Origin of the sequence: Rhodanobacter lycopersici, from assembly GCF_040812335.1 — a bacterium.
Lineage (GTDB): Bacteria > Pseudomonadota > Gammaproteobacteria > Xanthomonadales > Rhodanobacteraceae > Rhodanobacter_A > Rhodanobacter_A lycopersici.
Genome location: NZ_JBFOHK010000001.1, coordinates 569,375 through 682,928, shown reverse-complemented (window position 1 = coordinate 682,928; position 113,554 = coordinate 569,375). Strand labels below are relative to the sequence as shown.

The 113,554-nt window shown below is 67.4% G+C and carries 102 protein-coding genes, 1 tRNA gene, 1 pseudogene and 1 riboswitch (1 of these 105 only partly in view); of the genes and pseudogenes, 62 read left to right on the top strand and 42 right to left on the bottom strand.

Features of this window, described 5'->3' with window-relative positions:
- Positions 1–178 precede the first annotated feature (178 nt).
- The 3 genes from ABQJ54_RS03160 to ABQJ54_RS03150 all read left to right on the top strand — a co-directional run bounded on the left by ABQJ54_RS03160 (position 179) and on the right by ABQJ54_RS03150 (position 3,549).
- Complete coding sequence (locus ABQJ54_RS03160) at positions 179–1,243, top strand: OmpA family protein (protein WP_367852810.1); 1,065 nt, start codon at positions 179–181, stop codon at positions 1,241–1,243.
- A 353-nt stretch (positions 1,244–1,596) separates the two neighbouring features.
- On the top strand, positions 1,597–2,661 hold the full coding sequence (locus ABQJ54_RS03155) for an OmpA family protein (protein ID WP_367852809.1): 1,065 nt from the start codon (positions 1,597–1,599) through the stop codon (positions 2,659–2,661).
- A gap of 138 nt (positions 2,662–2,799) precedes the next feature.
- A complete protein-coding gene (locus ABQJ54_RS03150) occupies positions 2,800–3,549 on the top strand; it encodes a pseudouridine synthase (RefSeq protein WP_367852808.1) in 750 nt (249 codons plus the stop codon).
- A 3-nt stretch (positions 3,550–3,552) separates the two neighbouring features.
- Here the strand turns inward: ABQJ54_RS03150 and kbl are convergent, their stop codons facing one another.
- The 3 genes from kbl to ABQJ54_RS03135 all read right to left on the bottom strand — a co-directional run bounded on the left by kbl (position 3,553) and on the right by ABQJ54_RS03135 (position 10,566).
- Positions 3,553–4,746 carry a glycine C-acetyltransferase gene (kbl, locus tag ABQJ54_RS03145; protein ID WP_367852807.1) on the bottom strand — a complete coding sequence of 398 codons (1,194 nt, stop codon included), beginning with the start codon at positions 4,744–4,746 and terminating at the stop codon, positions 3,553–3,555.
- Between the two features lie 144 nt (positions 4,747–4,890).
- Complete coding sequence (locus ABQJ54_RS03140) at positions 4,891–8,487, bottom strand: DUF748 domain-containing protein (RefSeq protein ID WP_367852806.1); 3,597 nt, start codon at positions 8,485–8,487, stop codon at positions 4,891–4,893.
- Positions 8,488–8,769: 282 nt separating this feature from the next.
- The gene (locus ABQJ54_RS03135) at positions 8,770–10,566 is read right to left on the bottom strand and encodes a tetratricopeptide repeat protein (RefSeq protein ID WP_367852805.1); all 1,797 of its coding nucleotides are present in this window, start codon (positions 10,564–10,566) and stop codon (positions 8,770–8,772) included.
- Between the two features lie 358 nt (positions 10,567–10,924).
- Between ABQJ54_RS03135 and ABQJ54_RS03130 the strand changes: the two genes are divergently transcribed.
- The gene (locus tag ABQJ54_RS03130) at positions 10,925–11,488 is read left to right on the top strand and encodes a hypothetical protein (RefSeq protein WP_367852804.1); all 564 of its coding nucleotides are present in this window, start codon (positions 10,925–10,927) and stop codon (positions 11,486–11,488) included.
- A gap of 85 nt (positions 11,489–11,573) precedes the next feature.
- On the opposite strand, the gene tdh is transcribed toward ABQJ54_RS03130, so the two are convergent.
- Positions 11,574–12,608: an L-threonine 3-dehydrogenase gene (gene tdh, locus ABQJ54_RS03125; RefSeq protein WP_367852803.1), complete on the bottom strand. Its 1,035-nt coding sequence runs from the start codon at positions 12,606–12,608 to the stop codon at positions 11,574–11,576.
- A 91-nt stretch (positions 12,609–12,699) separates the two neighbouring features.
- Positions 12,700–13,416 (bottom strand): hypothetical protein, encoded by a 717-nt coding sequence (locus ABQJ54_RS03120; RefSeq protein WP_367852802.1) that lies wholly within the window; start codon positions 13,414–13,416, stop codon positions 12,700–12,702.
- A gap of 296 nt (positions 13,417–13,712) precedes the next feature.
- On the opposite strand from ABQJ54_RS03120, the gene miaA reads away from it, so the two are divergent.
- From miaA to msrA, 8 genes are all read left to right on the top strand, one after another.
- On the top strand, positions 13,713–14,663 hold the full coding sequence (miaA, locus tag ABQJ54_RS03115; RefSeq protein ID WP_367852801.1) for a tRNA (adenosine(37)-N6)-dimethylallyltransferase MiaA: 951 nt from the start codon (positions 13,713–13,715) through the stop codon (positions 14,661–14,663).
- Positions 14,664–14,815: 152 nt separating this feature from the next.
- Entirely contained in the window at positions 14,816–15,094 is a 279-nt protein-coding gene (gene hfq / locus ABQJ54_RS03110) for an RNA chaperone Hfq (protein ID WP_367852800.1), read from the top strand.
- A 72-nt stretch (positions 15,095–15,166) separates the two neighbouring features.
- On the top strand, positions 15,167–16,588 hold the full coding sequence (gene hflX, locus ABQJ54_RS03105; protein ID WP_367852799.1) for a ribosome rescue GTPase HflX: 1,422 nt from the start codon (positions 15,167–15,169) through the stop codon (positions 16,586–16,588).
- 410 nt (positions 16,589–16,998) lie between these two features.
- On the top strand, positions 16,999–18,069 hold the full coding sequence (hflK, locus tag ABQJ54_RS03100; RefSeq protein WP_367852798.1) for an FtsH protease activity modulator HflK: 1,071 nt from the start codon (positions 16,999–17,001) through the stop codon (positions 18,067–18,069).
- Positions 18,066–18,938, top strand: a complete 873-nt coding sequence (gene hflC, locus ABQJ54_RS03095; RefSeq protein ID WP_367852797.1) for a protease modulator HflC — start codon at positions 18,066–18,068, stop codon at positions 18,936–18,938. The genes hflK and hflC overlap by 4 nt, the downstream gene beginning before the upstream one ends.
- 125 nt (positions 18,939–19,063) lie before the next feature.
- Complete coding sequence (locus tag ABQJ54_RS03090) at positions 19,064–20,356, top strand: adenylosuccinate synthase (RefSeq protein WP_367852796.1); 1,293 nt, start codon at positions 19,064–19,066, stop codon at positions 20,354–20,356.
- A gap of 123 nt (positions 20,357–20,479) precedes the next feature.
- On the top strand, positions 20,480–20,926 hold the full coding sequence (gene msrB / locus ABQJ54_RS03085; protein WP_367852795.1) for a peptide-methionine (R)-S-oxide reductase MsrB: 447 nt from the start codon (positions 20,480–20,482) through the stop codon (positions 20,924–20,926).
- Positions 20,926–21,447, top strand: a complete 522-nt coding sequence (gene msrA, locus ABQJ54_RS03080; protein ID WP_367852794.1) for a peptide-methionine (S)-S-oxide reductase MsrA — start codon at positions 20,926–20,928, stop codon at positions 21,445–21,447. The genes msrB and msrA overlap by 1 nt, the downstream gene beginning before the upstream one ends.
- Before the next feature lie 81 nt (positions 21,448–21,528).
- On the opposite strand, the gene ABQJ54_RS03075 is transcribed toward msrA, so the two are convergent.
- The 3 genes from ABQJ54_RS03075 to ABQJ54_RS03065 all read right to left on the bottom strand — a co-directional run bounded on the left by ABQJ54_RS03075 (position 21,529) and on the right by ABQJ54_RS03065 (position 23,841).
- Positions 21,529–21,747, bottom strand: coding sequence for a hypothetical protein (locus tag ABQJ54_RS03075; RefSeq protein ID WP_367852793.1), 219 nt, complete (start codon positions 21,745–21,747; stop codon positions 21,529–21,531).
- Between the two features lie 64 nt (positions 21,748–21,811).
- Positions 21,812–22,582, bottom strand: coding sequence for a LytR/AlgR family response regulator transcription factor (locus tag ABQJ54_RS03070; RefSeq protein WP_367852792.1), 771 nt, complete (start codon positions 22,580–22,582; stop codon positions 21,812–21,814).
- Positions 22,579–23,841, bottom strand: coding sequence for a sensor histidine kinase (locus tag ABQJ54_RS03065; RefSeq protein WP_367852791.1), 1,263 nt, complete (start codon positions 23,839–23,841; stop codon positions 22,579–22,581). The genes ABQJ54_RS03070 and ABQJ54_RS03065 overlap by 4 nt, the downstream gene beginning before the upstream one ends.
- Before the next feature lie 220 nt (positions 23,842–24,061).
- Between ABQJ54_RS03065 and ABQJ54_RS03060 the strand changes: the two genes are divergently transcribed.
- Together ABQJ54_RS03060 and ABQJ54_RS03055 are read left to right on the top strand one after the other, a co-directional pair.
- A complete protein-coding gene (locus tag ABQJ54_RS03060) occupies positions 24,062–26,716 on the top strand; it encodes a M1 family metallopeptidase (protein WP_367852790.1) in 2,655 nt (884 codons plus the stop codon).
- 219 nt (positions 26,717–26,935) lie between these two features.
- Entirely contained in the window at positions 26,936–27,577 is a 642-nt protein-coding gene (locus tag ABQJ54_RS03055) for a hypothetical protein (RefSeq protein ID WP_367852789.1), read from the top strand.
- A 214-nt stretch (positions 27,578–27,791) separates the two neighbouring features.
- On the opposite strand, the gene ABQJ54_RS03050 is transcribed toward ABQJ54_RS03055, so the two are convergent.
- The 3 genes and pseudogenes from ABQJ54_RS03050 to ABQJ54_RS03040 form a co-directional block, all read right to left on the bottom strand.
- Positions 27,792–28,955, bottom strand: a complete 1,164-nt coding sequence (locus ABQJ54_RS03050; RefSeq protein ID WP_367852788.1) for a MalY/PatB family protein — start codon at positions 28,953–28,955, stop codon at positions 27,792–27,794.
- Positions 28,956–29,223: 268 nt separating this feature from the next.
- On the bottom strand, positions 29,224–31,371 hold the full coding sequence (ovoA, locus tag ABQJ54_RS03045; protein WP_367852787.1) for a 5-histidylcysteine sulfoxide synthase: 2,148 nt from the start codon (positions 31,369–31,371) through the stop codon (positions 29,224–29,226).
- Between the two features lie 227 nt (positions 31,372–31,598).
- Positions 31,599–31,875, bottom strand: a pseudogene (locus tag ABQJ54_RS03040) (hypothetical protein); the annotation flags it as partial.
- A gap of 190 nt (positions 31,876–32,065) precedes the next feature.
- Here ABQJ54_RS03040 and ABQJ54_RS03035 point away from each other — a divergent pair.
- Positions 32,066–34,696 carry a M1 family metallopeptidase gene (locus ABQJ54_RS03035; protein ID WP_367852786.1) on the top strand — a complete coding sequence of 877 codons (2,631 nt, stop codon included), beginning with the start codon at positions 32,066–32,068 and terminating at the stop codon, positions 34,694–34,696.
- A 203-nt stretch (positions 34,697–34,899) separates the two neighbouring features.
- Here ABQJ54_RS03035 and ABQJ54_RS03030 read toward each other — a convergent pair whose 3' ends face one another.
- Positions 34,900–35,373 carry a hypothetical protein gene (locus ABQJ54_RS03030; RefSeq protein ID WP_367852785.1) on the bottom strand — a complete coding sequence of 158 codons (474 nt, stop codon included), beginning with the start codon at positions 35,371–35,373 and terminating at the stop codon, positions 34,900–34,902.
- A gap of 189 nt (positions 35,374–35,562) precedes the next feature.
- Positions 35,563–38,484, bottom strand: a complete 2,922-nt coding sequence (gene gcvP, locus ABQJ54_RS03025) for an aminomethyl-transferring glycine dehydrogenase (RefSeq protein WP_367852784.1) — start codon at positions 38,482–38,484, stop codon at positions 35,563–35,565.
- Between the two features lie 38 nt (positions 38,485–38,522).
- Positions 38,523–38,616, bottom strand: a riboswitch (glycine riboswitch).
- A gap of 287 nt (positions 38,617–38,903) precedes the next feature.
- Between gcvP and ABQJ54_RS03020 the strand changes: the two genes are divergently transcribed.
- Positions 38,904–39,320 carry a VOC family protein gene (locus tag ABQJ54_RS03020; RefSeq protein WP_367852783.1) on the top strand — a complete coding sequence of 139 codons (417 nt, stop codon included), beginning with the start codon at positions 38,904–38,906 and terminating at the stop codon, positions 39,318–39,320.
- Between the two features lie 10 nt (positions 39,321–39,330).
- On the opposite strand, the gene ABQJ54_RS03015 is transcribed toward ABQJ54_RS03020, so the two are convergent.
- Complete coding sequence (locus tag ABQJ54_RS03015; protein WP_367852782.1) at positions 39,331–39,948, bottom strand: HAD family hydrolase; 618 nt, start codon at positions 39,946–39,948, stop codon at positions 39,331–39,333.
- Positions 39,949–40,024: 76 nt separating this feature from the next.
- A tRNA-Leu gene (locus ABQJ54_RS03010) sits at positions 40,025–40,109 on the bottom strand.
- A 137-nt stretch (positions 40,110–40,246) separates the two neighbouring features.
- Here ABQJ54_RS03010 and rnr point away from each other — a divergent pair.
- The 3 genes from rnr to ABQJ54_RS02995 are packed head-to-tail and all read left to right on the top strand — an operon-like array spanning position 40,247 to position 43,871.
- Positions 40,247–42,862, top strand: coding sequence for a ribonuclease R (gene rnr / locus ABQJ54_RS03005; protein ID WP_437343309.1), 2,616 nt, complete (start codon positions 40,247–40,249; stop codon positions 42,860–42,862).
- Complete coding sequence (rlmB, locus tag ABQJ54_RS03000; protein WP_367852781.1) at positions 42,859–43,605, top strand: 23S rRNA (guanosine(2251)-2'-O)-methyltransferase RlmB; 747 nt, start codon at positions 42,859–42,861, stop codon at positions 43,603–43,605. Before rnr ends, rlmB begins: the two co-directional genes overlap by 4 nt.
- Positions 43,602–43,871: a CBU_0592 family membrane protein gene (locus tag ABQJ54_RS02995; RefSeq protein WP_367852780.1), complete on the top strand. Its 270-nt coding sequence runs from the start codon at positions 43,602–43,604 to the stop codon at positions 43,869–43,871. The genes rlmB and ABQJ54_RS02995 overlap by 4 nt, the downstream gene beginning before the upstream one ends.
- Positions 43,872–44,003: 132 nt before the next feature.
- Here ABQJ54_RS02995 and phoU read toward each other — a convergent pair whose 3' ends face one another.
- The 6 genes from phoU to rnt form a co-directional block, all read right to left on the bottom strand.
- On the bottom strand, positions 44,004–44,735 hold the full coding sequence (gene phoU / locus ABQJ54_RS02990; protein WP_367852779.1) for a phosphate signaling complex protein PhoU: 732 nt from the start codon (positions 44,733–44,735) through the stop codon (positions 44,004–44,006).
- Positions 44,736–44,870: 135 nt separating this feature from the next.
- Positions 44,871–45,686, bottom strand: a complete 816-nt coding sequence (gene pstB, locus ABQJ54_RS02985) for a phosphate ABC transporter ATP-binding protein PstB (RefSeq protein WP_367852778.1) — start codon at positions 45,684–45,686, stop codon at positions 44,871–44,873.
- Positions 45,679–46,548, bottom strand: a complete 870-nt coding sequence (pstA, locus tag ABQJ54_RS02980; protein WP_367852777.1) for a phosphate ABC transporter permease PstA — start codon at positions 46,546–46,548, stop codon at positions 45,679–45,681. The genes pstB and pstA overlap by 8 nt, the downstream gene beginning before the upstream one ends.
- Complete coding sequence (pstC, locus tag ABQJ54_RS02975; RefSeq protein ID WP_367852776.1) at positions 46,548–47,519, bottom strand: phosphate ABC transporter permease subunit PstC; 972 nt, start codon at positions 47,517–47,519, stop codon at positions 46,548–46,550. The genes pstA and pstC overlap by 1 nt, the downstream gene beginning before the upstream one ends.
- 191 nt (positions 47,520–47,710) lie before the next feature.
- A complete protein-coding gene (pstS, locus tag ABQJ54_RS02970) occupies positions 47,711–48,727 on the bottom strand; it encodes a phosphate ABC transporter substrate-binding protein PstS (RefSeq protein WP_367853558.1) in 1,017 nt (338 codons plus the stop codon).
- Positions 48,728–48,864: 137 nt separating this feature from the next.
- Complete coding sequence (gene rnt, locus ABQJ54_RS02965) at positions 48,865–49,524, bottom strand: ribonuclease T (RefSeq protein WP_367852775.1); 660 nt, start codon at positions 49,522–49,524, stop codon at positions 48,865–48,867.
- Positions 49,525–49,855: 331 nt separating this feature from the next.
- On the opposite strand from rnt, the gene ABQJ54_RS02960 reads away from it, so the two are divergent.
- A complete protein-coding gene (locus ABQJ54_RS02960) occupies positions 49,856–51,202 on the top strand; it encodes a hypothetical protein (protein ID WP_367852774.1) in 1,347 nt (448 codons plus the stop codon).
- Between the two features lie 98 nt (positions 51,203–51,300).
- Here the strand turns inward: ABQJ54_RS02960 and ABQJ54_RS02955 are convergent, their stop codons facing one another.
- The 8 genes from ABQJ54_RS02955 to metG form a co-directional block, all read right to left on the bottom strand.
- A complete protein-coding gene (locus ABQJ54_RS02955) occupies positions 51,301–52,770 on the bottom strand; it encodes an efflux transporter outer membrane subunit (protein ID WP_367852773.1) in 1,470 nt (489 codons plus the stop codon).
- A gap of 124 nt (positions 52,771–52,894) precedes the next feature.
- Positions 52,895–54,073: an efflux RND transporter periplasmic adaptor subunit gene (locus tag ABQJ54_RS02950; RefSeq protein ID WP_367852772.1), complete on the bottom strand. Its 1,179-nt coding sequence runs from the start codon at positions 54,071–54,073 to the stop codon at positions 52,895–52,897.
- The gene (locus tag ABQJ54_RS02945) at positions 54,063–57,302 is read right to left on the bottom strand and encodes an efflux RND transporter permease subunit (RefSeq protein ID WP_367852771.1); all 3,240 of its coding nucleotides are present in this window, start codon (positions 57,300–57,302) and stop codon (positions 54,063–54,065) included. Before ABQJ54_RS02945 ends, ABQJ54_RS02950 begins: the two co-directional genes overlap by 11 nt.
- A gap of 482 nt (positions 57,303–57,784) precedes the next feature.
- Positions 57,785–59,161: a sensor histidine kinase gene (locus ABQJ54_RS02940; protein WP_367852770.1), complete on the bottom strand. Its 1,377-nt coding sequence runs from the start codon at positions 59,159–59,161 to the stop codon at positions 57,785–57,787.
- Entirely contained in the window at positions 59,158–59,823 is a 666-nt protein-coding gene (locus ABQJ54_RS02935) for a response regulator (protein WP_367852769.1), read from the bottom strand. Before ABQJ54_RS02935 ends, ABQJ54_RS02940 begins: the two co-directional genes overlap by 4 nt.
- Positions 59,824–59,962: 139 nt before the next feature.
- Positions 59,963–60,601, bottom strand: a complete 639-nt coding sequence (gene nth, locus ABQJ54_RS02930; RefSeq protein ID WP_367852768.1) for an endonuclease III — start codon at positions 60,599–60,601, stop codon at positions 59,963–59,965.
- Positions 60,598–61,203, bottom strand: coding sequence for an RnfABCDGE type electron transport complex subunit B (locus tag ABQJ54_RS02925; RefSeq protein ID WP_367852767.1), 606 nt, complete (start codon positions 61,201–61,203; stop codon positions 60,598–60,600). Before ABQJ54_RS02925 ends, nth begins: the two co-directional genes overlap by 4 nt.
- Before the next feature lie 150 nt (positions 61,204–61,353).
- Entirely contained in the window at positions 61,354–63,474 is a 2,121-nt protein-coding gene (metG, locus tag ABQJ54_RS02920) for a methionine--tRNA ligase (protein ID WP_367852766.1), read from the bottom strand.
- Positions 63,475–63,676: 202 nt separating this feature from the next.
- Here metG and ABQJ54_RS02915 point away from each other — a divergent pair, with 202 nt between their 5' ends.
- The 6 genes from ABQJ54_RS02915 (at position 63,677) to ABQJ54_RS02890 (ending at position 70,792) form a co-directional block, all read left to right on the top strand.
- A complete protein-coding gene (locus ABQJ54_RS02915; protein WP_367852765.1) occupies positions 63,677–64,849 on the top strand; it encodes an MFS transporter in 1,173 nt (390 codons plus the stop codon).
- Positions 64,846–65,487, top strand: a complete 642-nt coding sequence (locus ABQJ54_RS02910) for an HAD family hydrolase (RefSeq protein WP_367852764.1) — start codon at positions 64,846–64,848, stop codon at positions 65,485–65,487. Before ABQJ54_RS02915 ends, ABQJ54_RS02910 begins: the two co-directional genes overlap by 4 nt.
- Entirely contained in the window at positions 65,480–66,283 is an 804-nt protein-coding gene (locus tag ABQJ54_RS02905; protein ID WP_367852763.1) for a DeoR/GlpR family DNA-binding transcription regulator, read from the top strand. Before ABQJ54_RS02910 ends, ABQJ54_RS02905 begins: the two co-directional genes overlap by 8 nt.
- A gap of 96 nt (positions 66,284–66,379) precedes the next feature.
- Positions 66,380–68,923 (top strand): beta-galactosidase GalA, encoded by a 2,544-nt coding sequence (galA, locus tag ABQJ54_RS02900; protein ID WP_367852762.1) that lies wholly within the window; start codon positions 66,380–66,382, stop codon positions 68,921–68,923.
- Positions 68,924–69,035: 112 nt separating this feature from the next.
- Positions 69,036–69,668 (top strand): HAD family hydrolase, encoded by a 633-nt coding sequence (locus tag ABQJ54_RS02895; RefSeq protein ID WP_367852761.1) that lies wholly within the window; start codon positions 69,036–69,038, stop codon positions 69,666–69,668.
- A 383-nt stretch (positions 69,669–70,051) separates the two neighbouring features.
- Complete coding sequence (locus ABQJ54_RS02890) at positions 70,052–70,792, top strand: hypothetical protein (protein ID WP_367852760.1); 741 nt, start codon at positions 70,052–70,054, stop codon at positions 70,790–70,792.
- Between the two features lie 184 nt (positions 70,793–70,976).
- On the opposite strand, the gene ABQJ54_RS02885 is transcribed toward ABQJ54_RS02890, so the two are convergent.
- Positions 70,977–71,444, bottom strand: a complete 468-nt coding sequence (locus tag ABQJ54_RS02885) for a DUF2147 domain-containing protein (RefSeq protein ID WP_367852759.1) — start codon at positions 71,442–71,444, stop codon at positions 70,977–70,979.
- A gap of 154 nt (positions 71,445–71,598) precedes the next feature.
- Here ABQJ54_RS02885 and apbC point away from each other — a divergent pair, with 154 nt between their 5' ends.
- The 4 genes from apbC to ABQJ54_RS02865 all read left to right on the top strand — a co-directional run bounded on the left by apbC (position 71,599) and on the right by ABQJ54_RS02865 (position 74,738).
- Positions 71,599–72,687, top strand: a complete 1,089-nt coding sequence (gene apbC, locus ABQJ54_RS02880; RefSeq protein WP_367852758.1) for an iron-sulfur cluster carrier protein ApbC — start codon at positions 71,599–71,601, stop codon at positions 72,685–72,687.
- A 148-nt stretch (positions 72,688–72,835) separates the two neighbouring features.
- Positions 72,836–73,393 carry an NADPH-dependent FMN reductase gene (locus ABQJ54_RS02875; protein WP_367852757.1) on the top strand — a complete coding sequence of 186 codons (558 nt, stop codon included), beginning with the start codon at positions 72,836–72,838 and terminating at the stop codon, positions 73,391–73,393.
- Between the two features lie 173 nt (positions 73,394–73,566).
- Positions 73,567–74,133, top strand: a complete 567-nt coding sequence (gene dcd / locus ABQJ54_RS02870) for a dCTP deaminase (protein ID WP_367852756.1) — start codon at positions 73,567–73,569, stop codon at positions 74,131–74,133.
- Between the two features lie 95 nt (positions 74,134–74,228).
- Complete coding sequence (locus ABQJ54_RS02865) at positions 74,229–74,738, top strand: hypothetical protein (RefSeq protein ID WP_367852755.1); 510 nt, start codon at positions 74,229–74,231, stop codon at positions 74,736–74,738.
- A gap of 110 nt (positions 74,739–74,848) precedes the next feature.
- On the opposite strand, the gene ABQJ54_RS02860 is transcribed toward ABQJ54_RS02865, so the two are convergent.
- Complete coding sequence (locus tag ABQJ54_RS02860) at positions 74,849–75,262, bottom strand: HIT domain-containing protein (RefSeq protein ID WP_367852754.1); 414 nt, start codon at positions 75,260–75,262, stop codon at positions 74,849–74,851.
- Positions 75,259–75,936, bottom strand: coding sequence for a dienelactone hydrolase family protein (locus tag ABQJ54_RS02855; RefSeq protein ID WP_367852753.1), 678 nt, complete (start codon positions 75,934–75,936; stop codon positions 75,259–75,261). The genes ABQJ54_RS02860 and ABQJ54_RS02855 overlap by 4 nt, the downstream gene beginning before the upstream one ends.
- A gap of 324 nt (positions 75,937–76,260) precedes the next feature.
- Between ABQJ54_RS02855 and rimO the strand changes: the two genes are divergently transcribed.
- The 5 genes from rimO to ABQJ54_RS02830 all read left to right on the top strand — a co-directional run bounded on the left by rimO (position 76,261) and on the right by ABQJ54_RS02830 (position 80,490).
- Positions 76,261–77,598 carry a 30S ribosomal protein S12 methylthiotransferase RimO gene (gene rimO, locus ABQJ54_RS02850; RefSeq protein ID WP_367852752.1) on the top strand — a complete coding sequence of 446 codons (1,338 nt, stop codon included), beginning with the start codon at positions 76,261–76,263 and terminating at the stop codon, positions 77,596–77,598.
- A 7-nt stretch (positions 77,599–77,605) separates the two neighbouring features.
- Positions 77,606–78,415, top strand: a complete 810-nt coding sequence (locus ABQJ54_RS02845) for a DUF3025 domain-containing protein (RefSeq protein WP_367852751.1) — start codon at positions 77,606–77,608, stop codon at positions 78,413–78,415.
- 87 nt (positions 78,416–78,502) lie between these two features.
- Positions 78,503–78,877, top strand: coding sequence for a bleomycin resistance protein (locus ABQJ54_RS02840; protein WP_367852750.1), 375 nt, complete (start codon positions 78,503–78,505; stop codon positions 78,875–78,877).
- Positions 78,878–79,003: 126 nt separating this feature from the next.
- A complete protein-coding gene (locus ABQJ54_RS02835) occupies positions 79,004–80,086 on the top strand; it encodes an ADP-ribosylglycohydrolase family protein (protein WP_496430684.1) in 1,083 nt (360 codons plus the stop codon).
- A gap of 20 nt (positions 80,087–80,106) precedes the next feature.
- A complete protein-coding gene (locus ABQJ54_RS02830) occupies positions 80,107–80,490 on the top strand; it encodes a VOC family protein (RefSeq protein WP_367852748.1) in 384 nt (127 codons plus the stop codon).
- Between the two features lie 43 nt (positions 80,491–80,533).
- On the opposite strand, the gene greB is transcribed toward ABQJ54_RS02830, so the two are convergent.
- The 4 genes from greB to ABQJ54_RS02810 are packed head-to-tail and all read right to left on the bottom strand — an operon-like array spanning position 80,534 to position 83,079.
- Positions 80,534–81,031, bottom strand: a complete 498-nt coding sequence (gene greB, locus ABQJ54_RS02825) for a transcription elongation factor GreB (protein WP_367852747.1) — start codon at positions 81,029–81,031, stop codon at positions 80,534–80,536.
- Positions 81,028–81,627, bottom strand: coding sequence for a DUF998 domain-containing protein (locus tag ABQJ54_RS02820; RefSeq protein ID WP_367852746.1), 600 nt, complete (start codon positions 81,625–81,627; stop codon positions 81,028–81,030). The genes greB and ABQJ54_RS02820 overlap by 4 nt, the downstream gene beginning before the upstream one ends.
- Positions 81,628–81,641: 14 nt before the next feature.
- On the bottom strand, positions 81,642–82,889 hold the full coding sequence (locus ABQJ54_RS02815) for a hypothetical protein (RefSeq protein WP_367852745.1): 1,248 nt from the start codon (positions 82,887–82,889) through the stop codon (positions 81,642–81,644).
- Positions 82,890–82,899: 10 nt separating this feature from the next.
- A complete protein-coding gene (locus ABQJ54_RS02810) occupies positions 82,900–83,079 on the bottom strand; it encodes a hypothetical protein (protein ID WP_367853581.1) in 180 nt (59 codons plus the stop codon).
- A 141-nt stretch (positions 83,080–83,220) separates the two neighbouring features.
- Between ABQJ54_RS02810 and ABQJ54_RS02805 the strand changes: the two genes are divergently transcribed.
- Together ABQJ54_RS02805 and ABQJ54_RS02800 are read left to right on the top strand one after the other, a co-directional pair.
- Positions 83,221–84,270 (top strand): serine hydrolase domain-containing protein, encoded by a 1,050-nt coding sequence (locus tag ABQJ54_RS02805; RefSeq protein ID WP_367852744.1) that lies wholly within the window; start codon positions 83,221–83,223, stop codon positions 84,268–84,270.
- An 85-nt stretch (positions 84,271–84,355) separates the two neighbouring features.
- The gene (locus ABQJ54_RS02800) at positions 84,356–85,834 is read left to right on the top strand and encodes a transglycosylase SLT domain-containing protein (RefSeq protein WP_367852743.1); all 1,479 of its coding nucleotides are present in this window, start codon (positions 84,356–84,358) and stop codon (positions 85,832–85,834) included.
- A gap of 7 nt (positions 85,835–85,841) precedes the next feature.
- On the opposite strand, the gene ABQJ54_RS02795 is transcribed toward ABQJ54_RS02800, so the two are convergent.
- Both ABQJ54_RS02795 and asd read right to left on the bottom strand, forming a co-directional pair.
- Positions 85,842–86,279: a hypothetical protein gene (locus ABQJ54_RS02795; RefSeq protein WP_367852742.1), complete on the bottom strand. Its 438-nt coding sequence runs from the start codon at positions 86,277–86,279 to the stop codon at positions 85,842–85,844.
- 103 nt (positions 86,280–86,382) lie between these two features.
- Entirely contained in the window at positions 86,383–87,231 is an 849-nt protein-coding gene (gene asd / locus ABQJ54_RS02790; protein ID WP_367852741.1) for an archaetidylserine decarboxylase, read from the bottom strand.
- 63 nt (positions 87,232–87,294) lie between these two features.
- Here asd and prmB point away from each other — a divergent pair, with 63 nt between their 5' ends.
- The 10 genes from prmB (at position 87,295) to ABQJ54_RS02740 (ending at position 96,801) form a co-directional block, all read left to right on the top strand.
- A complete protein-coding gene (prmB, locus tag ABQJ54_RS02785) occupies positions 87,295–88,215 on the top strand; it encodes a 50S ribosomal protein L3 N(5)-glutamine methyltransferase (RefSeq protein ID WP_367852740.1) in 921 nt (306 codons plus the stop codon).
- Between the two features lie 4 nt (positions 88,216–88,219).
- Positions 88,220–88,774 carry a GNAT family N-acetyltransferase gene (locus ABQJ54_RS02780; protein WP_367852739.1) on the top strand — a complete coding sequence of 185 codons (555 nt, stop codon included), beginning with the start codon at positions 88,220–88,222 and terminating at the stop codon, positions 88,772–88,774.
- Positions 88,775–88,807: 33 nt separating this feature from the next.
- Entirely contained in the window at positions 88,808–89,896 is a 1,089-nt protein-coding gene (gene aroC, locus ABQJ54_RS02775; RefSeq protein WP_367852738.1) for a chorismate synthase, read from the top strand.
- 15 nt (positions 89,897–89,911) lie between these two features.
- Positions 89,912–90,295 carry a hypothetical protein gene (locus ABQJ54_RS02770; protein ID WP_367852737.1) on the top strand — a complete coding sequence of 128 codons (384 nt, stop codon included), beginning with the start codon at positions 89,912–89,914 and terminating at the stop codon, positions 90,293–90,295.
- 10 nt (positions 90,296–90,305) lie between these two features.
- Complete coding sequence (locus ABQJ54_RS02765; RefSeq protein WP_367852736.1) at positions 90,306–91,346, top strand: 2-hydroxyacid dehydrogenase; 1,041 nt, start codon at positions 90,306–90,308, stop codon at positions 91,344–91,346.
- Between the two features lie 22 nt (positions 91,347–91,368).
- On the top strand, positions 91,369–92,397 hold the full coding sequence (locus tag ABQJ54_RS02760; protein WP_367852735.1) for an aspartate-semialdehyde dehydrogenase: 1,029 nt from the start codon (positions 91,369–91,371) through the stop codon (positions 92,395–92,397).
- A gap of 17 nt (positions 92,398–92,414) precedes the next feature.
- Entirely contained in the window at positions 92,415–92,705 is a 291-nt protein-coding gene (locus ABQJ54_RS02755; protein WP_367852734.1) for a hypothetical protein, read from the top strand.
- A gap of 175 nt (positions 92,706–92,880) precedes the next feature.
- Entirely contained in the window at positions 92,881–95,193 is a 2,313-nt protein-coding gene (locus ABQJ54_RS02750; RefSeq protein WP_367852733.1) for a motility hub landmark protein FimV, read from the top strand.
- Between the two features lie 223 nt (positions 95,194–95,416).
- The gene (gene truA / locus ABQJ54_RS02745; protein ID WP_367852732.1) at positions 95,417–96,187 is read left to right on the top strand and encodes a tRNA pseudouridine(38-40) synthase TruA; all 771 of its coding nucleotides are present in this window, start codon (positions 95,417–95,419) and stop codon (positions 96,185–96,187) included.
- Positions 96,184–96,801, top strand: a complete 618-nt coding sequence (locus ABQJ54_RS02740; RefSeq protein ID WP_367852731.1) for a phosphoribosylanthranilate isomerase — start codon at positions 96,184–96,186, stop codon at positions 96,799–96,801. Before truA ends, ABQJ54_RS02740 begins: the two co-directional genes overlap by 4 nt.
- A gap of 281 nt (positions 96,802–97,082) precedes the next feature.
- Here the strand turns inward: ABQJ54_RS02740 and ABQJ54_RS02735 are convergent, their stop codons facing one another.
- The gene (locus ABQJ54_RS02735; RefSeq protein ID WP_367852730.1) at positions 97,083–97,973 is read right to left on the bottom strand and encodes a LysR family transcriptional regulator; all 891 of its coding nucleotides are present in this window, start codon (positions 97,971–97,973) and stop codon (positions 97,083–97,085) included.
- Between the two features lie 103 nt (positions 97,974–98,076).
- Here ABQJ54_RS02735 and trpB point away from each other — a divergent pair, with 103 nt between their 5' ends.
- Both trpB and trpA read left to right on the top strand, forming a co-directional pair.
- A complete protein-coding gene (trpB, locus tag ABQJ54_RS02730; protein WP_367852729.1) occupies positions 98,077–99,288 on the top strand; it encodes a tryptophan synthase subunit beta in 1,212 nt (403 codons plus the stop codon).
- The gene (gene trpA, locus ABQJ54_RS02725; RefSeq protein ID WP_367852728.1) at positions 99,285–100,085 is read left to right on the top strand and encodes a tryptophan synthase subunit alpha; all 801 of its coding nucleotides are present in this window, start codon (positions 99,285–99,287) and stop codon (positions 100,083–100,085) included. The genes trpB and trpA overlap by 4 nt, the downstream gene beginning before the upstream one ends.
- Before the next feature lie 10 nt (positions 100,086–100,095).
- On the opposite strand, the gene ABQJ54_RS02720 is transcribed toward trpA, so the two are convergent.
- Positions 100,096–100,956 (bottom strand): helix-turn-helix transcriptional regulator, encoded by an 861-nt coding sequence (locus ABQJ54_RS02720; RefSeq protein WP_367852727.1) that lies wholly within the window; start codon positions 100,954–100,956, stop codon positions 100,096–100,098.
- Between the two features lie 82 nt (positions 100,957–101,038).
- On the opposite strand from ABQJ54_RS02720, the gene ABQJ54_RS02715 reads away from it, so the two are divergent.
- Together ABQJ54_RS02715 and accD are read left to right on the top strand one after the other, a co-directional pair.
- Complete coding sequence (locus ABQJ54_RS02715) at positions 101,039–101,929, top strand: SDR family oxidoreductase (RefSeq protein ID WP_367852726.1); 891 nt, start codon at positions 101,039–101,041, stop codon at positions 101,927–101,929.
- A 77-nt stretch (positions 101,930–102,006) separates the two neighbouring features.
- On the top strand, positions 102,007–102,876 hold the full coding sequence (accD, locus tag ABQJ54_RS02710; protein WP_367852725.1) for an acetyl-CoA carboxylase, carboxyltransferase subunit beta: 870 nt from the start codon (positions 102,007–102,009) through the stop codon (positions 102,874–102,876).
- Between the two features lie 292 nt (positions 102,877–103,168).
- On the opposite strand, the gene ABQJ54_RS02705 is transcribed toward accD, so the two are convergent.
- Both ABQJ54_RS02705 and ABQJ54_RS02700 read right to left on the bottom strand, forming a co-directional pair.
- Positions 103,169–103,732, bottom strand: coding sequence for a phosphatase PAP2 family protein (locus tag ABQJ54_RS02705; RefSeq protein WP_367852724.1), 564 nt, complete (start codon positions 103,730–103,732; stop codon positions 103,169–103,171).
- Complete coding sequence (locus tag ABQJ54_RS02700; protein WP_367852723.1) at positions 103,701–104,861, bottom strand: glycosyltransferase family 4 protein; 1,161 nt, start codon at positions 104,859–104,861, stop codon at positions 103,701–103,703. The genes ABQJ54_RS02705 and ABQJ54_RS02700 overlap by 32 nt, the downstream gene beginning before the upstream one ends.
- Before the next feature lie 149 nt (positions 104,862–105,010).
- Between ABQJ54_RS02700 and gltX the strand changes: the two genes are divergently transcribed.
- The 11 genes from gltX to hisC all read left to right on the top strand — a co-directional run.
- Complete coding sequence (gltX, locus tag ABQJ54_RS02695; RefSeq protein WP_367852722.1) at positions 105,011–106,426, top strand: glutamate--tRNA ligase; 1,416 nt, start codon at positions 105,011–105,013, stop codon at positions 106,424–106,426.
- A gap of 24 nt (positions 106,427–106,450) precedes the next feature.
- Positions 106,451–106,729, top strand: coding sequence for a hypothetical protein (locus tag ABQJ54_RS02690; protein ID WP_367852721.1), 279 nt, complete (start codon positions 106,451–106,453; stop codon positions 106,727–106,729).
- 46 nt (positions 106,730–106,775) lie between these two features.
- Complete coding sequence (locus ABQJ54_RS02685) at positions 106,776–107,285, top strand: transcriptional repressor (RefSeq protein ID WP_367852720.1); 510 nt, start codon at positions 106,776–106,778, stop codon at positions 107,283–107,285.
- A 113-nt stretch (positions 107,286–107,398) separates the two neighbouring features.
- Complete coding sequence (locus ABQJ54_RS02680) at positions 107,399–107,857, top strand: MerC domain-containing protein (protein WP_437343308.1); 459 nt, start codon at positions 107,399–107,401, stop codon at positions 107,855–107,857.
- Positions 107,858–107,884: 27 nt separating this feature from the next.
- The gene (locus ABQJ54_RS02675; RefSeq protein WP_367852719.1) at positions 107,885–108,583 is read left to right on the top strand and encodes an SDR family NAD(P)-dependent oxidoreductase; all 699 of its coding nucleotides are present in this window, start codon (positions 107,885–107,887) and stop codon (positions 108,581–108,583) included.
- 61 nt (positions 108,584–108,644) lie between these two features.
- Complete coding sequence (locus tag ABQJ54_RS02670; RefSeq protein ID WP_367852718.1) at positions 108,645–109,604, top strand: cation diffusion facilitator family transporter; 960 nt, start codon at positions 108,645–108,647, stop codon at positions 109,602–109,604.
- A gap of 75 nt (positions 109,605–109,679) precedes the next feature.
- Positions 109,680–109,841: a 30S ribosomal protein THX gene (locus ABQJ54_RS02665; protein ID WP_077483554.1), complete on the top strand. Its 162-nt coding sequence runs from the start codon at positions 109,680–109,682 to the stop codon at positions 109,839–109,841.
- Between the two features lie 186 nt (positions 109,842–110,027).
- Positions 110,028–110,363, top strand: a complete 336-nt coding sequence (locus ABQJ54_RS02660) for a YerC/YecD family TrpR-related protein (RefSeq protein WP_367852717.1) — start codon at positions 110,028–110,030, stop codon at positions 110,361–110,363.
- The gene (hisG, locus tag ABQJ54_RS02655; protein WP_367852716.1) at positions 110,360–111,253 is read left to right on the top strand and encodes an ATP phosphoribosyltransferase; all 894 of its coding nucleotides are present in this window, start codon (positions 110,360–110,362) and stop codon (positions 111,251–111,253) included. Before ABQJ54_RS02660 ends, hisG begins: the two co-directional genes overlap by 4 nt.
- A 13-nt stretch (positions 111,254–111,266) precedes the next feature.
- Positions 111,267–112,574, top strand: a complete 1,308-nt coding sequence (gene hisD / locus ABQJ54_RS02650; protein WP_367852715.1) for a histidinol dehydrogenase — start codon at positions 111,267–111,269, stop codon at positions 112,572–112,574.
- Positions 112,571–113,554, top strand: the 5' portion of a protein-coding gene (gene hisC, locus ABQJ54_RS02645) for a histidinol-phosphate transaminase (RefSeq protein ID WP_367852714.1). The gene runs 147 nt beyond the window's last position; the window shows 984 of its 1,131 coding nt (coding positions 1–984); its start codon is at positions 112,571–112,573; the stop codon falls past the right edge of the window. Before hisD ends, hisC begins: the two co-directional genes overlap by 4 nt.

The window sequence follows — 113,554 nt, the reverse complement described above, 5'->3', positions numbered from 1 at the left end:
TCGCGGCAAATCTCGCCGAGCCATATGTTGCATGGCGACATGGGTCGTCGCAAATTGTCACGACATTCACGATGTGTTAGATTTGCGTGAAGCCGGATGGATCGACCGGATTAGCGCAAGAGTCGCCGCGTCAGTAAAGCGGGTGCGATTGTTTCAATAACGAAAAGGGAGAGACCTGATGAAACACAAGGGCCTTTATTTCATGGTTGCCCTGGCCTTGGGCGGCGTGGGTGCCGTTCATGCACAGGACAACACGGCGGCGACCGCGGGCAGCAGCGACAGCTCGGCCGCTCCGGCGTGGCCGAATGGCTTCGATGATCGCTGGTACATCGCGCCGACCATCGGCGGCTATTACAACGACTCGGACCGCAACACCAACAGCCGCCAGTTCTACTACGGCCTCGGCGTGGGCAAGTTCATTTCGGCCAACACCTCGCTGGACCTGTTCGTCGATCGCACCAAGCGCGACATCGACCACCAGGGTGGTACCTGGGCCAGCAACAACGTGGGTGTTGCGGTGCGTTACTACCTGGGTAGCAACGCATGGCGCCCTTATCTGCTGGCGGCCGTGATGGGCAGCCATCACAAGGACCCGATGGACAGCAGCTGGGCTCCGGCGGCCGAGCTGGGCCTGGGTCTGTCCAAGTCGATCACCGACAGCTCCGACGTTCGTGTGGAAGGTGGCTACCGCTACGACTGGGACGACCAGAGCCAGCCGAACAAGAGCGGCTACGGCGACTGGTTCCTGGGCCTGAGCATCGTGTCGCGCTTTGGCGCGGTGCCGGCTGCTCCGGCTCCGGTGGCCCCGCCGCCGCCGCCGCCGCCGCCGCCGGCTGAAGCGCCTGCGCCGCAGAAGGTGGTGATCGACCTGCGTGGTGTGAACTTCAAGTTCGACTATCCGAAGAAGGGCCATGTGCACGCTTCGGAAATCGACAAGGCGCTGGCCGTGCCGACGTCGGACTCGGTGGCGATCCTGGATCAGGCGGTGGATACGCTGCAGCGTTACCCGGACGTGCACGTGACGGTGGCGGGCTACACCGACTCGAAGGGCAAGCCGGCGTACAACCAGGCGCTGTCGGAGCGTCGTGCACAGATCGTGTACGACTACCTGACCGGCCACGGTGTGGACGCGAGCCGCCTGGAAGGCCCGATCGGCCATGGCGCGAACGATCCGATCGGCGACAACAGCACCGATGCGGGCCGTGCGCAGAACCGCCGTGTGGAGCTGCAGGTCCAGCAGTAATCGGACTTGTCGCAGTGCCACGAAAAAGCCCGGCCCATGCCGGGCTTTTTCGTGGATCGGACATCGCAAGCCGATGCGGTCGCGGCATCGTTCGATCAATACAAAAAATACACGCGGGCAGGTGTAGGGGAAGGGACGGTCATCAACCCTGAACGATAGTGTACCGAGGAGTGCAAAAGCTGTTTTGCCCCGTGCGCGGCGTTTAACGATTTTGCTACACTCGTTCCCGCTTGCAGAGTGAGAACGCCAAGCACAGGCGTTACAAGCTGTCGAAGATGTTAAATGCAACGCCATGCCAGTGCTCGTTTTGGCGTGTAACGGACGCGAATACCAAATTGACGAGGAGAGACCTGATGAAACACAAGGGCCTTTATTTCATGGTTGCCCTGGCCTTGGGCGGCGTGGGTGCTGTTCACGCACAGGACAACACGGCGGCGACCACGGGCAGCAGCGACAGCTCGGCTGCTCCGGCGTGGCCGAATGGTTTCGATGATCGCTGGTACATCGCGCCGACCATCGGCGGCTATTACAACGACTCGGACCGCAACACCAACAGCCGCCAGATCTATTACGGCTTGGCCGTGGGCAAGTTCTTCACACCGAACCTCTCGCTGGACCTGTTCGTCGACCGCACCAAGCGTGACATCGACGACCATGCCGGTACCTGGGCCAGCAACAACGTGGGCGTCGCTGCGCGCTGGTACTTCACCAATGGTTCGTGGCGTCCGTATCTGCTGGGCGCGGTGATGGGCAGCCATCACAAGGATCCGATGGACAGCAGCTGGGCTCCGGCGGCCGAGCTGGGCCTGGGTCTGTCCAAGTCGATCACCGACAGCTCCGACGTTCGTGTGGAAGGTGGCTACCGCTACGACTGGGACGACCAGAGCCAGCCGAACAAGAGCGGCTACGGCGACTGGTTCCTGGGCCTGAGCATCGTGTCGCGCTTTGGCGCGGTGCCGGCTGCTCCGGCTCCGGTGGCCCCGCCGCCGCCGCCGCCGCCGCCGCCGGCTGAAGCGCCTGCGCCGCAGAAGGTGGTGATCGACCTGCGTGGTGTGAACTTCAAGTTCGACTATCCGAAGAAGGGCCATGTGCACGCTTCGGAAATCGACAAGGCGCTGGCCGTGCCGACGTCGGACTCGGTGGCGATCCTGGATCAGGCGGTGGATACGCTGCAGCGTTACCCGGACGTGCACGTGACGGTGGCGGGCTACACCGACTCGAAGGGCAAGCCGGCGTACAACCAGGCGCTGTCGGAGCGTCGTGCACAGATCGTGTACGACTACCTGACCGGCCACGGTGTGGACGCGAGCCGCCTGGAAGGCCCGATCGGCCATGGCGCGAACGATCCGATCGGCGACAACAGCACCGATGCGGGCCGTGCGCAGAACCGCCGTGTGGAGCTGCAGGTCCAGCAGTAATCGGACTTGTCGCAGTGTCACGAAAAAGCCCGGCCCATGCCGGGCTTTTTCTTTGGAATCACGGGGATCGATCCGGCCGCAGCGCCGTCTGATTTTCGCGATCATGGATAATCGCGAAAGCATTGCCTGGCTTGCCTGATGACGCACACGAAACAACCCGGATCACAAGGCGGCAGGCGCCACGGTGTCGCCCGCGTGCTGAGCAAGCTGGGCGTGTGCTCGCGCAGCCAGGCCGAGGCCGCGGTGCGCGCGGGGCGCGTGGGCGTGGACGGCCGCGTGGTGCGCGATCCCGAATACCCGGTCGAGGCGGAACGCCAGCAGCTCAGCCTGGATGGCGTCGCCGTGGCGGCGGCGCAGCGCGTCTATCTCGCGCTGAACAAGCCGCGCGGCATCGTGGTGAGCGCGGCCGACGAGCGTGGCCGCGACACGGTCTACGGCCTGTTGCGCGACGCCGGCCTGCCGTGGCTGGGGCCGGTGGGACGGCTGGACAAGGCCAGCGAAGGGCTGCTGCTGCTCAGCAACGACAGTATCTGGGCTGCTGGCATCACCGAGCCGGACACCCATCTGGAAAAGACCTATCACGTGCAGGTGGCGGGGCTGCCCGGGGCGGCGGCATTGGCCGCGATGCAGGCCGGTGTTCGCGAGGGCGCCGACTTGCTCAAGGCACGGCGCGTTGCGCTGCTGCGTACTGGCGAGAAGAACGCCTGGCTGGAAGTGGTGCTGGACGAGGGTCGCAACCGGCATATCCGCCGCCTGCTGGCGGCGCTGGGCATCGACGTGCTGCGCCTGGTTCGGGTGGCGATCGGGCCGCTGGCGCTGGGCGAGCTCGCCAAGGGGCAGTGGCGCCACCTCGATGCGGACGAGGTGGCGCAGCTCCGGCGGCGTTGAGCGTCAGATCACGCCGAGTTGCTTGCCTACCTTGGTGAATGCCGCGATCGCCCGATCGAGGTGTTCGCGGGTGTGCGCCGCACTCATCTGGGTGCGGATACGCGCCTGGCCCTGCGGCACCACCGGGTAGAAGAAGCCGGTGACATAGATGCCTTCTTCCAACAATGCGGTGGCCATCGCCTGCGCCTTGGGCGCGTCGTAGATCATCACCGGCACGATGGGATGCACGCCGGGCTTGATGTCGAAGCCGGCCTTGGTCATCTGCTCGCGGAAATAGCGGGTGTTCTCCTGCACTTTCGCGCGCAGGTCGCCGGCGGCCTCCAGCATGTCGAACACCTTGATCGCGGCGGCCACCACGTGCGGCGGCAAGGAATTGGAGAACAGGTACGGCCGCGAGCGCTGGCGCAGCATCTCGATCATCTCGGCGCGGCCGGTGGTGAAGCCACCGAGCGCACCGCCCAGTGCCTTGCCCAGCGTGCCGGTGAAGAGGTCGATCCTGTCCAGCACGCCGTTGACCTCGGCCGAGCCGCGGCCGGTCTCGCCGAGGAAGCCGGTGCAGTGGCATTCGTCGATGTGCACCAGTGCGTTGTACTTCGCGGCCAACGCGGTGATCTGGTCGAGCTTCGCGATGAAGCCGTCCATCGAGAATGCGCCGTCGGTCGAGATCAGCTTGGTGCGTGCGCCGGCCGCGTCGGCGGCCTGCAGCTGCTTCTCCAGGTCGGCCATGTCGCTGTTGGCGTAGCGGAAGCGCCTGGCCTTGCACAGGCGGATGCCGTCGATGATCGAGGCGTGGTTGAGTGCGTCGGAGATCACCGCGTCCTCCTCGCCCAGCAGCGGTTCGTACAGGCCGCCGTTGGCGTCGAAGCAGGCGGCGTAGAGGATGGTGTCCTCGGTGCCGAAGAAGTCGGCGATCTTCCTCTCCAGCTGCTTGTGCAGGTCCTGCGTGCCGCAGATGAAGCGCACCGAGGCCATGCCGAAGCCGTGGGTGTCCAGTGCCTCCTTGGCGGCCTTGATGACCTCGGGATGATCGGCCAGGCCCAGGTAGTTGTTCGCGCAGAAGTTCAGCACCTTGCGCCCGCCCTCCAGTTCGATCTCGGCCGACTGTGGCGAGACGATCACGCGCTCGGCCTTGAACAGGCCCTGTTCGCGGATGGATTTCAGTTCGCTGGCGTAGCGCGCCTGGCCGGGATAGCTCATGGTGGGATTCCGCTCGTGGGGGAAATGCCTATTGTCGGCCTTTTTGCGACTGCCATCCATGGCAGCCGCCCTTCGGACCACCGCTGCTGCGATGTGGAAAATCGCTCTCTACGATTTTTGCCCACGGCGGAAAACCGTCGGTTTTCAGTGCAGGCCGAAATCGACGCGCGTGGTCTTGCCCGCATCGTCGATGCCCTTGGCATCGACCTTGGGCGCCAGCACGAACACGCGGCTGTCGTCGAGCTTGCCGCGCAGCGCGGCGCGCACGGCGTCCGCGCGACGCTCGGCAAGGTGGCGCAAGGCATCCGCGTCCACCGGCATGTTGGTTTCCAGCAGCTTGCGCATCACGTCCGGCGGCTGCGACTTGGTGAGGCCGATGGCATCGCGCGGCTTGGTGAACTTGGCGTGCTTGTAGGCCTTCTTCAGGTACTTGTCGTACTTGTCGGGCGTGAGCTTCGAGAGGTCGACGCCATCGCCGGCCTCCTGCTGCACCAGGTCGTCCACCATCACCTTGCGTAGGCCGCTCTCGTCGAACTTCGGATCGACGCGGCCGGTGATGTCCAGTTTCAGCGAGGTCTTCTGCTGCAGGATCTTCACGATCTGCGCGAGCTTGTCCTGCGCCTTCGCGTCGAGCATGGCCGAACCAGGGGCGAATTCCAGGTAGCCCAGATCCTGCTGCTTGCCACCACCGCCCATGGCCGAGGCAATCAGCCGGAACGGCGAGGTCACGGCACGGCCGATCAGGTTGACGAAGGCGTGCCAGATCAGGCTGCCCACGCTGAACTGCGGATCGTCCAGCGAACCGGTCACCGGCACGTCCACGTCGATGTTGCCGTCGGCGTTCTTCAGCAGCGCCACCGCCAGTTTCACCGGCAGGTGGCTGATGCCGGGCCCCTTGATGGCGTCGCCGAAGGTGAGCTGGGTGATGAAGATATGGTTGTCGGCGTTGAGCTTGCCGTTGTCCAGCTGATAGTGCACGTCCATCGTCAGCCGGCCCTTGGTGATCGGGTAGCCGGTGTACTTGCCCGAGTAGGGCGACAGATGGGTGAGCTCCACGCCGTCGGCCTTGCCCTTCACGTCGAGGAAGGCCACCGGCGCCAGCGGGTTGATCGTGCCGGTGATGTTCACCGGTGCGTTGTCGTCGAGCTGGCCCTGCAGGGTCAGCGCGGCAGGCGGGCCGCCGGCCGTGCCGAACGCACCCACCTGGCCGTCGAGCTGGGTGATGTTGGCGGTGTAGTTCGGCTTGATGAAGTCGTCGGTGTAGTTGAGGTGGCCGCGTGCCAGGGTGATCTGGCCGATCTGGATGTCCGCGGCCGGTGCCGCGGTCGTGCCGGCCGGGGCGGGAGTCGCCGGTTTCGCCTGTGGTTTCGGTGCGGGCGCCTGCTGCTGCACCTGGGTCACCGAGACGGGGGCGGCGGCCGGATTGGCCACCACGTCCTGCAGGTTCGTCCGTCCGTTCGCATTGATGATGACGCGGGCGTAGAAATCGCTGAGCGCCAACCCGGCCACCGACACATGCGGCACGTCCTCGCCCATGCGCACGGTCAGGCCGCTGGCGTTGAGCGAGTTCCAGCGCAGGAAGTCGTCGCCAGTGAGCTTGTCCTGCACGCGCACGTTGCCCAGGGTGACGCGGCCGCGCCAGTCCAGCAGCGCCTGCGGGTGATGCTCGCGGTAACGCACGCGACCGTCCGCGCTGAGCAGGGCGCTGGTGAGCGTCACGTTGAGCGCTGTCCCGACCAGCGACTGCAGCGGGGCGATGTCGAGGCGTGTGGTGCGTACGCGCAGGTCGGCATCCAGCGGCTGCGGGCGCAGCTTGCCGTCGACGCGCAGGCTGCCGCGGCCGATGCCGCCATCCAGCGCCAGCTTCAATGGCCGGCGCATGTCGTCGGAAAGGCCGTCGATGCTGGTGCGGTCGAGCTTGAACTCGGCGCGCCCGTGTTTGCCGGCGATGCGCGGGTCGGTGAGCGCCAGCGTGCTGCCGTCGATGCCGACGTGGGCGATGCTCCAGTGCCAGGCGGGCGCTGGCGACGACTTGTGCGAACCGTGCGACGGTCCGGACTTGACCAGGCCGGTGAGGTCGATGCCGCCGTCATGCAGCCGCCGCGCCTCCACGTGCAGGCCGTGCAAAGTCAGGTGATCGAGCTGCGCCGTGCTGCTGGCGAGGTCGAAGCGCGTGATGCCGGCTTCGAGCGACTGCCAGGCGAGCGGCGTGCGGCTGCCCTGGCGCAGGGCGAGGTCGTTGATCGCCGCAGTGGCCGCTTGCAGGCTGAAGTTGAAGGTCTTGCCCCAGTCCACCTGCAACTGGCCGCTGGCGTCGAGCGTGCCCTTGGTGAGGTCGGCGTTGAGCAGCGGCGGCGCCAGTGGCAGCAGCGGAGCCAGTCCCACGCCCTTGAGGCCCAGCGTGCCGTCGTAACGGCTGTTCGCCAGGTCGAGCTTGCCGTTCATGGCGAGGCTGCCGCCGTTGAGCGTGGCGGCAAGGTCGATCGCGGCCGCCGGCGCGGCGACCGTGGACAACCCGCGCAGCGTGCCGTGGATGTTCTCCAGCGCCAGCGTGGCGGGTTTGCGGCCACTGGCGTCGGTATATTCGAAACGCCCGTCCTGCAGGTTGAGCGCGGCGATACGCACTTCGGTGGCCGGTGTGGCAGGCGTGGTGGGTTTGGTGGCGGCGCCACCGGTCAACGCGTCGAAATTGCTGTGGCCACCGGACTTGCTGGTGTAATGCAGGTCGAGTTTGTCCAGCTGCACCGCGCCGAGGCGGTAGCGCGACAGCAGGGGTTCCACGTCGTCCAGCGCCGCGCCGGCGTGGCCCAGCGCGAGGATGGGAGTGCCGTCGGGAGCCGTCAGCGCGAAGTCGTCCAGTTGCAGCTGGCCGCCCAGCCGCACTTGCGGGCCGGACTTCGCCTGCACGAAGTACAGTTCGAGCTGGCCGGACAGCTGGCCGCGCGGGATCGCCACCGGCAGCCTGGCCGGTACGTAGCCGAGATAGCGGGGCAGGTCGAGGTGATCCAGCGTGAAGCTCACCACCGATTCGAGGCTGTCCGCGAACGGCTTGGTCTGGCCCGCGATGCGCAGCGGGCTGCCGTCCACGTCCATGGCCAGCAGCGGCTGCACGAACACGTCGGTATCGTGCGGCAGGTTGGCGATGAACGGGATGCCGAGTTCCAGGTGGTCGATGCGGTGCGAGGCATGCGTCACCGCGTCGTCGAACGCGATGTCGCCGTCATGCACGCTGATGTTGGACAGCGCGAAGCGCGCCGGCTTGCTGTCCGGTTTCGCCGGCTGGCCCGAGAACTTGTCCACCAGGTCGGAGAAGTTGAACTGTTGCGGCGCGGTGCGTGCGATATGCAGCTGCGGGTGCTGCAGCGAGAGTTTGTCCAGTACCGGCGCCATGCGGAACAGCGAGCTCCATGACGCATCGACCACGACGCGATCGACATCGACGAATGGCGAGTGGCCGTCGCGGTCGCCGATGTGCAGCTTGTCCAGTTGCAGCCGCAGGGTGAACGGATTCAGGTGCACCGCATCCACGCTGACCGGGCGGCCGAGCAGGGCGGTGAGCCGCGTCTGCAGCTGGCTCCGGATGATCGGCGGGGCGACGAAGAAGCCGAGCAGGCCGAACACGGCCAGCACGATGGCGACGATCAGCGCGATCCGGCGCAGCCGGTGCGAGCGATACAGCCGTTCCGCGTGACCGCGTGCCATCGCCAGACGGGAGGCGACCGAAGGGCGAGGATCGTTCATGCTGGCAATATCCCGTTGGCGTGTCGGACCGGCGACGCATCGCCGGGTACTTCCCCTGTTCCGGCAGTTGCCGGACAGGCGAAGTTTACGCAGATACCGTGGTCGGGTGGGGTGTTGCGGGGATGCGTTGGTCCATCATGCCGAATTCACGGGTATCGCGCGGCGTCGTGGCCATCCATGTAGGCGATGCCCCGGCAGGAAGACGCGGGCGGCGACCCGGGTCTGCGGTGTCGCCATTGCGAGGGAAGAGGGGGCGGCCCTTTTGCGCCGAGGGGCTACGCGTTACGGCGATGGTCCGGCTGTTGTAGCCGGCGCGGCGGTGGCGGCAGCGGCGGGTTTGGAGACGGTGTCGTACTGGCGCACGAGTTGCTGGAAGCGCGGGTCGCCGCGCAGCGGCAGGTACGCGGGAGTGAGGCTGAGGTCGCTGCAGATGACCGGCGACGCAGCGCAGAGCTTCGGCAACTGCTCCAGCGCGATGGGGTTCTGGCCCAGCGCCAGCTCGAGCTGAATCACGTCGCCCATGGAATCGGGATCGAGGTCGGCACGTCGGCGCAGCGCCTCCACCGCGGTCACCGCCTGCGCGTGCAACGCGGGATCGAGCAGCGATTGATAGGTCAGCCGGCCCGCTGCGACCAGCGCCTTGGCGAGTTCGGTGTCGGGTTGGGCCAAATCGAAGGCCTTCACGGCATCTTCGGAGCGGTGCAGCAGCGAATAGATCTGCGCCAGGCCGAGCGCGCTGTCGGCGCTGGTCGGGTCCAGCCGCATCAGCGCTTGTGCGGGTGCCAGCGCCTGCGCGTATTCTCCGAGGTCCAGATATTGCGCGACGAGATTGTTCTGCGCGGTGGCGTTGTCGGGATCGAGCTGCACGGCTTCGAGGTACTGCGCCAATCCCGACTTCAGCGGCAGCACGTTGCCGTAATCCAGATGCGCGTTGGCATTGCTGGGGTCGAGCGCCAGCGCGTGCTCGTAGCCAGCCCTGGCTTCGGCGAGCTTGCCTTCCGCCACGTCGGCATTGGCCAACGCTACCAGTGCGTTCACGTTGCGCGGGTCCAGCGCCAGCGCCTTGTGCGCTTCCTCGCGCACCTTGGGCAAGGCGTCCTTGAGCGGCAACGTGGAGTACTGGGTCAGGACGAACCACGCGCCCGCCAGCCCGGCGTGGGCGTCGGCGTAGTCCGGATCGAGCGCGATGGCCTGCTCCAACAGCTTGCGGGCCTGCTCGAGGGGCGCGGCGGTGCGGGCTTTTATTCCCAGCGCAATCGCCTGCAGCACCAGGTCGTGCGCCTGCGGGTTGACGGTCCGCGCAGCGCCGAGGCTCGCGAACTTCACCTTCAGCGCACCCGCGATCGCCGCGGTGATCTGGTCCTGCACCTGGAACACGTTGGCCAGCAAATCGTCGTAGTGGCTTGACCAGACCTGGAAGCCGGTGCGGGCGTTCACCAGTTCTACGATCACGCGTATTTCGTTGCCTTCGCGCAGGATCTTGCCGGTGAGCACGTTGGCGACATCGAGGACCTTGCCGATGGCGGTGGCCGGTTGCGTGCTGTCGCGGTAATGCGAGGCGGTATCCCAGGCGATCACGCGCAGGGCGGTGTTCTGCCCAATCGCGTTGGTGAGTTCCTCGGTGATGCCGTCACTGAAGTATTGTTGCTTGGGATCGCCGCTTTCGTTGGCGAACGGCAATACGACCAGGGTGTCGGCGGGTGGGTCGAAGGCGGCGGGTCTTGCCGGCGCCACAACCTGCCGCGGCGCGGTCGCCTGCGCGGGTTCGGTCGCCTTGGGCGCCGCCGGCCCGATCCGCCACATGGCCAGCCCGCCCAGCACGACCAGCGTCGCCAGGATCGCATGCTCGGTGCGGGTGACCCGCTGTTCGCCGCGTTCGCCGTGGTACCACGCGATCACCAGCGCCACGAAGAACCCGGTGCCGATCGCGATGATCAGGCAACGCACCATCGTCTGCGACCAGCCAAAGCGCTCCGCCACGATGTCCAGCACCGGCAGCATGGCGAAGGACACGGCGATATAGCCCAGCGTCCACTGCACCAGCTTGTGCGCTTTCAGGCGAGCGAGGAACTCTTCCACCGATTTCCCCCGTGCGTCGGCGAGGCGACTATAACGGGCCGGACTCCGGGGAACCATCCTGGTCGTGGTCCGGCGAAGCGGGCGCCGCGCGGTAGCGTCGTCCGTCAATTTCGGGAGCAGACCACCCTACTCAGGGCTGTTCGGTATTGCGGTTGGAGCAGCTGCACCATGCTTGGTCGTTGCTGTCCTCCCATTGAGTCTTCACGCGTTGTACGGGCTCACCCCGAGGTTTGAGACTGGAGCGGCACGAAGATGGAAACATGGTCGACGCAAGAAGCTGCGCAAGTTGACGGCTTCGGTTCCCGAGAGTAAGAGCCAGGACACCCACCACGACGCATCATTTGCAGGAGGTAGGGATATGGACCGTACAAATGCAGTACTGCTTGGTCTTGCCATGTCAGTCTTGTTGGGAGCGAATGCTGTTGCCCGTGACGCTTCGCCGGGAAGCTCTTCCAACTTTCCCCAATCGGCGGTGAGTGGCGCGGCCCAGACTCAGTCCGGCACCGTCACGAATATTCCCCTGCTGGTGGTCGTGACCAACAAAGGGCAGGTTCGCGACATCCAGCACTCCCTACGCTTGCCCGGCGCCGTGAACAACCTGCTCTGGAACAGCGTGCAGGGTTGGGTCAAGTCGTCTGCCCGCATCAATGGCAAGCGCGTCAGGTCGCAGGTTTACATGGATGTGATTTTGCATGCGGAGCCACAGGCCGACGGCAAGTCCAACGTCTATTTCACCCTGGCATCCATCGGCCCCGTCATGCGCGGCTACTGGAGAATGCACGGCGACAGCATCAACGGCCCTTGCTCGATAACGGGCAATATGGCGGCTGGCGTCGGCGGAAGCGGCAAGTGGTGCACCTACAAGCTCACTGCCGGTGCCCTGCCTGCGACAGCCGGGACGTCCTCCGCCAGCAATAAATAGTCGCCATGAAGAACGGGGCGGTTTCACATGCTTCCATGTGGCCATGGGCAAGTGAGGCCAACCCCGCCTTGATCGCTTCGGTGCGTCAATTCCAGGAGCAGACCACCTTGCCGCACTTGCCGGCGTCCATCAGGTCGAAGCCCTTCTGGAAGTCGTCGATGTGGATCTGGTGGGTGAGCACCTTCTGCAGCGGAAAGCCGGTCAGCACCATCTGGGTCATCTTGTACCAGGTCTCGTACATGCGGCGGCCGTAGATGCCCTGCAGGGTGAGGCCCTTGAAGATCACGCGATCCCAGTCGATGCCGGCGCCCTTGGGCAGGATGCCGAGCAGGGCGACCCTGCCGCCGTGGTACATGCAGTCGAGCATGTCGTTGAAGGCGCGCGGGTTGCCGCTCATTTCCAGGCCCACGTCGAAGCCTTCCATGTGCAGATCCTTCATCACGTCCTTCAGCGACTGGTTGGCTACGTTCACCACGCGGGTGGCGCCCATGTCGGCGGCCAGCTTGAGCCGGTAGTCGTTGACGTCGGTGACCACCACGTTGCGCGCGCCCACGTGCTTGGCGATACCGGCGGCGATGACGCCGATCGGGCCGGCGCCGGTGATCAGCACGTCTTCGCCGATCAGGTCGAATTCCAGCGCGCAGTGCGCGGCGTTGCCGTAGGGGTCGAAGAAGGCGGCCAGCTCGGACGGGATCTGGTCGGGGATCGGCCACAGGTTCGAGGCCGGCATGGTCATGTACTCGGCGAACGCGCCGTTGCGGTTCACGCCGATGCCGATGGTGTTCGGGCACAGGTGCTGGCGGCCGGCGCGGCAGTTGCGGCAGTGGCCGCACACGATGTGGCCCTCGGCCGAGACGCGGTCGCCCACCTTGTAGCCGGTGACGCCGGGACCGATCTCCACGATGCGGCCGACGAACTCGTGGCCGATGGTGAGGCCCGGCTTGATCGTGCGCTGGGACCATTCGTCCCACTTGTAGATGTGCAGGTCGGTACCGCAGATCGCGGTCTTCTCCAGCTTGATCAGCACCTCGTTCGGGCCGACCTCGGGCACCGGCACTTCTTCCATCCAGATGCCCTGCTCGGGCTTGCGCTTGACCAGGGCTTTCATCGTCTGCGGCATGGGGAATCCAATGGCTGGCCCGGACGGGCGGGGAAGACGCGGATTATAGATCCTCGTCGCGGCGGCTCGTCTCCATGGCGTTGCCGCGCACTCAGTCGACGCGCTGGTAGACGCGGCGGAATACCACGGGACGCTGCAGGAAGCCTGGCTGCCACTGTTCGACGACTTGCAGCGTGCGGCCGTCGGCGGAGCGCGACCAGGTTTCCTCGATCCGGCCGCCGTCGCCGAATTCCAGGCTGAACTGCAGATCCGGGCCGCCAGCCTGGCGGCGCGCGACGGCACTGCCGTCGAGCGTCTGCTGGTGGTTGCCATCGAGCCGTACATCCAGTTGTTCGCCGTTCTCGAGCCGGGCCTGCACGGCCCTGGCATCCTGCTGCACGACCAGGATGGAATCGTTGTCGAGCATGGGTGGCGACTTGAGCATATCGTTGTCGCCGGACGAATCGTCCGATGACGTGCTGGCGTGCTTGCCGCCGCCGCGGCCATGTCCGCCGCCCATGCCGCCTCCACCCATGTGGCCTCCGCCCATGCCGCCGCCATGTCTGCCGCCGCCTGCGCCGTTGCCGGACCGCGGCGCATTGCCGCTCGACGAGGCGGCGGCCGGGGCCACGGTGGGCGACTGTTCGCGCCGGATCTCCGCACGCAGCCTGGCGGTGACCTGTGCCGGACTGTCGCTGCCCTGGTCGCTGATGCGCCACAGTCCGTTGAAGTCGGGCAGCGCGGCGGTTTGCTGGGCGGATGCCCGGGAGCCAGCGGCCAGCAGGGCAGCGGCAAGGAGCGTGGCATTGAGCGTGCGGGACTTGGGCATGGCGGGGGTAAACGCACGAAGCGACATGTCGATTACACATGGGCTTCCCGTGCCGGCTCTTGCGCCTGTCGCAGTGCGAGGCATCGCCGTGCGTGTTGCACGGGGCCATGCCGGGCTGCTCTGCGTTTTCCGGTCGCGCGTCACCGATCTATCCACAAGCGGTGTGGATACGTGCTGGACAACCATGTGGACAACTCCGATCCATGCCGTCGTGTCAGGCACTTGTCTTGGATTGGCGAGGTTTTGCGCAGGCGCGGGTGGGTTACCCTTGCGCACCAGTTCCCGCGCCGGTCCGCATGAGCCTCGACGTCCGTCCCCCCGCCATCTTCCTGATGGGCCCCACGGCCTCGGGCAAGACCGCGCTTGCCTGCGAGCTGGCGGACCGCTTTCCGCTGGATCTCGTCAGTGTGGATTCGGCGCTGGTCTATCGCGGCCTCGACATCGGCGCGGCGAAACCGGATGCGGCCACGCTGGCGCGCCATCCGCACGCGCTGATCGACATCCGCGACCCGGCACGGCCGTATTCCGCGGCGGAGTTCCGCGACGACGCGCTGGCGGCAATGCGGGCCGACACGGCGCAGGGCAGGGTGCCGCTGCTGGTGGGAGGTACCGGGTTGTATTTCCGGGCGCTGCAGCGTGGCCTGTCCGAACTGCCCGAGGCCGATCCGGTATTGCGCGCGCGGCTGGCGGGCGAAGCGGCGCACACGGGCTGGCCGGCCATGCATGCGCGGCTGGCGCGGCTCGATCCCGCCGCCGCGGCACGGATCGGCCCCAACGATGCCCAGCGCCTGCAGCGCGCACTGGAAGTGATCGAGCTCAGCGGGCGTCCCCTGTCCGAACTGCAGCGTGGCGGTCGTGGCGAGGTGTTTCCGTGGCGCGTGCTCAAGCTGGCCCTGCTGCCGGGCGATCGCCGGCCGCTGCATGCCCGCATCGCCGGGCGCTTCGACGCGATGCTGGCGGCGGGTTTCCTCGACGAGTTGCGCACGCTGCGCGCCCGGGGCGACCTGCATGCCGACCTGCCGGCGATCCGCGCGGTGGGCTACCGGCAGGGCTGGGAACACCTGGACGGGGCGACGGATGCCGCCGGCTTCCGCGACCGTGCGATCTTCGCCACCCGGCAACTGGCCAAGCGGCAGATCACCTGGCTGCGCGCCGAGCTGGATGCACGCGTGTTCGATCCCGAGGTTTCGCCGCCGCTGGCGGGGGCGGCCGAAGCCATCCGGCTGTTCCTCGGAACCCCGGAGTGAAGCGGGCGCGGCGAGTCTTCGTTTTCGTGCGTGGATTCCCCGAAAAACCCCTTCCTTCAAGCCCTTGAACCCGGTTAACATCCCTTCAGTTGGGCCGGGGCGCCGCAGGCGTTTTTTCCCCGGCCGGTTCGCCGCTCAGGGGAGAACAAGAAATGTCCAAGGGACAATCGCTGCAGGATCCTTTCCTCAATGCCTTGCGCCGCGAGCGCGTGCCGGTGGCCATCTATCTGGTCAACGGCATCAAGCTGCAGGGCACGGTCGAATCGTTCGACCAGTTCGTCGTGCTGCTGCGCAACCAGGTCAGCCAGATGGTCTACAAGCACGCCATCTCCACCGTGGTGCCCAGCCGCAACGTGCGCATCGGCAACGGCCACGACGGCCACGAGGCGCATGTCGACGCCGCACCGGCCGGCGACGCGCCGGATGCTTGATTGATGGCCTGCCGGCCCACATGAAAGCGGGATCCCATCGATTCCGCACCGTCGCAGAGGCCGCCAGTCCACGTGTTTGATCGTCAGAAGAAAGGCGAGCGCGCCATCCTCGTGCTGCCGCATGCGCGTGGCAGCGGTGACGCCGAACGCCGCGCCGCCGAGTTCGCCGAACTGGCCAGGTCCGCCGGCGCCGAGGTGCTGGGCAGCGTTTCCGCACGCGTCGAGATGCCCAATCCGCGCTACTACATCGGCAGCGGCAAGGCCGAGGAAGTGGCCGAGATGGTGCGCGCGCTGCAGGCCGACCTGGTGCTGGTCGACCACCTGCTCAGCCCGGTGCAGGAGCGCAACCTGGAGAAGCATCTCAGCGCGCGCGTGGTCGACCGCGCCGGCCTGATCCTGGACATCTTCGCCCAGCGCGCCCGCTCGCACGAAGGCAAGCTCGAGGTGGAGCTGGCCCAGTTGAAGCACGTCGCCACCCGGCTGGTGCGCGGCTGGACCCATCTGGACGCCCAGCGCGGCGGCGCCATCGGCAACCGCGGCCCCGGCGAAACCCAGCTGGAAACCGACCGCCGCCTGCTCGCCGAACGGGTGAAGCAGCTCACCCGACGCCTCGAAAAAGTGCAGACCCAACGCGGCCAGCAGCGTCGCGCGCGCCTGCGCAACACGGTGCCGCGGGTGGCCCTGGTGGGCTACACCAACGCGGGCAAGTCCACCCTGTTCAATACGCTCACCGCGGGCAGCGTGTATGCCGCCGACCAGTTGTTCGCCACGCTCGATCCCACCGTGCGCCGGCTCGACGACCTTGCCTGCGGCCCGGCGGTGATCGCCGACACGGTGGGCTTCATCCGCGAGCTGCCGCACGACCTGGTCGCGGCCTTCCGCGGCACCCTGGCCGAGGCGCGCGACGCCGACCTGCTGCTGCACGTCGGCGACGCCGCCGACGAGGAGCGCGAGCCGTTGCGCCGCGTGGTCGACCAGGTGCTGGAGGAGATCGGCGCCGGCGACGTGCCGCAGCTGCGGATCTACAACAAGATCGATTTGATGGGCGTGGATGACGGCGCCGGCGCCGTCATCCCTGCCGGCGAAGATCAAGAAACAGCCATCCCTGGCTGTACTCTTCAAGAAAGCGCGGTTGCCCGTACATCGATACAACCTCGCATCGATCGCGATGCCGATGGGCGGCCGCAGGCAGTGTGGCTCTCTGCCGCCACCGGTGCGGGCATCGAACTGTTGCGCCAGGCATTGGGTGAACTGCTGGGCGGTGAGCGGGTGCAGTCCGAGCTGCGCCTGCCGCTGACGGCGGGGCGCCTGCACGCACGGCTCAAGGCGGTGGGAGCGATCGCCGGCGAGCAGGTGGACGAGCACGGCTGGCGCCTGCGCATCGACGCGCCGCGCAGCGTGATCGCGCCGCTCAACGGCGGCAGTGCGGCGGAGACCGAGCTGCTGCGCGCGTTGCTGGCGGCATCGCCCCCGGACGCTGCCTCGCTCTGCTAGAATTCCAATCGTTTGCGCGACCGAAAACCCTCGGCGCCACCCCCGACAGGCAGCCTGGTTCCGCTACATGCTCGTTGCGTCCAAACCGACTCGCTCCGGCGCGCATAGCCGGCCTCCCCAGCCAAGAGCCTGTTCGATGCCTTCGCATTGCCCGCGTTGCCTTGCCGGGGCCGTCAGGTGGTAGTGCGTGGCGCAGCGCCTGGCTGGCTGGCTGGCAGGTCAAGCCGCGCGCTGCCGCATGGCGGCCCCGGCAAGGCAACCCGGAGGGCCGGGTCTGTTTGCCCGCAGACCCGCGTCATCACTCAGTCGTGGACCGACGTCCACTCCTTCGCTCTTCCTTGGCCTGCGCGCAAACAGCTTCCGGCGCGGGCCATGCGAAGGCATCGAACAGGCTCTAAAGGAGACTGACCATGGCCTGGAATGAACCCGGCAGCGGGCAGAAGGATCCGTGGAACCGGCCGCGTCCTGGCGGCAACAAGTTCTCGCCGGACCAGCTGCTGAAGAGTCTCGGCAGCCATTTTGGCCGGCTGGGGCGCGGTCCCGGCGGCATTCTTACCGCCGTCATCGTGCTGGTCGTGGTGGGCCTGCTGATGAGCAGCTACACCATCATCGACGCGCGCCAGGTGGGCGTGGTGCTGCGTTTCGGCGAGTACGCGCGCACGTTGCCGCCGGGCTTCCACTTCAAGCTGCCGACCCCGATCGAGGCGGTGGACAAGGTCGAGGCCACGCGCATCCGCTCGGTCAACGACCGCGTCTCCATGCTGACCCGCGACGAGAACATCATCACCATCGATTTCACCGTGCAGTACCAGGTGGACGACGCGCGCAAGTATCTGTTCTCGGTGAGCGATCCCGACGGCAGCGTGAGCGCGGCGGCCGAAGCCGCGGTGCGCTCGGTGGTCGGCGGCAGCGACATGGACCAGATCCTTTCCGCCGCCGGCGTGAACCTGGTGAGCGAGGCGCAGCAGGCGCTGCAGAAGACGCTGGACAGCTACGACAGCGGCCTGCGCGTCACCGAGGTGAGCTTCCAGAACGTGGCCCCGCCGGCGGAGGTGAAGGACGCCTTCGACGACGTCAACAACGCGCGCGAGGACAAGCAGAGCATCGAGAACAACGCGCTGGCCTATGCCAACAAGGTGGTGCCGGTGGCGCGCGGCGACGCGGCGCGCATCGCCGCCGAGGCCGAGGGCTACAAGGCCGAGCGCATCGCCCGCGCGCAGGGCGACGTCGCCCGCTTCGACCTGCTGCTGAAGGAATACAAGGCTGCGCCCGCGGTGACCCGCAAGCGGTTGTGGCTGGAGACGATGGAACAGGTGATGGCCGACAACCCCAAGGTGATCGACGGTTCCGGCGGACGCAACATCATCAACCTGCCGGCCGGGCACAGCGCGCGCAGCGCGGCTGGCGCCGCGGCGGTGGTGGTGCCTGCAGCGGCGAGCTCCAGCAGCGATGCGGCCGCGGACAAGGAGAAGCAGCCATGAGGCGGATCGTTGCCATCGTCGTCGCGGTGCTGCTCGTGCTGCTCGGCCTCAACAGCATGTTCGTGGTGAGCGAGGGGCAGAGCGCGCTGCTGCTGCAGTTCGGCCGCATCGTGCGCGCCGACTACCCGCCCGGCCTGCACCTCAAGCTGCCGGTGGTCCAGCAGGTGCTGCATTTCGACAAGCGCATCCTGTCGCTGGATGCGCAACCGGAGCGCTACTTCACCTCCGAGAAGAAGAGCGTCAACGTCGACTTCTACGTGAAGTGGCGCATCGCCGACAACGCGGCCTACTACCGCGCCACCGGTGGCGACCAGCTGCAGGCGGAACAGCGGCTGACCCCGATCATCAAGGATGCGCTGCGCTTCGAGTTCAACGCGCGCACGCTGCAGGACCTGATCTCCGGTGGCCGCAAGGACATCACCGAGCGGGTGCGCCAGCTGACCGATGCTTCGGCGCGCAGGAATCTAGGCATCGCCGTGGTCGACGTGCGCATCAAGCGCATCGATCTGCCGGACGAGGTGAGCGAGTCGGTGTACAAGCGCATGCGTGCCGAACGCCTGCAACTGGCCAACGAACTGCGCTTCACTGGCCAGGAGGTGGCGGAGAAGATCAAGGCCGATGCCGACCGCCAGGGCCAGGTGCTGCGTGCCGATGCCGGGCGCGACGCGGCCAGGGTGCGTGGCGAGGGCGATGCCCAGGCCGCGGCGATCTACGCGCAGGCCTACAGCCAGGATCCGGAATTCTTCGCGTTCTACCGCAGTTTGGCCGCCTACAGGAAGTCGTTCGAGAACGGCAACGGTGTGCTGATCCTCAAGCCCGACTCGGAATTCCTGCACTACTTCGGCAATCCGGAGCCGGCCAAGCATTGAGCGTCGCGTCGCCAGGCCAGGCGACGCGGTGCATGCGTCACTGAAAGAGTTCACGGCAGCTAAGCGCCGACACAGGTACCTTTTCGCGCTCCACCAAGGGGCGCCTCAAATTGAGCGAGAACGTCATGGGCAAGTCAGTTGTCATCCTCGGGGCCCAGTGGGGCGACGAGGGCAAGGGCAAGATCGTCGATCTGCTGACCGAGCGGGTCAGCGCGGTGGCGCGTTTCCAGGGTGGCCACAACGCGGGCCATACCCTGGTTATCAAGGGCAAGAAGACCGTGCTGCACCTGATCCCCTCGGGCATCCTGCGCGACGATGCGCTGTGCCTGATCGGTAACGGCGTGGTGCTGTCGCCGGAGGCGCTGATCAAGGAAGTTGCCGAGCTGGAGGAGCAGGGCGTGGACGTGCGCTCGCGCGTCAAGATCAGCCCGGCGACGCCGCTGATCATGCCGTACCACATCGCGGTCGACAAAGCGCGCGAGGCCGCCGCCGGCAAGAGCGCGATCGGCACCACCGGCCGCGGCATCGGCCCGGCCTACGAGGACAAGGTGGCGCGCCGCTCGGTCCGCGTGGCCGACCTGATGTACCCGCACGAGCTGCCCGCGCTGCTGAAGACCGCGGTGGACTACCACAACTTCATCCTCACCCAGTGGCTGAAGGCCGAGCCGGTGGACTACGACACCGTGCTGAAGGACGCGCTGGCCTGGGGCGAGTACATCAGGCCGCTGGTGGACGACGTGGCCACCATCCTGCACGACGTGCGCAAGGACGGCGGCAACATCCTGTACGAAGGCGCGCAGGGCGCGCTGCTCGACATCGACCACGGCACCTATCCCTACGTCACCTCGTCCAACACCACGGTGGGTGGCGCGCTGGCCGGCACCGGCGTGGGCGCGCACGACATCGACTACGTGCTGGGCATCTGCAAGGCCTACGCCACGCGCGTGGGCGGCGGTCCGTTCCCCACCGAGCTGCACGACGAGATGGGCGAGCGGTTGCGCAAGGTGGGCAACGAGTTTGGCGCCAGCACCGGTCGTCCGCGCCGTTGCGGCTGGATCGACCTGGTGGCATTGAAGCGCGCCGTGCAGATCAACGGCATCAACGGCCTCGCGATCACCAAGCTCGACGTGCTCGACGGCCTGGAGACGATCAAGGTCTGCATCGCCTACGAGTACCGCGGCAAGCGCCGCGAGCTGGCGCCGCTGGATGCGGACGGCTGGGACGAGTGCAAGCCGGTGTACCTGGAGTTCCCGGGCTGGCAGGAATCCACCGCCGGCATCCGCGACTGGAACAGGCTGCCCGCCGCCGCCCGCGCCTACCTGCGCGCGGTGGAGGAGCTTTCCGGCTGCCGGCTCGCCATCGTCGCCACCGGCGCCGACCGCGACGACACCATCGTGCTGGACGACCCGTTCGCCTGATCGACGCCTGCTGCCGGTGAAGCAAAAGCCCCGCGTCGCGGGGCTTTTGCTTGGCTACACTTGTTTGGATCGGCCCCGCGCGCCCCCATCTCGGTTCGCGTCGATCCCGAGTGGAGACTTGCCATGTCCATGTACCGCAAGACCCCCGAAGCCCTGGCGCGACTGACGCCCGAGCAGTACCGCGTCACCCAGCAGAACGCCACCGAGTATCCGGGCACGGGCGAATACCTGCATCACCACGCCGCGGGCATCTATGTGGATGTGGTGTCGGGCGAGCCGCTGTTCGCCTCCACCGACAAGTTCGACTCGCACTGCGGCTGGCCCAGCTTCACCAGGCCGCTGGAGCCGGCGAGCGTCCGCGAATTGCGCGACAGCACGCACGGCATGACCCGCACCGAAGTCCGCTCGTCGCATGGAGACAGCCATCTGGGACACGTCTTTCCGGATGGCCCCGCCGAGCGCGGCGGTCTGCGTTATTGCATCAATTCCGCCTCGCTGCGTTTCGTGCCGCGCGCCGACATGGAAGCGGAGGGCTATGGCGCATGGCTGGACCAGGTGGAGGGCGAATGATGGCTACCGAACGCGCCGTGCTTGCCGGGGGCTGCTTCTGGGGCGTGCAGGAGTTGCTGCGCAAGCTGCCGGGCGTGCTGTCCACCCGCACGGGCTATGCCGGCGGCGATGTGCCCAATGCCACCTATCGCCATCACGGCACGCATGCCGAGGCGGTGGAGATCGTGTTCGATCCTGTGCGCATCGGCTACCGCGAACTGCTGGAATTCTTCTTCCAGATCCACGACCCGAGCACGCCGAACCGGCAAGGCAACGATCGCGGCAGTTCCTACCGTTCCGTGATCCTGTACGCCAGCGAGGCACAGAAGCACATCGCCGAAGACACCATTGCCGACGTGGACGCCTCCGGCCTGTGGCCGGGGCGGGTGGTGACCGAGATCCAGCCGCTGGGCGATTTCTGGGAAGCCGAGCCGGAGCACCAGGACTACCTGCAGCATTACCCCGGCGGCTATACCTGCCATTTCGTGCGGCCGGGTTGGCGCTTGCCGCGTCGCGAAGGTGAAACGGGGCAGGGGTCGTGAACGGCTTCGCGAAGGCGGTGCGATCACCTTGACGGGCTGCACGGCTGGCGCCGCGCGTATGATCTGGCGCGAGGGCGCGGCTCAACGAGCTTTCGCGATCTCGGCGGCGCGCATGCATCGATCGAACGCGACGTTGCGCAAGCCAATGCCGGTGCTGTCCACGGCATAGGCGGGAGAGACGGCGGCGCGTACCCTGCAGTTCCGCTCGGCGTGCAGGCGCAGCAGGTCGTGATCGAGGGGTTGCGAGGCGCAAGCGGCCAGGCAAAGGCCGGCCAAGCCGGCCATCGTCAGCTTCAACATGATGAGTTTTCCGATGTGGTTGGGTCTTACGCGTGGCTGCACATGGCGAGCCGCGCGCGGTGGATCACATGCTGCGGAACAGCGCCATGAAGGGCAGGCTCACGGTGAGGGTTTCGGGGCGTTGCTTGAGGCGCACGGTGCCCTTGCCGCTGTCGTCGCGGACGATGGAGGCGATCGCTTTCAGGTTGACGATGGTGGAGCGGTGGATCTGCTTGAACACGGCCGGGTCGAGCTGCTCCAGCAGTTCGCGTATCGGCTTGCGCAGCAATGCCTCGCCGTCGGCGGTCATCGCCACGGTGTACTTGTGGTCGGCGCGGAAGTAGGCGACGTCGTCCACCATGATCAGCCGCGTCTCGCGGCCGGTGCCGGCGGTGATCCAGGTCAGCGGCGGCGCGGCGCCGGTTTGCGCGGCACCCTGTGCCAGTTCGCGCAGCAGCAGGGCGAGGTCGCTGCGCGCGGCGTGGCCGGCGGTGGCGCGCCGCTTCAGGCGTTCGATGGTGGCGGCGAGTCGTTCAGCGGTGATGGGCTTGAGCAGGTAGTCGATCGCGCCGCGTTCGAACGCGGCGATGGCGTACTGGTCGTAGGCGGTGGTGAACACCACCTGCGTGGCGGGACTGGCTTCGGCTGCCGCCGCGGCCACTTCCAGGCCACTCAGGCCCGGCATGCGGATGTCGAGGAAGGCCACGTCCGGATGGTGCGTGGCGATGGTTTCGAGTGTGTCGGCACCGTTCTCGCATTCGGCGATCACGTCCAGTTCCGGCCACGCTTCGCTGAGCAGGCGACTCAGCGCATCGCGCAGCAACGGTTCGTCCTCGGCGATCACGGCGCGGGTCATGAGCGTGATTCCGTTGCGCCCGGTGCAGCCTGTTGCGCCGGCACGGTGAGCGTGGCGGCCACGCCTTCCGGCACGTTGGCGACCACCGCCAGCGAGGCGCGCGGTCCGTACACGAGTTGCAGCCGCTCGCGCACGTTCTTCAGGCCAATGCCGGTGCCGCCGCCGGCCGCACCGAAACCCTGGCCGTCGTCGACTACCGTGATCGCCACGCTGTCGCCGTCGCGGCGGCCCAGTATCCACACGGTGCCGCCGCCGGGTTTGGGTTCGAGGCCGTGCTTGATCGCGTTCTCCACCAGCGTCTGCAGCATCATCGGCGGCAGCGTGATGGCGCGCAGCGCATCGGGCACTTCGATCTTCAGCTCCAGCCGTGCGCCCATGCGGATCTTCAGGATCTCGAGGTAGGCGCGCGCGCGTTCCAGCTCTTCGCCGAGCGTGGAGAGCGTTTCCTCCGCGCTGGGCAGCGAGTGGCGCAGATACTGGATGAGATGGCCGAGCATGCGGTCGGCCTGCGCCGGCTCGCTGCGCGTGAGGTATTGCGCGCTGGCCAGCGTGTTGTAGAGGAAGTGCGGCTCCACCTGCGCGTACAGCAGGTTGAGTCTGGCCTGCGCCAGTTCCTTGTCGGTGGCGGTCTGGGCGGCGGCCTGCTGTTCGCGGCGGCGGCGTTCGGTCACGCGGCGGGCGAGGGCGCGGGAGATCGCCTCGGCATTGACCAGGTTGCTGCCGTCGTCCACGCGGAACCAGTCGGTCCACGCACCGCTCTCCGGTTCGCACACCAGCATGACGCTGCCGATGCCGTCGCCCGGCGTCACCGTGGCGAAAATCTGGTTGCGCCGGCTGCCAAGCCAGCTGAAGGGGTTGAGCCAGCCGAGCACGGCGCGGCCATAGGGGTTCGGGCGGCGCATCTTGGAGCGTACCTGCAGGCTGTCGCGGGCGCTTTCGACTTCCTCGGTATAAGGCAGCTCGCGGATCGTCGCATCCAGCATGTCGAACGCCTCGCCGGCCTCGAACGGCAATTCGATCTGCCGGCGCTGGCGGTTGCCCAGGGTGTCCAGGTTCACGTGCCCGGCGATCAGGCGCACGCGACGCAGGTGGGAGAACGCGCCGGTCACCACCAGCACCAGCACCGCGAAGGCGATGATTTCCGGCAGCGGCTGGATGTTGCGGAACGGGCCGCTGTGGCCCATCACGACCAGGATGAAGAACAGTGCCAGCAGCCAGGCGATGACCAGCCGTGCCACGAAGAAGATGCCCTTGATCACGATGGTGTCCCCGGTGGTGGATCGTCGGGAGCGAGCATAGCGGCCGATTCTGCGGGTTTCGCCGGGCAAGCGACCAGGCTGGGTTCGGCGGGTGCGGAACGGGCGAAAGGCGGCGCGAAGCATGGCCGGCAGGCATGACTTCCGGCCATTCCTGCCCGTCGTCGCCGGCACCACCATGGGCGGCAATCCATCCCACGTTGTCCTCCAAGGAGAGGTTTCCATGCGCAAGTCCCTGGTTTCCGCGATCGCGCTGGCGCTCGCCATGTCCGCCGGCGCCACGCTGGCGATGCCGGCGCGGCCGGCGGCGGCCGCGTCGTCGCAGACCCCCACGCAGTTGCCGCGCAACGTGCGCCCCGTGCACTACGCCGTGGCCATCACTCCGCATGCCGAGAAGATGGACTTCGACGGCTGGGTGACCGTGGACGTGCAGGTGCTCAAGCCCAGCACCCGCATCACGCTCAATGCCGAAGGCATGACGTTCTCGTCGGTGACACTGGCGCCGGCCTCGGGCAAGGTCGCGGCCATGAAGGCCAAGGTCGCGGTGGACGAAAAGACGCAGACCGCCACCTTCAGCTTCGACAAGCCCGTCGCGCCGGGCCGCTACAAGCTGGCGATGGACTACGTCGGCACCATCGGCACCCAGGCCAACGGCCTGTTCGCCATCGATTACCCGACCGCCTCGGGCCAGAAGCGCGCGCTGTTCACCCAGTTCGAGAACTCCGACGCACGCCGCTTCATCCCGTCGTGGGACGAACCGGCGTACAAGGCCACGTTCGACCTCAGCGTCACCGTGCCCGCCAGCGAGATGGCGGTGAGCAACATGCCGGTGGCCTCGAAGGCCGGCGCCGGCAACGGCATGGAGAAGGTGACCTTCCAGACCACGCCGAAGATGTCCACCTACCTGCTGTTCTTCGGGCTGGGCGACTTCGACCGCGTTACCACCACCTCGGACGGCACCGAGATCGGCGTGGTCATGCAGAAGGGCAAGGGCGCGCAGGCGGCCTTCACGCTGGACTCGGCCAAGGCCGTGCTGCACGACTACAACGACTACTTCGGCATCAAGTACCCGCTGCCCAAGCTGGACAACATCGCCGCGCCGGGCAGCAGCCAGTTCTTCTCGGCGATGGAGAACTGGGGCGCGATCTTCACCTTCGAGTACGCCATGCTGCTCGACCCGTCGTTCTCCACGCAGGGCGACAAGATGGAGGTGTTCAACACCGCCGCGCACGAAATGGCGCACCAGTGGTTCGGCGACCTGGTGACCATGAACTGGTGGGACAACCTGTGGCTCAACGAAGGCTTCGCCTCGTGGATGGCCGAACGCGAGACGGAGAAGGTGCATCCCGAGTGGAACACCGTGCTCGACACCGTGGGCGTGCGCGAAGGCGCGATGTCGGTCGACGCGGTGGCCACCACGCACCCCATCGTGCAGAAGATCGACACCGTGGAGCAGGCCAGCCAGGCCTTCGACACCATCACCTATTCCAAGGGTGAGGCGGTGATCCGCATGCTCGAGGCCTACGTCGGCCCGGAGAACTGGCGCCAGGGCGTGCACAACTATCTCAAGGCGCATGCCTACGGCAACACCGTGTCCGACGACCTGTGGCATGCGATGGACGGCGTGGCCCCCGGCAAGCACATCACCCAGGTGGCGCACGACTTCACCCTGCAGCCGGGCGTGCCGCTGATCAAGGTGGACTCGGCCATGTGCAGCAACGGCGAAACCACCATCAAGCTGACCCAGGGCGAGTTCACCAAGGATCGCCCGGACAAGCAGCCGCTGCGCTGGCACGTGCCGGTGATCGCGCGGGTGGTCGGTAGCCCCGCCGCCAGCACGCTGGTGGATGGTTCCGCCACGCTGAAGCTGAAGGGCTGCGGCCCGGTGCTGGTGAACGCGGGGCAGAGCGGTTACTACCGCACGCTGTACGCGCCGGCGCAGCTTGCCGCGCTGAAGCAGGACTTCAACAAGCTCGCGCCGATCGACCAGCTCGGCCTGATGAGCGACACCTGGGCCGAGAGCATGGCCGGCCTCGAACCGGTGTCGGATTTCCTCGACATGGCCAAGTCCACCCCGGCCAATGCCGATCCGGAAATCTGGGCGGAAGTGGCCGGCAGCCTCGAAGGGCTTGACCAGTACTACCGCGGCGACAAGGCGCGCCAGGATCGCTTCCGCGCCTATGCCGTGGCGCAGCTCAAGCCGGTGTTCGCGCGCGTGGGCTGGGACGCCAGGCCGGACGAGAGCACCTCGACCACGCTGCTGCGTACGCAGTTGATCGGTGCGCTGTCCGAATTGGGTGACGCGGACATGCTCAAGGAAGTGCGCCGCCGCTTCGACGCGCAGGCCACTGATCCGAAGGCGGTGCCGGCGGCCTTGCGCAAGACCATCTTTGCCATCGTGGCGCAGCATGCCGACGCGGCCACCTGGGACAAGCTGCATGCCGAGGCCAGGGCCGAGAAGTCGCCGATGATCAAGGATCGCCTGTACGGCCTGCTCTCCGTCGCCGAGGACAAGGCGCTGGCGCAGCGCGCACTCGACCTCGCGCTCACCGGCGAGCCCGGTGCCACCAACAGCGCCGGCATGATCCGCGGCGTGTCCTGGCAGCATCCGGAAATGGCCTACGACTTCGCCATGGCGCATCGCGCGCAGATCGACAAGCTGGTCGATTCCACCTCCAGCAGCCGCTACTACCCGTCGCTGGGCGGCAGCTCGTTCGATCCGGCGATGATCGAGAAGATCAAGGCCTACGAGGCCACCATCGATCCGTCCTCGCGCCGTCCGGCCGACACCGTGATCGCCAACATCCAGTACCGCATGATGGTCCGCAAGGATCGCCTGCCGGCGGTGGATGCTTGGTTGGCGAAGAACGGGGGCTGAGCGTTTCGGCAGGTGACATGAAACAAGGCTCCGCATGCAGGGCCTTGTTTTTGCTCTGGAAGAGGTCAGTTACGGTATTCGTTGGCTGGATTTCCATTATTTTGGAAAGTGCCGTCGTAATTTTTGTGGATCGACGTGGGTAGCGGTATTGTGGTTAAGCTTAGCAACAAATTTTGTTGCAGAGCATGTGTGAGGCGTGCTGTCTCATTAGGGGGGGCTGTGAATCGTATTCAATGGCTACGTTTCGTGCCTATTGCAATAATTGTGGGATTCGCACTGGTTGGTCGGCCTGCCCACGCGGACGATTGGTCGAATTTTGCTCTCGTGGGATGTGATGCCGCCACCAATGTGGTGGATGTGCAGGAGATTTCCGTAGATGGCGACCAAGAAACGTATCCAGCACCCAGCGGGTATCGGTCAAAGTGGCTTGGCTCGCTGGTCAAGTACATTTCACCACCCGAAGGAGTGCCTGATGATGCTGTGCACGGGACTTATCGCAAAAAAATTGGAGATTGGAAGGTTTCGTGCACACTGAAAGGTAATGTTTACCTAATCATCGTCTCGCCTTGGAGCTTGAATGACATGGTGATGGGGCAGTGCGGGCCGGGAGATCCTGATTTGGAGCTTACTGTGTATCGTGATAGGAAGTTGCTTGTCAAAAATCTGCGATTTTCATATGCAGGGGAGTGCATGCAAGATAATAATCTTGCATTCTTTTTAAGAGTAAAGCTGTCCGAAGTGAAGAGAGTAGTGACGATCGGGGATATCTCTTCCAAGATACCTGAGTTCGATATTCCTTATTCGCAAATGCCAAAGTTTGACCAACGTAATTCGGCCACTCTCAAATATAAGCCGAACTAGTCTCAGCGCTTCGATGGTTTAGATCCACTCTTGGTCAGAAAAGCCGTGTGCATGGAGAGGCCTTGATCTTCAACCCCTCTCCTCCAAGTGGGAGAGGAGGTGAGGCACTTACGCCTCGGCGTCTTCCTTGTACGCATCCACTGGTATGTAGGTGCACATGATGTTCTTGTCGCCATAGACGTTGTCGAGAACAATCATTGGCTTAGGCAAGCAGTTAGTCCAACGCCGCCTTAAGGGCACCCAGTGCCGCCTCGATATTCCGTCGCTGCGTACCGATGTTCATGCGCATGAAGCCGTTGCCACCGGGGCCGAAATCGATGCCGGGATTCAGGCCGAGCTGGCAGCGATGGATGAAGAAGTCGCGCAGCGCGTGGTCATCCATGTCCAGCGCGCGGCAGTCCAGCCACAGCAGGTAGCCGGCTTCGGGCGGCACCAGGTGGACCGAGGGGATGCGCGTGCGCAGGCGGTCGGCGACGAAGTCTCGTGTGCCGCCCAGATAGAGCTTGAGCGCGTCCAGCCACGCATCGCCTTCGCGCCATGCGGCTTCCGCCGCGGCGATGGCGAAGGGGTTGGCGTCGCCCAGATGCATGGCGGCAACCGTCTTGCGCAATGCGGTGCGCAGGTCATCGCGCCCGGCCACCAGCATGGACAGCGCCAGCCCCGAGAGATTGAATGTCTTGCCGGGCGAGAGCAGGGCAATGACGCGGTCATCCGCCTGCGCCAGGCTGCCCAGCGGGCAATAGGTGGCGCCGGGCAATGCGAGGTCGCCGTGCACCTCGTCGGCAATCACGGTGAGGTCGTGGCGGCGCGTGATGTGTAGCACTTCGCCGAGCTCGTCCGGCGACCAGGCGCGGCCGACAGGGTTGTGCGGGTTGCACAGCAGCAGGGCGCGCGCGCCATCGCGGGCCTGCTGTTCGAGTTGCGCGAGGTCCATCGTGTAGCGGCCGCCGGTTTCGCGTAGCGGGTTGTGCAGCAATCGTCGGCCGGCATCCTCCACGGCACGGAAGAAGCCGGGGTAGACCGGTGGCTGCACGATCACCGCATCGCCCGCGGCGGTACATGCCTGCACGGCGGCGGACAAGGCGGCCAGCACGCCGGAAACCGGCACCAGCCAGTCGCGCTCGACGTGCCAGCGATGGCGGCGCATGCACCAGCCGAGGAGTGCCTGCTGCAGGCTTTCGGGGTATTGCGTGTAGCCGTAGATCGGGTGTAGCGCGCGTTCCTGCAATGCCTCGACCACGCGCGGCGGCGCGGCGAAATCCATGTCGGCCACCCACAGCGGGCTGACCTCGTCGCTGCCGAATTTCTGCCGGCGGCCGTCGAACTTCAGCGCGTGGCTGCCGCGGCGATCGATGGGCTGGTCGAAGTCGAAGGTCATGGGCGGCCCCGCGAATCGCTTCGGACAACCACGAAGTGGGATTCGAGTGTGCGCGAGCTTTGGCTAGTGAGCCCCTCTCCCTTCGGGAGAGGATGCCCGAAGGGCGGGAGAGGGTCCGGGCGGAGCGATAGGTTGGTGACTTGCGCAAGACGCTTGCAATGCGCTTCGACCGGACCCTTTCCCCCGGCCCCTCTCCCGGAGGGAGAGGGAAGAAGTGTCGGACGGTCGTGCGCTTGCACAAGGGTGTCGATGAAGCGATCCAAGCGGCTCACGCGCGCCGCCGCCACAGCGTCACCTCGGACAAGGTGTGCTGGTACTTGCGCCGCGTCTCGCGTATCACGAATGGCACTTCGCGTGGTTCGCCCAGCCGCTCGAAGTGCTGGCCGAGGATGGCATCGAGGCCATCCAGCGTGGTGAAGCTTTCGCCGTCCTTCTTGAAGCCGCCCACCCAGTCCGCGCGCGGCGTGTGTTCGGCCAGCCAGGTGTAGGGCGAGGCGATCATCAGGATGCCGCCCGGGTTCAGGCGTTCGTGGATGGCTTCGAGGAATTGCGCCGGGTTGTACAGGCGGTCGATCAGGTTGGCGGCGAGCACGAAGTCGTAGCCGCTGAATTGCGGCTTGAGGTTGCAGGCGTCGCCCTGGAAGAACTCCACCTTGGCCGCGGTGTCCGCCAGGCCCAACTCGGCGAGGTTGCGCGACTTGTATTCGACCAGCTCGCCTTCGTCCTGCAGCAGGTAGCGCAGGCTGTCGCCGCGCGCCAGGGCCACGCCCTGGCCGATGAAGCGTACGGAGAAATCCACGCCGATGACGTGGGCGAAGTGGCGCGCCAGTTCGAAGCTGGCGCGACCCGAGGCGCAGCCGAGATCAAGCGCCTTGCGCTTCGGCGAAGCATCGAGCGCGCCCAGCGCCAGATCGACCAGCGCCTTCGAGAAATTCGGCACGCCGAAGTAGCTGTCGCCGTAATGGAACTCGGCGTATTCGCTGAGCAGCTTGTCGGTTTCGTAGTGCGAGGCGGGGGCGGGTTTCATGTTTTTGGACACCACGTAACGGAAGCCTGCGTGCTGGAAGAAATGGCGGCGGAAGGCGTAGCGCGAAGCGGCCTCGGCCTCGTTGCCGGTGGCGATCCACGAGCCGCCCTTCATCAGGTTGTGGCGGCCGTCGAAGGTGGGTGTGGTGAAGTCGTCGTAGATCGCATGCACCTGGAACCCTTCGAACGGATAGATCGGCGTTTCCGTCCATTGCCAGGCATTGCCGGCCACGTCGAAGAACTCGCCTTGTGCGAAGCGATTCACCGCGCAGGACGAGGCCCAGTGCGCGAGGTTGAGGTTCGCGCCCGGCGTTTCGCCGTGCGGCGCGCCGCGGCGGCTTTCGGCGTACAGGCGATACCATTCGTCCTCGGTGGGCAGGCGCACCGGCTGGCTGCTGTGCGCGGATTTCCAGCGGCAGAATGCCCTGGCCTCGTGGTAGTTCGTTTCCACCGGCCAGTCCCATGGCATGGCCACTTCCTCGGTCATCAGGCGCAGCTTCCAGCCGTCCGCCGAGCTGCGCCAGAACGTGGGATGGCCGGCCTTGGCGAATTCGCGCCAGCCGTTGCCTTCCTCGTCCCACCAGCCGGCCTGGGCGTAGCCGCCGTCTTCCACGAAGGCGAGGAATTCGCCGTTGCTGACGAGGAAACGGCTGGCCTCGAAGGCGGCCACCTCGGCTTCGTGCCGGCCGTATTCGTTGTCCCAGCCGTAGATCGCGCTGTCGATGGAGCGGCCCAGCGCGACGCTGCCTGCCGGCACCTTCACCAGCGTGTTCTCCGGCGCCGTGCCGCTTTCCGTGCAGGGCCGCCACGCGGGATGCGGCTTCACGTAGGCGAGCTTGTGCTGGCGGATCAGCACCGACGAGGTTTCCAGGTGGATGCGCTCGTGCTCGATGCCCATCACGATGGTCCACCACGGATGGTCCCAGCCGATCGGCAGGGTCAGCGGCGCCTCGTCGATCAGGCGCAGCACCAGCGCGCGCACCTTGTCGCGGTAGGCCTTCACCTCGGGCACGCCGGGCCAGTCGTAGTGGGTGTCGTCGAGGTCGTCCCAGCTCATCTCGTCCACGCCCACCGCGAACACGGATTCGAGGTGTGGGTCGATGCGCTGTTCGATCATCCGCGCCAGCAGCAGCTTGTTGACGAAGAACGTGGCGGTGTGGCCGTAGTAGAAGATCAGCGGATGGCGCAGCGTGATCGGCGGCTCGTACCAGGCCGCGTCGACGGCGAGCGTCTCGAACAGCGATTCGTAGCGGTCGAAGGTGCTGGTGAAGTATTCGCGCAGCACCTGGCGCATGCGCGCGGGGTCGGCTTCGTGCAGGTTCGGTGTGCGCGGCAGCGGCGCAGTGGCGGCGGTGCGGCGGCTGGGCTCGGCAAGCGTGGAAGCGTTCAAGGCGATGACCTCACGATCCCGGGGGAATGGATGGGTGTCAGACGCAACAGGATCTGCATTCTGACATGCGGCAGGGCATGTGATCCCGTCATGCGTCCGTCCGGCTCAATGGAGATACATGTGGGGATCCGCCGGTGACTCAAGCCTTGCCGACAAAAAACCGTACATGGCGGGGCTTGGAAAATCGAAAGCCCCTCTCCCGCTTGCGGGAGAGGGGAGTAGAGCGCTTAAGCCCCGGCGTCTTCCTGGTGCGCATCCACGGGGATGCAGGCGCACATGATGTTCTTGTCGCCGTAGACGTTGTCCACGCATGCCACCGGCGACCGGTATTTCTGCAGCTTCAGCGAGGGCAGTGGGAAGGCGGCCAGTTCGCGCGGGTGGCATCGCCCACTCGCAGGCGCTCACCGCAAACGCGGTGTGCGGGGCGTTGCGCAGCGGGTTGTCGTCGCGGTCGAGGCGGCCGTCTTCCGCCGCACGGATCTCGTCGCGGATCTGGATCTGGGCAACGCCACTGGGGGCTTGCGCAGGCCCGCGATGCCCATCAGGGTGATGTACATCCACGAGATCGGCAGGGTCGCCGCGCCGCCGGGGAGCACCTGCCTTGTGCTACTTTCCGGCCGGCATGATGGGGAGGCGGGGCATCCTTGGCATGGAACGCCGCGCGGACACAAGAGTCCATGACGGGGGAAGGCCGATGCGGGTGCTGTTTGGAACGATGACGCTGATGGCGGTGATGCTGCTGAGCGCAAGCCATGCCTTTGCAGCGAATACCCCACCGGTGGCTGTGACGACGCAGCTGCCCGCGGATGTACGTCCCACCCATTACGATCTCGTCATTACGCCGCACGCGCAGGCCATGCGTTTCGACGGCAAGGTTGTGATCGCGCTCGATGTATTGCGCCCCACCGCAAACATCACGCTCAATGCGCTGGATCTGGACCTGACTCGGGCGGTGCTGAGTGGCGGCCCGGATCACGCGCACCTCGATCCACCGCGCATCACGCAGGACAAAAAGGCGCAGACGGCTACGTTTGCCTTTCCCTCCAGCTTGCCGGCCGGCCATTACCAGCTGAGCATCGACTATGCCGGCGTCATCAACGCGCAGGCGTTCGGCTTGTTCGCGGTGAATTACCAGGGCAAGCAGGGCCCGCAGCGCGCGTTGTACACCCAGTTCGAGAATGCCGATGCGCGGCGTTTCTTTCCGTGCTGGGATGAGCCGGCATACAAGGCCACGATTGCATTGACCGCGATCGTGCCGAAGGGCGAAATGGCGGTCAGCAATATGCCGGTTGCCGCGCAGGACGATGTCGGCAGCGATCTGCAGCGGGTGCGCTTTGCCGCCACGCCGCCGATGTCCACGTATCTGCTGTTCTTCGGCCTGGGCGATTTCGAGCGCATCAGCACCCGGGTGGACGGCACGGATATCGGTCTGGTGGCCCCGCGCGGCACAGCGGCGCAGGGCCAGTTCGCGCTTGCATCCGCGCGCGCCATCCTGCCCGAATACAACGCCTATTTCGGCTTGCGCTATCCCTTGCCGAAGCTGGACATCGTGCTTGCGCCAGGCAGCAGTAGCAGTACCGCGGCGATGGAAAACTGGGGCGCGATCTTCTCGTTCGAAGACTACATGCTGCTCGATCCGGCCATTTCCAGCGAAATGAACAAGAGCACGGTATTCAACACGCTGGCGCACGAGATGGCGCACTTGTGGTTCGGCGACCTGGTCACCATGCGCTGGTGGGACAATTTGTGGCTGAACGAAGGCTTCGCCAACTGGATGGCCTTGCGCGCCACCAGCAAGCTGCATCCGGAGTGGGAGCAGGACGTCTACAACGTATGGTTCAGCGAAGGCGTCATGGATATCGATGCGCAGAAGACCACGCATCCGATCATCGAGCCGGTCGCTTCGCCCGAGCAAGGCCAGCAGGCCTTCGATTCGATCACCTATGCCAAGGGCGAGGCGCTGATCGGGATGCTGGAGCACTACATCGGCGAAGATGCCTGGCGCCGCGGCCTGCACCGGTACATCGCGCAGCATGCCTACGGCAATGCCGTATCCGAAGACCTGTGGCAGGCCATGGCGGGCGTGACGACCGAGCCGGTCGCCGCCATCGCGCATGATTTCACTACCCAGCCGGGCGTGCCGCTGCTGCGTGTGGCCGATGCGAAATGCCGGGACGGCCAGACCACGGTACAGGTGAGCCAGGGCGAGTTCGCGGTGGATCAGCCGGGCAAAGTGCCGGGGCATTGGCGAGTGCCGGTGATCGCCCAGGTGATCGGGCAGCCGCAGGTCCGGCAACTGGTGGTGGGCAGTGCGACGCTGAAGCTGCCGGGCTGCGGCGCATTGCTGGTGAACGCGGGACAGACCGGCTACTACCATTCCCTGTACTCGCTGTCACTGCTCGCAGCGATCAACGCGAATTTCCAGAAACTTTCGCGCATGGATCAGATGGGCGAGTTCGACAACGCCTGGGCTTTGTCGATGGCCGGCATGCAACCGGTATCCGAGCCGTTCGAGCTGGTGAAGGCGGCGTCGCCCGCCAGCAACCCCATGTTCTGGTGGGATGTCACCCGGCACCTGTCCGGATTCGATGCGTATTTTCGCGACGATCCGGCCGCGCGTGCGCGCTATCGACGGTTTGCCTCCGCACGGCTGGAGGCGGTATTTGCGCGGGTGGGCTGGCTGCCCAGGCCGGGCGAGCTGGCGTCGTACAAGGTGCTGCGTACGCAGCTGATCGCGGCGCTCGGTACCTTGGACGATGGGCGGATCGTCACCGAAGCACGGCAGCGCTTTCTTGCCCTGCCGGACGCATCATCGGGGGATTTGCGCCAGAACGTGCTTTACGTGGTTGCGCGCCAGGCCGATGCGGATACGTGGAATCGGCTGCTGGCCATGGCCAGAAGCGAGAAGGCGCCGCTGGTGCGGCAGAAGCTCTACGGGATGCTCGCCCTGGCCGAAGACGAGGGACTGGCGACGCGCGCGCTGAACCTGGCATTGACCCCGGAGATCGGCACCAACGGCAGCGCGATATTCACTGGCGTCAGCTTTATGCATCCGGAGCTGGCCTTCGATTTTGCGGTAGCGCATCGCGCGCAGGTCGATGCGATGGTCGGACCCAACGACCGCGCGGAGTTTTATCCGGATCTGGCCTGGGGATCGAACGATCCGAAGATCATCGGCCGCATCCAGGCGTTCGCCGCGGCGCATATTGCGCCCGATGCGCGCAGCAGTGCCGATATGGTGATAAACATGATTCGCCACCGCGCCGAGGTACGGAACAGGCAGGTGCCGCAGATCGATGCCTGGTTGAAGCAGAGCGGATGGTGAGGCGGACGCAGCGAACAGCTGCGACGGTTTCCAGGTTTGCATCATCGCGTGCTCCCCATGCTTGAGCCGTCATTCCCACCTTTGCGGGAATGACGGTCTGTGCCGGAGCTGCGTGATAAGAACGCAGTCCTGTTCTTGGAGTGGCGAATTTCAGCGCCGCTCAAAGGAGCTTTGTCAGGCTGAGAATTTAATCACTGTTCGCGTCAGTATGTGGACAGGACGGGGTCTATGCTGTTCAACATGCGACGTGCCGTGCACATGCACCCGAGTCGCCAAATGCCGAATAAGCCAAGAGCGACAAGCCCTACAGTCATTGATTCGGTATCGGCATTGAGTGGTCTGAGAAACAAGCCACCGAAGATGCCCAGTGTTCCGAACAGAATGCACATGATCGGGAAAGCCGCATTGAACAAATGCGAGCTTCCTGAAGTGCCAAGACGACGATATGCCAAAGCCACGCGGCCGATCCCCGGCACCAGCGAGCGCTGGCCGGCCACCGCGACGTAGTCTCCAGTGGCAATGGGCGAATCAAGCGAGAAGGGCGACCAAAAGCTTACAGGCGGGTCGCCGACCATGAAGGTAGTCACTATTAGCCCGGTGACGTTGCCACCGTCCTTGCCGCCATTGTCGAAATCCGCGACGAAGCCTTTGACGATCTCGATCGACACCATTGACATTCAAGTTCCCTCGTCGATTGTCATCGTATCGTTCGTATGCGAAGTGATGGATCAGTTCACATGGCGGCCTTTGGCATTGAGCCCCTCGCCCGCTTGCGGGAGAGGGGCTGGGGAGAGGGGGCAATGGTGCGAAAGGCTGCCCTCTCCCCTCGGCCCCTCTCCCGCAAGCGGGCGAGGGGAGCAGAGCGCTTAAGCCTCGGCGTCTTCCTTGTACGCATCCACCGGGATGCAGGCGCACATGATGTTCTTGTCGCCGTAGACGTTGTCCACGCGGGCTACCGGCGACCAGTACTTCTGCAACCTCAGCGAGGGCAGCGGGAAGGCGGCCAGTTCGCGCGGGTAGGCGTGCGTCCACTCGCTGGCGCTCACCGCGAACGCGGTGTGCGGGGCGTTGCGCAGCGGGTTGTCGTCGCGGTCGAGGCGGCCGTCTTCCACCGCGCGGATCTCGTCGCGGATCTGGATCATCGCGTCGATGAAGCGGTCCAGCTCGTACTGCGATTCGCTCTCGGTGGGCTCCACCATCAGCGTGCCGGCCACCGGGAAGGACAGCGTGGGCGCGTGGAAGCCGAAGTCGATCAGGCGCTTCGCCACGTCCTCGGCGCTGATGCCGGTGGCGTCCTTGATCGGGCGCAGGTCGAGGATGCACTCATGCGCCACCAGTCCGTTGCGGCCGGTGTACAGCGTGGGGTAGTGCGGCGCGAGGCGCTTGGCGATGTAGTTCGCGTTGAGCAGCGCCACCTGGGTGGCCTTGCGCAGGCCCGCCGTGCCCATCAGCGTGATGTACATCCACGAGATCGGCAGGATCGATGCGCTGCCGAAGGTGGCGGCGCTGACCATCGCACCGTTGCCGGTGCCCTGCGTGCGTGCGCCGTCGTTGCCGAGCGCGCCGGGCAGGAACGGCGCGAGGTGCGAACGCACCGCGCACGGGCCCACGCCGGGACCGCCGCCGCCGTGCGGGATGCAGAAGGTCTTGTGCAGGTTGAGGTGGCTGACGTCCGAGCCCCACTTGCCGGGCTTGGCCACGCCGACCAGCGCGTTCATGTTGGCGCCGTCGGTGTACACCTGTCCGCCGTGCTGGTGGACGATGTCGCAGATCGCCACCACGTCCTCCTCGAACACGCCGTGGGTGGACGGGTAGGTGAGCATGATCGCGGCGAGGTTGGCCGAATGTTTCTCGGCCTGCACGCGGATGTCTTCCAGGTCCACGTTGCCGTTGGCGTCGCACTTGGTGACCACCACCTTCATGCCGCACAGGTTCGCGGAAGCGGGGTTGGTGCCGTGGGCGGACTCGGGGATCAGGCAGATGTCGCGATGGCCTTCGCCGCGCGACTGGTGGTAGGCGCGGATCGCCAGCAGGCCGGCGTATTCGCCCTGCGCACCGGAGTTCGGCTGCAGGCTCACCGCGTCGTAGCCGGTGATTTCCACCAGCTGCGCCTCCAGCCCGGCGATCAGTTCCTCGTAGCCCTGCGTCTGCGCCGCCGGCGCGAACGGATGGATGTTGCCGAACTCCGGCCAGGTCACCGGGATCATCTCGGCGGTGGCGTTGAGCTTCATGGTGCACGAGCCCAGCGGGATCATCGTGCGGTCCATCGCCAGGTCCTTGTCGGCCAGCGCGCGCAGGTAGCGCAGCAGTTCGTGCTCGCTGTGGTGCGTGTTGAACACCGGGTGCGTGAGGAACTTTGACGTGCGCTGCAGCGGCTGCGGGATCAGCGATGGCGCGGAGGTGTCCAGCGCGTCGATGCCGGGCAGCTTGGCGTCGTCGCCGCCGAAGATGCGCCACAGCAGTTCGATGTCGGCGCGCGTGGTGGTCTCGTCCAGCGAGATGCACAGGTACTCGCCCCACGCCTTGCGCAGGTTGGCGCCCATAGCCACCGCGCGCGCCGCGATGGCGTCGGTACGCTCGCCGGTTTTCAGGCTCAGCGTGTCGAACGCGCTGTCGTGGTGGAATTGGGTGAAGCCGAGCTGCTGCAGGCCGGCCTTGAGGATGGCGGCGAGGCGCGCCACGCGCGTGGCGATGCGGGTGAGGCCTTCCGGGCCGTGGTAGACGGCGTACATCGAGGCCATCACGGCCAGCAGCACCTGCGCGGTGCAGATGTTGCTGGTGGCCTTCTCGCGGCGGATGTGCTGCTCGCGCGTCTGCAGGGTCAGGCGGTAGGCCTTGTTGCCTTCGGCGTCGATGGACACGCCGATCAGCCGGCCCGGCATCGAGCGCTTGTAGGCATCGCGGCAGGCCATGAAGGCGGCGTGCGGGCCGCCGAAGCCGAACGGCACGCCGAAACGCTGCGAGTTGCCGATCACGATGTCCGCGCCCATCTCGCCCGGCGTCTTCAGCAGGGTCAGCGCCAGCAGGTCGGTGGCGAAGATGGCCAGCGCGCCCTTGGCGTGGATCTTCGCGACGTCGCCGCTCCAGTCCATCAGCCAGCCGCTGCTGGCCGGGTACTGGATCAGCGCCGCGAAGTAGTCGTCCGCGGCGATCGCGGCGTCCCATTCCTCGGCGGAGTTGGCCAGCTTGACCGTCAGGCCCAGCGGCTCGGCGCGCGTGCGCATCACCTCGATGGTCTGCGGATGCGCGTCGCCGGACACCACGATCACGTTGCCCTTGGCCTTGGCCGAACGCTTGGCCAGCGTCATCGCCTCGGCCGCCGCGGTGGCTTCGTCCAGCAGCGAGGCATTCGCGATCTCCATACCGGTGAGGTCGGCGCACATGGTCTGGAAGTTGATCAGCGCTTCCATGCGGCCCTGCGAGATCTCCGCCTGGTATGGCGTGTAGGCGGTGTACCAGGCCGGGTTCTCCAGGATGTTGCGCAGGATGACGTTGGGCGTGAGGGTGCCGTAATAGCCCTGGCCGATGAAGCTGCGGAACACCCGGTTCTTGCCGGCGACGGCGCGGATCTTGGCCAGCGCCTCCACTTCGGTCATCGCGGCGGGCAGCGCCAGCGGCGCGGTGGACTTGATCTTCGCGGGCACGATCGCGTCGGTCATCGACTCCAGCGAGTCATGGCCGACGGTGTGCAGCATGTGCGCGATTTCGGCATCGTTGGGGCCGATGTGGCGCGCGATGAAGGCGTCGTGGTGTTCCAGCTCGCGCAGGGAAGTGGGGGTCTGGCTCATGGCAGGGGCGTCCGAAAGCAACGTGCGAGCCGCACGCGGGGCGCCCCTCTGTCCTTTTGCCTGAGAGTTTGGAGGCGTGAGCCTCGTGCCCCTTCGGCGCCGGATTCGACCGGTCTCTCCAGAGTGCTATGCGCAGGATGGTATGGGGCCTGAGCGATTACGGGCGTTGCGCCTTCGGCAGCGGTACGCTCCTGATGGAGCGGACGCTTCTCCCACCATGCGTTTGCAGCCGACGATTATACAGGTGCGGCCACCTGTGCGCTTTGCCGCCGTGGGCCACTGGCATGGCCGCATGGCGCGGTTCAGGCAGGGCTGGCGGGCCATCCGGAGGCGGGGCGGACTTCGCCGGGGGGATGTGCGGCGAATGGAGGGTGGCAGGTATGCTGCATGTTCCTGGTTCCCGCAACGGAAGGATCGCGATGATCCGCATCGGCGAAATCGACCACGTCGTGCTGCGCGCCATCGACCCCGAGGCGATGCGGCATTTCTACTGTGACGTGCTGGGCTGCCGCGAGGAGCGGCGGCAGGACGCGATCGGCCTGGTGCAGCTGCGCGCCGGCGTCTCGCTGATCGATCTGGTGAGCATGGATGGCAAGCTCGGCCGCCTGGGCGGTGCCGCACCAGATGCGGAGGGCCACAACATGGACCATCTGTGCCTGCGCGTGGAGGATTACGACGAGCCGGCGATCCTCGCCCATCTCGAGGCGCACGGCGTGCGGGTCGGCGAGCTGGGCTTGCGTTACGGCGCGCGCGGCGAAGGCCCGTCGATCTACTGCTACGACCCGCAGGGCAACATGGTCGAACTCAAAGGGCCCGCGCTGGGTAGCCGGGGTTGATCAGGCACCCTCAGCCGGCCATGGCGCCCAGCGCGGCGGCCAGGCTGCGGCAGTCGGCGAAGTGCCAGTCGGCGAGATCGGGCCAGCGGTTCCCGGGCAGGTTCACCAGCACGGCCTGCGCGCCGGCGGCGCGGGCGCAGGCCAGGTCGTAGGCATAGTCGCCGACCATGGTCAGTCGGGCGGGTTCGACTGCCCAGCGCCCGGCCAGCAGGCACAGGCCGGCGGGATCGGGCTTCGGCAGCGCGTCTTCGCGGCCCAGCACGTCGCCCGGGTCGAAGCAGTCGGCCAGGCCGATCGCTTCGAGCGAAAGCAGGGCCAGTTCGCGCAGGTTGCGGGTGAGGATGCCGAGCCGGCAGCCGCGTGCCGCGAGCGTGCGCACCAAGGCCACCGCGCCGGCGGCGGGGCGGGAAGCCTGCGCGAGTCCGCGTTCGTGCTCGAGCAGCCAGGCACGCTTGGCGTCGGCCTCATGCACGGGCAGGGCGGCGATGTGGACGAGGATGTCCTCGTCGTCGCGGATGCCCAGCGCCCGGCGGATCGCGGCGAAGTCGTGCACGGCGACGGTCAGCGTGCCGTCGAGATCGAACACCCAATGGCGTCGGTCGGCGAGGGCATGGGGCGAAGACGTCATCGGCGGCTCATCCGCTGCGGCACGTGTGGATCGCAGAAACGACGAAGCCCGCATCGCTGCGGGCTTCGTCTACAATTGGTGCCCAGGAGAGGACTCGAACCTCCACGGTTTTACCCGCTAGTACCTGAAACTAGTGCGTCTACCAATTCCGCCACCTGGGCAGGTGGATCGCTGAAGCCTTTCGGGCTGCGCGAGCCGCGTAGAGTAGGCACCTGTCCTGGTCTTGTCAACAGTTTGTTGACGCACCCATCCAGACGCTGCACCGTTCGCGGTGCGGCAACCCACACAAGGCGATTTCGTGACCAGAAAAAACAAGGAAGGCAAGCACGCGGGCAGTCGCGCGCCGGCCGGGAAAACCCCAGCTCCCCGCAAGAGCGCGAACGGCGGCCCGGCCGCCGGCAAGCGCAAGCGGGCCGACGCCGGGCACGACCCGCACGCCGAGCGCGAGGCGCAGCGCTACGAGCGGCCCATCCCAAGCCGCGAGGCCATCCTCGCCCTGCTGGAGGAACGCGGCGAGCTGCTCACCGAGGCGCGCATCGCCGAGGCACTGGAGCTGCACGACGCCAACGACCTGTACGCATTGCACAAGCGCCTCGGCGCGATGGTGCGCGACGGCCAGCTGCTGCTGGGGCGGCGCGGCGGCTATGCGCCGGTGCAGAAGCTCGACCTGATTCCCGGCGTGGTGCTGGCCAACGCCGAAGGCTACGGTTTCCTGCGCCCCGACGAGGGTGGCGAGGATCTGTATCTCTCGCCGCAGCAGATGCGCAGCGTGCTGCACGGCGACCGCGTGTTGGCCAGCGTGGTGGGCGTGGACCGGCGCGGCCGCCGCCAGGGCGCGATCGCCGAGGTGCTGCAGCGCCGTTCACCGCGACTGGTGGGCCGCGTGGTGGTGGAGAACGGCGTGACCCTGGTGGCGCCGGATGATCGCCGCCTGCACCAGGACGTGATGATTCCGCCCGACGAAACCCAGGGCGCGCGCGCCGGGCAGATCGTGGTGGTCGAGATCACCGATCCGCCCACGCCGCACCGCGGCCCACTGGGCGCGATCCGCGCCGTGCTGGGCGAGCGCCTGCAGCCCTCGCTGCTGATCGAGATGGCGATCGCCAGCCACGACCTGCCGCGCGAATGGCCGCCCGAAGTGCTGCGCGATGCGGCCGAGGTGGAACCCGAAGTCACCGCCGTCGAGCGCGAAGGCCGGGTCGACCTGCGCAAGCTGCCGCTGGTGACCATCGACGGCGCCGACGCACGCGATTTCGACGATGCCGTGTACGCCGAGCCCAAGCGTGGCGGCGGCTGGCGGCTGGTGGTGGCGATCGCCGACGTATCGCACTACGTGCCGGTGGGCAGCGCGCTCGACAAGGAAGCCTACGAGCGCAGCACGTCCACCTATTTCCCAGGCTTCGTGGTGCCGATGCTGCCGGAGACGCTGTCCAATGGCATCTGCTCGCTCAATCCCAAAGTCGAGCGGCTGTGCATGGTCTGCGACATGGTGGTCGACGCCGCAGGCGAGGTGGTGAAGTCGAAGTTCTACCCGGCGGTGATGCGCTCGCACGCGCGGCTCACTTACGACCAGGTGTGGCAGGCGGTGGGCCTGCGCGAGGCCGGCGCCCGCGATGCGGTGTCCGACGTGCTGCCGCAGCTGGAAAACCTGCATGCGCTGTACAAGGCGATGGCCGCGCAGCGCAAGCGACGCGGCGCGATCGACTTCGAGACGCCCGAGGTGAAGTTCCGCCTCGACCAGCGCGGCGAGGTGGAGTCGGCCGGCGCCACCCAGCGCAACGACGCGCACAAGCTGATCGAGGAATGCATGATCGCCGCCAACGTGCAGGCGGCGCTGTTCCTCGAAAAGAAGAAGATCCCCGCGCTGTTCCGCGCGCACGAGCCGCCGCCGGCGGAGAAGTACGAGGATCTGCAGCAGTTCCTGCGCGAGTTCAAGCTGCGCATGCCGCCGGTGGAGGAGGTGACGCCCGCCGACTTCGCCGACGTGCTGCGGCTGGTGCAGGAGCGGCCCGAGCGCGAACTGATCCAGAGCGTGCTGCTGCGCGCGCAGAGCATGGCGGCCTACCAGCCGGACAACCGCGGCCACTTCGGCCTGGCGCTGTCGGCCTACGCGCACTTCACCTCGCCGATCCGCCGTTACCCGGACCTGCTGGTGCATCGTGCGATCCGCTACGCGCTCACCGGCGCCAAGCCGTCCGGCTACGAATACACGCCGGCGCAGATGGCCACGATGGCGGTGCACTGCTCGCAGCGCGAGCGCCGCGCCGAGGAGGCCGAGCGCGACGTGGACGAGCGCTACAAGTGCGCGTGGATGGCCAAGCACGTGGGCGAGGAATTCGCCGGCGTGGTCACCGGCGTCACCTCGTTCGGCCTGTTCGTGGAGCTGGACGAATCCAAGGTGTCCGGCCTAGTGCACATCAGCCAGCTCAGCAACGACTACTACCACTTCGACCCGCAGCGCCATTTGCTCAAGGGCGAGCGCAGCGGCGTGCAGTTCCGGCTCGGCGACCACGTGCGCGTGCAGGTGCTGCGCGCCAGCCTGGAGGATCGCAAGATCGACTTCCGGCTGGTGGCGCCGCGCGCTTCTGCTGCCACCCCGCCGCGCACCGGCACGGCCTATGACTACGCCGCGGCGGGCGAGCGCTATTCGCTGCCCGGCAGCAAGGCGCCGGGCATGGTGGGCAAGGCGGCGCAGGCGATCGGCCGCATGTTCGGCCGGCGCGAGCAGCCGGTGTCCCCCACCGTGCCGCCGCCGCGCGATAATCCGCCGCCCGCCGCCACGCGTTCGCGCCAGCCGGCGGGGCAGGCCGCCGCGGCGAAGGCCGGCGGCAAGCCGCACAAGAGCACGCAGAAAGCGCCGCGCGCCACGCAGAAGCCGGCCGCGCGCCCACCGAAACCGAAAGGCAGGAAATGAACGAACATTGGATCGTCGGCATCAACCCGGTCGATGGCGCACTGAACAACGATGCCGCGCGCGTGTGCGAACTGCTGGTCGAAAACGGCCAGCGCAACCCGCGCGTGCACGAGTTGGCCGAGCGCGCCAAGGCGTTGAAGATCCCGGTGCACCATCGCCCGCGCGAGCAGCTCGACAAACTTGCCGGCGAAGCGCGCCACCAGGGCGTGGCCGCACTGTACGAAGCCCCCGCAATGGCGACGGAAGGCGATCTGCCGGAACTGCTGGAGCGGGCCGGTGGCGCGGCACTGGTACTGGTGCTGGACGGCGTCACCGACCCGCACAACCTCGGCGCCTGCCTGCGCAGTGCGGCGGCGGCGAACGCCACCGCGGTGATCGTGCCGAAGGATCGCGCCGTCGGCCTCACCCCGGTGGTGCGCCGCGCTTCGGCCGGCGGCGCTGATCGCGTGCCGCTGATCGCGGTGACCAACCTCGCGCGCACGCTGCGCGTGCTGAAGGACGCCGGCGTGTGGATCACCGGCCTGGCCGGCGACACCGAACAGTCGATCTACGGCATCGACCTGAAAGGGCCGGTGGCGCTGGTGATGGGCAGCGAGGGCGAGGGTCTGCGCCGGCTCACCCGCGAGACCTGCGATTTCACGGCGAAGATTCCGATGCCGGGCGCGATGGAAAGCCTCAACGTTTCCGTGGCGACCGGTGTCGTACTGTTCGAGGCGTTGCGTCAACGGAGCGGACTGCGATGAACTTCCACTGGTACGACTGGGCCGGCTACGTCGGCGTGCTGCTGGTGCTGCTGGCGTACTTCCTGCTGCAGGCCCGCAAGCTGCACGGCAACAAGCTGGCCTACCAGTTGATGAACATCCTGGGCGCATTCGGCGTGCTGCTGTCGCTGACGTTCGGCAGCTTCAACTGGTCTGCGTTCCTGCTCGAAGTGGCATGGATCGCCATCGGCATCTACGGCATCGCGCGCGGGGTGCAGTTGAAGCGCGCGGGTCGGAACGTCGATTGATGCCCAGGTGGTCGGACGGAATGCCGTAGGAGCGCACCCTGTGCGCGAATGCTTTTGCTCCGATTGGGCATCAAAGCATTCGCGCACAGGGTGCGCTCCTACAGTACTGGCCGCGTGAAGCGTTGTCGGGCCTCAGTCCCCGCGATCGCCCAGCTTCGGCATTTCGGGATTGGCGGTGAGGTCGCGCTTGTTGCGCTGGGCGGTGAGCGGTTCGCCGGTGACCTGGTACCACACGTTCTCGGCGATGTTGGTGGCATGGTCGCCGATGCGCTCGATGTTCTTCGCCATGAACAGCAGGTGCGTGCACGGCGTGATGTTGCGCGGGTCTTCCATCATGTAGGTGAGCAGCTGGCGGAAGTAGCCGGTGTAGGCGTCGTCCAGCTCCACGTCGTCCTTCCATACCTGGTAGGCGCGTTCGGCGTCGCGGTCGCGGTAGGCGCGCAGTACTTCGCGCACCTCGGAGGCGGCCAGTTCGGCGAGGTGGGCCAGGCCGCTGGTGGGATTGATCGGCGCGGCCATCGACAGCGGGATCGAGCGCTTGGCCACGTTCGCCGCGTAGTCGCCGATGCGCTCGATGTCGGCGGCGATGCGCAGCGCGGCGAACACGTTGCGCAGGTCGCCGGCCATCGGCGCGCGCAGCGCGAGCAGGCGCACCACGTCGTGGCTGATTTCCTGTTCGAGCAGGTCGATGGCGTCGTCGTTGCCCACCACGTGCTGGGCGGCGCGCTCGTCACGGCGCTCCACCACGTCGATCGCTGCTTCCAGCTGGCTCACCGCCAGCTCGCCCATGCGTACCAGCTCGCCGGTGAGGCGCGCCAGCTCGTCGTCGTAGCTCTTGATGATGTGTTCTTTGGTGGTGCCCATGGTTGCCTCGTTATTGTCTCCCCTCTCCCTTTGGGAGAGGGGTTGGGGGAGAGAGTTCGGGCGGAGCGATGTGCCGAGGGCTCGTCCGACCCCTCACCCCAGCCCTCTCCCCGGAGGGGAGAGGGAGTTGTCGTATCAGCCGAACCGCCCGGTGATGTAATCCTCGGTCTGCTTCTTCGAGGGCTTGGTGAAGATCTTCTCGGTGACGTCGAACTCGATCAACTCGCCCAGGTACATGAAGGCGGTGCGGTCGGAGACGCGCGCGGCCTGCTGCATGTTGTGGGTGACGATCACGATGGTGTAGTCGTGCTTGAGCTCTTCCACCAGCTGCTCGATGCGGCCGGTGGCGATGGGGTCGAGCGCCGAGGTGGGCTCGTCCAGCAGCAGCACCTCGGGCTTGAGCGCGATGCCGCGGGCGATGCACAGGCGCTGCTGCTGGCCGCCGGAGAGGCCGAGCGCGCTGTGCTTGAGCTTGTCCTTCACCTCGTCCCACAGCGCGGCGCGGCGCAGCGCCTGCTCCACGCGCTCGGTCATGTCGGTCTTGGACAGCTTCTCGTGGTGGCGGATGCCGTAGGCCACATTCTCGAAGATCGTCATCGGGAACGGCACCGGCTTCTGGAACACCATGCCGACCTTGCTGCGCAGGCGGTTCAGCGAGTACTTCGGGTCGAGAATGTTCTCGCCGTCCAGCAGCACCTCACCGCTGGCCACCAGCTTCGGGTAGATCGCGTAGATGCGGTTGAAGATGCGCAGCAGGGTGGATTTGCCGCAGCCGGAGGGGCCGATGATCGCGGTGACCTGCTTCTCCGGGATGTCCATGCTGATGCCTTTCAGCGCATGGGAGCCGTTGTAGTGGAAATGCAGGTCGCGCACGGTGATCTTGGTGGGCGCAGTGGTGGTGGTTTCCGCGGCAGCCGTGAAGTCCGCGGCGTTGGCGGCGAGGTCATTCATAACGCACCTTGTGGCGGGAGAACAGCATTCGGGTCAGCAGGCTGAGCGCGAGCACGAACAGTGTGATCAACAGCGCGCCGGCCCACGCGATGGCGTGCAGGTCTGGGTTGGGATCGTTGGTGTACTGGTAGATCGCCACCGGCAGGCTTTCCATCTTGTCCAGCGGGTGCGCGGTCATGAAGTTGTTGCCGAAGGCGGTGAACAGCAGCGGCGCAGTCTCGCCGGCCAGACGTGCCAGCGCCAGCAGCACGCCGGTGACGATACCGGACGTGGCCGCGCGCATCAGCACCTGCACGGTCATCTTCCACTGCGGGATGCCCAGCGACAGCGTGGCCTCGCGCAGCGTGCCGGGTACCAGCTGCAGCATCTCGTCGGTGGTGCGCACGATCACCGGCAGGCCGATCAGCGCCAGCGCCACCGCACCCGCGAAACCGGAGAACGACACCGCGCCATGGGTGAGGTTCGACATCGGCAGCACCACGATCACGTACACGAACAGGCCGAGCACGATCGAGGGAGCGGACAACAGGATGTCGTTGAGGAAGCGGATCGTGGCGCCGAGCCTGGTGCGGTTCGCGTATTCGGCGAGGAAGGTGCCGGCGAGCACGCCGATCGGCGCGCAGATCAGCAGGGCCATGAGGTCCATGATCAGGCTGCCCACGATGGCGTTGGACAGGCCGCCCTGGTCGGCATAGGCGGTGATCTTCGTGAACAGGCGCGGGGTGATCGCGCCGAGGCCGTTCTTCAGCGTCACCCACAGGATCCAGGCCAGGAACACCAGGCCCAGCAGGGTGGCGCAGGCGCTCAAGGTCAGCGCCACCACGTTGACGGCGCGACGGCGCAGGTAGACCGAGGCTGCCATCAGTTGCCCTCCCTGCGCGACAGGCGGCGCAGCATCAGGCGCGCGATCAGCAGCACGAAGAAGGTCACCACGAACAGCAGGAAGCCCAGCGCGATCAGCGCCGAGCGGTGCGTGCCCACCGCCTCGTTGAATTCATTGGCGATGGAGGAGGAGATCGAGGTGCCCGGCATCAGCAGCGAGCTGGACAGGTCGTAGGCATTGCCCAGCACGAAGGTCACCGCCATCGTCTCGCCCAGCGCGCGGCCGAGGCCGAGGAAGATGCCGCCTATCACCGCCGAGCGCGTGTAGGGCAGCACGATGTCCCATACCACCTCCCAGGTGGTGGAGCCCAGCGCGTAGGAGGATTCCTTGAGCCGGGTGGGCACGGTCTGGAACACCTCGCGCATCACCGAGCAGATGAAGGGCAGGATCATCACCGCCAGCACGATGCCCGCGGTGAGCAGGCCCAGCCCGATCGGCGGGCCCTGGAACAGCTTGCCGACCAGCGGCAGCTTGCCCAGCGTGTCGCTGAGCGTCGGCTCGATGCTCGCCATGAACGGCACGAACACGAACAGGCCCCACATGCCGTAGATGATCGACGGGATGCTGGCCAGCAGTTCGATGGCGGTGGCGACCGGGCCGCGCAGCCAGGTCGGGGCGATCTCGGTGAGGAACAGCGCGATGCCGAAGCTCACCGGTACCGCCAGCACCAGGGCGATCAGCGACGTCACCAGGGTGCCGAAGATCGGCGCCAGCGCGCCGTAGTCGTCGGTGACCGGGTTCCAGGCGTCGCTGGAAAGGAAATGGAAGCCGTCCTTGAACAGCACTTCGCGGCCGCCCCAGAGCGTGGACAGCGCGGCTCCCAGCAGCGCAGCCAGCACCAGCAGGGCGCAGAACCTCAGCAAGCCGCGGAACCAGGCATCGTGGCGGGCATCGATGCGGCTGCGCCGGTCGATGTTGGAGACGAGGTCGGTGGCTGGGGTCGATGACATGCGGTTTCCGCGTGGAGGGCTTTTCCTTCTCCCTCCGGGAGAAGGTGGCCCGAAGGGCCGGATGAGGGTTCAGGCATGTGAAACGTTTCGCTACGCCTGAACCCTCACCCCGACCCCTCTTCCTCACTCCTCAAGGCAGGGCCATCCATGGCCCTTCCCCGTGTCCGGAGGGAGAGGGGCTTTCTTGCGGCTTACTGTTTGTATTCGGTCTTCCAGTAGTTCTCGATCTGGCTCACCAGGGCGGCGGGCAGCGGCACGTAGTCGAGCGAGCGGGCCTGTTCCTGGCCGTGCTCGTAGGCCCACTTGAAGAAGTCGAAGGTGACCTTGCTGTTGGCGGCATTCTTCGGCTGCTTGTACATGATCACCCAGGAGGTGGCGGTGATCGGCCAGGCGTCGGCGCCCGGTGCGTTGGTCATCAGCAGGTTGAAGTTCTTCGCATGCGCCCAGTCGGCGGTGGCGGCGGCAGCCTGGAAGCTGGAGGTCTTCGGCTCGACCACCTTGCCGGCGGCATTCTTCATCAGCGCGTAGCCGATGTGGTTCTGCAGCGCGTAGGCGTATTCGACGTAGCCGATCGAGTTCGGGATCTGGCGGATGTAGGCCGAGACGCCCTCGTTGCCCTTGCCGCCGATGCCGGCCGGCCAGTTCACGGCGGTGCCTTCGCCCACCTTGCTCTTCCACTCCGGGCTGACCTTGGACAGGTAGTCGGAGAAGTTGAAGGTGGTGCCCGAACCATCGGAACGATGCACCACGGTGATCTTGGTGTCGGGCAGCTTCAGGCCGGGGTTGAGCTTCTGGATGGCCGGATCGTTCCAGCTGGTGATCCTGCCGAGGTAGATGGCGGCCAGGGTCGGGCCGTCCAGCACCATCTTGCCCGGCGCCACGCCGGACACGTTGAACGCCGGCACGATGCCGCCGATCACGTCGGGGAACTGGCCCAGGCCGGACTTGTCCAGGGTGGCCTCGTCCAGCGGCATGTCGCTGGCGCCGAAGTCCACGGTGCCGGCCTTGATCTGGGCGATGCCGCCGCCCGAGCCGATCGACTGGTAGTTGACGCGGTTGCCGGTCTTCTCGGCATAGCTGGCCGACCACTTGGAGATGACCGGGTACACGAAGCTGGAGCCCGCGCCGGTGATGTCGGTGGCGTGGGCGGACAGGGCGCCCAGCGAACAGGCGGCGGCGATCGCGGTGAACGCGCCGAGGCGGAACAGGAATCGGGGTGAGGTCAACACGTTGGCTCCTTGGGGTGCACGGGGCGGCGCCCGGTGCCCGCCATTGCAGCGGTGGCGTGTTGCAATGAAATGAGATGAATGTTGCAGGCGGATGACAGTATCGCCGTGCGTGGGCCTCAATCGACGTCCAGGCCCACCCGCTCGCGTTCGAACATTTCCAGCTGGCGCCAGCGGTTGACGATGTCGCAGAACAGCATGGCGGTGGATTCGGCGTCGTAGATCGCCGAGTGTGCCTCGCGGGTGTCGAACGTGCGGCCGGAGGCCAGTACCGCCTTGCTGAGCACGGTCTGCCCGTAGGCGAGGCCGCCCAGGGTGGCGGTGTCGAAGCAGCTGAAAGGGTGGAACGGATTGCGCTTGTGCCCGCAGCGGCGCACGGCCTGGTTGAGGAAGCCGAGGTCGAACGCCGCATTGTGGCCGACCAGGATCGCACGCTGGCAACCGGCCTCGCGCACGGCCTCGCGCACCACATGGAAGACGTGGTCCAGCGCCTGTCGCTCGGTCAGCGCGCCACGCAGCGGGTTGTCCGGATCGATCCCGGTGATCTCCAGCGAGCGCGGGTCGAGATTGGCCCCTGGGAAGGGTTCCACGTGGGCGTGCGCGGTGGCCTGCGGGTGCAGGAAGCCGCGTGCATCCATGCCGATGGTGATCGCGGCAATCTCCAGCAGGGCGTCGCGTTCGGCGTCGAAGCCGCCGGTTTCGACATCGACGACCACGGGCAGGAAGCCCCGGAAGCGGTCGGCCATGCGGAGGGCGGAAGGGCTGCTGTGTTCGGGCATCCGGCAAGCATAGCAGCAGCGTGCGAGCCCCCATTTTCGCGCATCGCATTCGCGGAACGCCGTGTCACGGGAGGAGCTCGACCGCCCTGATGGTTGTCGGCGCCCAGCGGCAGGACCGAAGGAGTCGCAGGGTGTCGATGCAACAGCCCTCGGCCATATGCAGGCCGCGTGATGCCGTAACCGTACCGTCATGTTCGATGAAGACGAGTGTCATATTCATCACGGAAACTTAATGCCGACGCGGTGCAGTCCATCCCTTCCAGATCAAGTGACGGCTTGGGAGGGGAACACTGGAAACACCATTACTTGTCCCGACGCGGAGTCCTCCATCATGCGCAACAAACTCGTCGCCGTAGCCATTGCCGGCGCCCTCGCTATGCTCAGTGTCGGCGCCCACGCCGATGACAACGACAACGTCAACAGCCTCAGCGACCTGTTCACCCAGGGTCACGTGGACGGCGAGCTGCGCCTGTACCAGTTCAACCGCACCTACGATTACGACGCGGCCTCGAAGCCGAGCGCGCGCGCCTTCGGCGGTTCCATCCTGCTCAATGCACAGACCGCTTCACTGGATGGCTTCAGTGCCGGCGCATCCCTGATCAGTGCGAACGCGCTGGGTTCGCTGGCGGAGAACCCGAAGCGGGTCGACACCACCCTGATGGGCGCCAGCGACTCGCTGACGGCGCTGGGCCAGGCCTACCTGCAGTACAAGAACGACTGGTTCATGGCACGCGCCGGCGACCAGTATCTGAACACACCGTGGATGGGCAACAGCGACGGTCGCCTGCTGCCGAATTCGTATGAGGCCCTGACCGTCGATTTCACGCCGGTGAAGGGCTGGGACATCATCGGCATCCGTGAGCTGAGCTACAAGAGCCGCACGTCCAGCGATTACTTCGACGACAACAACTACTACCCCACCACCTACCAGGGCGACACCCTGTACGGCGGCAACCAGGGCCTGCCGGCCACCGCGAAGCAGACCAACGGCACATGGGTGCTGGGTACCACCTATGTCAACGGCGGCCTGAAGGCCCAGGGCTGGTACTACGACTTCCTCAACTTCGCTCGCATGGGCTACGCCGATGGCAGCTACGTCTTCAAGACCGGCACCGGTTTCGACCCGGTCATCGGTTTCCAGGCGCTGACCGAAAGCGGCGGCGGTTCCGACAATGTGCTGGTGGCCAACCAGCTCAAGATCAACGGTGTCGCCGGCACCAAGGTGGACAGCAGCGCGTGGGGCGCCAATCTTGGCGTGGTGATCCCCAACGGCCGATTCGACCTGTTCTACAACAAGCTGGACCAGGAGAACGGCGCGGTCGGCGGCGGCAGCATCATCTCGCCGTTCACCGCCAGCTATGCCACCGATCCGCTGTACACCAGCTCGATGATCCGCGGTCTGGTGGAGGCCGGTCCCGGCCATGCGTGGAAGGCCAAGATGACCTACGGCTTCTTCGACAACCGGCTGCAGCTGGTGGGTGCCTACGCGAAGTACACCACGGACCTGAACGGCAATTCCCACGACACCTACTTCGACATCATCTACAACTTCGACGGCTTCCTGAAGGGCTTCCAGATCCGCGACCGCTGGGAAAAATCTTCGGGCGGCATCAACAACCTGAACCCGGGCAACAAGCCGTTCACCTACAACCGCGTGATGCTGACCTACAAGTTCTGACGCTTATTGGAAGGGAGTTCGACCCAGGGACGGAAAACGGCGGGCACGATGCCCGCCGTTTGCTTTTGCGTTGTCGCAGGAGCGGCGTAGGAGCGGCTTCAGCCGCGATTCGTGCGGCCGGTCGCGGCTGAAGCCGCTCCTACGGGTATCGGAGGCTTCTTCAGCATCGCCGCATCCCAGCCACCACCCAGTGCGCGCACCAACGCGACGCTGGCCTGCAACCGCCGCGTCCGCACCTGCTGCGCCGCGCGTTCGGCGGTGAGGTAGGCGGTCTGCGCGGTGACCACGTCGAGGTAGTTGATGATGCCCTCGGTGTAGCGGTTGGTGGCGATCTGCTGGGCGGCCTGCGCCGAGCTGGCGGCGGCATCTTCGTCGTGCGCCTCGTGGGTCAGGCGGGTGAACAGCGCGAGGTTGTCCTCCACCTGTTCGAAGGCGTCGAGCACGGTCAGGCGGTATTGCGCGGAGGCTTCGTCGAACTCGGCGTGCGCCTGGCGCGCGCGCGCGCGGCGCAGGCCGCCGTCGAACAGCGGCAGCGAGACGAACGGACCCAGCGCCCACGTGCGGTTGCCGAAGGAGAATAGGTTGCCTTCGCCGGTGTCCTGCCAGCCGTACATGCCCGAGATGCCGACGTCGGGAAAGAACGCGGCGCGCGCCACGCCGATGCCGGCGTTGGCGGCGAAGGTGCGCCGCTCGGCGGCGGCGATGTCGGGCCGGCGCTGTAGCAAGGTGGATGGCACCGAGGCCGGGATGGTCGGCACGTGTGTCTTCTGCGACGAGGCCGGCAGCGTGAAGTCGGGGGCGGGCACGCCGATCAGGGTCGCGATGGCGTGCTCGGTCAGCGCGCGTTGCGCGGCCACTTCGTCGATCTGGGCATGGGCGTCGGACAACTGGTTCTGCGCACGCGCCACCGACAGGCCGGAGGCGATGCCGCCCTCCATGCGGTTCCGGGTAAGGGTCAGGCCTTGCTGGTAGGCCTTCAGCGAGCTCTGCAGGATTTGCGCCTGGAAGTCGTAGCCGCGCAGCTGGAAATAATCGCCGGCGAGTCGGGCTTCCAGGCTGAGCCTGGCCGAAGCCAGGTCGGCCTGCGCGGCCTGCGCCTGCGCGTGGCCGGCGGCGACCTCGTTGCGGATGCGGCCCCACAGGTCGAATTCGTAGCCGGCGCCGAATTGCACGCTGTCGTCGTCGTATTCGTTCGGCTGGTTGGAGCCACGCAGCGGGCGGTTGTTCGACTGGCGGTCGTCGCTAGCGCTGCCACCGACGCCGAGATGCGGGAACAGCCCCGCGCGCGCCTCGCTCTCGAATGCGCTGGCGCGCTCGTAACGGGCCAGCGCGATCGCCAGCGAAGGACTGTTCGCGTCGAGCAACTGTTCGAGCTTGTCCAGCTCCGGATCGTTGAACATCGTCCACCAGTTGCCGCGCGGGCTCATGTCCGCGGGCGCAGCGTGCGTCCACAGGCCGGTGCCTTCTTTGTATGCGGCGGGCACCGGTACCGCCGGCGCCTTGTAGACGGGGGCCAGCGAGCAGCCGGCCAGCAGGCTGGCGAGCGCCAGTGCCAGGATGGTTCGCACATTTCCGTTCGCACCGAGCGTAGCGCCGCAGGCGCGCAGTCGAAGTGCCGCCGGCTGCGCCCTTGGTGTTCCGGCTTCGCGAAGCCCTGCTTCGCTACGCTCGACACGAACGATTCTGGAGTTCTCACTCGTCGCCATGCGACGACTCCTTGCCGTTGGCCACGCGCACGGTGTCACCGGCGGCCAGTGAATCGGGCGGATTGTCGATGATGCGGTCGTTCGGCTGCAGACCCCGGTCGATCTCCAGCACGCCGCCCAGGTCCATCGCGATGTGCACGTTGCGCATCACCACCTTGTTGCCGGGGCCGAGCACGGCGATCTGCGGCCCCTGCGCGCGGAAGATCAGCACGGTCGCCGGCACGCTGGTGATCGCGTTGCTGGTCGTCAGCGGCAGTTGCACGTCGGCGTAGTCGCCGGGCAGCAGTGTGCCGTTGTCGTTGGCCACCTCGAACTGCGCCAGCAGCGAACCGGATGCCTGGCTCACCGCGTCGGACGAGCCGATCAGGGTGCCGTGGTAGACCTTGCCCGGATGATCCGGCACGGTCAGCGAAACCGTCATGCCCGGACGGATCGACGACGCGTAGCGCTGCGGCACCGCCACGTACAGGCGCATCTTGTCGGTGTCCGCCACGGTGAACAGCGGCTGCGCGGACGAGTTGTCAGCGGTGACGAGGTCGCCGATGTCGGTGTTGCGCGCGGTGACCGTGCCGGCGAACGGCGCGGTGACGTTGCGGAACGCCTCCTGCGCGGCGAGGCGATCCACGTCCGCCTTGGCCGACAGCACGTTCGCCTCGGCCACCGCCGCTTCGCTGGCCTTCTCGTCGGCCTCCTGCTTGGACACCGAGTTGGAGCTGAGCAGGTGCTGCCAGCGCTGGCTGGTCACCTTGGCCAGCTGCGCGTTGGCCTTCGCCCGGGCCAGCACGGCCTTGGCCTGTTCGTACTGCTGGTCCAGCTCGGGCGTGTCGATCACCGCCAGCGTCTCGCCGGCCTGCACGTGGCTGCCGATGTCGGTGTTCCAGCTCTTCACGTAGCCGGAGACCTGCGCGTGGATCGGCGCGCTGATCCACGCGTCGATATGGCCGGGCAGGGTCATCGCGTGCTTGCCGACCGCGCCGAGCGGGGCGACCAGCGCCACGGTGGGAATCGCCTCGACGTCGGTCTGCGCCACCAGCTGGTGGTACTCGTGCGCGCGCACCTCCAGGCCGATCGCGGCGGTGATGGCGGCGATCACCAGCAACCCGGTCACCGCCGGGCGCAGGCGTAGCGTGCGCGGATTCGCCGGCGGGGCGTGTTCATGCGACATGGGGAGCTTCTCCGAGCTGCGGAACGGCGGTAGGCGCGTGCTGTTCGCGCCCGTGGACGATGCTGAAGATCACCGGGACGAACACCAGCGTGGAACAGGTGGCAAACATCAGGCCGCCGATCGCGGCGATGCCCAGCGGCGAATTTTGTTCGTGGCCCAGCGACATCGGCATGAAGCCGATGATCATCGCCAGTGCGGTCATGCAAACCGGGCGGAAGCGGGTGAAGCCTGCTTCCAGCGCAGCCTTCATCGCGTCGCCGTGCTCGGCCAGGCGCTCGCGGCAGAAGCTCACGACCAGGATGGAGTTGGCGGTGGCCACGCCCATGCACAGGATGGCGCCGGTCAGCGCGGGCACCGACAGCGCCGTGTGGGTGACGAACAGGATCCACACGATGCCGGCCAGGGCGGAGGGCAGGGCGGTGATGATGACGAACGGATCGAGCCAGGACTGGAAGTTCACCACGATCAGCAGGTAGATCATCACGATCGCGCCGAGCAGGCCGAACAGCAGGCCGCTGAACGCCGTGTCCATCGTCTGCACCTGGCCGCGCAAGGTGACCAGCGTGCCCTTCGGACGGCTGCTGGCGAACTGGTCCAGCACCTTCTGCACGTCGCCGGCGACGCCGCCGAGGTCGCGGCCCTGCACCGAGGCATAGATGTCGAAGGTGGGCAGGATGTCGTAGTGCGACACCACCGCCGCGCTGGGGCCGCGGGTGAGCGTGGCGATGTTGCTCAGCACCTGGCTGTCCTTGCCGGCCGAGGCGGTCACCGGCAGGCGCAGCAGGTCGGCCATCGAATCCATCTTGTATTGCGGCGTCGAGGCGACCACCGCGTAGGACACGCCATTGTGCGGATCGAGCCAGAACACCGGAGCCACCTGGCTGGAGCCGGCCAGCGAGGCGACCATGCTGTTGGTGACGTCGCGCTCGGTGATGCCCAGCGTGTCGGCGCGGATGCGGTTCACCTTCACGTTGAGCTGCGGGTAGTTGGTGCTCTGCTGCACGCGCACGTCGGCGATGCCGGGGATGTCGCGCAGCTTGCGCATGATCTTCGTCGCATAGGCCTCGTTCGCGGTGCTGTTGCGGCCGGTCACGGTGATGTCCAGCGGGGCCGGCGCGCCGAAGTTGAGGATCTGGCTGGTCATGTCCGCCGGCAGGAAGGAGAACGTCGTGCCGGGGAATTCCTGCGGCAGCAGCCTGCGCAGCTTCTCCACGTAGCCCTCGGTGGGCGCATGGTTCCCGCCGAGCACGATCTGGATGTCGCCGTCCTGCGGGCCGATCGAGCCGGTGTTGCTGTAGATCAGGTTGGTGTTGGACAGCGGCAGGCCGATGTTGTCGATCACCGTCTTGAGCTGGTCCGGCGGGATGAGCTTGCGGATCGCCGCCTCGATGTGGTCGAACTCCGCGGCGGTTTCCTCGATGCGCGTGCCCATCGGCGCGCGCACGTGCAGCGCGATGGCGCCGGCATCCACCGCAGGGAAGAAGTCGCGGCCCAGGAACGGCACCAGCGCGAACGAGGCCAGCACGAAGGCGAGGAAGCCGCCCACGAACACCCAGCGCAGCTTCAGCGCCGTCGCCAGCAGCGCGTAGTAGAGGTCGCGCACGCGGGTGAAGCCATGCTCGAACTTCTGCTGGAACGCCACCAGGCCGCGCACCAGCGCACCGTGGCCGCGGCGGCGATGCTGGTCGCCCTCGTGGTGGTTGATGTAGGGGTCTTCCGGGTGGTCGCCCAGGCCGTGTTCGGTGTGGTACGACTTGAGCAGGTACATCGCCAGCGTCGGCACCAGCGTGCGCGACAGCACGAACGACGACGCCATCGCATAGATCACTGCCAGCGCCATCGGTCGGAACAGGAAGCCGGCGATGCCGTCCAGCATGAACATCGGCACGAACACGATGCAGATGCACAGCAGCGAGACGAAGGCGGGCGTGACGATCTGCTTCGCGCCGTCCATGATCGCGGTGCGCACGTCCTTGCCCTGTTCCAGGTGCCAGTTGATGTTCTCGATGGTCACCGTGGCGTCGTCCACCAGGATGCCCACCGCCAGCGCGAGGCCGCCCAGCGTCATCACGTTGAGCGTCTGCCCGGTGGCCGACAGCAGGGCGATCGCCGACAGCACCGCCAGCGGGATCGACACCGCGATGATGACGGTGGAACGCCAGCTGCCGAGGAACACCAGGATCATCACCGAGGTCAGCAGCGCGGCGATGATGCCCTCGCGCGCCACCGAGGCGACCGCGTCCTTCACGAACACCGATTGGTCGGCGAGCTGGGAGATCTTCAGCGACTTCGGCATCGTCTCCTTGATCAGCGGCATCAGCTTCTTGACGCCTGCGACCACCGCCAGCGTCGAGGCGCTGCCGGTCTTGAGGATGGGCATCAATACCGCGCGGCCGCCGTCCACCCGCACGATGTTGTTCTGCGGCGGCGAGCCGTCGCGCACGTGCGCCACGTCGCCGATGGTGATGGTGGCGCCGTTCACCGTGCGGATCGGCAGGCTGTTGAGCGCGTCGATGGCGGTCGGGCTGTTGTTGAGCTGCACGTGGTATTCGTAGGTGCCGATCTTGGCGGTGCCGACCGGGATGATCTGGTTCTGCGCCGCCAGCGCGTTCGCCACGTCCTGCGCCGACAGGCCCTTGGCGGCCAGCGCCTGCGGGTCGAGGTCGATCGTCACCTGGCGCTGCTTGCCGCCGTAGGGCGTGGGGATCGCCACGCCGTTCACCGACACCAGGGTCGGGCGCACCTCGTTCTGCGCGATGTCGCGGATCTTCGCCTCGGACAGGCCCTTGCCGGAGAATGCCATCTGCAGCACCGGCACGGTGGAGGCGTTGTAGTTGATGATGGTGGGCGGCGTGATGCCGGGCGGCATCTGCTTCACCACCGTCTGCGAGATCGAGGTGACCTGCGCGGTGGCGGTGCGGATATCGGTACCCGGCTGGAAGAAGATCTTCACGATGCCGGCGCCGGGCAGCGACTGCGACTCGATGTGCTCGATGTTGTTGACCGCGGTGGTGAGCTGGCGCTCGTAGTAGTAGATGACGCGGCCGGACATCTGGTTGGGCGGCAGGCCGTTGTACGACCACACCACGCCGATCACCGGGATGCCGATGTTCGGGAAGATGTCCGTCGGCGTGCGCAGCGCCGCCAGCGGGCCGACGATCAGGATCACCAGCGCCAGCACGATGAACGTGAGCGGGCGCGCGAGTGCGAGACGAACGAGGGCAAGCATGCAGGGGTTCCTTCGGCCGGCACAGCCGGGGCACGCCCTGCGCCCCATCGGGACGGGAGCATGCTGGGAGAATCCGGCGGTCGGGTCTTGCGGGGACGGGGGTGTGGCGGGCGAGCTTTCTCTGGTCGTGCGTTGTCAGTGCGGCATGTTCGCACCGCATCCTTAAGTCAACCTTTTGTCCCCGCCCGGATACTGCAACCGTTCATATGCCCGGGCGCGCGATGGTACAGGCGCAGATCGCGGACGGGCTCCAAGAGTCTGTTCACGACCTCCACGTGGCTTGCGTGGCCCTGCCGTCACCTGACGGCCGGGGCAAGGCAACGCGGGCATCGGCCCGATGGATGCCAGCCGGTAGGAGCGCACCCTGTGCGCGAAAGCTATTGCTCCGATCGGCGCCAGAGCCATTCGCGCACAGGGTGCGCTCCTACCCGGCCCGGGCCACGGGGAGACGTTGAACAGACTCTCAGGCAGTGCGCGGGAAATCAGCTCATGGGCAGCGAGATGCGCACGTGCAGGCCGTGGCCGCAGGCGGAATCGAGCAGGTCGATGCGGGCGTTGTGCAACTGGGCTGCGCGGCGGACGATGTTCAGCCCCAGGCCGTAGCCGCGCGATTCGTCGCGCACCTCGCGGCGGAAGCGCTCGAACACCGCTTCGCGGCGATCGGCGGGGATGCCGGGGCCGTCGTCGCTGATGTCGACGATGGCGTCGTCGTCGCCGCGACTGAGCGCCACCTCCACCTGGCCGCCGTGCTTGACGTAGCGCATGGCGTTCTCGATGAGGTTGCGCAGCATCGCGATCAGCGCCACCTCGTGGCCGGGCACGTACAGCGAGGTGCCGTCGTGCAGCAGGCTCAGCGCGATGTCCTTTTCCGCGATCAGCGGGGCGAGCTCCTCGATCACACCGGTGACCAGCGCGACCAGGTCCTGCGGCGAGCGTTCCTCGGCGGCGGCGCCGGCCTCCAGCCGCGCCATCGCCATGATCTGCTCGATGCGCCGCGCCAGCCGGGTGGTGCCCTGCCGGGCGTTCTGCAGGGCGAAGCGCGCATCTTCCGGGTCGGTGGCGATCGCCGCGCTTTCCAGGTGCAGCATGGTGGCCGCCAGCGGTGTGCGCAGCTCGTGGGCCACGTCGGCGTTCATGCGCCGCTCGCGCTCGATCGCATCTTCCAGCCGGCCGAGCAGGCGGTTGAGCGTGGCGATCAGCGGCTTGATCTCGCGCGGGCCCTGCTCGTCGGACACCGGCTGGCGGCTGCCCGGCGTACGCGTGGCCAACTGTCGGGTGAGCAGCTCCAGCGGGCGCAGACCCTGGCGCACGGCGAGGCCCGTCAGCAGGGCCAGCAGGGGCAGGCCGATCAGCAGCGGCAGGGCGTGTTCGAGCATCAGTCCACGCGTGATGTCCTGGCGGTTGTCGTAGCGTTCGCCGATGCGTATCACCAGCCCGGCGCGGTTCTGCAGCACGAAGGTGCGCCAGCGGTAGCCGTCGTGCGTGATGTTGTCGAAGCCGTGCAGTTCGGCCCGTGGTGCAGGCAGGTCGGCGAAATTGGAGGTGGTGACGACGGGCCGGCCCTGCCGGTCGTAGACCTGGAAGCCGACGTCCGGTTCGTAGTTGTGGCGATGCACGGTGACGATCAGGGCGCCGCTGTTGTTGACGTCCGGCGTGACCGTCGCGTGGTCGAGGTCCGGCGCGTTGTGCTCGACCAGCACGCCCAGGGTACGGCCGGCCTCGGCGAGGCGGCCGTCCAGCAACTGGTTCATCTCCAGCCGCTCGCGCTGGTAGCTGAGCACGCCCAGCGGGATCAGCACGACCACCATCACGCCGATGATCAGCCAGGTCAGGCGGTGGCGCAGGCTGATCGGCTTCATCGCGGTTCCCGCGGCAGCATGTAGCCGATGCCGCGCACGGTGCGGATGGCGTCCGCGCCCAGCTTGCGGCGCAGCCAGTGCACCTGCACCTCCAGCGCATTGCCCTCGACCGGCTTGTCGATGCCGTACACCGAGTTTTCCAGCGTCTCGCGGCGCACGATGCGCCCGGCGCGTTCCATCAGCACGCGCAGCAGGGCGAATTCGCGGCGCGTGAGCGTCACCGGCTCGTTGCGGAACATCACCTCGCTGCTGGCCAGGTTCATGCGCAGATCGCCCGCCTCGATCATGTTGTCCGCCAGACCCCGGGTTCGGCGGATCAGTGAGCGGATGCGGGCGGACAGCTCGTCGAGGTGGAAGGGCTTGATGAGGTAGTCGTCGGCGCCCAGGTCCAGGCCGCGGATGCGGGTCTCCAGTTCGTCGCGCGCGGTCATCACCAGGACCGGGGTCTTGATGTTGTTGCGGCGTGCTTCGCCGAGCAGGTCGAGTCCATCCCGGTCGGGCAGACCGAGGTCGAGCAGCACCAGGTCGGCGGACTGGTCCCGCAGACCCTGCGCGGCCTCGCGGCCATTGCGCAGCCAGGTCACCACGTAGGCCTGCTGCACCAGGGCGTGGCGGATCGCCTCGCCGAGTTGGGCGTCATCCTCGACCAGCATGATGTGCACGTCGGATCACCTGTGTTGAGCCGGCGGCGCGGCGCGCCACCCTCCTTGGAGCGCCATCATAAGGTCGGCGGCTTACGGCAGTCTTAAAACGTGGCGGACTGCATACGGGACGCCTGTCGCAGGCGACTCGTACGCCGGTTCAGGGAGCCGGCGTCTTGTCCTTGTAGCGGCACAGGTCGCGGATCACGCAGTCCGGGCAGTCCGGCTTGCGTGCCTTGCATACGTAGCGGCCGTGCAGGATCAGCCAGTGGTGGGCGTCCTGCTTGAACTCGGCGGGCACCACCTTTTCCAGCTTGTCCTCCACCGCGCGCACGTCCTTGCCGGGGGCGAGGCCGGTGCGGTTGGCGACGCGGAAGATGTGCGTGTCCACCGCGATGGTGGGTTCGCCGAAGGCGGTGTTCAGCACCACGTTGGCAGTCTTGCGGCCCACGCCGGGCAGTGCCTCCAGTGCCTCGCGCGTGCGCGGCACCTCGCCGCCGTGTTGTTCGATCAGGATGCCGCACAGCGCGATCACGTTCTTCGCCTTGGCGTTGAACAGGCCGATGGTGCTGATGTATTTCTTCAGCTTTTCCTCGCCGAGCTTGAGGATGGCCTGCGGCGTGTTCGCCACGGGATAGAGCTTCTTCGTCGCCTTGTTCACGCCCACGTCGGTGGCCTGCGCCGACAGCACCACGGCCACCAGCAATTCGAATGGCGTGGTGTAGGCGAGTTCGGTGGTGGGGTGCGGGTTCAGCTCGCGCAGGCGGGTGAACAGCTCGACCACGTTGGCACGTTTCATGGCGACTTGTCCTGTTTCGCGCGGGCGCGCGCCAGCGCGGCCAGCACCGGGTTGGTTGACGCGGCAGTGTCCACCGCCGTCTTGCGCGCGGCCAGCTCCGCCTCGCGTTCGGCGGCTTCGCGTGCCAACCGCGTTTCACGTTTCCGGAAATGTTCGCGCGCAGCATCGACATGCGCCTGGTCGATCTGCTCAGCGGGCATCGGTTCCAGCACGATGCAATCCACCGGACAGGCGGGCACGCACAGCTCGCAGCCGGTGCAGTCGTCGGTCAGCACGGAGTGCATCAGCTTGGCCGCGCCCACGATGGCATCCACCGGGCAGGCCTGGATGCACTTGGTGCAGCCGATGCATTCGTCCTCGACCACCCGCGCCAGCATGCGCGGCTTCTCCACGCCGTTGGCGGGGTTCAGCGGCAGCGCCGGTCGATCCAGCAGCGCCGCCAGCTTCGCGATGCCGGCCGCACCGCCGGGCGGGCACTGGTTGATCGCCGCCTCGCCGCGCGCGATCGCTTCGGCGTAGGGGCGGCAGCCGTGGTAGCCGCATTGCTTGCATTGCGTCTGCGGCAGGAGGGCGTCGATGCGGTCGGCGAGTGGATGCGTCATGTTTTCCCCCTCTCCCCTCCGGGGAGAGGGGCGGGGCGAGGGGTTGGTCTGGCGAAGGACTTGAAGATGGCTGCGCGCACTTTTGTGGGCTGTGGCAAGGGCGTCCCCTCACCCTAACCCTCTCCCCGGAGGGGAGAGGGGATTAAACAATCAGCGCACCGTGGCGCCCGGCTGCGCGCCCTGGTCGGCGTCGAGCAGGAACAGGTCGCTGCCGCCGTCGCCGGCGGAGAGGATCATGCCTTCGGAGAGGCCGAAGCGCATCTTGCGCGGGGCGAGGTTGGCGATGAACACCACGTTGCGGCCGACCAGTTTCTCCGGCTCGCCATAGGCGGCGCGGATGCCGGAGAAGATCTGCCGCTTGCCTAGCGCGCCGGCATCCAGCTCGAAGCGCAGCAGCTTGTCGGAGCCGTCCACGAACTCGCAGGCCAGCACCTTGCCCACGCGCAGGTCGAGCTTCGCGAAGTCGTCGATGGCGATGGTGGAGGGCGCGTCGGCGGTAACGGCAGCGGCAGCGGGCTTGGCGGTGTCGTTCATGGTTTTCTTCTTGGGCTGTTCCGGGGCAGGCGCAGGCGCGCCCAGCGATTCCTTCGAGGCCTCGACCATCGCCTCGATGCGCTTGGGGTCGAGGCGCGCGAGCAGCGGTTCGAAGGCGTTGACGGTGTGGCCGTGCAGCGCGTCGCGCGCGTCGGCGAAGCCGGCGATGGGCGCGGCGAGGAACTGTTCGGCGGCAGCCACGGTGGCGGGCAGGATGGGCTTCAGCAGGCCCGCGAGCAGGCGGAACGCGGCCAGCGCGAACGAGCACACCTGCGCAAGCTCCGTGCGGCGCGACTCGTCCTTCGCCATCGTCCACGGCGCCTTCCCGGCGATGTGGCCGTTGACCAGGTCGGCCATCTGCACGAAGCGGCGGGTGAGCTCGGCGAATTCGCCGTCCTCGTACAGCGCCTCGACACCCTCGTACTGCGCGAGCAGGCTCTGCCACAGCGCGGCGTGTTCCGCGTCGAATGCATCGACCAGCTTGCCGCCGGAGAACTTGTGCACGAAGCCTGCGGTGCGGCTGGCGATGTTCACCCACTTGCCGACCAGGTGCGAGTTGACGCGTTCCTCGAAGGCCTTGAGGTCGAGGTCCACGTCCACCGGCGTGTCGTTGAGCAGGCTGGCGAAGTAATAGCGCAGGTACTCGGGGTTGAGCCCGGCGTCGAGGTAGGTGCGCGCCTGGATGAAGGTGCCGCGCGACTTGGACATCTTCGCCCCGTTCACCGTCAGGTAGCCGTTGACGTGCAGCGCGGTGGGCACGCGCATCTGCGCGCCGTGCAGCATCGCCGGCCAGAACAGGCCGTGGAAGTTGATGATGTCCTTGCCGATGAAGTGGTGCATCTCGGCCTGGCTGCCGGCACCGAGGAAGTCGTCGAATTTCAGGCCGGTGCGGTCGCACAGCGCCTTGAAGCTGGCGAGGTAGCCCACCGGCGCGTCCAGCCACACGTAGAAGAACTTGCCCGGCGCATCGGGGATCGGGAAGCCGAAGTAGGGCGCGTCGCGCGAAATGTCCCAGTCCTTCAGTCCGCCGTCCAGCCATTCGCGCAGCTTGGCGGCCACGCCGCTGTTCGCCACCGGCTTGCCGCCGGTGTACTTGCCGGCGAACCAGTCGCGCAGCAGATTCTCGAACTTGGAGAGCTCGAAGAAGTAATGCTCCGAATCCTTCAGCACTGGCGTGGCGCCGGAGACCACCGAGTACGGGTTGATGAGATCGGTGGGCGCGTAGGTGGCGCCGCAGTTCTCGCAGTTGTCGCCGTACTGGTCGGGCGTGCCGCACTTCGGGCAGGTGCCCTTGATGTAGCGGTCCGGCAGGAACATCTGCTTCTCGGGATCGTACAGCTGCTGGATGCTGCGCTTGGCGATATAAGTCTGATTTTCCGCGCTACCGCGCTGGGCACCGTCGCGCAGGCGCGTGTAGATCAGCGCGGCCAGCTCGCGGTTCTCGTCCGAGTGGGTGGTGTGGTAGTGGTCGTAGCTGAAGTGGAAGTCCGCGAAGTCGGCCTCGTGGCTGGCGCGGATCCCGGCGATGAACGCCTCCGGCGTCATGCCGGCCTTCTCGGCGGCCAGCATGATCGGCGTGCCGTGCGCGTCGTCCGCCGCCACGAAATGCACTTCGTTGCCCATCATGCGCTGCGCCCGCGCCCAGATGTCGGTCTGGATGTAGCCCAGCATGTGGCCCAGGTGCAGGTGGCCATTGGCGTAGGGCAGGGCGTGGGTGACGAGCAGGCGTCGGCTCATGATCGGCATTGGCAGCGGGTGGGTCGTTCATTATGGCATGGGCCATTCGCGAGGCATCGCGGCGCTGCATCCGCGCGATGGGAGGCTCTTCCATGTCGCTATTCCGGTGCATGCCGGAGTCCGTCCGCATGGATGGACCTGATTGCACGTTTTTGCATGTTTTTGTATATTTATATCCATTGATTTTGATGCAGGAAATCCTGTGGACACGCCCTCCGAGGCCGCCGTCGTCGGCGCTCCCTTCACTTCGCTGGCCGCTGCGCGCCGCTCGACGCGGCTGATCTTTCTGGTCTCCGGCATCGGCATGTCGGCCTGGGCACCGATGGTGCCGTACGCCAAGGCACGCCTGGGCCTGGACGATGCCCGGCTCGGTTTTGTCCTGCTGGCGTTCGGCGGCGCCTCAATGCTGTCGATGCCGTTCGTGGGCTGGCTGGCCCACCGTCTCGGCAACCGCAACCTGATCGTGGCGGCCGGCCTGCTGCTGTGCCTGGCGCTGCCCGTGCTGGCGTGGGTGGACAGCGTGGCTGCGCTGGTGGCCACCCTGTTCTATTTCGGCGTGATGCTTGGGACCGTCGACGTGGCCATGAATGCGCACGCGGTCGACGTGGAGCGATGGGATGGTGGACGGCTGATGTCCGGCTTCCACGGCTTGTTCAGCCTGGGCGGCCTGGTGGGCGCCGTCGTCATGAGCGGCCTGCTGGCCTTGGGCGCGCCGTTGATCGTGGCGGCGACCCTGATCGCGGTACTGCTGCTGGGTGTCGTGTGGTGGTTGCGTGGCGGCCTGCTCGACGACGCGCCGCGGAGCGGCGGCGAACCACGGCCGGCCCTGCGCATGCCGCATGCACTGGTCTGGCTGCTGGGCCTGTTGTGCTTCGTGAGCTTTCTTGCCGAAGGCGCGATGCTCGACTGGAGCGCTGTTTTCATGCGCGACTTCCGCGGTGTCGCCGCGAGCGCGGCGGGCTTCGGCTATGCCTGCTTTTCGGTAGCCATGGCCACGGGACGGTTTGCCGGCGATCGCATGGTGGGGCGTCATGGTCCCGGCCGCACGGTGCGCGTGGGTGCCTGCCTCGCGGCAGCGGGCTTCATCGTCGTGGCGGCGGTGCCGAATGCGGTGGCCGCTCTGGCCGGCTTCGTGTTGATCGGGCTGGGCGCGTCCAACATCGTGCCCGTGCTGTTCAGCGCCGCGGGCAGGCTGCCGGGCACGCCGCCGGCCGTGGCGATCGCCACGGCGACCACGCTCGGCTACCTGGGCCTGCTGCTCGGTCCGGCGCTGATCGGCTTCGTGGCGCACGCGAGCAGCCTGCCGCTCGCCTTCGGCGGTGTGGCGGGGCTGCTGGTGCTGCTCGGCCTGTCGGCCAGGGTCGTGCAGCGATGAACAAGCCTGTCGACACCGTGATCTTCGACCTGGGCAACGTGCTGATCGCCTGGGACCCGCGCCTGCTGTACCGGCAGCTGTTCGACCATGAAGATGAAATGGAATGGTTCCTGCGCGCCGTCTGCAACGGCGCATGGAACGAGCGGCAGGATGCCGGGCGTCCGTGGACGGAGGCGGTGGCCGTGCTGCAGGCCCGGTTTCCCGATTACGCCCCGCTGATCGACGCCTATCGCCTGCGCTGGGTGGAAACCCTGGGCGGTGCGATCGATGGCAGCGTGGCCCTGCTGGCCGAGCTCAAGGCACGCGGCGTGCGCCTGCTGGCGCTCACCAACTGGTCGCAGGAGACCTTTCCGGTCGCGCGGCAGCGCTACGCCTTCCTGGACTGGTTCGAAGGCATCGTGGTGTCGGGCGAGGAGCGTCTGGTCAAACCCAACCCGCGCATCTACCAGCGCCTGCTGGAGCGCTACCGCGTGGATCCGCGGAGTGCGTTGTATATCGACGACGCGCCGCGCAATGTCGCAGCCGCCGAGGCGCTGGGCATGCGCGGCTGGTGGTTCCGCGACCCGGCGGGCCTGCGTGCCCATCTGCGGGCGTTGGACCTGCTGGCCAATGACACTCGGGAGGCATTGCATGGCTAGAGTCGCACCGCCGCCGCCGGACAGCGGCGCGCTGCCGCAGGAGCGCCAGCAGCGCATCCTGGAGAGGCTGCGCAGGGACGGCCGCGTCGTGGCGGTGGAACTGGCGCAGGCGTTCGAGGTGTCCGAGGACTCCATCCGCCGCGACCTGCGCGAGCTCGCGGCACTGGGATTGTGCAAGCGCGTCTACGGCGGCGCCCTGTTGCCGGCCATCACGCTGACGCCGCTGAAGCAGCGCCGCAACGAGCATTCCTCGCGCAAGCAGGCGCTGGCGCGCAAGGCGGCGAGCCTGGTCCAGGCCGGGCAGACCCTGTTGATCGATGCAGGCAGCACCAACGCGGCCATCGCCGCCGAGCTGCCGCGCGATGCGCGGCTCACCGTGATCACGAACGCGCCGCACATCGCCCAGATGTTGCTCGATCGCGAGGGCTTCGATGTGTTGCTGATCGGTGGCCGCATCGACGCCGCCAGCGGCGGCGCGACGGGCGCACAGGCGGTGGACCAGGTGCGCAGGGTGCGCGCGGACCTCTGCTTCCCCGGTGCGTGCGCCATCGATGCCGCGCATGGCCTGTGGGGATTCGACAGCGAGGAGTCGCTGTTCAAGCGCGCCATGATCGAGGCGAGCGACGAAACCGTGATAGTCGCCACCGACGACAAGCTGGCCGTGGTGGCGACGCACCAGGTGGCCGAACTGGCGCGCGTGCAGCACCTGGTGGTGGAACATTCGGCGGACAAGGCGACCCGCGCGGCATTTTCCGCGCGCGGCGTGGCCGTGCATCGCGCCGAAGCCGTGGCCTGAATTCCGCCATGGCGCCTCGTGCGTGCGCCTGCCTTGGAAACCGGCGGCGCAGCGAGTAATTTCCACGGAACCGCACGCTGCCCGGATCCGATGCCCATGGTCGATACCACGCGCCGCACCTTCATCTTCGCCGGCATCGGATTGGCAGGTTCCTGCCTCTTGCCGCGCACTTTATTGGCGGAGGCGATTGGTGGTGCGACGGGCGGGAAGCCGTCGCTGCCCCTGCAGCATGGCGATACGCCGGTGGCGCCGCGCGAGCAATGGCTGCTCGATTTCGACTGGCGCTTCGCGTTCGGCAATGGCTGCGATCCCACCAAGGATTTCGGCTACGGATTCGGCCAGGGCGATTTTTCCAAGACGGGCGACTTCAAGATCGCCACGACCGATTTCGACGACGCCGGCTGGCACGCGCTGGACCTGCCGCACGACTGGGCCGTGGAGCTGGCGCCCGTCCACGACGACAGCGGCGACGACGATACCCGGCTGACCTCGCACGGCTACAAGCCGCTCGGGCGCCGTTATCCGGCGACCAGCGTGGGCTGGTACCGGCGCACCTTCGAGATTCCCGCGAGCGACCGCGGCCGTCGCATCTGGATCGAGTTCGACGGTGCGATGCGCGATATCGTGCTGTTCGTCAACGGCTGCTTCATCGGCCGGCATGACGATGGCTACACGCCGTTCCGCTTCGATCTCAGCGATTTCCTCAACTACGGCGGCAAGAACGTCATTGCCCTGCGCGTCGATGCCAGTTTCGGCGACGGCTGGTTCTACGAGGGTGCCGGCATCTATCGCCATGTCTGGTTGACCAAGATGGATCCGGTGCATCTCGGCCGCTGGGAAAGCGTGGTGCGTTCAACCGTCGAGGGCGATGTGGCCACGCTGGCCCTGGCCACGCTGATCGAGAACGAGGGCGAACACGCCGTGCATGCCTCGCTCGAGTGGAGCATTACCGACGCCTCCGGCCGCGTGGTGGCGCACGCGACGACGCCTGCACAGGCGATTGCGCCCAACACGCCGGCGAACTGCCAGACGACGGCACATGTGGATGCGCCCCAACTCTGGTCGCCGGACGAGCCTCACCTTTACACGGCCCTGGTCAAGGTCATCGTCGATGGCGCCACGCGCGATGCCGAGCAGTTCCCGTTCGGCGTCCGCACGGCGGCGTTCGACCCCGACCGCGGCTTCTTCCTCAACGGCAAACCGCTGAAGATCCAGGGCACCTGCAACCACCAGGACCACGCAGGCGTGGGCGCGGCCCTGCCGGACCGCCTACAGTCGTTCCGCGTGGGCGTGCTGCAGGGCATGGGCTGCAATGCCGTGCGCACCTCGCACAACATGCCGACGCCCGAATGGGTGGCAGCCTGCGACCGCATGGGCATGATGATGATGTGCGAGACGCGGCACATGAGCGCCAGCCCCAGCGGCATGCAGCAGCTCGACACCATGGTGAAGCGCTACCGCAATTCGCCCTCGGTCATCCTCTGGTCGATCGGCAACGAGGAGTGGCGGTTGCAGAAGGGGGCGCTGGAACAGCAGGGCGAACGCATCGGCGCGGCGATGGTCGGGCGCTGCCACGAACTCGATCCCACCCGCGTGGTGTCGGCGGCGGTCAATGGCGACAACGAGCAGGGCGTATCGGATGCGCTCGACGTTATCGGCTTCAACTACAACCTGAAGTACCCGGATGCGTTCCACAAGGAGCACCCCAGGCGCGCGATATACGGATCGGAAACCTCCAGCGCCATCGCCACGCGCGGCGAATACGTGACCGATCCGAAGAAGAACACGGTCAACAGCTACGACGGCGTGGTGCCGTGGGGCGAGACGCCGGAGCAGTGGTGGAGCTTCTACGGCAGCCGCGACTGGCTGGCCGGCGGGTTCGCCTGGACGGGCTTCGACTACCGCGGCGAACCGACGCCGTATGGCTGGCCCTCGGTGAGCTCGCAGTTCGGCATCGTCGACCTGTGCGGCTTCCCCAAGGACTATTACTACTACTACAAGGCCTGGTGGACGAAGACGCCCAGCCTGCACCTGTTCCCGCACTGGAACTGGTCCGGCAAGGAAGGCCAGGAGATCGCGGTGTGGGCCTACACCAACCTGGACGAGGTCGAGCTGCTGTTCAACGGCAGGAGCCTGGGCATCCAGCAAGTGCCGCGCTTCGGCCATGTGCAGTGGAAGGTCGCCTATGCCCCGGGCGTGATCGAGGCGCGCGGCCGCAGGAACGGCAAGGTCGTGCTGGTCGAGCGCCGCGAAACCACCGGCCCGGCGCGCAAGCTGCGGCTGGCCGTCGATCGCGCTGAGATCGCCGCCGACGGGCAGGACGTGGCCATGATCACGGTCGACGTGCTCGACGAGCATGGCCGTCCGGTGCCGACGGCGGACAACAAGGTCACCTTCCGCATTTCCGGCGCGGGCAGGCTGATCGGCGTAGGCAATGGCGACCCCAACAGCCACGAAAGCGACAAGGAGCCCAGGCGGTCGCTGTTCAACGGTCTGGCGCAGGCCATCATCCAGTCGACGGACAGCGTCGGCACGATCCGCATCGAGGCGATCGGGGAAGGGGCGACGGGGTCATCGCTGGTACCGACCTCACTGACCGTCACGACGAGGAAGGCGGCACCACGGCTGGTCGTGGCGTAATCCGCCGCGCGGCATCCCGCCGGCGCTTCCTGCGCCGGCCAGCGTGGAATCGCTGACGCCACGGACGCGTTTGTATACATTCATGCCTGTCTTGGCGCGGCGGCGGGTGACGATGAACGGGAAACACGACGCGGTCGATACCGTGGTATTCGACCTGGGCGGTGTGCTGGTCGACTGGAATCCGCGTTACCTCTATCGCCGGCTGTTCGACGACGAGGCGGCGATGGAGCGTTTCCTTGCCGAGGTCTGCAACAGCGCATGGAACGAGCAGCAGGATGCGGGCCGTCCGTGGCGCGAAGCCGTGGACAGCCTCAGCGCGCAGTTTCCGCAGCATGCCGACTTGATCGCGGCTTATCGCGATGGCTGGCGGGACATGCTGGGCGGCGTGATCCAGGGCAGCGTGGACCTGCTGGCCGAACTGAAGGCGCGCGGCGTGCGCCTGTACGCGCTGACCAACTGGTCGCATGAAACCTTTCCGCGCGCGATGGAGATCGAGATGTTCGATTTCCTGCACTGGTTCGAGGGCATCGTCGTTTCCGGCGAGGAGCGGCTGATCAAGCCGGATCCACGCATTTACCGGCGGCTGTTCGAGCGTTATTCGATCGACCCCGCGCGGACGATCTATATCGACGACGCACGACGCAACGTCGATGCGGCGGCGGCGCTGGGTATGCATGCGTGGTGGTTCCGCGACCCCGCAGGCCTGCGCGGCTGGCTGGCCTCGCATGGGCTGGTATCGGCATAGGCGCCACGCACGGATGGCTGTCGCGCGGTGTCGCGACGGGGGCCGCATGCCTGGCGCCGCATCGTCATGAAACCGGCGCGCGTGCCGGAATACCGGCGGTTTTTTTGACGCATGCGCGAATCCGTTGCGGCAAGGCAAGCGATCCGTTGCCGCCACGATCTGTCCGCGCCTGCCGCAAACCGCGCCGCCAGCGGCATTACGTTTCTTTACACGGCGTTGCCATGCGACGCAGCGGGCTCTGGTCAGCGAATTGCTAGGGGTTGTCTCGCGTGAGCTCCCACCGGGGCATCTGCGTCACTCGCCGCATGGATGAGGCTTGGTGTGATGAAGGCCGCCGGATCCGGCGGCCCGATCGACAGTCCGACTTCGCACGAGAACCCTCCATGACGATCAACTCCATTTCAAACAACAACCCCTGGCTGACCCAGCCCGGCCAATCCGCCAGCACCAGTGCGACCAGCGGCAGCGCCAGCACGATCGGTTACGCCCCGCCACCGGGCGGCCTGTTCGGCTCGGTTTTCCAGGCCTTGTCCTCGCTGGGCGTGGGCGGCGGCGCGGGCGCTTCGGGTAGCGGCGCCGGCACGACGACGGCCGGCAGCGGGGCCGGCGCTTCCTCGACGCAGAGCCCGCAGCAGGCCATGTCGGCCTTCATGCAGACCTTGATGAGTGCGTTGCAGGCACAAGGCAGCCAGGCAACCGGCACGACGGCTGCCACTGACGGCACGACCGCCGCCGGGGCTGTGGCAGACACGTCCGCCACGGCGGCGGCCAACCCGGCGGCCACCGGCACCGACGGTGTCGGGCAGGGCAGCTGGCATCGCGGCGGGCACCATCACCACGGTGGCGGCAGCGGCCAGATGCAGAGCGACCTGCAGAGCCTGATCAGCCAGCTCGATTCGGCCAGCGGCAGCTCCTCGACCGCGACCACCTCCACGGCAGCGGTGTCGTCGACCTCCGGAACCTCCGGCGGCGTGCTCGGTTCGCTGGAGGAGAGTTTCCAGAACCTGGTCGGCTCACTGGGCGGGGCGACCAGCGGCGCCACGCTCGGCAATTTCCTGCAGACGCTTTCCAGCGATCTGGGCGGCGCGTCCGCTTCCGGCGCGATGGTCAGCACCCAGGCCTGATCCCCAGAGCCTGCCCACCCGGCACGAACTGCGTGGAGATAGTGAACAGGCTTCAGAAAGCGAAGCCGGCCTTAGTTCGTGCAAGGCTGGCCGGGTTGATGCGGCTGGCGAATGGGGCGGCACGAAAAACGCGGGCCATGGGCCCGCGTTCCGTCATCGATGCGAACCGGTTGCCGCGCAGCGGTTACTGCTGCCGTTCCCACACCTGGCTGCGCCCCAGCAGGGCGAAGCCGATGTAGCCGTGCACGTCGAGCTTCTGCCCGCCGTCCACCAGCGTGAGCTTCACCTTGTAGATCTTGCCGTTCTTGGGGTCTAGGATCTTGCCGCCGTCCCAGACATCGCCATCCTTGCCTACGCCCCACATGATGGTCATGCCTTCGATGGGCTGGTCCTTGCGCGTGCCGTCGCACTTGATGCACTTGGGATGTTCGCCGTCGCGGGCGACGTCCTCCGGACTGCGGTTCAGCAGTTGTGTCACCTTGCCCTGCAGTTCGCCGTTGTTGTCGCTGATCTGGATGATGGATTTCACCTTGCCGGTCACGTCGTCCACCTGCTTCCAGGTGCCGACTGGCGTGCTCGTGTCGGCGGCGGACACGGCGCCGGCGCCCAGCAGCAGGCCGAAGGCGAGGGTGAGGCGAACAGCATGCTTCATGGCGATCCTCCCGTACGAGACAGTATGGTCTGAGCCTGCCGGTGCCCGGCAGGGCCGTCAAGCTGCATCGCGCCATGCTGATCCACGTCAGCCGGAGCGATGGTCGCGGCTGGCATAATGTGCCGTCCCCACCAGCCATGAAGCCCGATCCGACATGACGCAGGCGAACGAAGCCCTGGTCCGCCACCTGCTCGGCGAACTGACCGATCCCCATACCGGCGCACGGCTGGTCGAAGCGGTGCGCGCGGTGGGCGTGGACGGCGCGAAGGTGTCGGTGGACCTGCAGCTGGGTTATCCCGCCGCCGGCGCCCTCGAGGCGCTGGCCGCGCAGGCGAAGCAGGCACTGGAGGCAGATCCGGCGATCGCGGTGGCCACGGTGTCGGTCACCAGCCGCATCCAGTCGCACAAGGTGCAGGGCACGCTGGCGCCGCTGCCCAACGTGAAGAACATCATCGTGGTGGCCTCGGGCAAGGGCGGCGTGGGCAAATCCACGGTGGCGGCCAACCTCGCGCTGGCGCTCCAGGCCGAAGGCGCCAGGGTGGGCGTGCTCGACGCCGACATCTACGGCCCCAGCCAGCCGCGCATGCTCGGCATCAGCGGCAAGCCGGAATCGCCCGACGGCAAGAGCATCACGCCGATGCAGGCGCACGGCCTGCAGGCGATGTCCATCGGTTTCCTCGTCGACGAGGAAACGCCGATGATCTGGCGCGGCCCGATGGTGACGCAGGCGATGATGCAACTGCTTACCGATTCGCGCTGGGAAATGCTCGATTACCTCGTCATCGACCTGCCGCCGGGCACCGGCGACATCCAGCTCACCCTGGCGCAGAAGGTGCCGGTGGCCGGCGCGGTGATCGTCACCACGCCGCAGGACATCGCCCTGCTGGACGCGCGCAAGGCGCTCAAGATGTTCGAGAAGGTGGAAGTGCCGGTGCTCGGCATCGTGGAGAACATGGCCACCCATGTCTGCTCGAACTGCGGCCACGAGGAACACATCTTCGGCGAGGGCGGTGGTGTGCGCATGGCGGAGCAATACGGCGTGCCGTACCTCGGCTCGCTGCCGCTGGACATCCGCATCCGCGAGCAGGCTGACGGCGGCACGCCCACCGTGGCGGCGATGCCGGAATCCGACCTCGCTGCGCGCTACCGCGAAATCGCCCGCAACGCCGCCGGGCGGCTGTCGCGCCAGCCGCGCAACAAGTCGCTGGGGCTGGGCAAGATCGTGGTGCAGGGCACGCCGTGAAAACCCGTCCGGAAGCTACTGCGCGAACGCAGGGCAGGCGTGGTCGATGCTCGAAATCCTCATGCATCGGCTCATACATTCCGGTTTCTGCGCATCGCCCGCGCCGGCCCTGCGTCCGCTCGCTACGCTTCCGAACAGGTTCCCAAGCATGAGTGCGACACGGCGCGTGCTGTGCCTGTGCGGCAGCCTGCGTCGGGTCTCGTCCAATCGCGCCGCGCTGGAGGCCGCGCGGCAACTGGCGCCAGCGTCGCTGGAACTGGTCATGCACGACGATCTCGCCGCGCTGCCGCTGTTCAATCCGGACGACGAACACGATCCGCTGCCGGTATCCGTGCTGGCGCTGCGCGAAGCGGTGGGTCGCGCCGACGCGCTGCTGGTCGCCTGTCCCGAATACGCCCACGGCGTGCCCGGCGCGTTCAAGAACCTGCTGGACTGGCTGGTGGGCAGCCTGGAGTTTCCCGGCAAGCCGGTACTGCTGCTCAACGCCTCGGCGCGCGGTTCCTACCATGCGCAGGAGGCGCTGGCCGAGATCCTGGGCACCATGTCGGCCGAGCTGCTGAGTACGCAACCATTCCCGGTGGCGTTGCCGGGGGCGGGCTGCACGACGGAACAGGTGCTGGCGAGCGCGGAACGTCGCGCCGAGTTGCGCGCGGCGCTGGAGCTGTTGATTCCCTCTCCCCCGACGAATGTTGGGGGAGAGGGTTAGGGGAAGGGGGCTTCTCGGTGCTGGCAAGGCAAAGCGCCCTCTCCCCCTGACCCCTCTCCCGCAAGCGGGAGAGGGGAGTGGGACGGGTTCGCTGGCGCCACGCTGTCCTGACCATGTATTTTTGCCGCTTTACGCCCGGCCCAGCCGGGTCCCACGCCGACCGCGGAGCGCACGTGAGCATCAAGTCCGACAAGTGGATCCGCCGCATGGCCGAAGGCCACGGCATGATCGAGCCGTTCGAGCCGGGCCAGGTCAAGCAGAATGGCGACGGGCGCATCGTGTCCTACGGCACCTCCAGCTATGGTTACGACGTGCGCTGCGCGCGCGAGTTCAAGGTGTTCACCAACATCAACTCCACCATCGTCGACCCGAAGGCGTTCGACCCGAACAGCTTCGTGGACGTGGTGTCGGACGTCTGCATCATCCCGCCCAATTCCTTCGCGCTGGCGCGTACGGTGGAGTATTTCCGCATCCCGCGCGACGTGCTGGTGGTGTGCCTGGGCAAGAGCACCTACGCGCGCTGTGGCATCATCGTCAATGTCACCCCGCTGGAGCCGGAGTGGGAGGGCCACGTGACGCTGGAGTTCTCCAACACCACGCCGCTGCCGGCGAAGATCTACGCCAACGAGGGTGTGGCGCAGATGCTGTTCTTCGAATCCGACGAGCCCTGCGCGACCAGCTACAGGGACCGCGGCGGCAAATACCAGGGCCAGCAGGGCGTAACCCTGCCGCGTACCTGAACAGGCGCACCACGACCATCCGTCGCGACCACCCGGCGCAGGGCGCCGCGCTAAACTCACAGAGCCATCACGACCGCTTTTCGCAGGAGATTCCGATGATCCGTCTTTCCACCCTCTTGACCCGCGCCGCCGCCGCGCTGGTGCTAGGCAGCGCGCTTGTCCTCGCCGGCTGCCACAAGGAGAGTGTCAAGCAGCAACAGGCCAACACGGCCCAGTGGAAGGGCAAGTTCGATACCACCATCCAGGCCTACAAGGAAGGCCAGTTCGTCATTGACGGCGCGGTGCTGTCGGCGGTCGATGCCGGCAGCCACTTCGCCTACCTCAAGGACGCCGGCAAGCTGCCCAAGACCGTGCTGCTGATGCCCAGCGACGACTCCAAGATCCGCAAGGTGCACCTGCAGTACCTGGCGCGCATGTCGATCGACTACGGCTTCGCCGCGTACTACGACAACAAGGGCGAGCTCACCGAGATCAACGCGATCAACACCAAGGCACGCGCCCTCGAGGATCACCATGCGCCGGTGAAGATCGAGGATGGCCAGCAGTGCAAGACCGCGGCTGGCTGCGACTCCGTGGACCAGGCCGCGCAACAGCAGCAGCACTGATTTGCTGTCGATGAAGACAAAGCCCGCGGAGCGATCCGCGGGCTTTGTCGTTTCCGTTGTTGTGGCAGAGGCTTCGAGGCGGTCGCGGCTGGAGCCGTTCCTGTGGCCGTTCAGGCCAGGGCCCGCCGCAACGCATCCAGCCGCGTAGCCAGGGCGTCGGCCGCATATGGCACGGCGCCGCCGCTGCCCCACACCGGACCGGGCCAGGCGGCGTCGCCCTGCGTGCGCGCCACCACGTGCAGGTGCAGCTGGCGCACGATGTTGCCCAGCGCGCCGAGGTTGAGCTTGTCGCAGGGCGCCACGGCGCGCAGCGCGGCGACGCACTGGTTCGCCTCGCGCCACAGTTGCGACTGCTCGACCTCGGCGAGGTCGCTTACCTCCACCATGCCTGCGCGGCGCGGCACCAGGATCAGCCACGGATAGCGCGCATCGTCCATCAGCCGCAGCTCGCACAGCGGCAGCATGGCGACGTGGCGGGTGTCGGCCTGCAGCCGCGGGTCGAGCGCGAACGCAGCCGTGTTCATGCGCCAGCCAACTGCTGGTCGAAGAACGCCAGCGTGCGCTGCCACGCCAGCATCGCACTGGCCCCGTGGTAGTGCTTGTCACCGGGTACATCGCGATTGAACGCGTGGCCCGCATCGGGATAGGTGAAGACTTCCATCTGCGGCAGCAGCTCGCGGTGCTGCGCCACCGCCTCGGGCGGGATCGAGGGATCGCTCTCGCCGAAATGGAACATCACCGGCGCCTTCGGCTTCTCGCCGAGGAAGGATACGTTGCGTGCGCCGTAATAGCTCACCGCGGGCAGGCCCAGCCGCAGCGCCGAGAGGAGTGCCACCGTGCCGCCCCAGCAATAGCCCGCCACGCCGACCTTGCCGGACGAGGCGATGGATTCGGCGGCGCTGGCCACGTCCTCCAGCGGGCGGTCCAGCCCCAGCTCGGATACCAGCGCCTTGCCGCGCGCCATGCCCGTTTCGTCGTAGTCCAGCTCGAGCCAGGATTCGAGGTGGTCGAAGAAGGCCGGGGCGATCGCGGTATAGCCGGCGGCGGCGAAGCGGTCGGCCACGCTGCGGATGTGTTCGGTGACGCCGAAGATCTCCTGCACCACCACGATGCCGCCCTTCGGCTCGCCCTCGGGCTGGGCGAGGTAGCCGCCGATGCACTGGGTGCGCGAGGTCGGGATGTTGATGTGCTGGCCCATGGCGGCCGTCTCCGTTGCGGCGGTGCAGGGGATTCTAGCGGGCGTGGGTGCAAGCGAGCGGTGAAAGCGACATGCGGCTCCAACACCGTTGCAGGAGGGTTTCCAGTGGACCCCGTTTCTTCCGGAAGAGGGTGGCGACCCGTAGGCGCAGGAACGCCTGCGGGTCGGCGAAGCCGGCCGGAGGGGATACGGGCGGAGCGAATGTGGTGGCGTTGGCGAACCCTCACCCCAACTCCTCTCCCGTTGGGAGCAGGGCCTCGGCCACGTCGCACGGGCGATCTCCGTATAATTCGAGGTTTTCCCACGTCCACGGTTGCCGCCGCCATGTCGCAGGCCACGCAGAAGATCGGTTTCGTCAGCCTCGGCTGCCCCAAGGCGCTGGTGGATTCCGAGCGCATCCTCACCCAGCTCAAGGTCGAGGGCTACGAGATCGTGCCCAGCTACGGCGAGGCCGACGCGGTGGTGGTGAACACCTGCGGTTTCATCGACGCCGCAGTGCAGGAGTCGCTGGACTCCATCGGCACGGCGCTCAACGAGAACGGCAAGGTGATCGTCACCGGCTGCCTGGGCAAGCGCGCCGAGCTGATCCGCGAGGCCTACCCGGACGTGCTCTCGATCAGCGGCCCGCAGGACTACGCCAGCGTGATGCACGCGGTGCACGAGGCACTGCCGCCGGTGCGCAACAAGTTCCTCGACATCGTGCCGGACACCGGCATCAAGCTCACGCCCAAGCACTACGCGTACCTCAAGATTTCCGAAGGCTGCAACCACCGCTGCAGCTTCTGCATCATCCCCTCGATGCGCGGGGACCTGGTCTCGCGCCCGGTGGACCAGGTGCTGCTGGAGGCCGAGAAGCTGGTCAAGGGCGGCGTGAAGGAACTGCTGGTGATCTCGCAGGACACCAGCGCCTACGGCGTCGACCTCAAGTACGCCGAGCGCGAATGGCGCGGCAAGGTGTACCGCACGCGCATGACCGAACTGTGCGAAGGCCTTTCGGAACTCGGCGCGTGGACGCGCCTGCATTACGTCTACCCGTACCCGCACGTGGACGAGGTGATGCCGCTGATGGCAAAAGGGAAGCTGCTGCCGTACCTCGACATCCCGTTCCAGCACGCCAGTCCGCGCATCCTCAAGCTGATGAAGCGCCCCGGCAACATCGACAAGACGCTGGAGCGCATCCGCAACTGGCGCAGGCAGGTACCCGACCTCACCCTCCGCAGCACCTTCATCGTGGGCTTCCCCGGCGAAACCGATGCCGAGTTCGAGGAACTGCTGGACTTCCTGCGCGAAGCCGAACTCGACCGCGTGGGCGCCTTCGCCTACTCGCCGGTGGATGGCGCCAAGGCCAACGAGCTGCCGGGCGCCGTCTCCGAGGAACTGAAGGAAGACCGCCTGGAACAGTTCATGGCCGTACAGGCGGAAATCTCCGCCGCCAAGCTGCAGCGCAAGATCGGTCGCACGCTCAAGGTGCTGGTGGACGAGGCGAACGCCGAAGGTGCCGTGGCGCGCTCTGCCGCCGACGCGCCAGAGATCGACGGCACCGTGCTGATCGCCGATGGGCAAGGCCTCAAGCCTGGCCAGTTCGTCGACGTGGTGGTGGAAGGCGCCAGCGAGCACGACCTCACCGCGCGCCTGGCGCACCCTGCGCTGAAGATCGTGTAACCACCCCATGCGCTACATCGCGCCTGTTCGCGACGCGGTCGATTCGCCGGTGTTCGGACGGATGCCGCTGATAGCGTGGCGCGAATACGCCGGCCTGATTGAGGGCCACGACTGGCCTTCCATCGATGCGCTCAACGCCGCCAGGCCCGCGGGTATGCGCGAACGCTTCGCGGCGCAAACCCGCGAACTGCTCGCCGACGGCCTGCACTACGAACAGCGCATTGCCGAACGCGGCGAAATTGCTACCCGCGAAAACAACTGGCACGACCTGTTCAACGCCCTGGTCTGGCTGCGCCATCCGGCCTTGAAGCGCGCGCTCAACGCACGGCAGATGACCGAGATCGCCCGCATGGGATCCAAACAGCGTTCCCGCGTCCAATACGCGCTCACCCACTTCGACGAAGCCGGCGCGGTGGTCGCGCTGCGCGATCCGGCATTGCTCCCGCTGTGGGATGCCCACGACTGGCACGGCCTGTTCTGGCGCGAGCGCGCGGCATGGCTGGACGGTCGCATCCAGGTGGAACTGTTCGGCCATGCCTTGCTCGAACACGCGCTGACGCCGGGGCAGTTGCTGGTGGGGAAGGCGCTGGCGATCGCTGGTCCGGACGTATCGACAGCCGCGGCTGTCGAGGCCTGCGCAGAAGCGATCCGTACGGGCGAGGTGTTGTGCGATCCGCTGGAACTGCGGCCCTTGCCATTGCCTGGCGTGCCCGGCTGGCACCCGGACAACGGGCTGGAAGCGTTCTTCAACGAGGCGGCGTGTTTCCGGCCGGCAAGGGCAGGGCGGTGCTACCCTGCAGCGCTTGAGCTGCGGTAAGGAACCGGTTGGACGGCCGCCTGCGGACACAAGGGACGAGAACGTGGCCGCCCTGTTTGGTTCGATGCGGCACCTTGGGAGAACCGTATGGACGGCATCTACCAGATCACGCCGTTTCTGCATGTGCCTGACCTGAGCGAAGCGCTTTCCTTCTTCTGCGACGTCCTCGCATTCGAGATCAGGTATCGCCATGGCAACTACGCCTACATCGAGTTAGGCGGCTGCGGCCTGCGCCTGCTCGAAGAGCCGACGCGCAGACTCACTCCTGATGGAAAAGCCAGGGTAGCCATCTGCATTGATGTCGCTGATATTGATGCGCTGCATGCGAAGCTCGGTCCCGCACTCGCCACGCTGCCGCCCGATCGCGTCGAGCCGCTGAAGGACATGCCGTACCGCCAACGGGAGTTCCAGGTACGCATGCCGGACGGAGACTGGCTCAACTTCACGGCGCCCGTGGCCTGACAATTTCCGGTAAAACAAGGCGGGTCTGCTTGATTCGCCAGTCTGGAGTGGCGCGGGCACTTCCTTGGAGTGTGCCAACGCCAAGCGTACGATGGCTTGCTGTCGCCGCATTGCAGGCCTTCCGACATGCCGCAAACCTCATTCGCTGTTTCGAAGAAAAGCCGCATCCACGGCGCCCTGATGGGTGCCTTCATCGGCGACGCGCTGGCTCTTGGCCCGCACTGGTACTACGACCTCGATGCGCTCAGGCGCGACTACGGCGACTGGGTCAGCGACTACACGGCGCCGAAGCCGGGGCGCTACCACGAAGGCTTGCCGGCAGGGGCGTCGTCGCAGGCGGGGTTCATCCTCGCATTGATGCTGCGCTCGCTGGTGAGCTGCGGGGGCTACGACGAGGCGGACTTCTGCGATCGGATGGATCGCGAGCTGTTTCCGCTGCTGGACGGTACGCCGATGGCGGGGCCGGGCGGCTACACCAGCCAGTCGATCCGCGAGGCGTGGCGCAAGCGCCGCGCCGGCTTGCCGTGGGGGCAGGTGGCGGGGCTGGCGGACAACACCGAGGCGGCGGAGCGGGTGCTGGCGATCGCGCTGCGTTATGCGAGTGAGCCGGGGCAGCTGGCGCGGCATGTGAGCGGCAACGTGGCGCTCACCCAGCGCGATCCCACGGTGGGGGCGATGACGCTGGCGTTTGCCGCGGTGCTGGGGCAGCTGGTGAGCGGGGCGGCGTTGGACGGGGATCTGTCCGGCCGGCTGATGGGCATGGTGAAGTCCGGCGAGCTGTCGTTCCACACCGTGACCAGCGGCGAGTTGGATGTGCCGCAAGGTGCGGAGGCGCCCTTGCGGGCGGGGCAGTTCGCCTCGCCCGACGCCTTGCTCACGGTGTCGTCCATCGCGCGGGCGGCGCACGATCCTGGTGTCGCCATCGAACCGGCGTCGAAGGTGGGCCTGGTCTACGGTCTGCCGTGCGCGGTGTACCACCAGTTTCCCGCCGCCTATTACCTTGCGGCGCGCTTCCAGGGCGACGTGGAGCAGGGCGTGCTCAATGCGGTGAACGCGGGCGGCCAGAACCAGGCGCGCGCCATGCTCACCGGCGCCTTGTGCGGCGCCATCGGCGGCCTGGAAGCGATCCCGGAGCGCTTTATCGCGGGGCTGGAAAAAGGCGAGGAGTACCTGGCGCTGGCGGAGGCGCTGACACGCCAGGCGGATTGATGCGGTAGCGGAGGGCGCCCATGAAACGCACATGGACCATCATCGGCGTGGGCGATGTCGCCCGCAGTTTCGCGTGGTACCAGCGCCTGTTCGGCCAGCCCGCGACGGCGCCTGCGCATGACTATTTCGGGCAGATCCTCGACGCGGACGGCACGGTGCTGCTCTGCCTGCACGCATGGGGTGCGCATGACCATCCTTCCCTGGCCAGCCCCGATCTCGCTACGGCCGGCAACGGCCTGCTGCTGTTCTTCCGCGTCGACGATTTCGACCTGGCGCTGCAAAGGGCACGCGAGCTCGTACCCCGGCTGGAAGAGGAGCCCCAGCTCAACCCGGCCACGGGAACCATGGAGTTCGCGCTGCGCGATCCCGACGGTTACCACGTCATGGTCAGTGCGCTTTCCTGACGCGGGCGATGGCGGAGTCGGCGCGCGAAGGCGCGCTCATGTCTCAATAGCGCACCTCGACGATCAGGAACCTCGTACGCCCGCCGGGCAGCTCCGCCTCGAACTCGTCGTCCAGCCGCTTCTTCAGCACCGCGCGGGCCATCGGCGAGTCGATGCTGATCCAGCCCAGCTTCGCATCCGTCTCGTCGGGGCCGACGATGCGGTAGCTGACCTCCTCGCCGCTGGCGAGGTTTTCCAGCGTGATGGCGGCGCCGAAGAACACGGCTTCGCGGTCGGCGGGCAGGCCCTCGGCCACCTTGAGCGAGGGGATGCGCTTGCTGAGGTAGCGCACGCGGCGGTCGATCTCGCCGAGCTGCTTCTTGCGGTAGGTGTACTCGGCGTTTTCCGAGCGGTCGCCCTCGGCCGCGGCGGCGGCCAGCGCCTTCACCACTTCGGGTCGCAGGGTGTGCCACAGGTGGTCCAGCTCGGCCTTGAGCTTCTCGAAACCGGCACGGGTAATGATCGCCGTGGAGCCGGGCGCGGGCGGGCGCCAGCGGCTCATGCGCGCACCTCATCGTGACCGGGACCGCGCAACATTCGCCACGCCGCAGCCACCAGCCAGCCCAGAATCAGCACGATCAGTACCTTTTGACTCAAGCCTCTCGGCAGGGCGCGCCAGGATGCCTGCACCCACAGCAGCACGAAGCAGATCGTGGCATACGCAAATGCGGGCCGGAACCAGCGTCGCCAGCGCGCGTCGCCGCGCAGCCGCCAGGCCTGCAGCAGCATCGCGGTGGTCGTGCACAGGAACGCCGACTGCGCCGCCACGCCGTGCACGTAGCCGTGCAGCGTGGGCGGGTGGTTCCAGGTGTCGGTAGTGGCGAGCGCGGTGAGTGCCAGCGCCGCGCCGCCCGCCACGAACAACAACAACGGCGCCGCGCTGCGCGTTTCGGTCGGCAACGCGCGATAGCCGCCCGTGCCGAGCAGCACCAGGGCCAGCGCCATCGCGTAGTAGCCGGCACGCACCATGCCGCCCCACGGTCCGATCAGGTAGAAGCTGTTCGGCACCTGTGCCCAGTCGAGGTCGGGGCGCAGGTATTGCGCCGCGATGCCGGTGGCGAGGAAGGCAGTCATGCCGGCGAGGGCAATCGTTGCCACGACGTTCGGAGCCTTCATGCGGTACCCGCCAGCTGCCGCTGCAGGACGGCGATGTCACCGCGCTGCGGATGGTCGGGCCACGCTGCGGCAAGCCGTTCCAGCAGCACGAGGGCTTCGGCGCGGCGGTCGGCGTGCGCGCCGAGCAGGCGCGCGGCGAGCAAGCCGTAATGCGGCGCCTGTTGCTCGCGCGGCCAGTGTGCGAGGTAGCCGCGGCCGAGGTGGATGGCGAGGCGTACCATGCCCAGCCGGTCGGCGAGGTCGGCCAGTTCGCCGCAGGTGCGCGGGTCGTCAGGCACGAAGGCGGGGTCGATGGTGCAGCATTCCTGCAGCACGCCCAGGGCACGGCGCGCCTCGTTCTGCGCGATCAGCGCGGCGATCCAGACCTGGCCGTGCACCAGCAGGTCGTCGCGCAGGCCCTGGCGGCGCAACAGTTCGCGGTAGAGCTGGTGCGCCGGCGCGGGGGCGGTGCGCTGGCGCAGGCGTTCGGCCAGCTGGTGCAATGCCGCCATGGGGTCGCTTTCCGCCAGCGTGCGCGCCTCATCGAGCAGTCGGCTGTCCTCGTCCTGGCCGGCAGCTTTGGCGAGCTTCGGCGCCTCGGGCTCCAGCCCGAAGCGTTCGTGGCGCTGATGGATCAGCGCGCCCATCAGGTGGAAGGCCAGCACGATCAGGTACGTATAGGCGAAGCCGAACAGCGGCAGCGCGAGGAAGCGCGGCAGCAGGTTGGAGGTAAGTACGGCCACCGCGATCAGCGCGCCCAGCATCAGGTTGATCGCCACCGGTACCAGGTAGGCGCTGCCGAAGCCCTGTGCGATGCGCCACCAGGTGGCGGGGTTGAGCGCCAGCAGCGCATTGCCGTCGAAGGCCAGCGACATGTCGATGGCCGGCAATGCCAGCACCAGCACGGGGACCAGCAGCCACAGCGCGGATGGAGCGAGCCAGGTGCAGGCGACGAACAGCGCTCCCGCCGCCAGATGGATCAAGGCAAGCGCCCAGCCGGCCGCGCCGGCTTCGTCCACGCCCACGTCGGGTGCGTTGGCGTAGCCGTTCGCGGTGTGCTGCATGCAATCGGCGGCGTAGCGCCAGGTGGCGGCCCACACCAGCAGGTTGGCCAGCGTGCCGATGGCAGGCAGGAGGCTCGCGTAATGCGCCAGCGCCAGCGCCGTGCAGGTGGCCAGCCCGGCACCGCGCAGCGGATAGCCGAAGCCGGCGACGAGACGCTCGCCGAACGGCGTGTCGGCGGCAACCACTTCGATGTGCGGCATCGGCGGAACCTCAGCGCTTGGCGCCGAAGATACCGCCAGGCACGTCGTGCAGGATCTGCCGGCCGGGCTGGCTGCCTATGGTGCGCACCACCTGCTTGCCCATGGTCTCGATCATGCCCTGGCGGTTGCCGCAGCGCGCTTCCAAGCTGACTGCGTCGTCGTCGTTGCGCCCGATGAGTATGTCGCTCAATGCCGGCTCCTTGTCGTGTCGCATGATTCTAATGGGAGTGTTCTGGAGAAGGCGGCGTTTAAACCTTCGTCGCACGTATCGCATCGAAGGCTGAACCAAACGATGGGGCGGGCGATGCGGATCAGGGGTGGGTGGTGGAGTGTGCTGCTGCTGGGCCTGGTGCTGTGTGCGCCATCGGTGCGGGCTGAATGTGCGATGTGCGCAGAGGTGGCAGCGCAAGCACAGGCGGAGGGTTTCAATGGCGTGATCCTGGTGGCGGAGCATGGGCGCACGGTCTATGCCAAGGCTTTCGGCTTGGCGCATGCCGAGCCGCGCGAACTTATGCGCCTTGATACGCGCTTCGACGCGGGTTCGATCAGCAAATGGGTCGCGGCCATCGTGGTGCTGCAACTGGTCGATCACGGGAAGCTTTCGCTGGACGCGCCGATCAGCCGCTACCTTCCGGAGTACCGCGCCGACAATGGTGCGAGGCTGACTCTGCGCGACCTGATGCGCCACGCCAGCGGCCTGCCTAACCTGGTCGACGAGGCATACAAGCGGGACCGCAGCCTCAAGCGCGTGCCGCTGCCGATGGATGAGGCGATCCGGCGCTATGCCAGCGGAGATTTGACGTTCGCTCCCGGCAGCGCCTGGGAGTATTCGCACAGCAACTGGATCCTGGTGCAGGCCATCGTCGAGCGGGTCAGCGGCCGCCCTTACGCCGAGCAGGCGAGGCAGGCGCTGCTGCTGCCCTTGGGAATGCAGCACAGTGATGTGCTTGGCGGCGAGCCTGCCGGTCGCGGCGATGCCTTGGGTTACGCCGGGGCGCCGCAGACTGCGCAGCGTCGCGAAACGGTCTGTGCCGGCTACATGCTGGCGGCCTGTGGATTTCACGTGGACGCAGCCGACCTGGTCACCCTGCTCGAGGCGGTGGCGCAGGGACGGGTGCTGTCTCCTTGGGCTACGCGGATGCTCTTCACCGTGCAGATGCCGGCCCAGCACTACGCGCTGGGCGGCCGCGTTCGTCGAGTCGAGACCGGAGGCGTCGAGCGCGAGCTGGTCGACGAGTATGGTTCCGATGGGGCCTTTCGCGTGTCGGCGCGACGCACCTCGGCCGACGGCCACGCGGTGGTGGTGATGAACAATAGCGGCGCCGACCATCTGTGGATAGGCGACTTGGCACAGCGCCTGATGGATGCCAGCTACCGCTGATGGTCGACCGGCGGGTGCTCGTTGAGACAATGGGCTTGCGCGCAGTATCGTTGCACGTTTATTGCCTTGCTGCGTCGTGCCGCCCATGCCGTTTGTCCGTTTCACCCGAATCTTCTGCTTGCCACCGCTGGCCGCTGCCGTGACCCTGCTCGCCGCCTGCGCATCGAACGGTGCCGTACACGGCCGTGCCACTTCGGAGGTGAGCGCCCTGTATGCCCAGCTCGACCAGGCCACCCAGGGCTACGACACCGCGCTGCAACAGGTCCGTGCCGGCAACGACGCCGCGGGGCAGAAAACGCTGGAGCAGGCGCTGGACACGCTGAAGAACGCTTCCGTGCGTTGCGGCAGTACCGCCGGCTGCGATCCGCAACGTTTCTTCTCGGCCTACGACCACATGCTGCGTCTCAAGGATGGCAGCTCCATCGGCGACGAGGGCATGAACGAAGAGCCGCAGACCGGCATGGCGCTGGACCAGGGCAGCATTGCCGCGTTGCCCGAGGCGCAGCGCAGCGTGACCCTGCTGCACGGCCAGAAGCTCTCCGAACTGATCGCGATGAACGGCGCGGTGAAGGCCGCGCTGCAGATGTGGCTGACCCAGTGGCGGCCGAACCTGATCGACGCCTGGATCAACTACCAGTACCTGCGCCACGAGATGTGGCCGGCGTACAAGGATGCCGACCTGCCCGAGGCGCTGCTGTTCGGCATCATGGCCCAGGAGTCCGGCGGCAAGGTGCACGCGGTGTCGCGCTCCGGCGCGGCGGGCCCGCTGCAGTTCATGTACGCCACCGGCATGCGCTTCGGCCTCACCAATTCCGACGGCTTCGACCTGCGCTTCGATCCGGCCGCATCGGCGCGCGCGAATGCCGCGTACATGAACGAGCAGCTCCAGGTGTTCAACGACAACCTCGAGCTGACGCTGGCGGCCTACAACGCCGGCGAAGGGCGCATGCGGCGGCTGGTGGGGCCTGACACCACGGTGAGCTTCTACGACCCGCGCATCTACAACCAGCTTTCGCAGCAGACCCGCGACTACGTGCCCTCGGTGCTGGCGGCGGCTTGGCTGTTCCTGCATCCGGACAGCTACAACCTGCGCTTCCCCAGGATCGATGGCGTGGCGGGCAGCATCACGCTGCAGCGGCCGGCCTCGATCGACGAGCTCACCGTCTGCCTGGGCTCGGCCGGCGGCATGGAGGAAGGCTGGTTCCGCACCCTGCGCAACCTTAATCCGCGGCTCGACCCGCAGCAGGAGCAGCCGGCCGGCGTGGTGCTGCAGGTGCCGAAGCTGCTGGAGAAATCCTACGCCTCGCGCTGCGTGGACGGCCCGTGGCCGATCCTCGCCGCCGACCTGCACGCCGCTGCCGCGCCGGTGGTGGTCGATCCGGCCCCGCCGCCGCCTGCGGAGCCGGCCAGGACCCGTCATTACAAGGTGCGCCGCGGCGACACCCTGGTCGGCATCGTGCGCAAGCTGCGCTGCTCCAGCGTGCAGGAAGTGGCCGAGATGAATCATCTGCGGCACCACCACATCGCGGTGGGGCAGGTGCTGAAAGTGCCGGAGTGCCGCTGAGCTTCGATCAGGCGGTGGCGCCGGTGCGCATCCAGTCCTTGACCGGATTGGTCGGGCGATGCAGGCGCTTGAGTTCCTGCAGCAGATGCAGCACCTGGCGGTGCTGCGGCAGCAGGCGATCCTGCGGGGAGTGCTTGGTCTCGTGGTAGGCCACGGCCAGCCACAGCGCGATACCGCGCAATGCCACTTCAGGATTCTCCGAACGCGCCCGCTCATAGCCGGCACCGGTGCCATGGCCCCAGGGCAGGTAGCGCGCCTCCGGCGGCGTGCCGTACAGGTGCGGGAATTCCCTGCGCGAAGCCTGGCCGATCTCGCGCAGGGTCAGCACGCTCAGCTGTGCGCGGCTGCGCTGGGGCAGGGCGCGCATGCTGCGCTCGATCTCGCGCAACTGGCGAGCGAGCTGGTGTGCACGGAGGAAGGCGATGGCCGGGCTGAGCAGCTGCATGGAGTCCTCGTCGGCTGGCGCCGCGACGGGCGCGGCAACGGCGGGAGGATAGTGGGCGCGTGACGCCCGTTGCGCCCAGTGCGTCACAAAATGACGTGCAGCGTCAGCTTTCGTGGTGGCAGCAGCCCAGCCGCTGACCTACCCGCACCGGCTGCTGCGGCTGCAGCGCATCCAGTTCGGCCATGCCTTCGGGCAGCAGCAGGATCACGGTCGAGCCCATGTTGAAGCGCGCCATCTCGGCGAAGCGTTCCAGCGTGATGTTCTGCCCGGCGAACGATTTGCGCCGGATCGAAGGTGCGTAGGGCGGGATCACCAATCCGTCCCACACTGTGGCCACCGACGAGACCAGGATCGCGCCCACCATCACCACCGCGAACGGGCCGTGCTCGCCCTCGAAGTGGCAGACCAGGCGCTCGTTGCGCGCGAACAGGCGCGGGATGGCTTCCACTGCAAACGGCGCCACGCTGAAGATGCGTCCAGGCACGTGCACGGTTTCCCTCAGCGTGCCTGTCAGCGGCATGTGCACGCGGTGGTAGTCGCGCGGCGACAGGTACACGGTGACGAAGCGGCCATTCCGGTACGGTGCGGCGGAAGCCTCGTCGCCCAGCAGTTCGGCAGCGGTGTACTCCTGTCCCTTGGCCTGGAAGATGCGCCCGTCCACGATCGCGCCGGCTTGGCTGATGCGGCCGTCGGCAGGCGAGAGCAGGGCGGCCGGGTCGGCGTCGGCCGTGCGCGCATCGGGTCTCAGCTTGCGGGTGAAGAAGGCATTGAAGTGCTGGTAGGCCAGCGGATCGGGCTGCGCGGCCTCGGCCATGTTCACGCCGTAATTGCGCACGATGGTGCCGATCAGCCAGTTCTTCCACGGCGCGAAGGTCCAGCGCGTGCCCCAATAGACCAGGCGCGACAGGAAACGGTGCGGAAGGATGTATTGGAGGATTACTTTGAAAGTCATCCAGCCAGTATACGGGGCGCGCGCTTATAATCAGCGGTCTTTTTGCCGCGCCGTGGGCCGCCCGTGACCGCCGAACTCGCCACCATCATCGACTTCATCCGCTACGGCGCCAGCCGCTTCTCGGCGGCCGGGCTGACCTTCGGCCACAGCCACGACAACCCCATCGACGAGGCCACCCACCTGGTGCTGGCCAGCCTGCACCTGCCGCCGGACATTCCGCCGGCCTACGGCGCGGGCCGGCTCACCGCCGGGGAGCGCGCGAACGTGCTGGCGCTGATCGAGCGCCGCGTCAACGAGCGCCTGCCGGTGGCCTACCTGGTCGGCGAAACCTGGTTTGCCGGGCTGAAGTTCAAGAGCGACCGCCGCGCCCTGGTGCCGCGCTCGCCGATCGCCGAACTGATCGAATCGGGCTTCGCGCCGTGGTTGGACGAGCGCCACATCGAGCGCGCGCTGGACCTGTGCACCGGCTCCGGCTGCATCGGCATCGCGATGGCCGAGTACAACCCGGACTGGCGCGTGGACATCGTGGACATCAGCGACGAGGCGCTGGCGCTGGCGCGCGAGAACATCGTGTTCCAGCACGTCGAGTCGCGCGTCGAGGCGGTGAAGTCCGACCTGTTCGAAGGCGTGCGCGGGCGCAAGTACGACCTGATCGTTTCCAATCCGCCCTACGTCACCGAGGACGAATACGCCGCGCTGCCCGGCGAATACGTGCACGAGCCCAAGCTTGGCCTCACCTCGGGCGAGGATGGGCTGGACATCTGTCTGCGCATTCTCGACGAGGCGGCCGACCTCCTCGGCGACGACGGCCTGCTGATCGTCGAAGTGGGCGAGAGCGAGCACGCGCTGGCCGCGCTGCTGCCGGAAGTGCCCTTCGTGTGGATCGAGTTCAAGGTGGGGCAGATGGGCGTGTTCGCGCTGGAGCGGCGCGACCTGATCGAGCACCGCGAGGCGATCCACGCCGCCGCTGCCGCGCGACGCTGAGCCGATGGAACTGGAGACCGCGCGTTTGCGGCTGGACGCCCTGCGGGAGGGCGATGCGGATGCGTTGTTCCGTTACCGCGCCGATCCTGCTGTCTGCCGTTACCAGGGCTGGCGCCCGGCCACGCTGGCCGATGCCGAGCGTTTCATCGGCAGCCAGTCGGCCACGACCGCGCCGGTGCAATGCCAGTGGTTCCAGCGCGCCATTCGCCATCGCGACGATGGCACGCTGATCGGCGATGTCGGTTTTTGCCTTGCCGACGGCCAGGCCGAATTCGGCATCACGCTGGCGCCCGCCGTGCAAGGCCACGGCTTCGCCCGCGAGGTGCTGCAGGCGTTGTTTGGCTGGCTGTTCGGCCGGCTGGAAGTTCACCGCGTGTACGCGTCGGTCGATCCGCGCAACGCGCCGAGCGTGGCGCTGCTGCAGGCGATGGGCATGCGCAAGGAAGCCCATTTCCGCGAAAGCCTGCTGCTCCATGGCGAGTGGGTCGACGATGTCGTTTTCGGGCTGCTGGCCAGCGAATGGCCTGGTGAAGGCGCAGGAATTGTTGCGCCGCGGTAAGCTGTGGGGGTTTCCTGCAGGCATCCGAATCTCGTGTCCAGCAACTCCTTCGGCAAGCTCTTCACCGTCACCACCTTCGGCGAAAGCCACGGACCGGCCATCGGCTGCGTGATCGACGGCTGCCCGCCGGGGCTGCCGATCGGCGAGGAGGAATTCCGCAACGACCTCGACCGTCGCGCCACCGGCAAGTCACGTCACACCTCGCAGCGGCGCGAGGCGGACGAGGTGGAGATCCTCTCCGGCGTATACGAGGGCAGGACCACCGGCACGCCGATCGCGCTGCTGATCCGCAATACCGACCAGCGCAGCAAGGACTACGGCGACATCGCCTCGACCTTCCGCCCCGGGCATGCCGACTACACCTACTGGCAGAAGTACGGCATCCGCGATCCGCGTGGTGGCGGGCGTTCCTCGGCGCGGGAGACCACGATGCGCGTGGCTGCCGCGGTGGTCGCCAAGAAGTGGCTGGCCGAGCGCCACGGCGTGCGCGTGCGCGGATACCTCGCGCAGCTGGGTGACGTCGCACCGACCGCCTTCGACTGGGAGGCGGTCGAGCAGAACCCGTTCTTCTGGCCCTGCGCCGAACAGGTGCCCGAGCTCGAAAAGGCGATGGACGCGCTGCGCAAGTCCGGCGACTCGGTCGGCGCGCGCGTCAGCGTGGTGGCCGACGGCGTCCCGCCGGGCTGGGGCGAGCCGATCTACGGCAAGCTGGACGGCGATCTCGCCAGCGCACTGATGTCGATCAACGCGGTGAAGGGCGTGGAGATCGGCGATGGCTTCGCGGCCGTCACGCAGCGCGGCAGCGAGCACCGCGACGAAATGCGTTTGGACGGCTTTACGTCCAATCATGCCGGTGGCATCCTTGGCGGCATCAGCACGGGGCAGGCGGTGATCGCCTCGATCGCGCTGAAGCCCACCTCCAGCATCCTGATTCCCGGCCACAGCGTGAACCTGGCCGGCGAGCCGGTGGAAGTGGTCACCAAGGGGCGCCACGACCCCTGCGTCGGCATTCGCGCCACGCCCATCGCCGAGGCGATGATGGCGCTGGTACTGATGGACCACGCATTGCGCCACCGCGCGCAGTGCGGCGACGTGGGCGAGGTGGCGCCGCGCATTCCCTGACAGGAGCCGCCGACCATGAGCATGCCAATCGCACCGCATATCGGTTCGCATTCGCCGCTGGGCAAGGTCCTCGGCGACGCCATCGGCTATTGGGAGCGGCGACGCGTCGGCTACAACCTCGCGCTGGCCGCGGTGGTGCTGGGCTGGCTGGCGGTGGCGTGGACGCGCCTGCGCGGCCTGTTCGGCATCGAGCACCTGCTGGCGCTGTTCGTCCTCGCCGTGCTGGCGAACATGTGCTATTGCGCGGCCTACCTGGTGGATGTGCCGGTCCAGCTCTCGGAGTTCCGGGACGGCTGGCGCCGGCGGCGCTGGTTGTTGTGGCTGGTCGGCACCCTGTTCGGCATGGCCCTGGCGTGGTTCTGGATCGCCGACGAAATCCTGCCGGCCGCCGGGACCTGACCGGATGGGGATGACGTCCAAGCCCAGCGTATGGGTCTCGCGCCCCACTTTCCCGGACGTGGTCGCCCGGCTGGAACCGCATTTCCACGTGTCGGCCGAGCCGGAAGAAACGAAGTTCACCTCCGCCGAGCTGGCCGCGAAGCTGGCCGGCTGCGACGCCGCCATCGTGGGTCTGAAGGAACGCGTGGGCGCCACCGAGCTGGCGGCTGCGAAGCGCTTGCGCATCGTCGCCAACCTCGCCGTGGGTTACGACAATCTCGATCTCGCTGCGCTCGGTGCTGCCGGCATCGCAGCCTCCAACACCGCCGACGTGCTCAACGAGAGCGTGGCCGACTATGCCTGGGCGTTGCTGCTGGGTGCGTCGCGGCGCATGGGCGCCGCCGAGCGCTGGCTGCGCGCCGGAAAGTGGCACGCCACCGAATTCAAGGGCTGGCTGGGCACGGATGTGCGTGGCCGCACGCTGGGCATCCTGGGCATGGGCCGCATCGGCCAGGCCATCGCGCGGCGCGCGCAGGGCTTCGGCATGCCGGTGCTCTATCACAACCGCTCGCGCCTGCCCGAGGCCACCGAGCGGGAATGCCGCGCCAGCTACGTGGGCAAGGCCACGCTGCTGCGCGAGTCGGACTGCATCATGCTGGTGTTGCCGCTGACGCCGGAAACCCGCCACGCCATCGGCGCTGCCGAACTGGCGCAGATGAAATCCACCGCAGTGCTGGTGAACGTGGCGCGCGGCGGCATCGTGGACGACGCGGCGCTGGCCGCCGCGCTACGCGAAGGCCGGCTCGCCGCCGCCGGCCTGGACGTGTTCGAGGGCGAGCCACGCGTGCATCCGGACCTGCTCGCGCTCGACAACGTGCTGCTCAGCCCGCATATCGCCAGCGCCACGACCGATACCCGCCGCGCCATGACCAGCGTGGCGGTGGACAATGTGCTGGCGTTCTTCGGCCACGGCCCGCACGCCGGGCACCCGCCGAACCTGCTGAACCCCGAAGCGCTGGCCGCGGCCGGCGTGACTTTTCCACCACTCCACCACTTTCCAACCCACCAATAACTCACCTGACGAGCAGCACCCGATGAGCAAGAAGAGCAGTTACAAGGTTGCGATGGTCGGCGCCACCGGCGCCGTGGGCGAGACCCTGCTCGCCATCCTCGCCGAGCGCAATTTCCCGGTCAGCGAGTTGGTGCCGCTGGCCAGCGAGCGTTCGGCCGGCGGTACGGTGGGGTTCGCGGGCAAACAGGTGACGGTGAAGAACCTCGCCGACTACGACTTCGCGGGCGTGGACATCGCCTTCTTCTCGGCCGGCGGTTCGGTGAGCAAGGTGCATGCGCCGCGTGCGGCGGCGGTCGGCGCGGTGGTGATCGACAACACCTCCGAGTTCCGCTACCAGGACGACATCCCGCTGGTGGTGAGCGAGGTGAATCCGCACGCCATCGCCCAGTACACCACCCGCGGTATCATCGCCAATCCGAACTGCTCGACCATGGGCATGCTGGTGGCGCTGGCTCCGATCCACCGCGCGGTGGGCATCGAGCGCATCAACGTGGCGACCTACCAGTCGGTTTCCGGCGCGGGCCGCTCGGGCATGGAGGAGCTGGGCCGGCAGACTGCCGCGTTGCTGAGCTTCCAGGACGTGGAGAAGGGCAAGTTCCCCAAGCAGATCGCCTTCAACGTGATCCCGCACATCGACGACTTCCAGCCCAACGGCTACACCAAGGAAGAGATGAAGATGGTGTGGGAGACGCGCAAGATCCTGGAGGACGACTCCATTGCGGTGAACCCCACCGCGGTGCGCGTGCCGGTGTTCTACGGGCATTCCGAGGCGGTGCACATCGAGACCCGCGACAAGATCACCGCCGAACAGGCCCGCGCGCTGCTGGAGCAGGCCGAGGGCGTGGTGGTGATGGACGAGCGCAAGGCCGGCGGCTATCCCACCCCGGTGGGCGACGTCGCGGGCAAGGATCCCGTGTTCGTGGGCCGCATCCGCGAGGACATCTCGCACGAGCGCGGCCTCGACCTGTGGATCGTCTCGGACAACATCCGCAAGGGTGCGGCGCTGAACGCGGTGCAGATCGCCGAGCTGCTGATCGGGGACTACCTGTGAGGCTCGGCCCGGGCGGGATGCTGCTGGCCGGTGTGTTGCTGGCTGCGCCCCTGTCGGCGCAGGCCTGGCAGCAGCCGGCGGCCAATGCCGCACGTGTCGCCAGGGCCGTGCACAAGAATGCGGCTGCAGTCGACCAGCAGCGTGCCAAGGTGCAAGACCTGCAGCATGATGTGGCCGCACAGGAGGCCGGCAGTCGCGCGGCCGCCCAGCGGCTCGAGCAACAGGACGCGGAAATCGCCGAACTGCAGCGACAGCTGCAGGCGGCGCAGCAGGCCGGGGCCGGGGCCGCCCCCGGCAAAGGGCACTGATTCCTTCCACGGGGCTGCCGGGGTTCTGGAATGTGCGGCAGCAATGCATCGCAAGTCTGCGATCCTGCTATTGTTGATCCGTGTATATCTAACTTAAAGTGGCGCCTCGTCGGGGCGGAGCGCTGCCATTGTGGTGGCCGTACCAGACGCCACGGCTTGTTCGGGGGAGCGCGTAATGAATCGTTCGTTGAAACTGCCACTGCTGGTGGCGTTGGCCTTGGGCAGCGGCCATGCCCTGGCGCTGGACCTGGGCCAGATCCAGGTCAAGTCCGCGCTGGGTCAGCCACTGCTGGCGGAGATCCCGGTGCAGCAGGCCACGCCGGCCGAACTGCAGCAGCTCAGCGTGCAGCTGGCTTCGGGCGACGAATTCGCGCGTGCCGGGGTGGCCGGCGGGCGGCCATCGATCCCCCTGCGTTTCGACGTGGTCGATGGCGGCAACGGCCACAAGGTCATCCGCATCACCAGCGAGGCTGCGGTCAACGATCCGTTCCTCGACCTGCTGGTCGAGATCCACGGCGGCAGCGGCAAGAGCGTGCGCGAGTACACCATCCTGCTCGATCCGCCAGGCAGCAGTCCCGCGCCGGTGGCGTCGCGTTCGTCGGCGCCTGCGCACGCAGCGCGGCCGGCGGCTGCCGCTCCGGTCACGCACCCGTCCACCCATGCCGGTAGCGGCTCCTCGGGCGGGCAGGTGGCGAACGGCCGCTTCGGGCCGGTCGTGCGCGGCCAGACCCTGTCCGCGGTGGCGCATCAGACGGCGCCGGCCGGCGTCGACATCAACCAGATGCTGCTGGCGCTCAAGCAAGCCAATCCCGATGCGTTCTACCGCGACAACATCAATGCGCTGAAAGCAGGCGCGGTGCTGCGCATTCCCGGCAAGGACGAAGCCGAGGCGCTCGCGGTGGCCGCTGCTGCAGCGGAAGTGCGTCGCCAGAACGGCGACTGGCGCAGCGGTACGGTGAGCAGTTCGCCGGTGACCGTGGCCGATGCGGGCACCCGCGCCGGCACATCCAGTTCGCCCACGGCGGGAGCCGGCAGCAAGGGCGATCACCTGGCCCTGGTGCCTGCGAAGCAGGGTGGCAAGGCTGCCGCGACGGCAGGCGGTTCGGACAGGGACAGCACGCTGCGCCAGGACCTGCAGCGCAGCCAGGAGACCCTCGCCAGCCTGCAGCAGCAGGGTGCGGACCTGAAGTCGCGACTGAAGGAACTCAGCGACATCAACAACAAGAACGAACGCCTGCTGGCGCTCAAGGACAACGAGATCGCCGAGCTGCAGCAGAAGCTGGCCGCGGCGCGCAAGGCTGCCGGCCAGCCGGCCGAGAAATTGGCGGCGGTGGCGGCAGCGACCGCCGGCGCCAACGCACCGAAGCCGGCGGAGCAGCCGGCCAGCGCCGCGCCGGCGCCGGCGACGACTGCCGGCAGCGCGACCGCGGCGCAGGCCAAGCCAGCGGCGGCTCCCGGTACCGCGTCGACGGCACCCGCGGCGAGCAAGCCGGCACCGGTTGCCACGCCGGCCCATACCGCTCCGCTCAAGCCGACCGCCATCAAGCCGGCGCCGGCGAGCGAGGAACCCTGGTATACGCAGCTCTGGGCACAGGCGCTGGGCGCCGCCGTCATCGTGCTGCTGTTGCTGGGCGCACTGCTCGGCCGTCGCCGCAAGGCGAAGCCTGTAGCGCAGGCAGCGAAGCTGGCGCCATCACTGGCCGATCGCTTCGGCGATGCCGCGCCGTCCGACGGCGCCGACGACGTCGACCAGAACCTGCTGCTCGACCAGCTGGCCGAGCATCCCGACGACATCGGCCTGCACCTGGAACTGGTCAGCCTGTATTACGGCCGCCGCGACGTCGAGCATTTCGAGGCCGCCGCCGAGGCCATGCACGCCCACGTCAGCGATCCGCACCAGGAAGAGTGGCAGGACGTGCTGCACATGGGCGAGGACCTGGTGCCAGGCCATCCGCTGTTTGCCGGGCACGGCGGCATGTCGGCGGAGGAACTCGAGGCGCATCATGATTTCGACATCGACCGCTACGCCGCCGAGACCGTCGCGGCGCCGGCACCTGTCCCGGCACCTGCGCCGGCCGGTCCGCCGCCGTTGCCCGCGAATCCGGTGAAGGTGAGCGAGTACAACTTCAACTTCGATCTGACCCCGGGACACGAATCGGCGCCGAAGCGGGCCGAGGATGTCGAGCCGGCCGTGGCGCACCAGGCCGCCGCGGAACCGCATGCCGCGGACGACGACGTGACGGTGCTGCGCAGTGCGGTATCGAGCTGGCAGTTCGATGAGCCGGAAATGCAGATCCAGCCGGCCGGGCATGACATCGAACCGCGCGATTTCAGCGACGACCCGGTGGACACCAAGCTCGACCTGGCCCGCGCCTACCTGGACATGGCCGACCCCGAGGGCGCCCGCGCCATGCTCGAGGAGGTGCTGCACGAAGGCAGCCAGATGCAGCGCGACGTGGCCAGGCGCATGCTCGACGACCTGCACTGAGTCGCCCGCGTGCAATGCAACCGGAAACGGGCCGGCCATGCCGGCCCGTTCGCGTTTGAGGAGTGCGGTCATGGATGGCCGCCTGTTTGATTTTCGCGATCAGGGACGATCGCAGGGTTTGAGGAGTGCGGTCATGGAGGCCGCCCATTTGATTTTCGCGATCACGGACGATCGCAGGTGGAAAGGCCTGCTACGCTGCGCACTTTCCACACTCCCCTGATCCATGCGCATCGCCCTGGGCATCGAATACGACGGCACCGACTTCCTCGGCTGGCAGCGCCTGAGTCACGGCAACACGGTGCAAGGTGCGCTGGAAGAGGCTTTGTCGAAGGTGGCCGCGCAGTCCGTCGAGGTAACCTGCTCAGGCCGTACCGATGCCGGCGTGCACGGCCGCTGCCAGGTGGTGCATTTCGATACCGGGGTGTCGCGCACGATGCGCGGCTGGTTGCTGGGCGCCACTTCCAACTTGCCGTCCAGCGTGGCCGTGCTGTGGGCGCAGCCGGTGGCAGGGGATTTCCACGCGCGTTTTTCCGCGCGCAGCCGGCGCTACCGCTACACCATCCTCAACCGGCCGGTGCGTGCGGCGCTGGACGCACGCCAGGTGACCTGGGAACGCCTGCCGCTGGATGCCGCGCGCATGCATGACGCCGCGCAGGCGCTGCTGGGCGAGCACGATTTCTCCGCGTTCCGCGCGGTGTCATGCCAGGCCGCGCATCCGCGGCGATGCGTGCTGGCGGTGGGCGTACGGCGCGAGGGCGAGCAGGTGATCGTGGAGATCGAGGCGAATGCCTTCCTGCACCATATGGTGCGCAACATCGTGGGTTCGCTGCTGCCGGTGGGTCGCGGCGAGCAGCCCGGCACATGGGTCGGCGAGCTGCTGGCGGGGCGCAACCGCGAGGCGGCTGGGCCTACCGCGCCATCGTCTGGACTGACCTTCATCGGGCCGCGCTACGAGGCGCACTGGGGCCTGCCTGCCGAGGTGAGCCAGCCATGACCCGCATCAAGTGCTGCGGCATGACCCGCGTCGAGGATGCGCTGCTGGCGGCGCGGCTCGGCGCCGATGCGATCGGCCTGGTGTTCACCGCGCGCAGCAAGCGGCGCGTTTCCGTGGCGCAGGCGCAGGCCATCGTGCATGCGCTGCCGCCGTTCGTGAGCACGGTGGCGCTGTTCATGGACGACACGCCGGCGCTGGTGGAGGACGTCATTGCCGACGTGGTGCCGGACCTGCTGCAGTTCCACGGCGGCGAGCCGGACGAATGGTGCGCGCAGTTCGGCCGTCGTTACCTCAAGGCCATCGCGATGGGCGCAGGCGCCGCCGCGCTGGCGCGCTTGCACGACCATCCGCATGCCGCCGCGCTGCTGCTCGATGGGCACGGCCTTGGCGAGGCCGGTGGCGGCGGCAAGGCTTTCGACTGGTCGCTGATGCCGACGGATCTCGCGCAACCGCTGGTACTGGCCGGTGGCCTGCATGCCGGCAACGTGGCCGAGGCCATCCGTGTGGCGCGGCCGTGGGCGGTGGACGTGGCCAGCGGCGTGGAGTCGGCGCCAGGCATCAAGGATGCCGGCAAGTTGCGGGATTTCATCGCGGCGGTGCGCGCCGTGGGCTGAAGGTTGTGGCACGGTGCCGACACTGGCCGCGATGGGGAATGCCGGGTCGATGCCAGCCATCCTTTCGATCCGCACCACGCGCATTATTTCGATGTGATGCGCGACGTCGCCTGCGTGCCGTGCGGTGCGCGGCGCTTCGCCCTGTTTCCCCGGAGCGTCGGCGGCGAGGAAACCGCAGTGTGCGTCCCGGAGCATCGTCGCAGCGTGTTCGGGCTGTGGCGCCGGAAATGGTGGAGAAGCCGAAGGAAGACGCGCGGCAGAATCCCCGGGCGCACTTGCCCTCACGTCGCCAGTTCGCGACGCAGCCAATCCGCCAGTGCCGCGAGGCGGGCATCGCCGGTGCGACGTGCCGAGACCAGCGCCCAGCACGCGGACGTTTCGCGGAATCCCCAGGGCGCCAGCAGGCGCCCGCTGGCGAGGTCGTCGGCCACCAGCGGTTGCGGCGCGATGGCCACGCCCAATCCTGCCGCAGCGGCCTCCAGCAGGAAGTAGAGGTGGGGCAGCGCCTGCGTCTGCTGCAACGATTCGGGCGGCAGACCCATGGCGAGCGCCCATTCGGGCCAGGCCTGCGGGCGCGAGACGGTATGCAGGAGCGGTTCGTCGCACAGGGCGGTGGCGGGTAGCTCGCGCAGGCGGTCGGCGCCGGGATAGCGCGGGCTGAGCACCGGGCCGATGCGTTCCGGTGCCAGTTCATGCACCTGCCAGCCTGCCGGCCAGGGCGGTGCGGCCAGCAGCAGGGCGGCGTCGACGTCGGCCAGATGGTCGGCGACGGGTTCGTCCTGCACGGCCAGGTGCAGTGTCAGCGTGGGCAATTCATGGCGCAGACGTTCCAGCCGTGGAATCACCCAGCGCGCCAGTACGCTGCCGGAGCAGCCGAGCACGCAGGCTGGTCTGCCGCTGCTCTTCTTCAACTGCAGCCAGCCCTCCCGCAATTGCCCGAACGCGGCGCTGCACTGCTCGCGCAACTGCTGGCCGGTCGCGGTGAGCGCAACGCCGCGCCCCTGGCGGACGAACAGCGGCTGGCCCAATGCTTCTTCCAGCGCCCGCACCTGCCGGCTCACCGCGCCGTGGGTCACGTGCAGTTCCTGCGCGGCAAGGCTCATGCTGCCCAGTCGCGCGGCGGCTTCGAAGGCGCGCAGGGCATTCAGCGAGGGCAGGTCGCGGTCCGACATGCTGTGAGTCTAGCTCAAGTATTGGTGCGATCTTTTCGCTTTTTCATAGGGTATGAAGGCGCTAAGGTGTGAGCCTGTTGCTTCGCTTTCCGTTGGAGTCGCCATGCCCGAGATCCGGGATTTCCACGCTTTCCCCGATGCCCAGGGACGCTTCGGCCAGTTCGGCGGCAGCTACGTCGCCGAGACCCTGATGGCGCCGCTGGCCGAACTGACCGAGGCCTACCTGCGCCTGCGCCAGGATCCGGCCTTCATCGCCGAACTCGACCGCGACCTCACGCATTACGTGGGCCGGCCCAGCCCGGTGTATTTCGCCGAGCGGCTGACGAAGCACGCGGGCGGAGCGCGCATCCTGCTCAAGCGCGAGGATCTGAACCACACCGGCGCGCACAAGATCAACAACACCGTGGGCCAGGCGCTGGTGGCGCGGCACATGGGCAAGACCCGCATCATCGCCGAGACCGGCGCGGGCCAGCACGGCGTGGCCAGCGCCACGGTGGCGGCGCGACTGGGGCTGGAGTGCGTGGTCTACATGGGCGCCACCGACATCGAGCGGCAGAAGATCAACGTTTACCGTATGAAGCTGCTTGGCGCCGAGGTGGTGCCGGTGACTTCCGGTTCCAAGACGCTGAAGGACGCGCTGAACGAGGCGATGCGCGACTGGGTCACCAACGTGGCCGACACCTTCTACATCATCGGCACGGTCGCCGGCCCGCATCCGTACCCGCTGATGGTGCGCGACTTCAACGCCATCGTGGGCCGCGAGGCACGTGCGCAGCTGCTGGAGCAGTACGGCCGCTTGCCGGACGTGCTCACCGCCTGCGTGGGCGGCGGCTCCAATGCGATCGGCCTGTTCCATGCCTTCCTCAACGACCGCGACGTGCGCATCGTCGGCGCCGAGGCGGCGGGCGAGGGCATCGCCACCGGTCATCATGCGGCCTCGCTGGCTGCGGGCCGGCCCGGCGTGTTGCACGGCAATCGCACCTATGTGCTGTGCGACGACGACGGCCAGATCACCGAGACGCATTCGGTGTCTGCGGGCCTGGACTACCCGGGCGTGGGCCCCGAGCACGCCTTCCTCAAGGACGCGGGGCGCGCCGAATACGTCGGCGTCACCGACGACGAGGCGCTGGAGGCCTTCCACCTGCTGGCTCGCACCGAGGGCATTCTCGCCGCGCTGGAATCCAGCCATGCGGTCGCGCAGGCGATCAAGCTGGCGCGCGAATATCCGAAGGACGGCATCGTGCTGTGCAACCTCTCCGGCCGCGGCGACAAGGACGTGCACACGATTGCCGCACGCGAAGGAGTGCAGGTATGAGCCGCATCGACCGCCGTTTCGCCGCACTGAAAGCTGCCGGCCGCACCGGCCTGATTCCCTTCGTCACCGCAGGTGATCCCTCGCCTGAGCATGCGGTGGCGCTGATGCACGCGCTGGTCGAGGCCGGTGCCGACCTGATCGAACTCGGTGTGCCGTTCTCCGACCCGATGGCCGACGGCCCGGTGATCCAGCACGCCAGCGAGCGCGCCATCGCCAAGGGCGTGGGCCTGGGCGACGTGCTGGGCTGGGTGACGCAGTTCCGCCAGCGCGACGCGGACACGCCAGTAGTGCTGATGGGTTACCTCAATCCTATCGAGATCCACGGTTATGCGCGCTTCGCCGCGGAGGCGGTCGAGGCCGGCGTCGATGGCGTGCTGCTGGTGGATTGCCCATTGGAGGAATCGGAAGTGCTGGCGCCGCTGCGCGCAGCCGGCCTCGCGCAGATCCTGCTCGCCGCACCCACCACGGCACCGGAGCGCCTGTCGAAGCTGTGTGCGGCGGCCGAAGGTTTCCTTTACTACGTCTCGTTCGCCGGCATCACCGGTGCGGCGCGCCTGAGCACCGCGGACATCGCCGCGCGCGTGGCAGACCTGCGTGCGCACGCGAAAGCGCCGGTGGCCGTGGGCTTCGGCGTGCGCGATGCGGAAAGCGCGAAGGCCATCGCCGGTTTCGCCGATGCGGTGGTGATCGGGAGTGCGCTGGTGGAACGGCTGGCGGGCGCGGCTTCGGCGGAGGAAATCGCCGCGCGCGCGCGCGCGTTCCTGCAGCCCGTGCGGGAGGCGCTGGACGCGCGCTGAGCTGGATCCGTCAGCGGTTTTCCCGCGCGCGGATCAATTCGAGAATCCTGGCCGCGTCCACCGGCGTGGCCGGGTTGTACACCACCATGCCGAGATCCGGTCGGCCATCGACCGCGAAGGACGAGTACTCCAGCGCGATCTCCCCGGCTTGCGGGTGGGTCAGTTGCTTGCGGCCTCCGCCGAAGTGGCGCACGTCGTTGTCGCGCCACATGGCTGCGAACTCGGGGCTTTGCCGTTCGAGCTCGTCGATCAGGCTGCGCACGCTGTCCGACGCAGTCGCGCCCGTGCGTGCCACGTCGGCACGGAACGCCGCCACCACGGAACGCGCCACGCTTTCCCAGTGGTGCTGTGCCGCACGCACACGCGGATTGAGGAACATCAGGCGCAGCACGTTCCGCTGTTCGGGCGCGAGCATGCCGTAGTCGGCAAGCACTGCGGCCGCGGCGCGGTTCCATGCCACCACGTCCCAGGTGGTGGTCTTGATCAGCGCCGGACTGGATTGCAGCGCATCCAGTACGCGCTGCAAGCGTGGCGTGACATCGCCCACCGGCTGGAAGCGGACTTCCGGCAGATGGCCCAGGGCGAGTAGGAACAGGTGTTCGCGTTCGACCGTGTCGAGCTGCAGGGCGCCGGCGATGCGCTCGAGTGCCTCGGGCGACGGCGCGCCACCGCGCCCCTGTTCCAGCCAGGTGTACCAGGTCACGCTGACGTGGGCGCGCTGCGCCACTTCCTCGCGCCGAAGCCCCGCCGTGCGCCGCCGCTCCAGCGGCAGGCCCAGCGCTGCCGGATCCAGCTTCGCGCGCCGGGCCTTGAGATAGGTGCCCAGCGGGTTCGTTTCCGTGGCCGACTGCGGTTTCCTGTTAGTGCTCATACCCGTATGACGTCACGGCTTCAGCGGCAGGGGGAAGGGGCCGATAGTAGCGCCCATTCCATTCACCGCAGAGGGCAAGTCCATGCGTGTATTCGTCACTGGCGCCACCGGTTTCATCGGCTCGGCCATCGTTGCGGAGCTGCTTCGCGCCGGCCATCGGGTGCTTGGGCTGACGAGGTCGGACACTGGCGTGCAGGCCTTGGCCGCCGCCGGTGCCGAGCCGCATCGTGGCAATCTCGAGGATCTGGACAGCCTGCGTCGCGGCGCGGCCCAGTCGGATGGTGTGATCCATTGCGCCTTCGATCACGACTTCTCGAACTTCGTTGCCAATTGCGAGAAAGACAGCCGCGCCATCGCGGCACTGGGTGACGCGCTCGCCGGTTCGGATCGTCCGCTCGTCGTCACCTCGGGCACCGGCATGGGCAGCGCCGGGCACGGGCAGCCGGCTACCGAGGACGTCTTCAACGTCGAGCATCCGAATGCCCGCAAGGCTTCGGAGCTGGCCGCAGGCGCGGCGGCGGCGAATGGAGTCAACGTGTCGGTGGTGCGCCTGCCGCAGGTCCACGACACGACCAGGCAAGGCTTGGTCACCTATGCCACCGCGGTGGCGCGCGAGAAAGGTGTCTCCGCCTATGTGGACGATGGGCTCAACCGCTTCGCTGCCGCACACGTCCTCGACGTGGCGCGCCTCTATCGGCTCGCGATCGAGAAGAGCGAACCCGGCGCCCGCTACCACGCGGTCGCCGAGGAAGGCGTGCCCTTCCGCGACATCGCCGGAGTCATCGGCCGCGGGTTGAGCGTGCCGTTGGTCTCCCTGTCGCCGGAGCAGGCTGCAACGCATTTCGGCTGGCTGGGAATGTTTGCCGGACTCGACCTGGCGGCATCCGGCGCACAGACCAAGGCATGGCTGGATTGGACTCCCGCCGGCCCCGGGCTGATAGAGGATCTCGAAGGCCACTTCGGACTCCGGTGAGGGAGCGCACCACACGCTGGCGTCCGGAGCGTCCTGGCGTTCTCGGCTAGAATGCGCGCTTCACCAGAGGTGCCGCTATGAACTGGCTGCAGAAAATCATGACTCCGCGTGCGCGCACGCCCGGTTCCCCTGCCGGCAAGGGCAAGGTGCCCGAGGGCGTGTGGGAGAAGTGCGCCGGTTGCGGCTCGGTGCTGTACAAGCCGGAGCTGGAGCGCAACCTGATGGTCTGCCCCAAGTGCGGGCACCATCACGCCATCCGTGCGCGCACCCGGCTGCTTGCGCTGTTTGACGAAGGTTCCACGCAGGAACTGTGGCCGGGCATGGAGGCCACCGATCCGCTGAAGTTCCGCGACTCCAAGAAGTACCGCGACCGCATCGTGGCGTCGCAGAAGTCCAGCGGCGAGAAGGATTCCCTGGTCGCGATGAGCGGCAGGCTGAAGGGCCGCCCGCTGGTCGCCACCGCGTTCGAGTTCGGCTTCGTCGGCGGTTCGATGGGTTCGGTGGGCGGCGAGAAGTTCGCCCGCGCCGGCGAGCGCGCGCTGGCCGAGCGGAGTGCGCTGGTGTGCTTCTCCGCCAGCGGCGGCATGCGCATGCAGGAAGGCCTGTACTCGTTGATGCAGATGGCCAAGGCCTCGGCGGTGCTGGCGAAGCTGCGCGATGCCGGCGTGCCCTACATCAGCGTGCTGACCAATCCTTCCACCGGCGGCGTCTCCGCCAGCCTCGGCATGCTGGGCGACATCAACATCGGCGAGCCGAAGGCGCTGATCGGTTTCGCCGGTCCGCGCGTGATCGAGCAGACCGTGCGCGAGACCCTGCCCGAAGGCTTCCAGCGTTCCGAGTTCCTGCTGGAGCACGGCGCGATCGACATGATCGTCGATCGCCGCGAGATGCGCGACAAGCTGGCCGATCTGCTGGGCCTGTTGATGAAGGCGCCGCGCGCGGCGTAACGCGCTGCCGAAGCCAGACTGCACGATGCCGCCTGCAGGCGGCATCGTCGTTTCTGTCGCCGGCTTCTGCGTGGTGGTTTTCCACAGCTGGTGTGGATGGTTGCCGAACAAAGCTGTGGACAAGCCCGTTTCGCCACTTTGCCGACAGGCACTTGGCACGTGCTGGCGAATTTCTGCGCAGCGTGCTGCCTGTTTTCCACAGCGGTTGTGGAAGCGTGTGGGCAAAGCCTGTGGATAGGTAGGCCAAGTGCTTGATGCGAAAACCTCGCGCGACATGTTGCGCAGGAATTGCTCAGGCGAATGCGGCAGCCCAGTGCACCAGCCACAGCGACAGCGTGCCGAGCGCGCCGCCGATGCCGATCGCGGCGAGCACGTCGCTGGGATAGTGCAGGCCCAGGATTACCCGCGACGCGGCGACCAGCGCGGTGAACGTCACCAGCAGCGGCGCAAGCAACGGATACCAGGCGACTGCCACGATGGTGAAGCTCACCGCCTGCAAGGTGTGTCCGGAAGGAAAGCTGAACTCGTCCAGCGGCGGCACGTGTGCGATCACGCCCGGGCAGGCCCGGAACGGGCGCGGCCGGCGCGTGTACCGTTTCAGCAGGCGGTAGAGCAGCAGGGCGACCAGTCCGGTGGCGGCCATGTGCGCGGCGGCGTGCAGGCCGCGCCAACCCTCCAGCGCAGCCAGGGTCAGCATCAGCGCGTACCAGAACATGCCGTCGCCGAGCCGGCTGATCGCGCTGAAGCAGGCGCCCACCGCGCGGCGCGTGCCCCAGCGGTTCGCCGCCACGCAGACGCGGCGGTCGAATGCGAGGCGTGGCAGCTCAGGCGTGGACGGCAGCGGTGTCGTGCCCATGGTCGCGCTCCTCGGCCAGTTCGCGCAGCAGGGTTTCGAATTCGCGGATCACCCGTTCCGGTGACAGGCGCACCATGCCCTCGTGCGCGCAGCGACCCATGTGGCGGATCAGGCCGGGATTGCTCGCCAGCCTGGTCGTCGCCTCGATGAATCCGGCTGAGTCGCCGGACGCGATGCGGTAGCCGTTGTAGCCGTCGCGCAAATGCTCGCGTGCCGCGCCTTCCTGGTAGGCCACCACGGGCAGACCGCAGGCCAGCGCCTCCAGGATCACGTTGCCGAAGGTCTCGCTGAGGCTGGGGAAGGGGAACAGGTCAGTGCTGGCGATGTGCCGCGCCAATGCCTCGCCGCGCTGCATGCCGGCGAAGATGAAGTCCGGGTGCGCCGCCTGCAGCGCCGTCCGCGCAGGGCCGTCGCCCACCCACACATAGCGCAGCGCCGGCCGCTTCTGTTGCGCGGTGCGGAATGCCTGCACCGCCAGTTCGAGATTCTTTTCCGGCGCGATGCGGCCCACATACAGCACCACCGGCGTGCCGGCATCGGCGCCCCATTCCGCGCGCAGCGCCGGATCGCGCCGGCCTGGGTGGAACAGTTGCGTATCCACCGCACGGCGCAGCAGGCGCGCGTTGCCTACGCCGAGTGCGACGAGTTCCTGCGCCAGCGCATCGGTGGGGACGAGGGTGGCGGCGGCGCGGCGGTGGAAGCGGCGCAGGTGGCCGCGCACCAGCGGCGTGAGCCAGCGCAGCCCGTAGTGGCTGGCATAGCTGTCGAAGCGCGTGTGGAAACCGGTCGCCACCGGGATGCCCAGTGCGCAGGCGGTGCGCAGCGCCGACCAGCCCAGCGGACCTTCGGTGGCGATGTAGATCGCGTCGGGGCGTTCCTGCGTCCAGCGTTCGCGCAAGGCCGGCCCGGCCGGCAGGCCGAAGCGCAGGCCGGGATAGCGCGGCAGGGCTACGCCGCGGGTGAACAGGGTCTCGAAGTGGGGATCGGCCACGCCCTGTCGCGCCTGGCGCGGTCGCACCACGTTGACGGCGTGGCCGTGCGAAGCGAGGCCGGCGGCAAGCCCGTGGACGGTAAGGGCGACGCCGTTGATCTCCGGCGGCCAAGTTTCGCTGACGATGCCTATGCGCATGATGGCTGCCCTTGCTTGACCTGCGTGCAGCTTCGTTCCGCACGTTTGCGTGCGAGTGGCGAATGCGTGACGCGGCGATGACGGCCCGGTCGGCGCGGTGCCCGGGATCGGCTAAAATGCACCGTTCACCGCGCGCCCAAAGCATCCCCATGACCGTCCGCACCCGCTTCGCCCCCAGCCCCACCGGTTTCCTGCACATCGGCGGTGCACGCACCGCGCTGTATTGCTGGCTGGAGGCGCGCCGGCGCGGCGGGGAGTTCGTGCTGCGCATCGAGGACACCGACCGCGAACGTTCCACCGACGAGGCCGTGCAGGCGATCCTCGACGCGATGGCGTGGCTCGATCTTTCCGCCGACGAGGCCCCCGTTTACCAGACCCGTCGTCTTGACCGCTACAAGGAAGTGGCCGAGCGCCTGCTTGCCGAGGGCAAGGCGTACTACGCCTACGAGAGCAAGGAGGAGATCGAGGCGATGCGCGAGGCCGCGATGGCGAAGGGCGAGAAGCCCCGCTACAACGGTTTCTATCGCGACCGCAACGAGCCCGGCTTTCACGAAGCCCGCCGCGACGATCCGAACCGGGTGATTCGCTTCAGGAACCCGCTGGAGGGCTCGGTGGTGTTCGAGGACAAGGTGAAGGGCCGGGTGGAGTGGTCCAACGCCGAGCTGGACGATCTCGTCATCTTCCGCTCCGACGGCTGGCCCACCTACAATTTCGCCGTGGTGGTGGACGACATCGACATGGGCATCACCGAGGTGATCCGCGGCGACGACCACGTCAACAACACGCCGCGCCAGATCAACATCTACCACGCGCTGGGCGCGCCGGTGCCGGAGTTCGCGCACCTGCCGATGATCCTCGACAAGGAGGGCAAGAAGCTCTCCAAGCGCACCAACTCGGTGAGCGTGATGGAGTACCGCGAGGAGGGCTACCTGCCGCACGCCATCCTCAACTACCTGGTGCGCCTCGGCTGGTCGCACGGCGACCAGGAAATCTTCTCGCGCGAGGAGATGATCCGCCTGTTCGACATCGCCGGCGTCAACAAGGCCGCCTCGCGCTTCGACACCGAGAAGCTCAACTGGCTGAACCAGCATTACCTCAAGACCGACGACCCCGCCGCGCTGGCGCCCGAGTTCGCATGGCACCTGGCGCGCGCCGGCATCGATACGGCGAACGGTCCGGCGCCCGCCGACGTGATCGTGGCGCTGCGCGACCGCGTGCACACGCTGAAGGAAATGGCCGAGCGCGCGAAGATCTGGTACGGCCCCATCACCGAGTGGGACGACAAGGCCGTCGCCAAGCACCTGAAGAACGACAGCGCCGCCGCCGTGCTGGAAGCGGCCAGGAGCCTGCTGGCCGCCGTCGAATGGAAGCCGGAAGCCATCCACGGCGTGATCGAACAGGTGGCCGCCAGGCTGGAACTGGGCATGGGCAAGATCGCCCAGCCGCTGCGCGTGGCGATGACCGGCACCCAGGTGTCGCCGTCGATCGACCACACCATCTATCTGGCCGGGCGCGACGAGGCGCTGCAGCGCATCGACCACGCGCTGGCACTGGCCCGCGGCTGAGGCGGGCGGGGAAGGCGGTGCGCCATGCATGAGCTGCTCGCCCGCGCCATGCAAGGCGTCGATCCCGACGCGCCGGGAGCGTTCTGGCACGTGTTCCTCAATCTGTGGGCGATGGTGCCCTGGGGCGCGCTGTTCTGGTGGAACCTGCTGTTCGTGGCGGTGGGTGCGCTGCTGGGCTGGTGGCGCGGGCGGCTGTGGGAAGGCATCGCCTGGGCCTGGGTGCTGGGGCCGATCGGCTGGATCGTGCTGTGGCTGCGCCCGCGCGGCGGGGCGCGCACCGTGCCGCCGCCGCTGCCGCGTTGACTTGTCCGCCCAGCGTCCACATCTTCCTGCTTGCGGACCTGCATGTATGATCGTCCGCGAGGAGAGACCCTTGGCCCACGACGCCACCAGCAAGCCGCACGCCCATCATTCGCATCACCACGATGCGAACGGTTTCGTGCGCGAGGTGGCGCACGTCAGCGAGGAGCGTGGCCTGCGCCTGACCCCGCTGCGCATGGAGGTGCTGGAACTGGTGGCGGCCGCGGCCAAGCCGGTGAAGGCCTACGACCTGCTCGACCGGTTGCGCGAGAAGCACGGCAACGCGGCGCCGCCTACGGTGTATCGCGCGCTGGATTTCCTGCTGGAGCAGGGCTTCATCCACAAGCTGGAATCGATCAACGCCTTTGTCTCCTGCCATCACCCGGCCGAGGCGCACCAGGTGCCGTTCCTGATCTGTGACGTCTGTTCCGGTGCCGAGGAAGTCTGCGACGAGCGCGTCGCCGAGCTGATCGACGCCCAGGCCAGGGCGCTGGGCTTCCGCGCCCAGGCGCAGACGCTGGAAGTGCACGGCGTCTGCAAGCGCTGCCGCAAGTCCTGATGCCGCGCCCCGCCGGGGCGGGCGCTTGTGCGGCGTGATTGTTATAAAGTAACATTGCTGGCATGGACCGGATCGGAAGCTCCGCCGAAGGCGACAGCATATTGCTGGACCCCATGTCGATGGGGTCCGTGGTCGTGGGCGATACACCGAAATCCACGCGCTGGTGGCATCTGGCCGACCGCGTGGGAGCCACGGCCTCGTTCCTGTGCGCGATCCACTGCGCGCTGCTGCCGTTCGTGCTGACCGTGCTGCCGTTGCTCGGTCTCGGCTTCCTGGCCGGGCACCGTTTCGAGCGCGGCTTCGTGATGTTCGCCGCCACGCTGGCATTGTTCGCCCTGGTCGGTGGCTACCGCCGCCATCGCCGGCCGCTGCCGTTGCTGCTGGCGGTGCCGGGGCTGGCGCTGCTGTTGCTCGGCGTCACCTGGGCAACGGCGTATCCGATCGCCGTGCACAGCGTGATGGTGACCTGCGGCGGTCTGCTGGTGGCCTCGGCGCATTTCGTGAACCTCTATCTCGATCGCCGCCATGCGCATGCCGAGGCACATGTGCATGGTGCGCGGTGTGCGCATTGAGTCCCGCGAGGAAGGAAGCTACAGCCTGTGCCATCCGCGCCCATAATCCTTGTCGTCGGCGCATCGCGCGGTCTTGGTGCCGCCATGGCCGCCGGATTCCTTGGCCGTGGCTGGAATGTCATCGGCACGGTAAGAGCGGGCTCCCAAACCGCGTTGCATGACCTGGCGGAGAAACACCCGGGCCGTGTCGGGATCGAAATGCTCGACATCGATGACGTGGACCAGATCGCCGCCTTGCGCGGGCGCCTCGCCGGCAAGGCGCTCGACATCCTGTTCGTGAACGCGGGAACGACGACGCATGACCAGCGCGTGCATGTCGGCGACGTAGCGACGGAAGAGTTCGTCCGCGTTATGGTGACGAACGCGCTCAGCCCCATGCGTGTCATTGAGGCGCTGCAGGACCTCGTGCCGGCGGATGGATTGATCGGTGCGATGTCGTCCGGGCAGGGCAGCATCGCGAACAACGAAACCGGGATGCGCGAGGTCTATCGCGGCAGCAAGGCGGCACTGAACATGTTCATGCGCAGTTTCGCGGCGCGCGAAACCGTAAGTCCACGCGCCATGGTGGCGCTCGCCCCGGGGTGGATCCGCACCGACCTGGGTGGCCCGGAGGCGCCCTATACGATCGAGGAGAGCGTGCCGCTGCTGGTCGACCTGCTGATCTCGAAGCGTGGCGTGCCCGGCCTGCAGTATCTCGATCGTTTCGGCCAGACCGTGCCCTGGTGAGCGGGCGTCGGAAGCCGTGCGGTGATTGTGTAACGCCGTCCGCGCTTCCTAGCATGCGTGCATGAGCGTCACACCCACTCACGATCACGCACATCCGCATCCGGCGGTGGCACACGACCACGATCATGTGCTGCACACCGGCGTGCGCGGCCGCAAACTGTTGCTGGCCTTCGTGTTGACCACGCTGACCATGCTGACCGAAGTGGTTGGCGGCCTGTGGTCGGGCTCGCTGGCCCTGCTCACCGACGGCGGCCACATGATGGTGGATGCGCTGGCCTTGCTGATGGCCTTTGTCGGCGCACGCATGGCGCTGCGACCGGCCGATGCGCGACGCAGTTATGGCTACGGGCGGATGGAAGTGCTGGTCGGCTTCGTCAACGCGCTCAGCCAGTTCGTGCTGGTGGCCTGGGTGGTGTGGGAGGCGATCCAGCGCCTGCTGCATCCCGGCGGGATCCTGTCGGGCATGATGCTGGTCGTGGCCATCGTCGGCCTGGTGGTGAACCTGCTGGTGCTGCGCAGCCTGCACGGGCATGCGCATGATGACGTGAACCTGGCCGGTGCCAGCCTGCATGTGCTGGGCGATCTGCTTGGCTCGGTGGCGGCGGTGCTGGCCGCGCTGGCGATCCGTGCGTTCGGCTGGCTGTGGGCCGATCCGGTGCTGTCGATGCTCGTGGCGGTGCTGATCCTGGGCAGCGCGTGGCGCCTGTTGCGGCGCTCCGCCCACATCCTGCTGGAAGGCGTGCCGGACGGCATGGACAGCGCCGAAGTGGAGGCTGCGCTGCGCAGTGCGGATGCCTCGATACGCGGCATCCATCACTTGCACGTATGGCAGCTGGCCTCCGGTTCGCGCATGGCGACCCTGCACGCCGAACTGCACGATACGGCCGCTGCTGCACAGGCGTTGCGGGCCATCAACCGCCTGCTGGGCGAACGTTTCGACATCCAGCACGTCACCGTGCAGATCGATCCGGATGACTGCCAAGACCAGTCGCAGGGTTGCGCCGGCCACGGTCACGGTTGAACCCGCCGGTCCCGGCTATGGTGCCGGCGATGGCGCTGCTATCATGGTCCACCATCACGTATTGAGGAGATTTCCATGGGCAAGGGCGATCGCAAGACCCGTCGCGGCAAGACCTATCGCGGCAGCTACGGCAACACCCGCGTGCACGGCGCGCAGCCGGCGGTGGTCGGCGCCAAGCCGACCGTGACCAAGCCGGCGGCCGCGAAGAAGGCAGCGCCGAAGAAGAAGTCGGCCTGAGTCGCAGCGGCCGCGCATCGCGAAAAACCCCGCCCAGGCGGGGTTTTTTGTGGGCGCTCGCCGGGTCGGGGTGTGATCGGCCGGCACGCCGTGACGGCCCGCTGAACGCAGCGTGGCGCCTGCTGCTTGCGTCGGCTGCCGGTGCTCCCTACAATGCGATCCATTGTACTAACGCGTTAATACATTATGAAACGTCGATCACTGGACCCCGAGACGCCTGACGAGTCGGCCGAGCTGAGCCTGTGCCAGGCGCTGCTGTCGCTGAAGGGGGCGGACGAGATGGCTGCCTTCCTGCGCGACCTGTGCACGCCGGCCGAGCTGGAGGTACTGGTGGACCGCTGGCGCGTGGTGCCGTACCTGCTCGATGGCGTGTCCTACCGCGAGATCCACGAGCGCACCGCAGTGAGCATCACCACGATCGGCCGCGTGGCGCGTTTCCTCAACCAGGGCAACGGCGGATATATGGCAGCCGCGGCGCACGCTTCGCGCCGCCGCACTACTGCGAAGAAGGCACGCACATGAAGCCACGCGATCGACTTCGCATCGCGATGCAGAAATCCGGCCGGCTCACCGAACCGGCGCTGGAGCTGCTCAAGCGTTGCGGCCTCACTTTCCGGCAGAGCCGCGACAAGCTGTTCTGCTTCGGCGAGGGCGAGCCGGTGGACCTGCTGCTGGTGCGCGACGACGACATCCCCGGCCTGATCGCGCAGGGCGTGTGCGAGCTGGGCATCGTGGGCCGCAACGTGCTCGACGAGTTCCGCGTCACGGCCGGCCGCGACAGCGAGCCGCTGGCCGAATTGCGGCCGCTGGGCTTCGGGCGCTGCCGGCTTTCCATCGCGGTGCCGCAGGAATTCGATTATCGCGAGCCCGCGCAACTGTCCGGGCAGCGCATCGCCACCTCGTATCCGGGCCTGCTCGGTGCATGGCTGGGCGAGCATGGCGTCGAGGCCGGCGTGGTGACCCTGGCCGGTTCGGTGGAGATCGCGCCGAAGCTGGGCACCGCGGACGCGATCTGCGACCTGGTGCAGAGCGGCGGCACCCTGGTGGCGAACCAGCTGCGCGAGGTCGACGTGCTGCTGGACAGCGAGGCAGTGCTGGCCGGCCCACAGGCGCTACCGGCCGACGAGCGCGGCGACCTGGTCGAGCTGCTGCTGAAGCGGCTGGATGGCGTGATCCAGGTACGCGAATCGCGCCTGCTGCTGCTGCAGACCCCGCGCGCCGCGCTGGATGCGGTGACCCGGCTGCTGCCCGGCGGCCCGCAGCCGACCCTGCTGCCCGTTGCCGGCCAGCCCGACCAGTTGATGTTGCAGGCGCTGTGCGCGGGCGAGGTGAGCTGGCGTCAGCTGGAAGAGATCAAGAAGGCCGGTGCGCGCGAGATGTTCGTGCTGCCGGTGGAGAAGATGCTTGCATGAAGAGCTGGTTGGCATGAAACGGATCGACTGGAACGCATTGGACGAACAAGGGCGCAGCGAGGCACTGGCGCGCCCGGTGCAGTCGCGCGCGTCGGAACTGCGCGAAGGCGTGAGCCGCATCATCACGGAGGTGCGCGTACGCGGCGATGCGGCCTTGCGCGAGCTGAGCGCGAAATACGATCGCTGCGCCTTGGCGGCGCTCGAAGTCGCCGACGACGAATTCACGGCCGCCGAGGCGTCGCTCGATCCCGCCCTGAAGACGGCGATCCGCGAGGCCGCCGGCCGCATCGAGACCTTCCACCGTGCCGCCGCGCTGCAACCGGTGGGCGTGGATACCGCGCCCGGCGTGCGGGTGGAGTGCGTGTTGCGACCGATCCAGCGCGTGGGCCTGTACGTGCCGGCGGGCAGCGCGCCGCTGCCGTCGACCGCGCTGATGCTGGGCGTGCCCGCGCGCATCGCCGGCTGCCGCGAGGTGGTGCTGTGCTCGCCTGCGCGCGCCGACGGGCGCTGCGATGCGGCGGTGCTGTATGCCGCCCGCCTCACCGGCGTGCACAAGGTATTCAAGCTGGGCGGCGCGCAGGCGATCGCGGCGATGGCGTACGGCACGGCGTCCGTGCCGAAGTGCGACAAGCTGTTCGGCCCCGGCAATGCCTGGGTCACCGAAGCCAAGTTGCAGGTGTCGTCCGAGCCCGACGGCGCGGCGATCGACATGCCAGCCGGCCCGTCCGAGGTGCTGGTGATCGCCGACGTGGCGGCGAATCCCGCCTTCGTCGCCGCCGACCTGCTGTCGCAGGCCGAGCACGGGCCGGATTCGCAGGTGATCCTGCTCAGCGATTCGGCGGCCCTGCTGGATCGGGTCGAACACGAAGTCGAGCGGCAATGCGCCGAACTGCCGCGTGCGGAGATCGCGCGGCAGGCGCTGGCGCAGAGCCGCCTGATCGCAGTGGCCTCGCTGGCGCAGGCCGTCGAGGTGAGCAACCGCTATGCGCCCGAGCACCTGATCCTGCAGGTGACGGTGCCGCGGCGGCTGCTCGAGGGCATTGCCTGCGCCGGTTCGGTCTTCCTCGGCGCGTGGACGCCGGAGTCGGTGGGCGATTACTGCAGCGGCAGCAACCACGTGCTGCCCACCTATGGCCATGCGCGCAGCTACAGCGGCGTGTCGGTGGCCAGCTACCAGAAACAGATCACCGTGCAGGAGCTCAGCGCCGACGGCCTGCGCGGTATCGGTCCATGCGCCGCCACGCTGGCGGCCGCGGAGCAACTGGAGGCGCATCGCCGCGCGGTGACGCTGCGACTGGCTGAACTGGAGTCAATGATATGAGTGTGCTCGATCTCGCACGGCCGGAAATCCGTGCCTTGCAACCGTATTCCTCGGCACGCATGGAGGCCAGCGGCGGCCAGCTGCTGCTCAACGCGAACGAGTCCGCGTGGGAGCCGACCGGCGACGGCGGCACCGGCTGCAATCGTTATCCGGAACCGCAGCCGGCGGCCATGGTGGATGCCCTGACGCGCCTGTACGGCGTGCGCCGCGAACAGCTGCTGGTGAGCCGCGGCAGCGACGAGGCGATCGACCTGCTGGTGCGCGCGTTCTGCCGCGCCGGACGCGACGCGGTCCTGATCCAGCCGCCCACCTTCGGCATGTACGCGGTATGCGCGCGCATCCAGGATGCGGGCGTGATCGAGGCGCCGCTGCGCCGCGACTTCACGCTGGACGTGGACGCCACGCTGGCCGCGGTCACCGGCGCCGTGAAGCTGGTGTTCGTCTGCACGCCAAACAATCCCGCGGGCAGCGTGGTGCCGCATGCCGACATCGAGCGGCTGGTACAGGCGCTGGCCGGCCATGCGTTGCTGGTGGTGGACGAGGCCTACGTGGAGTTCGCCGACGAGGGCAGCGTGGCCGACCTGCTCGACCGCTACGACAATCTTGCGGTGCTGCGCACGCTGTCCAAGGCCTGGGCGCTGGCCGGTGCGCGCGTCGGCTGCCTGCTGGCGCATCCGGACGTGGTGGCCCTGCTGCGCCGGATCATTCCGCCGTATCCGCTGCCGCTGCCCAGCGTGAATGCGGCCCTGCTCGCGCTGTCGGGCTGGGGGCAGGCGAACGCGCGAGCGCACATCGACATCGTGCGCGCCGAGCGCATTCGCATGCGCACGGCGTTGGCCCGCCTGCCGGGAGTGCGCGCCGTGCTGCCTTCGCAGGCGAATTTCCTCACCGTGCGTTTCGACGATGCCGGTGCCGTGTATCGGCAGTTGTTCGATGCCGGCATCGTGGTGCGTGACGTGCGACGTTACCCCGGCCTAGAT

Bases quoted from the DNA above. Each gene is read 5' to 3' on its own strand.
- ABQJ54_RS03160 (WP_367852810.1), top strand. From the start codon at position 179: ATGAAACACAAGGGCCTTTATTTCATGGTTGCCCTGGCCTTGGGCGGC.
- ABQJ54_RS03155 (WP_367852809.1), top strand. From the start codon at position 1,597: ATGAAACACAAGGGCCTTTATTTCATGGTTGCCCTGGCCTTGGGCGGC.
- ABQJ54_RS03150 (WP_367852808.1), top strand. From the start codon at position 2,800: ATGACGCACACGAAACAACCCGGATCACAAGGCGGCAGGCGCCACGGT.
- kbl (WP_367852807.1), bottom strand. From the start codon at position 4,746: ATGAGCTATCCCGGCCAGGCGCGCTACGCCAGCGAACTGAAATCCATC.
- ABQJ54_RS03140 (WP_367852806.1), bottom strand. From the start codon at position 8,487: ATGAACGATCCTCGCCCTTCGGTCGCCTCCCGTCTGGCGATGGCACGC.
- ABQJ54_RS03130 (WP_367852804.1), top strand. From the start codon at position 10,925: ATGGACCGTACAAATGCAGTACTGCTTGGTCTTGCCATGTCAGTCTTG.
- tdh (WP_367852803.1), bottom strand. From the start codon at position 12,608: ATGCCGCAGACGATGAAAGCCCTGGTCAAGCGCAAGCCCGAGCAGGGC.
- ABQJ54_RS03120 (WP_367852802.1), bottom strand. From the start codon at position 13,416: ATGCCCAAGTCCCGCACGCTCAATGCCACGCTCCTTGCCGCTGCCCTG.
- miaA (WP_367852801.1), top strand. From the start codon at position 13,713: ATGAGCCTCGACGTCCGTCCCCCCGCCATCTTCCTGATGGGCCCCACG.
- hfq (WP_367852800.1), top strand. From the start codon at position 14,816: ATGTCCAAGGGACAATCGCTGCAGGATCCTTTCCTCAATGCCTTGCGC.
- hflK (WP_367852798.1), top strand. From the start codon at position 16,999: ATGGCCTGGAATGAACCCGGCAGCGGGCAGAAGGATCCGTGGAACCGG.
- hflC (WP_367852797.1), top strand. From the start codon at position 18,066: ATGAGGCGGATCGTTGCCATCGTCGTCGCGGTGCTGCTCGTGCTGCTC.
- ABQJ54_RS03090 (WP_367852796.1), top strand. From the start codon at position 19,064: ATGGGCAAGTCAGTTGTCATCCTCGGGGCCCAGTGGGGCGACGAGGGC.
- msrB (WP_367852795.1), top strand. From the start codon at position 20,480: ATGTCCATGTACCGCAAGACCCCCGAAGCCCTGGCGCGACTGACGCCC.
- msrA (WP_367852794.1), top strand. From the start codon at position 20,926: ATGGCTACCGAACGCGCCGTGCTTGCCGGGGGCTGCTTCTGGGGCGTG.
- ABQJ54_RS03075 (WP_367852793.1), bottom strand. From the start codon at position 21,747: ATGTTGAAGCTGACGATGGCCGGCTTGGCCGGCCTTTGCCTGGCCGCT.
- ABQJ54_RS03070 (WP_367852792.1), bottom strand. From the start codon at position 22,582: ATGACCCGCGCCGTGATCGCCGAGGACGAACCGTTGCTGCGCGATGCG.
- ABQJ54_RS03060 (WP_367852790.1), top strand. From the start codon at position 24,062: ATGCGCAAGTCCCTGGTTTCCGCGATCGCGCTGGCGCTCGCCATGTCC.
- ABQJ54_RS03050 (WP_367852788.1), bottom strand. From the start codon at position 28,955: ATGACCTTCGACTTCGACCAGCCCATCGATCGCCGCGGCAGCCACGCG.
- ABQJ54_RS03035 (WP_367852786.1), top strand. From the start codon at position 32,066: ATGCGGGTGCTGTTTGGAACGATGACGCTGATGGCGGTGATGCTGCTG.
- ABQJ54_RS03030 (WP_367852785.1), bottom strand. From the start codon at position 35,373: ATGTCAATGGTGTCGATCGAGATCGTCAAAGGCTTCGTCGCGGATTTC.
- gcvP (WP_367852784.1), bottom strand. From the start codon at position 38,484: ATGAGCCAGACCCCCACTTCCCTGCGCGAGCTGGAACACCACGACGCC.
- ABQJ54_RS03020 (WP_367852783.1), top strand. From the start codon at position 38,904: ATGATCCGCATCGGCGAAATCGACCACGTCGTGCTGCGCGCCATCGAC.
- ABQJ54_RS03015 (WP_367852782.1), bottom strand. From the start codon at position 39,948: ATGACGTCTTCGCCCCATGCCCTCGCCGACCGACGCCATTGGGTGTTC.
- rlmB (WP_367852781.1), top strand. From the start codon at position 42,859: ATGAACGAACATTGGATCGTCGGCATCAACCCGGTCGATGGCGCACTG.
- ABQJ54_RS02995 (WP_367852780.1), top strand. From the start codon at position 43,602: ATGAACTTCCACTGGTACGACTGGGCCGGCTACGTCGGCGTGCTGCTG.
- phoU (WP_367852779.1), bottom strand. From the start codon at position 44,735: ATGGGCACCACCAAAGAACACATCATCAAGAGCTACGACGACGAGCTG.
- pstB (WP_367852778.1), bottom strand. From the start codon at position 45,686: ATGAATGACCTCGCCGCCAACGCCGCGGACTTCACGGCTGCCGCGGAA.
- pstA (WP_367852777.1), bottom strand. From the start codon at position 46,548: ATGGCAGCCTCGGTCTACCTGCGCCGTCGCGCCGTCAACGTGGTGGCG.
- pstC (WP_367852776.1), bottom strand. From the start codon at position 47,519: ATGTCATCGACCCCAGCCACCGACCTCGTCTCCAACATCGACCGGCGC.
- rnt (WP_367852775.1), bottom strand. From the start codon at position 49,524: ATGCCCGAACACAGCAGCCCTTCCGCCCTCCGCATGGCCGACCGCTTC.
- ABQJ54_RS02960 (WP_367852774.1), top strand. From the start codon at position 49,856: ATGCGCAACAAACTCGTCGCCGTAGCCATTGCCGGCGCCCTCGCTATG.
- ABQJ54_RS02950 (WP_367852772.1), bottom strand. From the start codon at position 54,073: ATGTCGCATGAACACGCCCCGCCGGCGAATCCGCGCACGCTACGCCTG.
- ABQJ54_RS02945 (WP_367852771.1), bottom strand. From the start codon at position 57,302: ATGCTTGCCCTCGTTCGTCTCGCACTCGCGCGCCCGCTCACGTTCATC.
- ABQJ54_RS02940 (WP_367852770.1), bottom strand. From the start codon at position 59,161: ATGAAGCCGATCAGCCTGCGCCACCGCCTGACCTGGCTGATCATCGGC.
- nth (WP_367852768.1), bottom strand. From the start codon at position 60,601: ATGAAACGTGCCAACGTGGTCGAGCTGTTCACCCGCCTGCGCGAGCTG.
- ABQJ54_RS02925 (WP_367852767.1), bottom strand. From the start codon at position 61,203: ATGACGCATCCACTCGCCGACCGCATCGACGCCCTCCTGCCGCAGACG.
- metG (WP_367852766.1), bottom strand. From the start codon at position 63,474: ATGAGCCGACGCCTGCTCGTCACCCACGCCCTGCCCTACGCCAATGGC.
- ABQJ54_RS02910 (WP_367852764.1), top strand. From the start codon at position 64,846: ATGAACAAGCCTGTCGACACCGTGATCTTCGACCTGGGCAACGTGCTG.
- ABQJ54_RS02905 (WP_367852763.1), top strand. From the start codon at position 65,480: ATGGCTAGAGTCGCACCGCCGCCGCCGGACAGCGGCGCGCTGCCGCAG.
- galA (WP_367852762.1), top strand. From the start codon at position 66,380: ATGGTCGATACCACGCGCCGCACCTTCATCTTCGCCGGCATCGGATTG.
- ABQJ54_RS02895 (WP_367852761.1), top strand. From the start codon at position 69,036: ATGAACGGGAAACACGACGCGGTCGATACCGTGGTATTCGACCTGGGC.
- ABQJ54_RS02890 (WP_367852760.1), top strand. From the start codon at position 70,052: ATGACGATCAACTCCATTTCAAACAACAACCCCTGGCTGACCCAGCCC.
- ABQJ54_RS02885 (WP_367852759.1), bottom strand. From the start codon at position 71,444: ATGAAGCATGCTGTTCGCCTCACCCTCGCCTTCGGCCTGCTGCTGGGC.
- apbC (WP_367852758.1), top strand. From the start codon at position 71,599: ATGACGCAGGCGAACGAAGCCCTGGTCCGCCACCTGCTCGGCGAACTG.
- ABQJ54_RS02875 (WP_367852757.1), top strand. From the start codon at position 72,836: ATGAGTGCGACACGGCGCGTGCTGTGCCTGTGCGGCAGCCTGCGTCGG.
- ABQJ54_RS02865 (WP_367852755.1), top strand. From the start codon at position 74,229: ATGATCCGTCTTTCCACCCTCTTGACCCGCGCCGCCGCCGCGCTGGTG.
- ABQJ54_RS02860 (WP_367852754.1), bottom strand. From the start codon at position 75,262: ATGAACACGGCTGCGTTCGCGCTCGACCCGCGGCTGCAGGCCGACACC.
- ABQJ54_RS02855 (WP_367852753.1), bottom strand. From the start codon at position 75,936: ATGGGCCAGCACATCAACATCCCGACCTCGCGCACCCAGTGCATCGGC.
- rimO (WP_367852752.1), top strand. From the start codon at position 76,261: ATGTCGCAGGCCACGCAGAAGATCGGTTTCGTCAGCCTCGGCTGCCCC.
- ABQJ54_RS02845 (WP_367852751.1), top strand. From the start codon at position 77,606: ATGCGCTACATCGCGCCTGTTCGCGACGCGGTCGATTCGCCGGTGTTC.
- ABQJ54_RS02840 (WP_367852750.1), top strand. From the start codon at position 78,503: ATGGACGGCATCTACCAGATCACGCCGTTTCTGCATGTGCCTGACCTG.
- ABQJ54_RS02835 (WP_496430684.1), top strand. From the start codon at position 79,004: ATGCCGCAAACCTCATTCGCTGTTTCGAAGAAAAGCCGCATCCACGGC.
- ABQJ54_RS02830 (WP_367852748.1), top strand. From the start codon at position 80,107: ATGAAACGCACATGGACCATCATCGGCGTGGGCGATGTCGCCCGCAGT.
- greB (WP_367852747.1), bottom strand. From the start codon at position 81,031: ATGAGCCGCTGGCGCCCGCCCGCGCCCGGCTCCACGGCGATCATTACC.
- ABQJ54_RS02815 (WP_367852745.1), bottom strand. From the start codon at position 82,889: ATGCCGCACATCGAAGTGGTTGCCGCCGACACGCCGTTCGGCGAGCGT.
- ABQJ54_RS02800 (WP_367852743.1), top strand. From the start codon at position 84,356: ATGCCGTTTGTCCGTTTCACCCGAATCTTCTGCTTGCCACCGCTGGCC.
- ABQJ54_RS02795 (WP_367852742.1), bottom strand. From the start codon at position 86,279: ATGCAGCTGCTCAGCCCGGCCATCGCCTTCCTCCGTGCACACCAGCTC.
- asd (WP_367852741.1), bottom strand. From the start codon at position 87,231: ATGACTTTCAAAGTAATCCTCCAATACATCCTTCCGCACCGTTTCCTG.
- ABQJ54_RS02780 (WP_367852739.1), top strand. From the start codon at position 88,220: ATGGAACTGGAGACCGCGCGTTTGCGGCTGGACGCCCTGCGGGAGGGC.
- ABQJ54_RS02770 (WP_367852737.1), top strand. From the start codon at position 89,912: ATGAGCATGCCAATCGCACCGCATATCGGTTCGCATTCGCCGCTGGGC.
- ABQJ54_RS02765 (WP_367852736.1), top strand. From the start codon at position 90,306: ATGACGTCCAAGCCCAGCGTATGGGTCTCGCGCCCCACTTTCCCGGAC.
- ABQJ54_RS02760 (WP_367852735.1), top strand. From the start codon at position 91,369: ATGAGCAAGAAGAGCAGTTACAAGGTTGCGATGGTCGGCGCCACCGGC.
- ABQJ54_RS02755 (WP_367852734.1), top strand. From the start codon at position 92,415: ATGCTGCTGGCCGGTGTGTTGCTGGCTGCGCCCCTGTCGGCGCAGGCC.
- ABQJ54_RS02750 (WP_367852733.1), top strand. From the start codon at position 92,881: ATGAATCGTTCGTTGAAACTGCCACTGCTGGTGGCGTTGGCCTTGGGC.
- truA (WP_367852732.1), top strand. From the start codon at position 95,417: ATGCGCATCGCCCTGGGCATCGAATACGACGGCACCGACTTCCTCGGC.
- ABQJ54_RS02740 (WP_367852731.1), top strand. From the start codon at position 96,184: ATGACCCGCATCAAGTGCTGCGGCATGACCCGCGTCGAGGATGCGCTG.
- ABQJ54_RS02735 (WP_367852730.1), bottom strand. From the start codon at position 97,973: ATGTCGGACCGCGACCTGCCCTCGCTGAATGCCCTGCGCGCCTTCGAA.
- trpB (WP_367852729.1), top strand. From the start codon at position 98,077: ATGCCCGAGATCCGGGATTTCCACGCTTTCCCCGATGCCCAGGGACGC.
- trpA (WP_367852728.1), top strand. From the start codon at position 99,285: ATGAGCCGCATCGACCGCCGTTTCGCCGCACTGAAAGCTGCCGGCCGC.
- ABQJ54_RS02720 (WP_367852727.1), bottom strand. From the start codon at position 100,956: ATGAGCACTAACAGGAAACCGCAGTCGGCCACGGAAACGAACCCGCTG.
- ABQJ54_RS02715 (WP_367852726.1), top strand. From the start codon at position 101,039: ATGCGTGTATTCGTCACTGGCGCCACCGGTTTCATCGGCTCGGCCATC.
- accD (WP_367852725.1), top strand. From the start codon at position 102,007: ATGAACTGGCTGCAGAAAATCATGACTCCGCGTGCGCGCACGCCCGGT.
- ABQJ54_RS02705 (WP_367852724.1), bottom strand. From the start codon at position 103,732: ATGGGCACGACACCGCTGCCGTCCACGCCTGAGCTGCCACGCCTCGCA.
- ABQJ54_RS02700 (WP_367852723.1), bottom strand. From the start codon at position 104,861: ATGCGCATAGGCATCGTCAGCGAAACTTGGCCGCCGGAGATCAACGGC.
- gltX (WP_367852722.1), top strand. From the start codon at position 105,011: ATGACCGTCCGCACCCGCTTCGCCCCCAGCCCCACCGGTTTCCTGCAC.
- ABQJ54_RS02690 (WP_367852721.1), top strand. From the start codon at position 106,451: ATGCATGAGCTGCTCGCCCGCGCCATGCAAGGCGTCGATCCCGACGCG.
- ABQJ54_RS02685 (WP_367852720.1), top strand. From the start codon at position 106,776: ATGATCGTCCGCGAGGAGAGACCCTTGGCCCACGACGCCACCAGCAAG.
- ABQJ54_RS02680 (WP_437343308.1), top strand. From the start codon at position 107,399: ATGTCGATGGGGTCCGTGGTCGTGGGCGATACACCGAAATCCACGCGC.
- ABQJ54_RS02670 (WP_367852718.1), top strand. From the start codon at position 108,645: ATGAGCGTCACACCCACTCACGATCACGCACATCCGCATCCGGCGGTG.
- ABQJ54_RS02665 (WP_077483554.1), top strand. From the start codon at position 109,680: ATGGGCAAGGGCGATCGCAAGACCCGTCGCGGCAAGACCTATCGCGGC.
- ABQJ54_RS02660 (WP_367852717.1), top strand. From the start codon at position 110,028: ATGAAACGTCGATCACTGGACCCCGAGACGCCTGACGAGTCGGCCGAG.
- hisG (WP_367852716.1), top strand. From the start codon at position 110,360: ATGAAGCCACGCGATCGACTTCGCATCGCGATGCAGAAATCCGGCCGG.
- hisD (WP_367852715.1), top strand. From the start codon at position 111,267: ATGAAACGGATCGACTGGAACGCATTGGACGAACAAGGGCGCAGCGAG.